This is a genomic window from Haloactinospora alba (assembly GCF_006717075.1).
Taxonomy (GTDB): Bacteria; Actinomycetota; Actinomycetes; order Streptosporangiales; family Streptosporangiaceae; genus Haloactinospora; species Haloactinospora alba.
Map to the genome: position 1 here is coordinate 228,114 of NZ_VFQC01000003.1, position 115,343 is coordinate 343,456.

99 protein-coding genes, 2 pseudogenes and 1 CRISPR repeat array (2 of these 102 cut by a window edge) are annotated in these 115,343 nt (G+C 68.5%); of the genes and pseudogenes, 66 read left to right on the plus strand and 35 right to left on the minus strand.

Going from position 1 to position 115,343, the window contains the following annotated elements:
• Window positions 1–376 carry the 3' end of a ribokinase gene (gene rbsK / locus FHX37_RS21545; RefSeq protein WP_281288334.1) on the plus strand. The gene continues 542 nt to the left of window position 1, outside the view, so 376 of the gene's 918 nt are visible here — the last part of the coding sequence; its start codon lies off the left edge, out of view; it ends in the stop codon at window positions 374–376.
• Between the two features lie 26 nt (window positions 377–402).
• On the opposite strand, the gene FHX37_RS21550 is transcribed toward rbsK, so the two are convergent.
• The gene (locus FHX37_RS21550) at window positions 403–1,020 is read right to left on the minus strand and encodes a YceI family protein (RefSeq protein ID WP_141926114.1); all 618 of its coding nucleotides are present in this window, start codon (window positions 1,018–1,020) and stop codon (window positions 403–405) included.
• 460 nt (window positions 1,021–1,480) lie between these two features.
• Here FHX37_RS21550 and FHX37_RS21555 point away from each other — a divergent pair, with 460 nt between their 5' ends.
• Entirely contained in the window at window positions 1,481–1,981 is a 501-nt protein-coding gene (locus FHX37_RS21555; RefSeq protein WP_141926115.1) for a hypothetical protein, read from the plus strand.
• A gap of 115 nt (window positions 1,982–2,096) precedes the next feature.
• On the opposite strand, the gene argS is transcribed toward FHX37_RS21555, so the two are convergent.
• Both argS and FHX37_RS21565 read right to left on the minus strand, forming a co-directional pair.
• Window positions 2,097–3,830, minus strand: a complete 1,734-nt coding sequence (argS, locus tag FHX37_RS21560; RefSeq protein WP_141926116.1) for an arginine--tRNA ligase — start codon at window positions 3,828–3,830, stop codon at window positions 2,097–2,099.
• Window positions 3,831–3,900: 70 nt separating this feature from the next.
• Window positions 3,901–5,493 (minus strand): MFS transporter, encoded by a 1,593-nt coding sequence (locus FHX37_RS21565; RefSeq protein WP_141926117.1) that lies wholly within the window; start codon window positions 5,491–5,493, stop codon window positions 3,901–3,903.
• Between the two features lie 368 nt (window positions 5,494–5,861).
• On the opposite strand from FHX37_RS21565, the gene FHX37_RS21570 reads away from it, so the two are divergent.
• Window positions 5,862–6,209 carry an ArsR/SmtB family transcription factor gene (locus FHX37_RS21570; protein ID WP_141926118.1) on the plus strand — a complete coding sequence of 116 codons (348 nt, stop codon included), beginning with the start codon at window positions 5,862–5,864 and terminating at the stop codon, window positions 6,207–6,209.
• A gap of 60 nt (window positions 6,210–6,269) precedes the next feature.
• On the opposite strand, the gene FHX37_RS21575 is transcribed toward FHX37_RS21570, so the two are convergent.
• Together FHX37_RS21575 and FHX37_RS21580 are read right to left on the minus strand one after the other, a co-directional pair.
• Window positions 6,270–6,593 (minus strand): AzlD domain-containing protein, encoded by a 324-nt coding sequence (locus FHX37_RS21575; protein ID WP_141926119.1) that lies wholly within the window; start codon window positions 6,591–6,593, stop codon window positions 6,270–6,272.
• Window positions 6,590–7,267: an AzlC family ABC transporter permease gene (locus FHX37_RS21580; RefSeq protein ID WP_141926120.1), complete on the minus strand. Its 678-nt coding sequence runs from the start codon at window positions 7,265–7,267 to the stop codon at window positions 6,590–6,592. Before FHX37_RS21580 ends, FHX37_RS21575 begins: the two co-directional genes overlap by 4 nt.
• A 64-nt stretch (window positions 7,268–7,331) precedes the next feature.
• Between FHX37_RS21580 and FHX37_RS21585 the strand changes: the two genes are divergently transcribed.
• From FHX37_RS21585 to FHX37_RS21655, 14 genes and pseudogenes are all read left to right on the plus strand, one after another.
• On the plus strand, window positions 7,332–7,892 hold the full coding sequence (locus tag FHX37_RS21585) for a helix-turn-helix domain-containing protein (RefSeq protein ID WP_246062489.1): 561 nt from the start codon (window positions 7,332–7,334) through the stop codon (window positions 7,890–7,892).
• 73 nt (window positions 7,893–7,965) lie between these two features.
• Window positions 7,966–9,048 (plus strand): Rv2578c family radical SAM protein, encoded by a 1,083-nt coding sequence (locus tag FHX37_RS21590; RefSeq protein ID WP_141926122.1) that lies wholly within the window; start codon window positions 7,966–7,968, stop codon window positions 9,046–9,048.
• A 142-nt stretch (window positions 9,049–9,190) separates the two neighbouring features.
• Complete coding sequence (locus FHX37_RS21595; RefSeq protein WP_246062490.1) at window positions 9,191–9,847, plus strand: class I SAM-dependent methyltransferase; 657 nt, start codon at window positions 9,191–9,193, stop codon at window positions 9,845–9,847.
• A 1,730-nt stretch (window positions 9,848–11,577) separates the two neighbouring features.
• On the plus strand, window positions 11,578–14,754 hold the full coding sequence (locus tag FHX37_RS21605) for an RHS repeat-associated core domain-containing protein (RefSeq protein WP_141926123.1): 3,177 nt from the start codon (window positions 11,578–11,580) through the stop codon (window positions 14,752–14,754).
• Between the two features lie 350 nt (window positions 14,755–15,104).
• Window positions 15,105–15,749: an RHS repeat-associated core domain-containing protein gene (locus FHX37_RS21610; protein ID WP_141926124.1), complete on the plus strand. Its 645-nt coding sequence runs from the start codon at window positions 15,105–15,107 to the stop codon at window positions 15,747–15,749.
• A gap of 543 nt (window positions 15,750–16,292) precedes the next feature.
• Window positions 16,293–16,958, plus strand: coding sequence for an RHS repeat-associated core domain-containing protein (locus tag FHX37_RS21615; protein WP_141926125.1), 666 nt, complete (start codon window positions 16,293–16,295; stop codon window positions 16,956–16,958).
• Between the two features lie 961 nt (window positions 16,959–17,919).
• Window positions 17,920–18,402 carry an RHS repeat-associated core domain-containing protein gene (locus FHX37_RS21620; RefSeq protein WP_141926126.1) on the plus strand — a complete coding sequence of 161 codons (483 nt, stop codon included), beginning with the start codon at window positions 17,920–17,922 and terminating at the stop codon, window positions 18,400–18,402.
• Window positions 18,403–18,688: 286 nt separating this feature from the next.
• Window positions 18,689–19,132 (plus strand): RHS repeat-associated core domain-containing protein, encoded by a 444-nt coding sequence (locus FHX37_RS21625; protein WP_170181675.1) that lies wholly within the window; start codon window positions 18,689–18,691, stop codon window positions 19,130–19,132.
• Between the two features lie 347 nt (window positions 19,133–19,479).
• Entirely contained in the window at window positions 19,480–20,217 is a 738-nt protein-coding gene (locus FHX37_RS21630) for an RHS repeat-associated core domain-containing protein (RefSeq protein WP_141926128.1), read from the plus strand.
• A gap of 992 nt (window positions 20,218–21,209) precedes the next feature.
• Window positions 21,210–21,584, plus strand: a complete 375-nt coding sequence (locus FHX37_RS21635) for a hypothetical protein (RefSeq protein ID WP_141926129.1) — start codon at window positions 21,210–21,212, stop codon at window positions 21,582–21,584.
• Window positions 21,585–21,923: 339 nt separating this feature from the next.
• Window positions 21,924–22,610, plus strand: coding sequence for an RHS repeat-associated core domain-containing protein (locus FHX37_RS21640; RefSeq protein WP_141926130.1), 687 nt, complete (start codon window positions 21,924–21,926; stop codon window positions 22,608–22,610).
• A 1,217-nt stretch (window positions 22,611–23,827) separates the two neighbouring features.
• Complete coding sequence (locus tag FHX37_RS21645) at window positions 23,828–24,142, plus strand: hypothetical protein (RefSeq protein ID WP_141926131.1); 315 nt, start codon at window positions 23,828–23,830, stop codon at window positions 24,140–24,142.
• 713 nt (window positions 24,143–24,855) lie between these two features.
• Window positions 24,856–25,275 (plus strand): annotated as a pseudogene (locus FHX37_RS21650) (RHS repeat-associated core domain-containing protein); the annotation flags it as partial.
• Window positions 25,276–25,625: 350 nt separating this feature from the next.
• Entirely contained in the window at window positions 25,626–26,192 is a 567-nt protein-coding gene (locus FHX37_RS21655) for an RHS repeat-associated core domain-containing protein (protein ID WP_170181676.1), read from the plus strand.
• A 216-nt stretch (window positions 26,193–26,408) separates the two neighbouring features.
• Here FHX37_RS21655 and FHX37_RS21660 read toward each other — a convergent pair.
• Window positions 26,409–27,387 (minus strand): annotated as a pseudogene (locus FHX37_RS21660) (IS481 family transposase).
• Between the two features lie 335 nt (window positions 27,388–27,722).
• Window positions 27,723–28,835 carry a phosphate acyltransferase PlsX gene (gene plsX / locus FHX37_RS21665; protein WP_281288335.1) on the minus strand — a complete coding sequence of 371 codons (1,113 nt, stop codon included), beginning with the start codon at window positions 28,833–28,835 and terminating at the stop codon, window positions 27,723–27,725.
• 330 nt (window positions 28,836–29,165) lie between these two features.
• On the opposite strand from plsX, the gene FHX37_RS21670 reads away from it, so the two are divergent.
• The 6 genes from FHX37_RS21670 to FHX37_RS21695 all read left to right on the plus strand — a co-directional run bounded on the left by FHX37_RS21670 (window position 29,166) and on the right by FHX37_RS21695 (window position 33,951).
• On the plus strand, window positions 29,166–30,530 hold the full coding sequence (locus FHX37_RS21670; protein WP_246062491.1) for a KamA family radical SAM protein: 1,365 nt from the start codon (window positions 29,166–29,168) through the stop codon (window positions 30,528–30,530).
• A gap of 92 nt (window positions 30,531–30,622) precedes the next feature.
• On the plus strand, window positions 30,623–31,705 hold the full coding sequence (locus FHX37_RS21675) for an ROK family glucokinase (RefSeq protein ID WP_141926135.1): 1,083 nt from the start codon (window positions 30,623–30,625) through the stop codon (window positions 31,703–31,705).
• Between the two features lie 49 nt (window positions 31,706–31,754).
• On the plus strand, window positions 31,755–32,528 hold the full coding sequence (locus FHX37_RS21680) for an SDR family NAD(P)-dependent oxidoreductase (RefSeq protein ID WP_141926136.1): 774 nt from the start codon (window positions 31,755–31,757) through the stop codon (window positions 32,526–32,528).
• A gap of 9 nt (window positions 32,529–32,537) precedes the next feature.
• Entirely contained in the window at window positions 32,538–33,302 is a 765-nt protein-coding gene (locus FHX37_RS21685; protein ID WP_141926137.1) for a crotonase/enoyl-CoA hydratase family protein, read from the plus strand.
• 162 nt (window positions 33,303–33,464) lie between these two features.
• Entirely contained in the window at window positions 33,465–33,716 is a 252-nt protein-coding gene (locus tag FHX37_RS21690; RefSeq protein ID WP_141926138.1) for a type II toxin-antitoxin system Phd/YefM family antitoxin, read from the plus strand.
• On the plus strand, window positions 33,709–33,951 hold the full coding sequence (locus tag FHX37_RS21695; protein ID WP_141926139.1) for a PIN domain-containing protein: 243 nt from the start codon (window positions 33,709–33,711) through the stop codon (window positions 33,949–33,951). Before FHX37_RS21690 ends, FHX37_RS21695 begins: the two co-directional genes overlap by 8 nt.
• Here the strand turns inward: FHX37_RS21695 and FHX37_RS21700 are convergent.
• On the minus strand, window positions 33,939–34,664 hold the full coding sequence (locus tag FHX37_RS21700) for a polysaccharide deacetylase family protein (RefSeq protein ID WP_141926140.1): 726 nt from the start codon (window positions 34,662–34,664) through the stop codon (window positions 33,939–33,941). The genes FHX37_RS21695 and FHX37_RS21700 overlap by 13 nt on opposite strands.
• A gap of 113 nt (window positions 34,665–34,777) precedes the next feature.
• Here FHX37_RS21700 and FHX37_RS21705 point away from each other — a divergent pair, with 113 nt between their 5' ends.
• The 3 genes from FHX37_RS21705 to FHX37_RS21715 are packed head-to-tail and all read left to right on the plus strand — an operon-like array spanning window position 34,778 to window position 37,297.
• Window positions 34,778–35,377, plus strand: coding sequence for a hypothetical protein (locus tag FHX37_RS21705; RefSeq protein WP_141926141.1), 600 nt, complete (start codon window positions 34,778–34,780; stop codon window positions 35,375–35,377).
• A 4-nt stretch (window positions 35,378–35,381) separates the two neighbouring features.
• A complete protein-coding gene (gene cseB / locus FHX37_RS21710; protein ID WP_141926142.1) occupies window positions 35,382–36,071 on the plus strand; it encodes a two-component system response regulator CseB in 690 nt (229 codons plus the stop codon).
• Window positions 36,068–37,297, plus strand: a complete 1,230-nt coding sequence (locus FHX37_RS21715) for a sensor histidine kinase (RefSeq protein WP_141926143.1) — start codon at window positions 36,068–36,070, stop codon at window positions 37,295–37,297. The genes cseB and FHX37_RS21715 overlap by 4 nt, the downstream gene beginning before the upstream one ends.
• A gap of 59 nt (window positions 37,298–37,356) precedes the next feature.
• On the opposite strand, the gene FHX37_RS21720 is transcribed toward FHX37_RS21715, so the two are convergent.
• Window positions 37,357–38,745, minus strand: coding sequence for an aspartate aminotransferase family protein (locus tag FHX37_RS21720; protein WP_281288336.1), 1,389 nt, complete (start codon window positions 38,743–38,745; stop codon window positions 37,357–37,359).
• Between the two features lie 192 nt (window positions 38,746–38,937).
• On the opposite strand from FHX37_RS21720, the gene FHX37_RS21725 reads away from it, so the two are divergent.
• From FHX37_RS21725 to FHX37_RS21750, 6 genes are all read left to right on the plus strand, one after another.
• On the plus strand, window positions 38,938–40,392 hold the full coding sequence (locus tag FHX37_RS21725; RefSeq protein ID WP_246062492.1) for a gamma-aminobutyraldehyde dehydrogenase: 1,455 nt from the start codon (window positions 38,938–38,940) through the stop codon (window positions 40,390–40,392).
• Window positions 40,393–40,440: 48 nt separating this feature from the next.
• Window positions 40,441–41,586, plus strand: coding sequence for an ABC transporter ATP-binding protein (locus FHX37_RS21730; protein ID WP_141926146.1), 1,146 nt, complete (start codon window positions 40,441–40,443; stop codon window positions 41,584–41,586).
• Window positions 41,587–41,667: 81 nt separating this feature from the next.
• Window positions 41,668–42,906, plus strand: a complete 1,239-nt coding sequence (locus tag FHX37_RS21735) for an ABC transporter substrate-binding protein (RefSeq protein WP_246062493.1) — start codon at window positions 41,668–41,670, stop codon at window positions 42,904–42,906.
• An 8-nt stretch (window positions 42,907–42,914) separates the two neighbouring features.
• Window positions 42,915–43,769, plus strand: a complete 855-nt coding sequence (locus FHX37_RS21740; protein ID WP_141926147.1) for an ABC transporter permease — start codon at window positions 42,915–42,917, stop codon at window positions 43,767–43,769.
• The gene (locus FHX37_RS21745) at window positions 43,766–44,614 is read left to right on the plus strand and encodes an ABC transporter permease (RefSeq protein ID WP_141926148.1); all 849 of its coding nucleotides are present in this window, start codon (window positions 43,766–43,768) and stop codon (window positions 44,612–44,614) included. Before FHX37_RS21740 ends, FHX37_RS21745 begins: the two co-directional genes overlap by 4 nt.
• Before the next feature lie 62 nt (window positions 44,615–44,676).
• Window positions 44,677–46,104 carry an NAD(P)/FAD-dependent oxidoreductase gene (locus FHX37_RS21750; RefSeq protein WP_211351999.1) on the plus strand — a complete coding sequence of 476 codons (1,428 nt, stop codon included), beginning with the start codon at window positions 44,677–44,679 and terminating at the stop codon, window positions 46,102–46,104.
• A gap of 165 nt (window positions 46,105–46,269) precedes the next feature.
• Here FHX37_RS21750 and FHX37_RS21755 read toward each other — a convergent pair whose 3' ends face one another.
• Window positions 46,270–47,082 (minus strand): peptidoglycan recognition protein family protein, encoded by an 813-nt coding sequence (locus tag FHX37_RS21755; RefSeq protein ID WP_141926149.1) that lies wholly within the window; start codon window positions 47,080–47,082, stop codon window positions 46,270–46,272.
• 296 nt (window positions 47,083–47,378) lie between these two features.
• Between FHX37_RS21755 and FHX37_RS21760 the strand changes: the two genes are divergently transcribed.
• The 4 genes from FHX37_RS21760 (at window position 47,379) to FHX37_RS21775 (ending at window position 51,286) form a co-directional block, all read left to right on the plus strand.
• Window positions 47,379–48,389: an ABC transporter ATP-binding protein gene (locus FHX37_RS21760; RefSeq protein ID WP_141926150.1), complete on the plus strand. Its 1,011-nt coding sequence runs from the start codon at window positions 47,379–47,381 to the stop codon at window positions 48,387–48,389.
• 37 nt (window positions 48,390–48,426) lie between these two features.
• Window positions 48,427–49,257, plus strand: coding sequence for an ABC transporter permease (locus tag FHX37_RS21765; RefSeq protein ID WP_141926151.1), 831 nt, complete (start codon window positions 48,427–48,429; stop codon window positions 49,255–49,257).
• A gap of 110 nt (window positions 49,258–49,367) precedes the next feature.
• A complete protein-coding gene (locus tag FHX37_RS21770; protein WP_141926152.1) occupies window positions 49,368–50,684 on the plus strand; it encodes a sensor histidine kinase in 1,317 nt (438 codons plus the stop codon).
• Window positions 50,681–51,286: a response regulator transcription factor gene (locus FHX37_RS21775; protein WP_141926153.1), complete on the plus strand. Its 606-nt coding sequence runs from the start codon at window positions 50,681–50,683 to the stop codon at window positions 51,284–51,286. Before FHX37_RS21770 ends, FHX37_RS21775 begins: the two co-directional genes overlap by 4 nt.
• Window positions 51,287–51,302: 16 nt before the next feature.
• On the opposite strand, the gene FHX37_RS21780 is transcribed toward FHX37_RS21775, so the two are convergent.
• Window positions 51,303–53,480 (minus strand): SpoIIE family protein phosphatase, encoded by a 2,178-nt coding sequence (locus FHX37_RS21780; protein ID WP_141926291.1) that lies wholly within the window; start codon window positions 53,478–53,480, stop codon window positions 51,303–51,305.
• 400 nt (window positions 53,481–53,880) lie between these two features.
• Here FHX37_RS21780 and FHX37_RS21785 point away from each other — a divergent pair, with 400 nt between their 5' ends.
• From FHX37_RS21785 to FHX37_RS21795, 3 genes are read left to right on the plus strand one after another with little or no spacing between them, the layout of a single operon-like run.
• Window positions 53,881–58,149: a HAMP domain-containing protein gene (locus FHX37_RS21785; protein WP_141926154.1), complete on the plus strand. Its 4,269-nt coding sequence runs from the start codon at window positions 53,881–53,883 to the stop codon at window positions 58,147–58,149.
• A 5-nt stretch (window positions 58,150–58,154) separates the two neighbouring features.
• The gene (locus FHX37_RS21790) at window positions 58,155–58,796 is read left to right on the plus strand and encodes a response regulator (protein WP_141926155.1); all 642 of its coding nucleotides are present in this window, start codon (window positions 58,155–58,157) and stop codon (window positions 58,794–58,796) included.
• A gap of 31 nt (window positions 58,797–58,827) precedes the next feature.
• Window positions 58,828–59,619, plus strand: coding sequence for a hypothetical protein (locus FHX37_RS21795; RefSeq protein WP_141926156.1), 792 nt, complete (start codon window positions 58,828–58,830; stop codon window positions 59,617–59,619).
• Between the two features lie 127 nt (window positions 59,620–59,746).
• Window positions 59,747–60,203: direct repeats of the CRISPR family, unit length 29 nt; unit sequence GGGTCCATCCCCGCGTGCGCGGGGAGCAT.
• A gap of 587 nt (window positions 60,204–60,790) precedes the next feature.
• Here the strand turns inward: FHX37_RS21795 and FHX37_RS21800 are convergent.
• The 5 genes from FHX37_RS21800 to FHX37_RS21820 all read right to left on the minus strand — a co-directional run bounded on the left by FHX37_RS21800 (window position 60,791) and on the right by FHX37_RS21820 (window position 65,131).
• Complete coding sequence (locus FHX37_RS21800; RefSeq protein ID WP_141926157.1) at window positions 60,791–60,994, minus strand: hypothetical protein; 204 nt, start codon at window positions 60,992–60,994, stop codon at window positions 60,791–60,793.
• The gene (locus tag FHX37_RS21805; RefSeq protein ID WP_141926158.1) at window positions 60,991–61,206 is read right to left on the minus strand and encodes a MerR family transcriptional regulator; all 216 of its coding nucleotides are present in this window, start codon (window positions 61,204–61,206) and stop codon (window positions 60,991–60,993) included. Before FHX37_RS21805 ends, FHX37_RS21800 begins: the two co-directional genes overlap by 4 nt.
• A complete protein-coding gene (locus FHX37_RS21810) occupies window positions 61,203–61,676 on the minus strand; it encodes a hypothetical protein (RefSeq protein WP_141926159.1) in 474 nt (157 codons plus the stop codon). Before FHX37_RS21810 ends, FHX37_RS21805 begins: the two co-directional genes overlap by 4 nt.
• A gap of 516 nt (window positions 61,677–62,192) precedes the next feature.
• A complete protein-coding gene (locus FHX37_RS21815) occupies window positions 62,193–63,425 on the minus strand; it encodes a helix-turn-helix domain-containing protein (RefSeq protein WP_141926160.1) in 1,233 nt (410 codons plus the stop codon).
• 548 nt (window positions 63,426–63,973) lie between these two features.
• On the minus strand, window positions 63,974–65,131 hold the full coding sequence (locus FHX37_RS21820) for a PAS domain-containing protein (RefSeq protein ID WP_141926161.1): 1,158 nt from the start codon (window positions 65,129–65,131) through the stop codon (window positions 63,974–63,976).
• A gap of 158 nt (window positions 65,132–65,289) precedes the next feature.
• On the opposite strand from FHX37_RS21820, the gene FHX37_RS21825 reads away from it, so the two are divergent.
• A complete protein-coding gene (locus tag FHX37_RS21825; RefSeq protein WP_141926162.1) occupies window positions 65,290–66,033 on the plus strand; it encodes a GAF and ANTAR domain-containing protein in 744 nt (247 codons plus the stop codon).
• Window positions 66,034–66,241: 208 nt separating this feature from the next.
• Window positions 66,242–66,592 (plus strand): STAS domain-containing protein, encoded by a 351-nt coding sequence (locus tag FHX37_RS21830; protein WP_141926163.1) that lies wholly within the window; start codon window positions 66,242–66,244, stop codon window positions 66,590–66,592.
• Between the two features lie 16 nt (window positions 66,593–66,608).
• Here FHX37_RS21830 and FHX37_RS21835 read toward each other — a convergent pair whose 3' ends face one another.
• Both FHX37_RS21835 and FHX37_RS21840 read right to left on the minus strand, forming a co-directional pair.
• Window positions 66,609–67,487, minus strand: a complete 879-nt coding sequence (locus FHX37_RS21835; RefSeq protein WP_170181677.1) for an anti-sigma factor RsbA family regulatory protein — start codon at window positions 67,485–67,487, stop codon at window positions 66,609–66,611.
• Between the two features lie 333 nt (window positions 67,488–67,820).
• Entirely contained in the window at window positions 67,821–69,176 is a 1,356-nt protein-coding gene (locus FHX37_RS21840) for a glycosyltransferase (protein WP_141926165.1), read from the minus strand.
• A gap of 524 nt (window positions 69,177–69,700) precedes the next feature.
• Between FHX37_RS21840 and FHX37_RS21845 the strand changes: the two genes are divergently transcribed.
• Complete coding sequence (locus FHX37_RS21845; RefSeq protein WP_141926166.1) at window positions 69,701–70,462, plus strand: PP2C family protein-serine/threonine phosphatase; 762 nt, start codon at window positions 69,701–69,703, stop codon at window positions 70,460–70,462.
• A 72-nt stretch (window positions 70,463–70,534) separates the two neighbouring features.
• On the opposite strand, the gene FHX37_RS21850 is transcribed toward FHX37_RS21845, so the two are convergent.
• Window positions 70,535–71,167 (minus strand): copper resistance CopC family protein, encoded by a 633-nt coding sequence (locus FHX37_RS21850; protein ID WP_141926167.1) that lies wholly within the window; start codon window positions 71,165–71,167, stop codon window positions 70,535–70,537.
• 296 nt (window positions 71,168–71,463) lie between these two features.
• Between FHX37_RS21850 and FHX37_RS21855 the strand changes: the two genes are divergently transcribed.
• Complete coding sequence (locus FHX37_RS21855; protein ID WP_141926168.1) at window positions 71,464–71,703, plus strand: hypothetical protein; 240 nt, start codon at window positions 71,464–71,466, stop codon at window positions 71,701–71,703.
• A 233-nt stretch (window positions 71,704–71,936) separates the two neighbouring features.
• Here the strand turns inward: FHX37_RS21855 and FHX37_RS21860 are convergent, their stop codons facing one another.
• Window positions 71,937–72,200, minus strand: coding sequence for a WhiB family transcriptional regulator (locus FHX37_RS21860; protein ID WP_141926169.1), 264 nt, complete (start codon window positions 72,198–72,200; stop codon window positions 71,937–71,939).
• Window positions 72,201–73,044: 844 nt separating this feature from the next.
• Between FHX37_RS21860 and ectA the strand changes: the two genes are divergently transcribed.
• The 3 genes from ectA (at window position 73,045) to FHX37_RS21875 (ending at window position 75,447) form a co-directional block, all read left to right on the plus strand.
• Window positions 73,045–73,575, plus strand: a complete 531-nt coding sequence (gene ectA, locus FHX37_RS21865; protein WP_342777640.1) for a diaminobutyrate acetyltransferase — start codon at window positions 73,045–73,047, stop codon at window positions 73,573–73,575.
• 72 nt (window positions 73,576–73,647) lie between these two features.
• Window positions 73,648–74,913 carry a diaminobutyrate--2-oxoglutarate transaminase gene (ectB, locus tag FHX37_RS21870; RefSeq protein ID WP_141926171.1) on the plus strand — a complete coding sequence of 422 codons (1,266 nt, stop codon included), beginning with the start codon at window positions 73,648–73,650 and terminating at the stop codon, window positions 74,911–74,913.
• A 138-nt stretch (window positions 74,914–75,051) separates the two neighbouring features.
• The gene (locus tag FHX37_RS21875; protein ID WP_141926172.1) at window positions 75,052–75,447 is read left to right on the plus strand and encodes an ectoine synthase; all 396 of its coding nucleotides are present in this window, start codon (window positions 75,052–75,054) and stop codon (window positions 75,445–75,447) included.
• Between the two features lie 265 nt (window positions 75,448–75,712).
• On the opposite strand, the gene FHX37_RS21880 is transcribed toward FHX37_RS21875, so the two are convergent.
• Window positions 75,713–76,684, minus strand: coding sequence for a helix-turn-helix transcriptional regulator (locus FHX37_RS21880; RefSeq protein WP_211352000.1), 972 nt, complete (start codon window positions 76,682–76,684; stop codon window positions 75,713–75,715).
• A 62-nt stretch (window positions 76,685–76,746) separates the two neighbouring features.
• On the opposite strand from FHX37_RS21880, the gene FHX37_RS21885 reads away from it, so the two are divergent.
• Window positions 76,747–79,011 (plus strand): excinuclease ABC subunit UvrA, encoded by a 2,265-nt coding sequence (locus FHX37_RS21885; protein ID WP_141926173.1) that lies wholly within the window; start codon window positions 76,747–76,749, stop codon window positions 79,009–79,011.
• Between the two features lie 100 nt (window positions 79,012–79,111).
• Window positions 79,112–79,540 carry a hypothetical protein gene (locus FHX37_RS21890; protein WP_141926174.1) on the plus strand — a complete coding sequence of 143 codons (429 nt, stop codon included), beginning with the start codon at window positions 79,112–79,114 and terminating at the stop codon, window positions 79,538–79,540.
• 518 nt (window positions 79,541–80,058) lie between these two features.
• Here the strand turns inward: FHX37_RS21890 and FHX37_RS21895 are convergent.
• From FHX37_RS21895 to FHX37_RS21910, 4 genes are all read right to left on the minus strand, one after another.
• Window positions 80,059–80,244 (minus strand): DUF397 domain-containing protein, encoded by a 186-nt coding sequence (locus tag FHX37_RS21895; RefSeq protein WP_141926175.1) that lies wholly within the window; start codon window positions 80,242–80,244, stop codon window positions 80,059–80,061.
• Between the two features lie 25 nt (window positions 80,245–80,269).
• Window positions 80,270–80,785: a DUF5753 domain-containing protein gene (locus FHX37_RS21900; protein ID WP_246062509.1), complete on the minus strand. Its 516-nt coding sequence runs from the start codon at window positions 80,783–80,785 to the stop codon at window positions 80,270–80,272.
• A 657-nt stretch (window positions 80,786–81,442) separates the two neighbouring features.
• Window positions 81,443–81,631 (minus strand): DUF397 domain-containing protein, encoded by a 189-nt coding sequence (locus FHX37_RS21905; RefSeq protein WP_141926177.1) that lies wholly within the window; start codon window positions 81,629–81,631, stop codon window positions 81,443–81,445.
• Window positions 81,624–82,421, minus strand: coding sequence for a DUF5753 domain-containing protein (locus FHX37_RS21910; RefSeq protein ID WP_170181678.1), 798 nt, complete (start codon window positions 82,419–82,421; stop codon window positions 81,624–81,626). The genes FHX37_RS21905 and FHX37_RS21910 overlap by 8 nt, the downstream gene beginning before the upstream one ends.
• 312 nt (window positions 82,422–82,733) lie before the next feature.
• On the opposite strand from FHX37_RS21910, the gene FHX37_RS21915 reads away from it, so the two are divergent.
• The 8 genes from FHX37_RS21915 (at window position 82,734) to FHX37_RS23335 (ending at window position 88,042) form a co-directional block, all read left to right on the plus strand.
• Window positions 82,734–83,234 (plus strand): ATP-binding protein, encoded by a 501-nt coding sequence (locus tag FHX37_RS21915; RefSeq protein WP_141926179.1) that lies wholly within the window; start codon window positions 82,734–82,736, stop codon window positions 83,232–83,234.
• Between the two features lie 180 nt (window positions 83,235–83,414).
• Window positions 83,415–83,921: a hypothetical protein gene (locus FHX37_RS21920; RefSeq protein ID WP_141926180.1), complete on the plus strand. Its 507-nt coding sequence runs from the start codon at window positions 83,415–83,417 to the stop codon at window positions 83,919–83,921.
• On the plus strand, window positions 83,813–84,370 hold the full coding sequence (locus FHX37_RS21925) for a tetratricopeptide repeat protein (RefSeq protein ID WP_170181679.1): 558 nt from the start codon (window positions 83,813–83,815) through the stop codon (window positions 84,368–84,370). The genes FHX37_RS21920 and FHX37_RS21925 overlap by 109 nt, the downstream gene beginning before the upstream one ends.
• Before the next feature lie 108 nt (window positions 84,371–84,478).
• Window positions 84,479–84,622 (plus strand): hypothetical protein, encoded by a 144-nt coding sequence (locus FHX37_RS23095; RefSeq protein ID WP_170181680.1) that lies wholly within the window; start codon window positions 84,479–84,481, stop codon window positions 84,620–84,622.
• Window positions 84,623–84,631: 9 nt separating this feature from the next.
• Complete coding sequence (locus FHX37_RS21930) at window positions 84,632–85,813, plus strand: cupin domain-containing protein (protein WP_141926182.1); 1,182 nt, start codon at window positions 84,632–84,634, stop codon at window positions 85,811–85,813.
• Window positions 85,810–86,718 carry an aldo/keto reductase gene (locus tag FHX37_RS21935; RefSeq protein WP_141926183.1) on the plus strand — a complete coding sequence of 303 codons (909 nt, stop codon included), beginning with the start codon at window positions 85,810–85,812 and terminating at the stop codon, window positions 86,716–86,718. The genes FHX37_RS21930 and FHX37_RS21935 overlap by 4 nt, the downstream gene beginning before the upstream one ends.
• A complete protein-coding gene (locus FHX37_RS21940; protein WP_141926184.1) occupies window positions 86,690–87,532 on the plus strand; it encodes a phosphotransferase in 843 nt (280 codons plus the stop codon). Before FHX37_RS21935 ends, FHX37_RS21940 begins: the two co-directional genes overlap by 29 nt.
• Window positions 87,533–87,724: 192 nt before the next feature.
• On the plus strand, window positions 87,725–88,042 hold the full coding sequence (locus FHX37_RS23335; RefSeq protein ID WP_211352018.1) for a zinc ribbon domain-containing protein: 318 nt from the start codon (window positions 87,725–87,727) through the stop codon (window positions 88,040–88,042).
• A gap of 142 nt (window positions 88,043–88,184) precedes the next feature.
• Here the strand turns inward: FHX37_RS23335 and FHX37_RS21950 are convergent, their stop codons facing one another.
• The 3 genes from FHX37_RS21950 to FHX37_RS21955 form a co-directional block, all read right to left on the minus strand.
• Window positions 88,185–88,364, minus strand: coding sequence for a DUF397 domain-containing protein (locus tag FHX37_RS21950; RefSeq protein WP_141926185.1), 180 nt, complete (start codon window positions 88,362–88,364; stop codon window positions 88,185–88,187).
• Window positions 88,365–88,460: 96 nt separating this feature from the next.
• Entirely contained in the window at window positions 88,461–88,652 is a 192-nt protein-coding gene (locus tag FHX37_RS23770; RefSeq protein WP_342777641.1) for a Scr1 family TA system antitoxin-like transcriptional regulator, read from the minus strand.
• A 179-nt stretch (window positions 88,653–88,831) separates the two neighbouring features.
• On the minus strand, window positions 88,832–89,425 hold the full coding sequence (locus FHX37_RS21955; protein ID WP_141926186.1) for a helix-turn-helix domain-containing protein: 594 nt from the start codon (window positions 89,423–89,425) through the stop codon (window positions 88,832–88,834).
• A gap of 78 nt (window positions 89,426–89,503) precedes the next feature.
• Here FHX37_RS21955 and FHX37_RS21960 point away from each other — a divergent pair, with 78 nt between their 5' ends.
• A complete protein-coding gene (locus FHX37_RS21960; RefSeq protein WP_141926187.1) occupies window positions 89,504–90,700 on the plus strand; it encodes an MFS transporter in 1,197 nt (398 codons plus the stop codon).
• Between the two features lie 513 nt (window positions 90,701–91,213).
• Here FHX37_RS21960 and FHX37_RS21965 read toward each other — a convergent pair.
• Together FHX37_RS21965 and FHX37_RS21970 are read right to left on the minus strand one after the other, a co-directional pair.
• Complete coding sequence (locus FHX37_RS21965; protein WP_141926188.1) at window positions 91,214–92,323, minus strand: NAD(P)/FAD-dependent oxidoreductase; 1,110 nt, start codon at window positions 92,321–92,323, stop codon at window positions 91,214–91,216.
• 25 nt (window positions 92,324–92,348) lie between these two features.
• On the minus strand, window positions 92,349–93,275 hold the full coding sequence (locus FHX37_RS21970; protein WP_141926189.1) for an RNA polymerase sigma-70 factor: 927 nt from the start codon (window positions 93,273–93,275) through the stop codon (window positions 92,349–92,351).
• A 291-nt stretch (window positions 93,276–93,566) separates the two neighbouring features.
• Here FHX37_RS21970 and FHX37_RS21975 point away from each other — a divergent pair, with 291 nt between their 5' ends.
• Entirely contained in the window at window positions 93,567–93,857 is a 291-nt protein-coding gene (locus tag FHX37_RS21975; RefSeq protein ID WP_141926190.1) for an AbrB/MazE/SpoVT family DNA-binding domain-containing protein, read from the plus strand.
• 186 nt (window positions 93,858–94,043) lie between these two features.
• Window positions 94,044–94,166 carry a hypothetical protein gene (locus FHX37_RS23940; RefSeq protein WP_281288337.1) on the plus strand — a complete coding sequence of 41 codons (123 nt, stop codon included), beginning with the start codon at window positions 94,044–94,046 and terminating at the stop codon, window positions 94,164–94,166.
• Window positions 94,167–94,371: 205 nt separating this feature from the next.
• On the opposite strand, the gene FHX37_RS21985 is transcribed toward FHX37_RS23940, so the two are convergent.
• From FHX37_RS21985 to FHX37_RS21995, 3 genes are all read right to left on the minus strand, one after another.
• On the minus strand, window positions 94,372–95,295 hold the full coding sequence (locus FHX37_RS21985) for an alpha/beta fold hydrolase (RefSeq protein WP_141926191.1): 924 nt from the start codon (window positions 95,293–95,295) through the stop codon (window positions 94,372–94,374).
• Window positions 95,296–95,372: 77 nt separating this feature from the next.
• Complete coding sequence (locus FHX37_RS21990; RefSeq protein WP_141926192.1) at window positions 95,373–96,590, minus strand: MFS transporter; 1,218 nt, start codon at window positions 96,588–96,590, stop codon at window positions 95,373–95,375.
• A 79-nt stretch (window positions 96,591–96,669) separates the two neighbouring features.
• The gene (locus tag FHX37_RS21995) at window positions 96,670–97,245 is read right to left on the minus strand and encodes a TetR/AcrR family transcriptional regulator (protein WP_141926193.1); all 576 of its coding nucleotides are present in this window, start codon (window positions 97,243–97,245) and stop codon (window positions 96,670–96,672) included.
• 83 nt (window positions 97,246–97,328) lie between these two features.
• Here FHX37_RS21995 and FHX37_RS22000 point away from each other — a divergent pair, with 83 nt between their 5' ends.
• The 4 genes from FHX37_RS22000 (at window position 97,329) to FHX37_RS22015 (ending at window position 100,569) form a co-directional block, all read left to right on the plus strand.
• Window positions 97,329–97,796 carry a flavodoxin family protein gene (locus FHX37_RS22000; RefSeq protein ID WP_141926194.1) on the plus strand — a complete coding sequence of 156 codons (468 nt, stop codon included), beginning with the start codon at window positions 97,329–97,331 and terminating at the stop codon, window positions 97,794–97,796.
• A 253-nt stretch (window positions 97,797–98,049) separates the two neighbouring features.
• The gene (locus tag FHX37_RS22005; RefSeq protein ID WP_246062512.1) at window positions 98,050–98,955 is read left to right on the plus strand and encodes a CPBP family intramembrane glutamic endopeptidase; all 906 of its coding nucleotides are present in this window, start codon (window positions 98,050–98,052) and stop codon (window positions 98,953–98,955) included.
• 191 nt (window positions 98,956–99,146) lie between these two features.
• On the plus strand, window positions 99,147–100,115 hold the full coding sequence (locus FHX37_RS22010) for an NUDIX domain-containing protein (RefSeq protein ID WP_141926196.1): 969 nt from the start codon (window positions 99,147–99,149) through the stop codon (window positions 100,113–100,115).
• 13 nt (window positions 100,116–100,128) lie between these two features.
• Window positions 100,129–100,569 (plus strand): SRPBCC family protein, encoded by a 441-nt coding sequence (locus FHX37_RS22015; RefSeq protein ID WP_141926197.1) that lies wholly within the window; start codon window positions 100,129–100,131, stop codon window positions 100,567–100,569.
• A gap of 112 nt (window positions 100,570–100,681) precedes the next feature.
• Here the strand turns inward: FHX37_RS22015 and FHX37_RS22020 are convergent, their stop codons facing one another.
• A complete protein-coding gene (locus FHX37_RS22020) occupies window positions 100,682–101,332 on the minus strand; it encodes a response regulator transcription factor (protein WP_141926198.1) in 651 nt (216 codons plus the stop codon).
• Window positions 101,323–102,582 (minus strand): sensor histidine kinase, encoded by a 1,260-nt coding sequence (locus FHX37_RS22025; protein WP_141926199.1) that lies wholly within the window; start codon window positions 102,580–102,582, stop codon window positions 101,323–101,325. Before FHX37_RS22025 ends, FHX37_RS22020 begins: the two co-directional genes overlap by 10 nt.
• A 188-nt stretch (window positions 102,583–102,770) precedes the next feature.
• Here FHX37_RS22025 and FHX37_RS22030 point away from each other — a divergent pair, with 188 nt between their 5' ends.
• From FHX37_RS22030 to FHX37_RS22040, 3 genes are all read left to right on the plus strand, one after another.
• A complete protein-coding gene (locus FHX37_RS22030; RefSeq protein ID WP_141926200.1) occupies window positions 102,771–103,013 on the plus strand; it encodes a hypothetical protein in 243 nt (80 codons plus the stop codon).
• A 794-nt stretch (window positions 103,014–103,807) separates the two neighbouring features.
• On the plus strand, window positions 103,808–105,163 hold the full coding sequence (locus FHX37_RS22035; protein ID WP_141926201.1) for a serine hydrolase domain-containing protein: 1,356 nt from the start codon (window positions 103,808–103,810) through the stop codon (window positions 105,161–105,163).
• 74 nt (window positions 105,164–105,237) lie between these two features.
• Window positions 105,238–115,343, plus strand: partial view of a non-ribosomal peptide synthetase gene (locus FHX37_RS22040; protein ID WP_141926202.1) — the 5' portion only. 3,904 nt of this gene lie beyond the right edge of the window; the window shows 10,106 of its 14,010 coding nt (coding positions 1–10,106); its start codon is at window positions 105,238–105,240; its stop codon lies beyond the right edge, outside the window.

Consider the following 115,343-nt stretch of genomic DNA (forward strand, 5'->3'; position numbering starts at 1 on the left):
GGAAGGGGTCGACCTGCTGGTGCCGAACCAGCACGAGGCCGCCGCCATCACGGGAGAGACCGAGCCGCACCGCGCGCTGGAGGAGCTGTTGCGGCGCGTTCCCGAGGTGATCGTCACGCTCGGGGCGGACGGGGTGCTGTACGGGCGGCGCGGCGGCGAGCCGCTGCACGTTCCCTCGCAGCGGGTGGAGGCCGTGGACACGACCGCGGCGGGGGACACGTTCTGCGGTGCGTTCGCCGTCGCCCGAGCCGAGGGGAGGGCGCCTGAGGACGCGCTGCGGTTCGCGTCGGCCGCCTCGGCGCTGTCGGTCCAGCGCTTCGGTGCCAGTACGTCCATGCCGGACCGCTCCGAGATCGAGACGGCCCTGGGCGGCTGAGCCCGCTGGGCGCTGCCGGCGCGGCCTCAGCTCACGTGGCCGATCTGGCGGAGGAAGTCGATGGGGTCGTTGTTCTGCAGACGCACCTCCAGGACGACGTCGACCGTGTCACCCACCATGCGGCCTCCCCACGGCAGCGGGCCGCCGTCGCCGACCCCGAACTCGCTGAGTGAGATCTGGGTGGTGGCGGCGAAGAAGTGGCCGTAGGTGTCCTGCGGGCTGTTGTAGTCGGGGGCTTCGCCGACCCACTGGCACTCGAGCGTCACGGGCCGGGTGGTCCCGTGGATCGTCAGGTCCCCGTGCATGAGGAAGGCCTGCTGGCTCCGGCCGCGCTGTTCCAGGCCGGTGCTGGTGAACCGCAGCTCCGGGTGGTTCTCCACGTCCAGGAAGTCGGCGGAGCGCAGGTGGGCGTCGCGCGCCTGGACGCCGGTGTTGAGACTGGCGGCGTTGAGCGTGACGTCGACCTTGGAGCTGGTGGGGTTCTCGCCCACGACCACGATCCCCTTGGCGTCGCCGAAGGTCCCCTGGACCCGGCCGAAGCGCAGGTAGTGGGCGACGAAGATGACGCAGGAGTGGACCGGGTCGAGGTGCCACGTCCCCGGTGCGGGACCCTCCGGTGCACCGTCACCCGCGATCGGAGTCATGTCTGTTTCCCCCTCTTCTGGTGCGTTGTAAGGCTAATTTCCCATTCGCTGGTGGCAGGTAGGCGACGTGGTCGTGGGAGGGGGCGGGCGGAGCGGGATCGCCGCTGCCGGTCCCCTCTCCCATGTAACCGGTGAGTAGTGACGGGTGGCTTTCGCCGTCCTTTCACGCGGACCAGCGGCGAAGTGCGTGCGCATCCGGCTCGCGCCGGTGCATAACAGGGTCGTTGTAAGGTGTATATACTATAAGTAATATATACTTTAAGTACTTATTGTCCGATTTTGGCACTCTGTGGCAGCGCCGGGTTCCACACCCCGTGCTAGCGGCGGTCGGCCGCACACCCGGGCGACAGCCTCCCCACACCGAAGGTCAGGGCCCCCGATGAACGGCGATTCGCGGCGGCCGAGCGGGCCGTCCCGCAGCGCACGGCACCAGCAGGCACGCAGAAGACGCAGGCGGAGAATGATCACAGTGACGCTGGTCACCGTCGGCGTGGCGGCGGGCGCGACGGTCGCGCTCACCGCGTCCTACTCCGACGATCTCCCCTCCCGGATGCGACTGGACGCCTCCCCGTCCCGCGACCTCGGCACGGACGAGCCCGCAGACAGCCGTTCCCCCCGCGGCGGCCAACCGGACAGGGACACCTCCGCTGACTCCAGCACCACCGTCGCGGAGACCCCTTCCCCGCAGCATTCGTCCCCGGAGGAAGAGTCCCCGGAGAACACGCCCTCCCGGGAGACCCAGGAGGAGAGCAGCCCCGGCGGCGGCTCCGCGCCCGCCACCGACGACTCCTCCGGCTCCTCACCGGACGACAGCGGCGGCGCGAGCCCCGATCCGGACCCCTCACCGACATCCGCGCCGGAGCCGACCCCCACACCGGGGCCCGACCCCGGTGAGACCGACAGTCCCGAGCCCCAGCCCTCGGACAGCGGCGGGAACTACCCCGGACACCCGCACCGCTGACCGGCTGGTCGCCCGGTCGGCGGTGGTGGGGCCGGCCCGGTGGACGCCCGTCCCACCGCGCGGCGCCCCGGCGCCGCTCGTGACGAACGCAGCGTCCACCGAACAGGGCGCGGGTTCACATCCGTTCCGGCGCCCGCACACCCAACAGGTCGAGTCCGCGCACCAGCGTGTGCAGCGTCGCCGCCGTCAGCGCCAACCGCGAGTCCCGCACCGCGGGATCGTCGGGTTTCAACACCGGGCAGCGCTCGTAGAACGACGTGAACGTCTGGGCGAGGTCGAACAGGTAACCGCACAGGTGGTGCGGCTCCAGCGTGTCGCCGACCTGGCGCACCGCCGGACCGAAGCCCAGCAGTGCCAGGGCGAGGTCCCGTTCGGCGGGTTCCCCCAGCCGGATCGGTCCGGTGGCCTCCCGCGGGTCCAGCCCGCCCTTGCGGAAGATCGACCTGATCCGCGCGGCCGCGTACTGCAGGTACGGGCCGGTGTTGCCGTGCAGCGCGAGCATCCGGTCGAAGTCGAACACGTACTCGGTGTCGTGCGACACCGACAGGTCGGCGTACTTCACCGCACCGATACCGACGTCGCGCGCGATCGCGGCGCGGCTCTCCCCGTCCAGGTCGGGACGGCTCTCGGCGACCACACTGGTGGCGCGCTCCACTGCCTCCTCCAGTAGCGCCATCAGCCGGATCGGCTGGCCGCTGCGGGTCCGCAGGATCTTGCCGTCCTCCCCGAGCACGTTGCCGATCTGCACGTGGACCGGCTCCACGTTCTCCGGGAGCCAGCCGGCGGCGCGCGCCGTGTCCCACACCATCCGCAGGTGCAGGGACTGCGGCGCCCCCACCACGTAGACGATCCGGTCGGCGTGCAGCGTCTCCACCCGGTACTTGACCGTGGCGAGGTCGGTGGTGCCGTACCCGTAGCCGCCGTCGCTCTTGCGCACGATCAGCGGGAGCGGTGATCCGTCCCGGCCGGTGTAGCCCTCCAGGAACACGCACAGCGCGCCGTCGCTCAGCTCGGCGACCCCCGTGCTCTCCAGTTCGTCGCAGATCGCGGGCAGCATGTCGTTGTACATGCTCTCGCCCGCCAGGTCGGCGTCGGTGAGGGTGACCCCGAGCTCCGCGTAGATCCGGTTGAAGTAGGACTTGGACAGGTCCACCAGCTCCCGCCACAGGCGCAGCGTCTCGGCGTCCCCGCTCTGCAGCTCCACCACCCGTTCGCGCGCGCGTTTGGTGAACTCGGGCGAGGAGTCGAACTTGCCCTTCGCCACCTGGTAGAAGGCGTTCGGGTCGGTGGTGAGCAGCTCGGCCTCGGCCGAGTGTTCCCCGACGTCCAGCAGGTGCTCGATGAGCATCCCGAACGGGGTGCCCCAGTCGCCGATGTGGTTCTGGCGAACGACGTTGTGTCCCAGCGCCTCCAGCACGCGTGCCAGCGCGTCGCCGACCACCGTGGTGCGCAGGTGGCCGACGTGCATCTCCTTGGCGACGTTGGGCGCCGAGTAGTCGATCGGGATGTTCTGGCTCTCCTGGCGGGGGACGCCCAGCCGCGGGTCCGTGAGGAGCTCCTGGGCGCGTCCGGCGATCCAGTCCTCGTCCAGTGTCAGGTTGACGAAGCCGGGGCCGCTGATCTCCACCCCGCTGCACACGTCGCCGGCCTCCAGGTGCGCCACGATGTCGGCGGCGACGTCGCGCGGCTTGCGGCCCAGCCTCTTGGCCAGCGCCAGGGCGGCGTTCGCCTGGTAGTCGGCGAACTGCGACGGGCGGATGACGGGGTCGGTGTCGGCGTACTCGGAGCCGAACGCGGCGCCGATCGCGGACTGGACCCGTTGGGTGAGAACGTGTTGCGGGTCGGCCATGCCTGCCAGCCTATCGGCGCCGGACAGCCACCGGTTCCGTCCGGTGGCGGCCCTGGTGTCCGGGCCGTTCTCACCGGGTCCCCTCGGAGGAGCCGGTCGCGGACGCCGGGCGGGCGCCGCCGCGCAGCAGGGCGGCGATGAGCAGGAAGAGTACGGCGCAGATGGCAGCCAGCACCCACAGAACCGTGTGGAAGGAGGCGTCGTAGGCGCCGACGAGGAACGTGTGGAAAGCCCCGCCCTCCGCGCTGGCGGCCGCCTCTCCCGTGTGTCCGCCGGCGACCTCGTTGGCGATCGCCTCCGGCGTCTCCGTGCGGTCGTAGGAACCGAGTCCCTCCGCGACACGCGAGGTGAGGAACGTCGCCAGCAGCGAACCGTACACGGCGACGGCGATCGCCTCACTGCCCAGTCGCAGGGTGTTCAGGAACCCGGCGGCCATGCCCGCCTTCTCCTCGTCGGCGATGTCCAGCGCGAGCCGGTCGACCAGACCGGCGGACAGTCCCATGCCGGCACCGGTGACCAGCATCGGAAGGGCCACCACCGCCAGGGAGACCCCCGGCTCGAACAGCAGCAGGGCGATGTCTCCCGCGACCAGGCAGGCGAGGCTGATGTAGAGCAGCAACGCCGCGGGTACTCCGCGGTTGACGAGGGCCGCCGCGAGGGAGGGGCAGGCGAACACCGGGAACGTGAGCAGCACCATGGCCAGCCCGGACGCGCCGGCGCCGTACCCGCCGACGAAGGACAGGTAGCTGGGGAGGTAGGTCAGGATCGTGACGAACCCGAACGACGCCGCCACCGGAACCAGGCACAGCCCGACGAAGCGCGGTTCGCGCAGCAGGCTGAGGTCGAGGACCGGGTGGGCGCGTCGGCGCTCCACGGCGGTGAAGCCGACCAGTGCCAGGACGGTTCCGCCGAGGAGGGAGAGGACTCCGCCGCTGCTCCAGCCCCACTGCGACCCCTGCACGATCCCCGTGGTCAACAGCACCATCGCCAGGATGAACAGGACGCTTCCCGCGACGTCGATCCGTGCCCCCTCCCGGCCGGAGGAGGGGGTGTTCCGGGCGATGACGGGCACGGCCAGCAGGACCAGGGCCAGAGCTATGGCGTGCGCGCCGAACACCCAGCGCCAGCTCAGTGCCTCCACGATCACTCCCGCGAGCGAGGGGCCGACCGCGACGCCGATCCCGGCGACGGTACCGAACAGCGCGAAGGCCTTCGCCCGGGCGGGGCCGGTGAAGACCGTCGAGAGGATGGCGCTGCCGCAGGCGAAGATCGCGGCTCCGCCGAGTCCCGCCAGTCCCCGGGCGGCGTCGAGCAGGTACACGTTGCTGACGACGGCGCTGGCCAGGGAGGCGGCCCCGTACACCGCCGCGCCCGCCGCGAAGGCCCGAACCCGGCCCAGGATGTCCGCGAGCGACCCCCAGACGAGGGTGAAACCGGCGAACATGACGTTGAAGGCGTTGACCACCCACTGCAGGGGAACGAGGTCGGCACCCGTGGTGGAGCCGATGGCGGGAAGGGCCACCGCCGTTCCGGAGATGGACGTGGGGACGACGAACACGGCGAGGAGGACCGCGCCGAGCGTGAGTGTGGTTCCGGCGCGTGGCGCCGCGCGTCCGGACGCGGCGGTGTCAGCGTCCGGTGGTGTGTCGTGTTGTGTGGCCACGGAGCACTCCCGGTCCTTAGGTATGAATGAATTCGTACCTAAAGGTGGCACAGGGTCTAGGTATGATTCAAGTAGAACCTATGCCCTGTTGGGTGGACGCTGTTCGCCGCGAGCGGCGCGTCCGGCGCGGTGCTGGGGCGGAGCGCAGCAGAACGAGCGTCCACCGAGCGGGGTCTAGGCCCTGTTTCCGAACGCTTGTCCTGGTGCGTGTCGCCCCAGGGCACCGCCCGGCGGTGTTCTCGTCGGTCGGCGGAGGGTCCGCTCCGCCTCCCTGGCCGGTCGTGCCGGGCGGCACCGGAGACGCCGCTCGCGACGAACAGCGCCCAAAAACAGGACCCAGAGCGGACGTCGGTTGCCGAGGAGTTGGATTGCCTGACGCGGAAGGCCACCCTTTCCGGGAAGAGATGGACCTGCGCACCGTCGCCAACGCCCTGGGCGATCCGTTGCGCTACCGGGTCATCGCCACCCTGGCCCGGGAGCCGGCGCAGTGCGAGCGGCACTGCACCTCGTTCGGGCTGCCGGTGTCGAAGGCCACACGCACGTACCACTTCCGCGTCCTGCGGGAGGCCGGCCTCATCTGGCAGGTCGACCGGGGCAACAGCCGGATGGCGCAACTGCGCCGGGACGACATCGAGGTGTGCTTCCCCGGGCTGCTGCGGCTGATCCAGCGCTACCCGCCGCAGGAGGAGACCGGTACGGGCACCGCCGAGGCGTGACCGGCGCCATGAGCACCATCCCGGGATCCCCGACCGCCGGGGGCGCGTGCTGGCGGCGGTTCAGGGGACGCCGAGCAGGCGCAACCCGGCGGCGGTGCCGGCGGCGGTGAGGACGGCCACGACGAACGGTGCCCCGCGCCAGGCCAGCACCCCGCCGACCAGCACTCCGGCAGGGCGCGCGAAACCCGCGAAGCCCTGGTCCTCGGTCAGCGCGGTCGTGGCCACCACAGCGACGAGCAGCACGGCCGCCGACGTCTCCATCAGCCGCTCCACCCGGGCGGGGACGGTGACGCGGGACCTCAGCAGCGGTCCGGCGGCCCGGAGGGCGAACGTCTCCCCGGCGAGCACGGCGACCGCGATCGCCAGCGTGAGTGGGTCGTTCACTGTTCCTCCTTCGTGCGGCGCACGGTCGCGACCAGACCCACCAGGGACAGCAGCACGGGAAGCCCCGCCGGGAGGAACACGGACGCGGCCAGCGCGATCCCGGCCCCGAGAAGCGCACAACGCCGGGTTTCCGGGGACCGTAGCGACGGCAGTACCAGGGCCAGCAGAACGGTCGGGAACATGGCGTCCAGCCCGAAGGTGTCGGGGTCGGTGACGGCGGTTCCGGCCAGGGCGCCGGCCAGGGCCCCGGCGGGCCAGCACAGCAGGATGCCCAGCCCGCACACCCAGTAGGCGGTCCGCTGGCGCCTCGGATCCTCCTGGCCGAGCGCGAGGACGACGCTCTCGTCGTTCATCAGGTGGCTGCCGAGCAGGCGCCGCCAGCCGCGCCCGAGCACGTCGGCGAGGGCCAGACCGAACGGCAGGTGCCGCGCGTTGACCAGAACCCCGGCGGCCACCGCCGAGACCGGGCTCCCTCCCGCCGCGAGGATGCCGACGAACAGGAACTCCGAGGAGCCGGCCAGCACCAGCACCCCCACCAGGACGGGGAACCAGACGGGGAACCCCGAGGTGACGGCGGTGGCGCCGTAGGATACGCCGACGACACCGACCGCGAGGCACACCAGCGCGGTGGTGCGCAGCAGTCCACGGTCCAGTGTTCGCCATAACGTACGCATGGTTTTTATAATGAACACACCAGGATGTGTTCGTCAAACCGGATTTTTGTTCATTGGAGTGAACGTGGTGCAGGACGGGAAGGCTCCGCTCGACGTCATCGCGAGTGCGCTGCGGCGGGAACGCAGCCGGTCGGGAGTGACACTCACCGAGCTCGCCCGGAGGGCCGGCGTCGCGAAGTCCACGCTGTCCCAGCTGGAGTCGGGCGCCGGCAATCCCAGCCTGGAGACGCTGTGGGCGCTGGCGGTGGCCCTCGACATCCCCCCGGCCCAGCTGCTGGGGCCACAGCGCCCCACCACCCACGTGGTCCGCGCCGGCGAGGGGGCGGCACTGCACGCCGCGGAGGCCAACTACCAGGCCGTACTGGTGGCCGCCTGCCCCCCGAACGCGCGCCGGGACATCTACCACATCGCCGCCGAGCCGGGGCCGGCGCGCGAGTCCCAACCCCACATGCCCGGCGTCACCGAACACGTCGTGCTCAGTGCCGGACGGGCGCTCGTCGGGACCGCCGGTGAACCGGTGGAGCTCGCGCCGGGAGACTACATGTTCTATCCGGGCGACGTGCCGCACGTGTTCCAGGCGCTGGAACCGGGCACCCAGGCCGTCCTGGTGAGCGAGCACGTCTGAGGCGGGCGCGGTGGTGCCCGGGCCGTGGGGCCGGTGCTGGACACACGATCGAATCCGTGTTCGAATAAAGGGTATGCGCTGGGAGGAACTTCGGGAGGATGCGGACGAGAGCGCGCTGTTCGACCGGGGCGAGGTGATGGCCGAGCCCGAACGAGGCACCGGACGCGCCGGCCTGTCCACCCCCGGCCCGGAGCCGGTGGACGCCGGCAGCGACGAGGGTCCGATGGCGATCGAGATCCGCGCCCGCTCCGTCCTCAACCGGGTACCCGCAGCCTCGGACGTCCCGTTCCAATGGACCGTCAACCCCTACCGGGGGTGCAGCCACGCCTGCGTGTACTGTTTCGCCCGCCGCAGCCACGAGTACCTCAACCTGGACTCCGGGCGGGACTTCGACACCAAGATCATGGTCAAGGTGAACGCGGGCCGGGTGCTGCGAACCGAACTCGCCGACCCCCGGTGGGGCGGCCACCACATCGCCATGGGCACCAACACCGACCCCTACCAGCGGGCCGAGGGCCACTACCGGCTCATGCCTGACATCCTCGCCGCCCTGCGGGACTTCGCCAACCCGTTCTCCATCCTCACCAAGGGAACACTGGTCCTGCGCGACCTGCCGGTGATCGAACAGGCTGCCCAACGGGCCGAGGTGGGTATGGCGGTGTCGGTGGGCTCCGTGGACGACACCGTGTGGCGCTCGGTGGAACCGGGCACTCCCCGCCCCACCAGCCGGCTGAACGTGGTGCGCCAGTTCACCCGGCGGGGGATCGGGTGTTCGGTCCTGATGGCGCCGGTCCTGCCGGGGCTGACCGACTCCGCCGCGCAGCTCGAGGAGACGGTGGCCGCCATCGCCGAGGCGGGAGCCAGCAGCGTCACCCCGATCGTGCTCCACCTGCGGTCCGGGGCCCGGGAGTGGTACCTCTCCTGGCTGTCGGAGAACCACCCTCACCTGGTTCCGTACTACCGGGAGCTGTACGCCCACGGCGCCTACGCGCCCCGGGCGTACCAGAAGGCGGTACAGGAGCGGGTGCGCGAGGCGGCCCACCGGCACGGCCTGCACGGTCCCGGCGAGAGCCCCCGCGCGGCGGAACACCGGGAGAGCCAGCGGGACGGGGCGGACCGGGGCGGGGCGGAGGGGCACCAGCTCACCCTGATGTAGCGGGGCGGGCGAAAAGCCGTCCGTCCGTGCGCGGTTTCCGTTGTCCCGCGGTGCGGGGATGTGGTTGTTTGGAACCTCGTATCTGCCCCACCGGCCGGTGCGGGGGCGTCCCTCACCGGTTGTCGGGCAGGGGAGGATCGCTGTGTCACCGTCACCGCACGTCAGGAAGTCCGGAGCCACCGACCGCATGCGGCGGTACTGGGACCGCCAGGCGCCGCGCTACGACCGGGCGATCGCCCGTATGGAGCGGCTCCTCCTCGAGGACAGCCGGCAGTGGCTGTGCTCGAAAGCCGAGGGCGCCACCCTCGAGGTCGCGATCGGCACCGGCCGCAACCTGCCGTTCTACCCGGACGGTGTGGACCTGACCGGCATCGACCTCAGCCCCCGCATGCTGGGGATCGCCCGGGAACGCGCCCGCGAGCTCGGTATGGACGTGGACCTGAGCGAGGCAGACGCGCAGCACCTCCCGTTCGCCGACTCCTCCTTCGACACCGTGCTCTGCGCGCTGTCCCTGTGCTCGGTGCCCGACCTGGAGGCCACCGTCACCGAGGTCGGCCGTGTGCTGCGTCCCGGTGGCCAGCTCCTGCTGCTGGACCACGTGCGTTCCTCCTCGCTGCCCGTGCGCGGGCTCCTGCTGACCGTCCAGGGGCTGATGAGTGTGACCAGCCCGGGGAACGGGGAGAGGATGACACGCCGTCCCCTGCTGACCCTGCGGGAACAGGGGTTCGTCGTACAGCAGCGCGACAGGTTCAAGGCCGGCGTCATCGAACGCCTCGTGGCGCGCCGCCCATCCGAGTAACCAGCCCGTCCGCCGTGCCGGCTCCCTGACGGAGTGTGGCGGAGACGGCGGCGTCCTCTCCCGGGAGGGTGTAGGAGCAGCGCAGGGCGTTTTCAAAGGTGACGTGGGTGATGACAGCGCTGTTCATATCACGCAGCGATCCGGACGAAGTTCGCACACGTAACGCTAGAAGGACAGGGACTCTCACATCTCTGACTTCTACTGATCTTTTCATTAGTTGGTTGGGATTTCGTGGTGTATGTCCAGCTTTGCGTGGGCGAGGAGGGGGCCGGGGGAGGTGCTCGTCGGTGCAGACGCGGTTGATGCCGGTCCGGCGAACTCGCTGAGGTGGTCACCGGCGAAATTGGTCAGCTCGCGGGTTCGAGGCTGGACAACAGCATCTCCACCGGATTGAGCGCAGGCGCCTAGGCAGGCAGGCGTTCCACGGTGAGCCAGTTCTGGGCGGCGATCTAGTCGCGCATGGCCCAGCTCCAGTGCGCGCCGAGTCCGTCCCAGATCAGCACCACGGGCTAACCGGCGTAGAAGACCTTGATCTCTTCCAACACCGGTGTCATAGCTGCCGGGCGTGAGATGGAAGCACAATCGTGCTCCACGCCCTTCATCGACGCTGTGATACCCCAGGGCTGCTGCCATGGATGCCGTTTTCCAGTTCAGCCGGTGGGCCAAAGTGGGAGTGCCTCCGCGGGGGCCGTAGGTGCGGCGCACCTACGGCCGCAGCGAAATGCCCGATTCGTCGAAGAGCAGGATCCATGCCCGGTTTCTACGGCCCCCTTGTGATGCGTGGTCACCCGCGGACCGTCCAGTGCGCGATCGCGGTCTCGTCACGCTCACGCGTTCGGGCCCGCTGCAGACTCCACCCCAGTCGCACTGTCAGCAACCGCCGCGCCTCGGCCGTCTACGGATCGGGGCAACGGGGGCGCCTCAGAAGCGTCACGCTCAACTATGGGGGCATGCCGCGATGATCGCAGACTACCCACCTGCCCCACCCAACTAATGAAAAGATCAGCAGAAGGCGATGGGGGTGTGGGCTGCGGCGGAGTCGGTGTCATCATGACGAGCTCTTGCTGGTCTCTGATGGTGGTAGCACGCGCACGCTTCTCCGCGTATTCCTTGTCTTTTCCCTTTCGTTTCCCTTCCGCAACACCACTAGTGGTGGTGCTGGCCACCGGCCCACAGCACCCCGGCGGGGAGAGCCGAACCCGACAGTGACCCACACGAGGCACCCACCGCGGGGACACACCACCACCCCGCCCCCTGGACACCCGGGACAAACCCTCGGTTATTCCCGTGGCCGGAGCTGAACACACCCCGGACTCCCGCGGGATAACCCTAGTGCTGGTCATCGTCCTACGCCGTTCCAGACCACCGCGATACCCCCGCCCGTGGCCAGACACCCCGACCACGGCCACCCCAACCACGAACGGCACGGGGGGTGGGTGCGGAACAGAAGACCGTATGTTTGAGTGCTTCCTGAACCGAAACTGAGAACACTCTGAGAGATCCCGTGAGCCGCAGGGGTTCTCACCCCCCGTCCCAGGAGGCGCCCCACCCCTCTTCTCTTCGTGTGCCGCCGGCCCATGTGCGATCCCACCACCATCCACGGTGCTCGCGTTGCAGCCCCCGGGCGGTGGTGTCTCGCACCGCACCGCCGGCACGCCGTTGCCCTCGTGCTTGTCGCACCACACGTGTGGTGCGACAACTCCCCCACGCGCGACCAGGTGAGGACAGACATGCCCGCACCCGCACACCCGCGAGGGTGGCTCGCTTCGATCGCGGTGGCCACCGCCGCCGTCACGACCGCAGCGCTGCTGCACACCCCCGCCCACGCCGAACAGAACAGCAGCCCCGACACCCAGGACGTGCCGTCCGGCGATTCCTGGCAGCCCGACGAGGAGGTCGACCGGGACCCCTCGGGTGGCGAGCCGCCCGAGGAGGACTGGAAGCAACCCCACGAACGCGAGGCCGACCAGCAGGACGGCCTGTCAGCCCAGGACACCGACATCGACGCCGAGGATTCCTGTGATGATGGCACCAACCGCGGCGTCCAGGACCACTACCCCCTCCAGCGCCACCAGATCAGCGACCGCCTGGAACTGGACGTCAACCTGGAGAACGGCAACACCGTCCTGCGCCACCGCGAGCTGACCATCCCCGGCACCGGCATCGACCTGTCGCTGTCCAGCGTCTACAACAGCCAGGACCTGGGCACCAACGGGTGGAAGCTCAACACCGGCACCGACGTGGGCCTGGACTTCATCACCGACTCCGACGACGTCGTCTTCCGCGGACCCTCCGGGTTCTGCGAGACCTTCACCGACCAGGGCGACGGGACATTCGCGTCTCCGGAGGACATGGAAGCCGACCTGGAGGAATTGGACAACGGCCGCTACGCCCTGACCTTCCACCAGGGCCCCTACGCCGACCAGATGTGGACCTTCACCGCCGACGGGTGGCTATATGCCCAAAGCGACCACAACGGCAACACCACCACCCTCAACTACGACGACGACGGCCTGATCACCTCCATCACCGATGACCAGGACCGCGTCACCGAACTCGACTGGCACCAGAACCGCATCGGACTCACCGAGATCACCGACCCCACCGGAGCCACCGCCGCCGACTACTCCTACAACGCCGACGGGCAACTCACCGAAATCACCGACCGCGCCGGCAACGACATCACCTTCGCCTACGACGACAACAACCACCTGTCCGAGATCACCAACGCCCGCGGCCACACCTGGAACCTCGACCACGACACCGCGGGCCAACTCACCGAGCTGGACCAGCCGGTCACCGGAGACGAACGCGCCGTGACCACCTACGACCACGGCGAGGCCGAAACCGAGGTCACCGACCCGCGCGGCAACACCTCCACCCACACCTTCGACGAGCAGGGCCGCCAGGAAGAGGCCACCGACCCCGAGGGCAACACCCGCTCGACCACCTGGACCGCCGCGGCCTCGGTGGCCGCCGCCACCGACCCCGCCGGAGCCTCCACCACCTACGACTACGACGACCTCAACAACATGGTCGGCACCCAGCTGCCCTCCGGCGCCGAATACCAGATCGGATACGCCGATTCGGCCAACCCGCACAAACCCACCTCCATCACCGCTCCCGAGGAGGAGGTGGAGCTGGACTACGACGACCGCGGCAACCTCACCCAGATCCGCCGCCCCGGCGCCGAGGAGCCCGAACAGAGTCTGGAGTACAACAACAACGGCACCCTGGCCTCCCAAACCAACGGCCAAGGCGCCAAAACCGAGTTCTCCTACGACGAGGACGGCAACCTCACCGAAATCGACCAACCCGACCCGCTGGGCACCACCAGCTTCACCTACGACGCCCTGTCCCGGGTCACCAGCGTCACCGACGGCAACGGCACCACCCTCGAGTACGCCTACGACAAGCTCGACCGCGTGGTCGAGATCGTCCACGACGGCGACATCCGGCAATCCACCGAATACAACCCCAACGGCGACGTCACCGCCACCCACACCCCCCAGGCCACCGTGGCCCACGCCTACAACAAACGCGGCGAGGTCGCCAACACCGGCCGCGACGACGGCCAGGACCACGAGTCCTACGACTACACCTACGACCAGGCCGGCAACCTCACCTCGCTGAGTGAACACGGCGCCACCACCGACTACGCCTACGACACCGCCAACCGGCTGACCACCGTCACCGACGACTCCGGCGGCGAGACCACCATCGGCTACGACGAGGCCGGCAACCGCGACGAGATCACCTTCCCCGACGGGGCCACCCAGAGCCTGGACCACAACGAGGCCGGGCTCCTCACCGAGTCGGTGATGGCCAACGCCGACGGTGACACCCTGGCCGAGGCCGCCTACTCCTACACCGACGACGACGGCCAGGACACCACCAAGCTGCAGTCGCGCACCGTCAACGGCCAGAGCCGCGAGTTCACCTACGACGAGCGCGGCCGCCTGACCAGCGACGGCCACACCGACTACACCTACGACGAGGCCGACAACCTCACCTCCGCCGGCGACACCGACTATCAGGTCAACAAGGCCGACCAGGTCACCGAGGTCGATGACACCGAGCTGGGCTACGACCAAGCCGGCAACCTCACCGAGGCCGGCCAGACCGACATCGACTACAGCCCCACCGGCCAAATGGTCGACAAGGACGCCGGCAACTCCGCGTCGGACCTGCAGGTCAGCTACGACACCGCCGACTCCACCCAGCGCCGCACCATCACCCAAGGATCCGGCGACAACCAGACCGAACACACCCTGACCAACACCGCCCTGGGCATCTCCAGCATCGAACAGGACGACGGCGACCGCACCCGGTATGTGCGTGATCCGGACGGGCGGATGCTGGGCATGATCACCGGCGGGCAGCGCTACAACGCCGCCACCGACGCCCAGAACTCCACCCTCGCCCTGGCCGAGGACGGAACCGAGTCAACCGATCCGGACGTGGCCTACGACTACACCCCCTACGGCCAAACCGAGACGGCCACGGCCGGCAGCGGCGACCAAGCGGCCCAGACCAACCCCTTCACCTACACCGGCGCCTACGAACTCGACAACGGCGACAAAGCCCTCGGCCACCGCTACCTCTCCCAACGCACCCACCGCTTCACCCAACAAGACCCCTCCTGGCAGGAAGACAATCTCTACACCTATGCCGAATGCGACCCCATCAACAAGATGGACCGAAACGGACTTTCTGCTTGCGGGTGGGCGATCGGTGACTTTATTACCGGATACATTTCTTACCACTTTGCCGTCTATGGTGTAGCCGCGCTTTTGGCTGGTACAGTCGCTGTAGCCGCAGCTCCTATCGCAATCGCTGCTGTATCTACTGGTATTGCCATATACGGCATGGGTCGCGGAATCGCAGGAATGTATCATAGTTGCTAGTTTAGAACGCGGGGCGGAAACCCAGTTCCGCCCCGCGTCGGTCTTGAAATAAAAACACAAGGTGCTTTATTGGCAATAATGGGCATTACCTCAAACATCTTATTGACTTTCTCTTTGGCCTTTTTCTTGCTGCACTTCAAAAGATCTTCCCCTCATCGTTCTTGGTACCTTCATGGATGCATAATACTTCTTTTTATATCAGCGAGTTTCGCGTTAATCGAATACTTCATCTAATAATTTCGAGGTGCAATTAGGGCCTTCGTCACGTGGTTCGGCCGAAAGGACCTCGATGCGCTGCAGTATCAGCCTGGGCAAGCATCGAACAGGACGACGGGGGCCGCACCCACTACGTGCGCGACCCTGAGGGCCGCATGCTGGGCATGATCACCGGCGGGCAGCGCTACAACGCCGCCACCGACGCCCAGAACTCCACCCTCGCCCTGGCCGAGGACGGAACCACCTCAACCGATCCGGAGGTGGCCTACGACTACGACCCCTACGGCGAAGCCGACACCACCACCAACAACGGCGGCGACACGGTCGCAGAAGCCAACCCCTTCACCTACACCGGCGCCTACGCCTTCACCAACGGCGACAAAGCCCTCGGACACCGCTACATGTCCCACTTCACCGAACGCTTCACCCAACAAGACCCCTCACGACAAGAAAACAACCTCTACGGCTACGCCGCCGGTGACCCCATCAACAACACCGACCCGAGTGGACTGCTCAGCTTTGCCGGGACCGTAGGGACGATCACCGGAACAGTGCTGGGCGGGGCCGCAGCTGCTGGTGTCGCCGGCATGTGCGTTGCAACCGCTGTGGTCGCTTGTGCCGCCGGTGCGGCCGTGGCCGGAGGCCTCTACGGCGCTGTTGGAGGTGGCGCAGGAGCACTCATCGCCGGTGGTTCCCAAGCCCAGGCGAGAAATGCCATGTGGTACGGAATGGTAGGAGGAATGACCACAGGCGCAGGAAAAGCGATCGGATACTGGTGAGCTATCCGCATGCCTTAGCATCCTAAAGTCGACGCACTGTCCGGTGATAGTTCCGCGTTGATACAGACCCGTCAGGACGAACTCGACGGTGTTACACTGCAGCTACAGAGAGCCTAAATTTTGTGAAAATTTAAAACAAAGCCCCTGCAGCCCCATACTGAAATCAGCACTAGGATGAAGATCCTGAAAATCGTACTCAAGTGGATGGTCGCTGTATCGATATTCGGGCTAGTAACATTCGGAATGGAAAAAATGATACCCACCGACAATATCGACATGTTCTCCCTTGAAGGGGTTGTCGGATTCGGAATCGGATGCGCAATCCTCCAAACAGTGAGCCACTTTCGGGAAAATAGAGGAGAATAGTGTGGCCCGTTCGCTTCGGGCGTCGGCGAATTCGTCGATAACGGCATCGAGGTGAGGCCACACTGATCCTGGAGCCGTTGGGTCGGGGACGGGGCGCCGTGCGACTTGCCAGTCGCCAGCCGACCCGTCTCCGATCGCCGCCCCGAGGGGTAGGACATACCGCACCTCGGGAACCGGATGGCCCGAGCCGCTGATTCCACCCAGCGGCGCAGCATCACCCAAGGATCCGGCGACAACCAGACCGAACACACCCTGACCAACACTGCCCTGGGCATCTCCAGCATCGAACAGGACGACGGCGACCGCACCCGGTATGTGCGTGATCCGGACGGGCGGATGCTGGGCATGATCACCGGCGGGCAGCGCTACAACGCCGCCACCGACGCCCAGAACTCCACCCTCGCCCTGGCCGAGGACGGAACCGAGTCAACCGATCCGGACGTGGCCTACGACTACACCCCCTACGGCCAAACCGAGACGGCCACGGCCGGCAGCGGCGACCAAGCGGCCCAGACCAACCCCTTCACCTACACCGGCGCCTACGAACTCGACAACGGCGACAAAGCCCTCGGCCACCGCTACCTCTCCCAACGCACCCACCGCTTCACCCAACAAGACCCCTCCTGGCAAGAAAACAACCTCTACACCTACGCCGAATGCGACCCCATCAACAAAATGGACCCCACGGGGCTGTGTGCGGGCAGTATGTTCTCGCTAGCGTGGGGTCTGGCTAACGTGGGGCATGGATCTGGTGGGGTGGCCCCGCAGGATTCATTGGAGCAACCGTGGTCTTCGGCCTGGCTGCAGGGAGCGCAATTATCGGTGCTGTCCAAGTGGGTATAAACTGCTCGCCCTACCGAAGCTGAATATTCGTGTCAGTGGCCCAGCGACGGGGCCACTCTGCTTACTCTTTTGAGTGTAAATATGGCAAACGAATCACAGAAAAAACCGTTCCCAGCTTGGCCGTTTATAGCAATCTCCTCTTGTCTTATGATATCATTTGTTATCCATGAGAAGATTACGAGCAATCAGGTTCCAGCACTTCTGATGGCCCTTTTATTTTTTCTGGTTGTCACCTGTTTCTTTTGTTACGCTATTTACCGCAAAAAACATTAGATGGCAAGCCAAGATGAGAGCTAAGTGAAAATATAATAATGGCGGTCAGTATTTGCTTGCACTGGGACCATGCTATTTGACCACGGAGACAAGTTGGTAGTGTGTCAGTATCTTTCGCGCCTCACCGAGCTTTTCGCCCGGCAGGGCCCGTCCTGGCAGGAAGACAACCTGTACTCCTACGCCGAATGCGACCCCATCAACAACACCGACCCGAGTGGGCTGGTCACATGCGGGCGAGCGGTTTTCAACGCAGGTATGTCACACCTCATGTTCTCAGGAATGGCACTCACGACTGTTGCGGCTTATGGGGCAACCGCAGCGTCAGGAGGCGCAGCTGCTGTCGGAGCGGTTGGCGCTACAATCGGTCTTGCTGGAACGTTCGGGTTCCATATGGGAAACCTTTATACTATCGGTCAAAGATGCCCGATATTTGTGAACTAGGAATCCATTCATGGAAAATCAAAACCAGAAGGACGTGCCAAATTTACAAATATTCATCATCGGAATATCACTATTTACTGTAGGATTGATAGGGACATTGTTGGCTCCATTGTTTTTCGGATGAGATGTTATCAGCGACTTTATTTTCGAGAACCGTGAACGCCAGCGCGGCTTTGACGATACCGCCGACCACCCGAATTCCACCCTCGCCCTGGCCGAGGACGGAACCGAGTCAAGCGATCCGGAGGTGGCCTACGACTACACCCCCTACGGGGACGCCGAAGCGGACACGGCCGGAGACGGCGATCAGGCGGCCGGGTCGAACCCGTTCACCTATATCGGGTCCTATGAGTTCGACAACGGCGACAAGGCGATGGGGCATCGCTACATGTCGCACTTCACCGAGCGCTTCACCCAGCAGGACCCCTCCTGGCAGGAGGACAACCTCTACACCTACGCCGAATGCGACCCCATCAACAAGAGCGACCCCAGCGGGCTGAGTAGCTACTGGGGAACTGTGAGGAATTGGACGGCTTACGGAGCCGGCGCCGGGGCGACCGCAGGGTGCGCGCTTGGAGGTATCGGAGGAGGAGCACTCGGAAGCTCCCTTGGCCCCCCTGGAACGGTAGGAGGTGTCATTGGGGGCTGTATCTACGGTGGCACTAACTGGCTTCTCCTGGGTACCGTAGGAGGCTTTGTCGGTGGAAACATAGCGTACGCAGTTTCTTGAATTCCCCCTTTTTCTTACCTGGGCTGCATTTTCCGGTCAAGGAGAAAGACTAAGTTGGCAGGAGCCATGAGAAGCTTCATTTTTGGTGAAACACGATTTGCCACTGTCATCTCTATTTTGGCATTGGTGATTTCCATACTCCTTGCGATTGCCTCCTGGGGAATGCAATCCCACCTCTACTTTTATTTCTTCTCTATTTTGGGAGTGGTTTCGTTTGTTGTCTTCTTGCTCCGAATAAACAGGAAGATTAATAAGTAGGTCGGGATCCGTGGCCTCCGTCCCGGAGGTGGCCTACGACTACACGCCCTACGGGGACGCGGATGTGGCCACGGTCGGCGGCGGGGGTGCGGTGGCCGGGTCGAACCCGTTCACCTATATCGGGTCCTATGAGTTCGACAACGGCGACAAGGCGATGGGGCATCGCTACATGTCGCACTTCACCGACCGCTTCACCCAGCAGGACCCCTCCTGGCAAGAAAACAACCAATACACCTACGCCGAATGCGACCCCATCAACAAGAGCGACCCAAACGGGTTGCTAACTTCTTGCCAGTGGTCAGCAATTGGGTTCGGAGTCACCACAGTAATTGGAATTGCTGGCATCGCGGCTACACTCGGAACCGCGGGAGCCGCCGCTGGCCCAAGCGCTGCAGCACTGGGCTGGAGTCTTGGACTCTATAAAGCCGGACAGGGATACGCAATGTTTGATGTAGTCCGCAACTGCTACTAGCAACAGTGATCCAGTGAAGAGTTTTGGTTAACGGTGCGGACTGACGAGAGAGTTCGTTGACCACCCTCTCGTCAGTCCGCTTACGTGTACAAATTCTCTCATTTAGAGAAACAATTACACACAAACCATCCAGTTGTGAAGCGATAAATCTCAATGCCAGATAAAAGTCTTTATGCGGGATCCTCTTTAGGGGTTCTTTCGATTTCCGTTGCAGCCTCAATTCCAACAATAAGAGGGTTTGCGAATGAGGAAATTTTTGTAAAGATATATCCAACGATATATTTTTTTGTTTTTTTGATCTCTATAATAATTTCCGCTTTCTTGGGATATCTTTTTTTAAGAAAAAGGTGAATTCGTCTCAGCGTAGCGGTATCACCCAAGGAAGCGGTGACAACGCCGCCACCCAGACCCTGACCAACACCGCCCTGGGCATCTCCAGCATCGAACAGGACGACGGGGACCGCACCCGGTATGTGCGTGATCCGGACGGGCGGATGCTGGGCATGATCACCGGCGGCCAGCGCTACAACGCCGCCACCGACGCCCAGAACTCCACCCTCGCCCTGGCCGAGGACGGAACCGACTCAAGCGATCCGGACGTGGCCTACGACTACACCCCCTACGGCCAAACCGAAGCGACCACGGCCGGCAGCGGGGGTGCGGTGGCCGGGTCGAACCCGTTCACCTATATCGGGTCCTATGAGTTCGACAACGGCGACAAGGCGATGGGGCATCGCTACATGTCGCACTTCACCGAGCGCTTCACCCAGCAGGACCCCTCCTGGCAAGAAAACAACCAATACACCTACGCAGGATGTGATCCGGTAAACAACAGCGACCCCAGAGGGCTGGACTATCTCTCAGATGTAGCCAGGTATGGCACAGGTTTTGGCATGACTGCCGCCGCCGGCGGATGCGTCGTGGGGGGAGTCGCGGGGGCATACACCGGAATGCCCGGAATCGTAGCCGGGGGAGCAGGGCCTGTACTCGGAGGAGCTATCGGATGCGGGATCGGATTCGGAATCGGATGGACAGGAGGGGTTGTTGCAGGGGTGGGATACGCAGCCTATAAGAATATCTTCTAGGTGCCAAAAATATAGCCTCTCCAGACAAATAAACTGAATGCAAATCTGACCGTTTTACTTCACCAAAAAGGCGCCCATTAATGCAAATGACTCTAATGTTGATTGCATTTGCGTTCTCTTTGGCTATGCTTGTAAGTGTATACCGAAACCGGAGATTTTCTAAAATCGAAGCGTCTTTGGTTATTCTCTGCGCCTTCTTCGCGATTGCTTCGTTTGTCAGTAGTAATTTCTGAAGCATAGCGACAAAGGCTCTTCCGAAGCCGCCAAGGAAACCGAATCTTTCATCCAAACACGACTCCTCACAGTAAGAAGACGACCTCTACGTCTGCACCCAATTCGACCCCATCAACAACACCGACCCAACAGGACTCAATGCCTCCTGTGTATGGGGAGTTACAACCTTCGTTGGTGGGGATGGCGTCGTACTCATACGGAGCCTACGGTGTTGCCGCCATCGCCGGAGGTGTTGCCACAGGGGGTATTGCTATGCCAGCAATCATGCTAGGAGTCACAGTCGTAGGAATCGGCGGGTCCATTCATGGAATGATGTCATGCTGACTTGAATGGCGCGGATCGCGGGCAGTCAGCAAGTCGTGCCGGCTGCCCGCTAGTAAGTGGAGAAAATGTTCGCCTTTACCTCATTCGTCTTGGTCGTTTATTCGTTCCTGGGGATGCTGCGAACGCGTCACCTGTCCAAGAAGGGGAGGACGATTGTCAGGATCGAATTTAGTGCGTGGCTGGGGGGTGGAACTGTCCTTCTTTTTGTCTGGATTTGCATACTTTGGATTTCCTTTCATTAGAAATACAGGGAAGGATGATGCGGGTCTAAGTCGTCGATGATTTCGAGAATGAGATCCGATGTCGACGGCTAGGAGGTGTCAGATTCTGGTGGCGGGGTCGTGGCGTCTGTTGCGAGGACACCGCAAGTGCAAGAATAGTTCATATATGGGATTCGGAGTAATCTCGCCTCTGCATATGGAGCACTATCAAGCATGGAAAAGCCATTGACCTACTCGAGGAAAGTTCCCTTCAGCGGAAGCCGCGACGATGTCCTTGAAAGAGTGATGGTGGAGCTGAAAAAAGTTGGTTGGAGAAATTTTACTACAAAAGGGAGGGTCCTCAGGGCTGAACATGGATCGCCGTTCATGTTCCGTCTATTCGGGGTCTTGTTGGGCGGAAAAAGATTCATACCAGCAAATCTGTCGGTGTGGGACTGTGGTGATGAAAAAACCATGTACATTCACTATGAAGTCAATCCTGGGAAGTATGAGTACAAGTATTTTCCCGAGTTTGGGACTCGCACTGTCAGGGAACATATGGAACAGGCAGCCGATAGAATCTGGACAGCAGGTAGCCAGCCATCTTGAGAGAAAACCTCAAAAGGTTCCGCTGTGCCTACTTTGGCATGCGCATCCGATTCGTTCACCACTCTTTCGTCAGTCCGCTTGCTTGTACAAATTCTCTCATTCAGCGAAACAGCTACACACAAAATACCTAGCCGTGGAGCGATAAATATTAATGCCACATAAAAGTTTTTAGCAGGATATTCCTTAGGGTATCTTCGCTTTCCGTCGCAACTTTAATTCCAACAACAAGGATTTATAAATGAGGAAATTTTTGTAAAAATATATCCAACGACATATTTTTTAATTTTTGATATCCATAATGATTTCCGCTTTCTTGGGATATCTTTTTTTAAGAAAAGAGTGAATTCGTCTCAACGTAGCGGTATCACCCAAGGATCCGGCGACAACCAGACCGAACACACCCTGACCAACACCGCCCTGGGCATCTCCAGCATCGAACAGGACGACGGCGACCGCACCCGGTATGTGCGCGACCCTGAGGGCCGCATGCTCGGCATGATCACCGGCGGCCAGCGCTACAACGCCGCCACCGACGCCCAGAACTCCACCCTCGCCCTGGCCGAGGACGGAACCGAGTCAACCGATCCGGACGTGGCCTACGACTACACCCCCTACGGCCAAACCGAAGCGACCACGGCCGGCAGCGGGGGTGCGGTGGCCGGGTCGAACCCGTTCACCTACACCGGCGCCTACGAACTCGACAACGGCGACAAAGCCCTCGGCCACCGCTACCTCTCCCAACGCACCCACCGCTTCACCCAACAAGACCCCTCCTGGCAAGAAAACAACCTCTACACCTACGCCGAATGCGACCCCATCAACAAGAGCGACCCCAGCGGACTGTGGGTTGGATGCGCAGTAAATGTCACTGGATTTTTCGTATCGGCTATCGGATACGCGGGCGCTGCATGGCCTTTGGCAATTGCCATCGGAACGGGAGGCGCAGTCGCCATGCCAGCATTTCTATTCGGCGCCGCTGTCATCGGAGTGGGAGTAGGGGTTTATGGGATAGCAACTGCTTGTTAGATACATATATAATCTACATAAAAAGCTTTCCAAAAAAGAGGAAATCATGACAGCCGGAATAGTAGCAATTGCATTAGGAGGTTTTGCTATGGCCGGATCCTGGAGGATCTGCATCCTGGCTCGCCAAAACCATAAGCCCGATAATGCAGAGACGATCGCTTGGATAGCCTTGGGAACTACCCTTCTTGTTGTTTCCGCTCTTGCATTGTTCCTTATAGAAACGTAAAGAGCGGACAGTTATCACCGAACGCTGCACCCAGCAGGGCAGACCCCCTCCTGTCAGGAAGACAACCTGTACGGCTACGCCGAATGCGACCCCATCAACAACAGCGACCCGAGTGGGCTGATCTCTAACTGCACGAACGCGTCAGTGGGACTTGGAGTTGGCGTTCTGTACGGAGGTGGAGCAATCCTGGGCGTAGCCGCCGCTATAGGAACGGGAGGTTTAGCAGTAGCTGCGGCAGGATTTTTTACGCGGGTGCGACTGCAAACGCGGGCTGGCAGGCGTTTCAAGTCGGATACTATTGCTAAAAGGGAATGAATCAGCGTTCACCAACTTCTCCGCAGGCCAAACATGAAAAAACGACCAACAAGAATCACATGGTGGGTTATCGCCTGCTCTGTGTTCGCCCTGGGAGTCACGTCAACATACAATCTAATATTCTCAAACCAGATCGTGGGAATAATCGGAATGACAGGAACAATCGGAGGAATTATTTTGCTCATCGAAATAAGAGATAAAGATCGCGTCTAGCTAGAATAAAGAATTGCACTCAGGGGGATTTAAAATTCTGAAACACCAAAGCCCCCGTTTAGCAGGAGCGCCCATCCTGTCACCTACACCGGCGCCTACACCTCCAACAACGACGACAAAGCCCTCGGCCACCGCTACATGTCCCACTATGTTTCACCCAACAAGACCCCTCCTGGCAGGAAGACAACCTGTACACCTACGCCGCCGGCGATCCGATAAACAATATGGATCCAAGTGGTCTCTATTCGTACAATAACTTTACGAACGATATTGGCGTTATCGGAAGTTCTACTGGTGCTGGGACCGGACTGGGGGCAACAGTCGGCTGCACAGTCGGTCTTGCAGGGGTTGTAACTGTCGGCGCTGGTTGCGGAGTAGGTTCCGGAATAGGAGCCTCTTTTGGATTCGCTGTGGGAGTCGGAGCGGTTCTGGGCCATCGTTTCGGGTAGAGAAAGGTATCTGATTGGGCAATACACTGATCTATGCGGAAACAAAAATTTGGAAAATTTTTTCGCGAACAGTCGTTGTGGTAGGGGTTGTTTTCGCCGGAGTCGCAGCGACGGGTGAGATGTGGTGGACCTCTTTCGCTTTCCTTGCTCCTTTAGTTCCGGTGTTGTCCATAGAGGTCACCCATCGCGCAAGAGGCGGAGAAAGAAAGCAAGCGAGAGAGTTAAGCGAGGGCGAGCGACACACTCTCAAAAAAATCGTTATCATTGTCGCATTGCTTTCCGTGCTTGGGCTCGCGATCGGTTTTATAATCGGAGGCCAATTATCCTGATCCTATAGCGATTGCCTACTGGATTGAACCTTGATCCTATCCAAGGTAATAAATAACGAGCGGTAACAAACAAGCATCCGAAAGAGCAATGGACTATCCGGATAAAAACTTATTCAAGCTTCCTTGAGATGGCGATCTGACAGTTTTACAAGTATCCTTTACTCCTCCCAATTTACCCAACAAGATCCCTCACGCCAAGAAAACAACAAATACACCTACGCAGAATGCGCCCCCATCAACAACATGGACCCGAGTGGGTTGGTTAATGTGAACGGGCTGTGCTTCGCGGCGACCGTCATTGGAGCCGAGATCAGTATTTTCCTCGCTCTCGGTTCGTGGATGGGAGGTCCCGTGGGCGCAGGCGTTGCGCTCGCATGGGCAATAGGTCTAGGGGCGGTGGCAATCGGATGTGGTATAGCGACGGGAGGGTTCGGATACCTTAGGTGAGTCCCGACTGGATATATATAGAGGCCTCCATTGGATTCCTTGCCTTATGTGCTGCTCTTGGTTTCTGCGATTATAATTGTAATTCGCCAGGTGCCAAGAATCTGTGACAAAGAAGTCCCAAAATACTTTGATGTTGCCATCGTCGTTTTTCTGGTGGCAATTTTCCTGTTCATCACTATCGTATTCTGGGGTATCCTTGACTGATACTCGGTCGGCAGGACCAGGGTGAGGACTACTGAGATGGCCTACGACTACACCCCTACGGCCAAACCGAAGCGACCACGGCCGGCGGCGGGGGTGCGGTGGCCGGGGCGCCCCCGTTCACCTATATCGGATCCTATGAGCTCGACAACGGCGACAAAGCCCTCGGCCACCGCTACCTCTCCCAACGCACCCACCGCTTCACCCAACAAGACCCCTCCTGGCAGGAAGACAATCTCTACACCTATGCCGAATGCGACCCCATCAACAAGATGGACCGAAACGGACTTTCTGCTTGCGGGTGGGCGATCGGTGACTTTATTACCGGATACATTTCTTACCACTTTTCCGTCTATGGTGTAGCCGCGCTTTTGGCTGGTACAGTCGCTGTAGCCGCAGCTCCTATCGCAATCGCTGCTGTATCTACTGGTATTGCCATATACGGCATGGGTCGCGGAATCGCAGGAATGTATCATAGTTGCTAGTTTAGAACGCGGGGCGGAAACCCAGTTCCGCCCCGCGTCGGTCTTGAAATAAAAACACAAGGTGCTTTATTGGCAATAATGGGCATTACCTCAAACATCTTATTGACTTTCTCTTTGGCCTTTTTCTTGCTGCACTTCAAAAGATCTTCCCCTCATCGTTCTTGGTACCTTCATGGATGCATAATACTTCTTTTTATATCAGCGAGTTTCGCGTTAATCGAATACTTCATCTAATAATTTCGAGGTGCAATTAGGGCCTTCGTCACGTGGTTCGGCCGAAAGGACCTCGATGCGCTGCAGTATCAGCCTGGGCAAGCATCGAACAGGACGACGGGGGCCGCACCCACTACGTGCGCGACCCTGAGGGCCGCATGCTGGGCATGATCACCGGCGGGCAGCGCTACAACGCCGCCACCGACGCCCAGAACTCCACCCTCGCCCTGGCCGAGGACGGAACCGAGTCAAGCGATCCGGACGTGGCCTACGACTACACCCCCTACGGCCAAACCGAAGCGACCACGGCCGGCAGCGGCGACCAAGCGGCCCAGACCAATCCCTTCACCTACACCGGCGCCTACGAACTCGACAACGGCGACAAAGCCCTCGGCCACCGCTACCTCTCCCAACGCACCCACCGCTTCACCCAACAGGACCCCTCCTGGCAAGAAAACAACCTCTACACCTACGCCGCCTGCGATCCCATCAACAAATGCGACCCGAGTGGGCTGGTGGCATTGGGCGTAGGTGATCTTTGTACATTAGGTGGATTGGGCTTCACCGGAGCGGGTTTTCTGCTTTGGGCGATCGGAGTATCAGGCCCACTAGCAGCTGGGGTCATAATTCTCGGTGTCGCCTGGGAAGTAATGTGTTTTGGTTACTGGATAGCACAAAAAGAAGAAGCCGCACGAAAAATGTAAAAAACCAAAAGGGGATGTGTGAGCAGTCGCGTTTTGGGAAATAAAGGTTCATGGAGAATATAATACTACCCACCGCATTGGCATCAATGGTGGCGACACTCATTTTTTCAAGCTATTTCCAATAGAAAACAATAGAAAAAAGTGGGCAGTAATTCCTATTGGGGTAATGATGACAGTTTGTACTGTGGTTCTTTTTCTTCTCTCGTGGAGAACCTACTAGGTGTATGAGGGCTGGAGGTTGGTGACACCTGTGTGTAGGCGCGAGGTCGGGGCAGGCCGCCGACGTTGTGGGGGCGATGGTAGTTGTCGTGGATGTTCCATGTCGTCAGAGCTGCTGCGCGTTCGTCCTCGCTGTCGTAGGGCCGGGCGTAGAGGACCTCGTCGGCCATGGTCCGCTGGTAGCGCTCGACTTTGCCGTTGTGCTGGGGTTTGAACGGTTTCGTTCGACGGTGCTTGGTGTCTCGGCCGACGGTGTGGGAGAAGACGGCTGAGCGGTAGCAGGCCCCGTTGTCGGTGACCACCCGGTGGATGTGCGTGATGCCGTGGGCGGCGAAGAAGACTACCCGGGCGAGGAAGGTGGCCGCGGTGGCGTCCTTCTCGTCGTCCAGCGCCTCGGTGTAGGCCAGGCGGGAGAACCCGTCCACGGCGGAGTGCAGGTAGGCGTAGCCGCCCGGGCCCCGGTGTTCTTGGCGCGCTGTGCGGTGCGGGCGGCCTCGGAGCCGCGGCCGTGCACGCGCCAGCCCCCGCCGGTGGGGATGCGGCCGACCTTCGTCACGTCCAGATGGATCATGTGGCCCGGCCAGCGTGCGGTGATGCGGCCCGGGGCGCGGTTGGTGTCGCCGGTGGGGTCGATGAAGCGGCGCCGGGCGAGTCCGAGAGGGGCCAGGTGGCGGGTGACGGTGCGCCGGTTGAGCACGATGCCGCAGGCGGTCGGCTCAGCGGTGATGCGGGCCGCGGGCCATGTGTGCTCGCGCCGCCAGGCCTCGCCCGAGTCGGCCCGCGGGCTGCGGTGCGGGACCGGAGAGCGCTCCTGCAAGCCGGTCTCACCGTAGCGGCGGTGGCGGTTGACCCATGTGGAGGCACACGCCCGCGAGATGCCCATCTCCGCGGCCACGTGGGCGATCGGGCGGCTGCGGCAGCGCTGAGCGAGGCGGCGGCATCCCTCGACGGACAGCGGCGCATTACGGTGGGACACGAGAGCAGGCCCTTTCGGCGGCTCGATGAGTCAGGTCGCACTTCTCATCATCGCCACCAGGGCCTGCTCTCCTCATGTCACCCCCGCCTCAGCGTCAACAACCTCCCACCCCGCAACACCCGACTACCAGGTGTCCGCACTTCAGGGGAACCCCCCGTTTTCCGGTTACATCCGGTTGGTCACTGTACGTAGCGGAAATCCTGTAGCCGGTTCCGCGATCACAGCGGGAGAACCGGGATAGGGCAACGGGGCCGTGGCAGGGGAGGGGATTCCCGTCCGTCGCGCATGACACCTGCTCCCGCCGGGCCCAGGGCCGCCAGCGGGAGTGCGCGCCGCTACTCCTCCCCAACCGGGGCGGAACGTTGTTCCTCCTGGTGGCTGCGCCGGGGGCGCCAGCCGGGGGCGCGGTTGCTGGCGTTGATCCTGCGGCGGATGTGTTCGGTGATACGGCCGCCGGCCAGCTCGTGCGCCAGCGCGCAGGCGCGGGCGATGCCGGCGGCGTGCGTGGACCCGTGCGCCGTCACCACGCCCCCGTTCAGACCGAGCAGCACCCCGCCGCCGTAGCTCTCGCTGTCGAACCGGGACCGCAGCTCGCGCAGGGGCTTGCGCTGCAGTACCGCCCCGGCCTTGGCGAGGGTGCTGGAGGTGAGGCTGTCGCGCACCGCGTCGAACACGAACCGCGCGGTTCCCTCCACCGTCTTCAGGGCGACGTTGCCGGTGAACCCGTCGGTGACCACCACGTCCACCGCCCCGGTGAGGAGGTCGTGGCCCTCGATGTTGCCCTGGAAGTCCAGTTTGGGCGGCCCGGCGGGTGTGCCGGCGATCAGCTCGGTGGCCTTGCGGGTGAGCTTGTTGCCCTTGCCCGGCTCGGAGCCGATCGTGAGCATGCCGACCCGGGGCTCGGCCACACCGTGGGCGACGTGCGCGTAGGCCGCGCCCATGTGGGCGAACTGCACCAGCATCTCCGGTTTGACGTCGGCGTTGGCGCCGGCGTCGACCAGTACCGTCGGTCTCGGCTGGGTGGGCAGGGTGACCGCCAGCGCGGGCCGCATGACCCCGGCCTGGGTGCGCAGCCGCACGGTGGAGGTGGCCACCACACCGCCGGTGGAACCGGCCGAAACGAGCGCCGAGGCATCCCCCCGCCGGATCAGTTTGCAGGCCACGGCGACGCTGGAGCGGGGGCGGCGCCAGCTCGCGAGCGCCCCCTCGTGCATGGCCAGCGTCTCCTCGGCGTGCACGACCGGGACCTCTCCGGCGCCACCCTGTTCGGTCAGCAGCGTCGTGATCTCGGGCCGCCGGCCGACCAGCACCGGCCGCAGCCCGTGCTCCCGCACGGCCAGCAGTGCCCCGCTGACGATCTCCTCCGGCGCGTGGTCCCCGCCCATGGCGTCGAGCGCGATCGGCGGGGCGTCAACGGCCGGCCGGTTACTCGGCAGCGGAACGCTCAACTGTGGGTCCTTACTCGCGTCACGGGGCCGGAGGCGGGGACGGTTCCACGCCCGGCCGCCGGGGCGAGCCCTCCGCCTGCTTCCGTACGGCGTGGGAAACCTCCCCGCGCGGGGCATGCACGGGTCCCGGATGTGGGTACATACCGCACGCGGTCGGAAAAATCCGCCCGTTGACCTGGTGTGTGGCCACCGGACCGGGCCCGGTACCTCAGCATAGTCGCCGTTGTTGCCGGTATGCCCTCGCGTGTCCGCACACCGGAACTGGTGTTTCGGGAGCGCCGGGGTTCTCCCCGGGCAGACGATCCCGCCTGTTCCCAGGAAAGGAGACGCGTGAGCTTGACGCACGACGCGCCACTGTCCCCTTCGGCCGGACGCCGGTTCCGTGCCTACACCACCAAGCACCTGGACGAGTTGACGGCCCGGGCGGGGCTCGACGCCGATGAGCGGCTCGCCGTCCGGGCGGTGGCCCAGGTGCTGCCGTTCCGGGTGAACAGTTACGTCCTCGACGAGTTGATCGACTGGGACGCCGCCCCCGATGACCCGATCTACCGGTTGACGTTCCCACAGCCGGACATGCTCCCCCACGACGATGTGTCCCGTATCGCCGACCTGCTGCGCGCCGACGCGCCGCGCAGCGAGCTGACCCGCGCCGCCAACGAGATCCGCGCGAAGCTCAACCCCCACCCGGCGGGCCAGATGGAACTCAACGTTCCCCGCCTCAACGACGAGGACCCGCTGCAGGGGGTGCAGCACAAGTACCCGGAGACGGTGCTGTTCTTCCCCAAACAGGGCCAGACGTGCCACGCCTACTGCACCTACTGCTTCCGGTGGGCCCAGTTCGTCGGGGAACCCGACCTGAAGTTCGCCGCCAGCGAGACCAGCCACCTCGTGTCCTACCTGCGCCAGCACCCGGAAGTCACCAGCGTCCTGTTCACCGGCGGAGACCCGATGATCATGGGTGAGGGGGTGCTGTCGCGCTACATCGAACCGCTGCTGGAGGTGGAGACGCTGGAGTCCATCCGCATCGGCACCAAGGCGTTGTCCTACTGGCCCCAACGGTTCACCACCGACCCGGACGCCGACGAGACACTGCGCCTGTTCGAGCGGGTCGTGGAGTCCGGGAAGAACCTGGCGTTCATGGCCCACTTCTCCCACCCCAACGAGATGGCGCCCGACCTGGTGCGGCAGGCGGTGCGGCGCATCCGCGAGACGGGGGCGGTGATCCGCACCCAGGCGCCGCTGATCCGCACCATCAACGACGACGCCGCGACGTGGGCGGACATGTGGCGCGACCACGTGCGGCACGGCATGGTTCCCTACTACATGTTCGTCGAACGCGACACCGGCCCGCAGGACTACTTCGCGGTACCGCTGGCCCGGGCCTACGGGATATTCCGGGACGCCTACGCGCGGGTGTCCGGGCTGGCGCGCACGGTACGCGGTCCCTCCATGTCGGCCACACCAGGCAAGGTGTGCGTCGACGGCGTGACCGAGGTGGCCGGCGAGAAGGTGTTCGTGCTGCACTTCATCCAGGCGCGCGACCCGGAGCTGGTGGGCAGGCCATTCTTCGCCCGCTACGACGAGCGGGCGGCGTGGCTGTTCGACCTGGAACCGGCGCTGGGCGCGACCCACTTCCCCTACGAGGAGGCGCCACCGAGTGACGCGTCCGCGTTGGCGGAGCCGGCGGAGGTGTAACGGCGGGTGCCGGCCGGCCCCGGAGGAAGGCGGCGACCGCGACAGGGGCGGGAGCCGTTCCGGGGCCGGCCGTTTCCGGTTGAGGGGGCGTTATGGCGGTAGCCAGGGGTCCGGGCTCGTACCGGCGCGGGCTGACGGTCGGGGTCGACGTCGGCGGGAGCAAGATCGCCGCCGGGGTGGTGACACCGGCGGGGCGTGTGGTGGAGCGGCGCCGGACCCGCACGCCGGAACGCAGCACCCGCCCCGCCGTCGTCGAGGACGCGATCGTCGGTCTCGTCACCGAGCTGGCGGCCGCGCACCCGGTCAACGCCGTCGGCGTCGGTGCGGCGGGGTTCGTGGACGAGTGGCGCTCCACCGTCCTGTTCGCCCCGCACCTGGCGTGGCGGGGGGAGGGGCTGCGTGCCGCGCTGCGGGAGCGGCTGGGGCTGCCCGTGGTGGTGGAGAACGACGCCAACGCCTCGGCGTGGGCGGAGATGTGCGTGGGGGCCGGGCGCGGTGTGGGCGACGCCGTGGTGGTGAACCTCGGCACCGGGATCGGTGGCGCGGTCGTCGCGGGCGGGGCGCTGTACCGGGGGCGCTACGGGATCGCGGGCGAGTTCGGGCACATGACGGTCGTCGCGGGCGGCTACCGGTGCGAGTGCGGCAACCGGGGGTGCTGGGAGCAGTACGCCAGCGGTAACGCGGTGACGCGGGAGGCCCGCGGGCTGGTGCGGTCCGGGTCGCCGTTGGCCCACCGGTTGAGCGCGGCGGTGGGCGGGGACGCCTCGCTGGTCACCGGCCCGCTGGTGAGTGAGCTCGCGGCCGACGGCGACCAGGCGTGTGCGGAGCTGCTGGAGGAGGCGGGCGGTTGGCTCGGCGCGGGGCTGGCGAACCTCGCGGCGGCGTTCGACCCGGAACTGTTCGTCGTCGGCGGCGGGGTCTCGGAGGCGGGCGAGGTGCTGCTGGGCTCGGCGCGTTCGGCGTTCCGGCGCAACCTGACCGGGCGCGGCCACCGCCCCCTGGCGGGGGTGGTCGCCGCCGAGCTGGGCAACGAGGCGGGTGTGGTGGGCGCGGCCGATCTCGCCCGGGACGCGCTTCCCCGCCGGCGCCAGGGGCGGCGCCGGAGCCGTCTGGTTCCTCCGGTGGTGCGGATGCGCCGTGGTGCGGGAGAGTCCCCCGGGGTTACTGACAATTAACCGAACCCCGTTCTAGTCGGGAGGCCCGGAAAACTGTAGAGTTCGTCCCATGGAGCTGAATGGAGTTGCCGCCCTCGTCACCGGGGGCGCGAGCGGACTGGGCGAGGCCACCGTCAAGGAACTGGCCTCCGCCGGAGCGACCACGGTCATCGCCGACCTGAACGCCGAGCTCGGCGAGGCCCTGGCGAAGGAGGTCGGTGGTGTCTTCGTCACCACCGACGTGTCCGACGAGAACCAGGTGCAGGCCGCCGTGCAGGCCGCCGTGGACACCGGGAAACCGCTGCGTGTGGCGGTCTCCTGCGCCGGGATCGGCTGGGCCACCCGCACCGTGAACAAGGAGGGTACGCCGCACGACCTGGAGAGCTACAAGAAGGTCATCGAGGTCAACCTGATCGGCACGTTCAACACCGTGCGCCTGGCCGGGGCCGCCATGTCCAAGACGGAGCCGGTCGGTGAGGACGGCGAACGGGGCGCGATCGTCAACACCGCCTCCCTGGCCGGGATCGAGGGCCAGATCGGCCAGATCGCCTACTCGTCCTCCAAGGGCGGCATCATCGGCATGACCGTGCCCGCCGCGCGTGACCTCGCCGCCGCCGGCATCCGGGTGAACACCATCGCCCCCGGCATCCTGGACACCCCCATCTACGGGGACGGCCCGGGATCCGAGGAGTTCAAGCAGAAGCTCGCCGCCCCCGTCCCGTTCCCGAAACGGCTGGGGACGCCCGGCGAGTTCGGCCACCTGGCGCGTACGCTGCTGGAGAACAGTTACCTCAACGCCGAGGTCGTCCGGATCGACGGCGGCCTGCGGATGCAGCCCAAATAGGAGGTCGCCATGGCCGACGAGGTGCTCTACACCACCGAGGACGGGGTCGCGATCATCACGATCAACCGTCCCCAGGCCAAGAACGCGGTGAACGCCGCGGTCGCCCAGCAGATCGCCGAGGCGCTGGACGACCTGGACTCCCGCCGCGACCTGACGGCCGGTGTCCTCACCGGCTCCGGCGGCACCTTCTGCGCCGGCATGGACCTCAAGGCGTTCATGCAGGGCGAGGTGCCCCTGGTGGAGGGGCGCGGTTTCGCCGGGTTCGCGCAGCGCCCGCCGAGGAAGCCGCTGGTCGCCGCCGTCGAGGGCTACGCCCTGGCCGGCGGGTTCGAGGCGGTGCTGGGCTGTGACCTGGTGGTGGCGGCCGAGGACGCGAAGTTCGGCATCCCCGAGGTGACGCGCGGGCTCATCGCCGCCGGGGGCGGGCTGCTGCGCCTGCAGCACCGCATTCCGCGCAACATCGCCATGGAGTTCGCGCTCACCGGGGAGAAGGTGGGCGCCCGGCGGATGTCCGAGCTCGGCCTGGTCAACCAGGTCACCTCCAGCGGCAGCGCGCTGGAGGGCGCCCAGGAGCTGGCCGGCCGGATCGCTGCCAACGCGCCGCTGGCGGTGGCTGCCTCCAAGCAGATCATCACCGAGTCCGACGACTGGTCCAGCGAGGAGATGTGGTCCCGCCAGGACGAGATCTCCTCGTCGGTCTTCGCCAGTCACGACGCGATGGAGGGGCCGGCGGCGTTCGCCGAGAAGCGCAAGCCCCAGTGGAAGGGCGAGTAGCCCACCCCGGGCGAGGAGAGTCGAGACGGCGCCGTTTCCCGACAAGCGCGGGCAGCGGCGCCGCTGTCTGTCGCGCGGGCGCGGCGGCCGGTGGCGGGGACCCCGCGCGCGTGTCCGGGTGGAGCATTGTGCAGCACAAGGCCTTCTTGGTAGCTCTCGTGCATGCCGAGGGAGATCAGCCAGCGCGAGCTGCGCAACGGCAGCGGAGCGATCCTCGAAGCGGCCGCTGGCGGGGAGATATCCGTCGTGACCAGGAACGGCACCCCGATGGCGGAGCTGCGTCCGCTGGGCGAACGTACGTTCGCCGACACGGACGAGGCGCTGAGGGCCGCCGCCCGTATGCCGCCTGTCGACAGCGCGCGGTTGCGCGACGAGCTCGACGGGGCTCTCGACCAGGAGCCGTTCGGTGAGTGAGGGGACACGACCGGCGCGGGGAGCGCTCGACACGCCGGTCCTGGTCGCCCCTCAGGGGCTGCGGGACCAGCTCCCGGACCAGTTAGCGGTCACGACGGTCACGCTGGCCGAACTGTCCGCGGGTCTGCACACGACCGACGATCCCGTGGTGCGCGCACAGCGGCAGATACGGCTCCAGTGGGTCGATGAGGCGCGCGCCCGCCCCCTCTGGCTCGGACGGGCTCAATCCAGGTAATCGGTGAGCAGGGCGGGGCGCAGTCCGGCCTCGTCGGCCTGGTCCAGGAAAGCGTCGAGGTCGCGGGAGAACTCCGAGCGGAAATGCATGAGCACGATGTCACCGGGGACCAGCTCATCGCCGGCGGCGTAGGAGAGTTCCCCGTCAGCGACCTCGGCTGACCAGTGCACGAGGTGCTGGGCTCCGCAGTCCGCGGCCGCGCGCAGGGTGGTGTCGTCGTAGCTCCCGTACGGCGGCCGGAAGAGCACCGGGCGCCGGCCGAATTCGTCCTCGTAGCGGTCCGAGGGTTTGCAGATCTCCTCGCGCTGCTTCTCGTACGGTTTGCCGCTGAGGTCGGGGTGGTCGAGGGTGTGGTTCTCGATGGTCGACTCGGTCCTGTCCCGAAGTTCCCGGAAGAATTCCGGGTCCTGTTGCACGTAGTCGTCGGTCAGGAAAAGGGTCGTGGGAACGTCGGAGTCCTGTAGCTCGTCGATCATCTCGGGGGTGCGGGATGCTCCGTCATCGATCGTGAGGAACACGACCGGCTCCTCGGTGTCCACCCGGTGCACTGCCTCTGTCGTGCTGTCACCGTTCGTGTTCGACGTGGGGGAGACACTGTGTGTCCCGGCGAGTCGCACGGAGGCGGTAACCAGGACAGAGGCGGCAACCAGGACTGCCAGTCCACCCAGACCGCACCAGAGGAATATCCGGACTTTCGGGCTCGCGAATGCCATGGGAACGAAGGTAGACGGGGCGTTTCTCGGGGGTGCCGAGTTTTTACGGAGGTCGCCCGTCGGGTGTCCGTCGGTCGTGTAACAACGGACGGACACGGCTATAGCATGCGAGGGTGCGGATCACACGGAAGTCGACGTGGACGACTCCGGTGCGCTGCGCTGTCCTCGTGTGCGCGACACTGGTGCTGGTGGGATGCGGTGTTGTGGACGACAGCGTGCACGTCACGGAGCGGGAAAGCCCCCGGCCTGTTTCCCCGTCCCTACCCAGCGACAGCGATATGGCGTCGGGAATCAGCATCGACCCGGTCCACGTACTGCGCAACGACCCCGGTGTCCCGGACCGGGTGCGGAAGGCCCTATCCCAACCGTGCACGTCTGGCTACGCCCAGGGGTGGTATCCGCTGTACACCACCTACATTGACATCCCCGAGACCGACATTCCGGCCGTTGTGATCAACGTGCAGGGGTGTTCCGCCTCGGTGGCCTGTGAAGGCGAGTCCCTCGCCGCCTATGTGTACCGTCTCTGGGACGACCGCAGCACGAAGCGGGTCTACGCGGCGAATGAGGTCGGAAGCCGACTCAGTGTGGAGGATGGTGCGCTCGAGCTGCAGCAGCCGGTTTTGGGAGGAACGAACTCCGCGGAGTGCCCCGAGCGATACGAGGAAACGCGCCTCACGTGGGACGGAGAGAAGCTCGTGGCCGAAAGTGGGTAGCGGGATGGGAGTTGAACAGCCGCACGTATTGTTCGTCGAGGACGACCCCGTGATCCGGGAAACCACCCAGATGAGCCTGGAACGCGATGGGTTCCGGGTAACGGTGGCCGACGATGGCCGGGCCGGGTGGGAAGCGTTTCGGCAGCAGCGCCCCGACGCCGTGCTGCTGGACGTGCTGCTGCCCGAGATGAACGGAGTGAGCCTGTGCCGGCGCATCCGCCAGGACGACCTCACCCCGGTCGTGATGCTGACCGCCCGGGACGATCCGGTGGACATCGTCGTCGGGCTGGAGGAGGGCGCGGACGACTACGTCACCAAACCCTTCGACAGCGCGGTTCTCATAGCACGCATCCGTGCCGTGCTGCGCAGGGCCGACGCGGGGCGCCCCGCGTCGGGAAACGAACCGTTGCGGTTCGGCGACGTGCAGATCGACCCTGAGGGAGTGCGTGTCCTACGCGGCGGTGAACCGGTCGCGCTGACCCCCACCGAGATGCGCCTCCTGCTGCGGTTCGCCGAGGAGCCGGGAACGGTGCTCGGCCGTGACGTCCTGCTGGAAAGCGTCTGGGACTACGCGTGGGGCGGGGACACCCGGGTCGTGGACGTGCACGTTCAGCGGCTGCGGAACAAGATCGGCACCGACCGCATCGAGACGGTGCGCGGTTTCGGCTACAAGCTGGTGAGCGAGGGTCCGTGAGTCTGCGTTGGCGGATCACTCTCGCGATCGCGCTGGTCAGCACGCTGGTCGCACTGGCGTTGAGCCTGACCGTGCACTTCGCCTACGCCTACCGCCAGGCCGAGCAGGCCCGCCAGTTGCAGACGCAGCGGCTCGAACTGGCGCTGGAGGAGTACGACCGCACCGGCCAGCCCGGGCTGCGCAGCCAGCTCAATGACCCGAAGCTGCCGGACCGCCTGCGGGAGGCGGCGTCCGAGGGCGGCACGGCCGCCATGGTGACCCAGACTCCACAGGGTGCTGTCGTGTGGGCGGCACTGTCCACCACGGGTGGGGACACGCTCTCGCTGCGCTCGTCCTACCAGCCGCAGTTGGACGACCGCGCCTCACTGGACCGGGTGCTGCTGATGGGTGCTGCGGCACTCATCGCTACGGGAACGGGAGCCGGAGTGGTGATTGGTGCGCGGTTGTCGCGCCGGTTGCGCCATGCCGCGGCAGCGGCTGCCCGGGTGGCCGACGGGGATTACTCCACCCGGGTCAGTGCGGCGGTCGGCGGCCGATCCCGGGACGAGGCGGCTGAGCTGGCCCAGGCGGTCGACGCGATGTCGAGCGCGCTGCAGAACCGGCTGCAGGCGGAACGCCAGGTCACCGCCGATATCGCGCACGAGTTGCGGACTCCGCTGACCGGGTTGACCACGGCGGCGGAGCTGCTTCCGGAGGGGCGTTCGACGGAGCTGGTACGTGGCCGGATCGCGGTGCTGCGTGACCTGGTCGAAGACGTGCTGGAGGTGGCGCGGTTGGACACGGCCACGGAACTGCCCGAGCTGTCCGACATCGCAGTCGGCGACTTCGTCACCCGGCGGGTCGCGACGTACTCGTCCGAACCCGAGGTGCGTGTCGCGACCGAGACGGTGGTGGCCACCGACCCGCGGCGGTTGGAGCGGGTACTGGCCAACCTGGTGAGTAACGCGTACAACCACGGGCGGCCACCCGTGGTTGTGGAGGTGGACGGGCCGCGGGTGCGGGTGCGGGACCACGGCCCGGGTTTTCCGGACGAGGTTCTGGCCGAGGGCCCGGGCCGGTTCCGGAAGGGCTCCGGAGGCGGGCACGGCCTGGGCCTTACGATCGCGGTGGGCCAGGCTCGCGTGCTCGGGGCGCGGTTGAGTTTCACCAACGCCGATGCCGACGGCGGCGCTGTGGCCGTGCTGGAGCTACCCGTCTCGGAGGGCGAGGACGCTCCCGGGAGGTAGGTGGGGTGTGTCCCGGGGCGCCCCGGGACACACGGGCGGATGACTACCGTGCTCGGGGATCAGACGCGGTCCCAGGCGGCGGTGAGGACGCCGCGCAGGATGCGCTCCATCTCCTCGAAGTGTTCCGGTCCGCAGGTGAGCGGCGGGGCGAGCTGGACGACGGGGTCGCCGCGGTCGTCAGCGCGGCAGACGAGGCCGGCCTCCAGCAACGCGGGGGAGAGGAACCCGTTGAGCAGGCGTTTCGCCTCCTCGTCGGTGAAGGTCTCCTTGGTCTCCTTGTTCTTGACCAGTTCGATCCCGTAGAAGTACCCGTCGCCGCGGATGTCCCCCACGATCGGCAGGTCGTGCAGCCTCTCCAGGGTGGCGCGGAACGTGGCGGCGTTGCGCTGCACGTTGTCCAGCAGCCCGTCGCGCTCGAACAGGTCCAGGTTGGCCAGCGCGGCGGCCGCGGCCACCGGGTGCCCGCCGAAGGTGATGCCGTGCGCGAACGCGCCGGCGCCGTTCAGGAACGGTTCCATGAGGCCATCGCGCGCGATCACCCCGCCGAGCGGGACGTAGCCGGACGTGGCGCCCTTGGCGAAGGTGATCATGTCCGGCAGGTAGCCGTACTTCTGGGCGCCGAAGTAGGTGCCGAGCCGGCCGAAGGCGCAGATGACCTCGTCGGACACCATCAGGACGCCGTAACGGTCGCAGATCTCGCGCACCCGCTGGAAGTAGCCGGGCGGGGGCGGGAAGCACCCGCCGGAGTTCTGCACCGGTTCCACGTAGACCGCGGCGATGGTCTCCGGGTCGTTCTGCAGGATGGCCTCTTCGATCTGGTCGGCGGCCCAGCGGCCGAACGCCTCGGGGTCGTCGCCGTGGACGGGGGCCCGGTAGATGTTGGTGTTGGGCACCTGGATGGTGCTGGGCACCAGCGGTTCGAACGGCGTCTTGATGGCCTGGACGCCGGTGATGGACAGCGCGCCGAGGCTGGTGCCGTGGTAGGCGGTCTGCCGGCTGATGACCTTGTGCCGGGTGGGTTGGCCGACGCTCTTGAAGTACTGCCGGGCGAGCTTCCAGGCGCTCTCGACCGCCTCGGACCCGCTGGTGGTGAGGAAGACCCGGTTCAGGTCGCCGGGCGCGAGCCCGGCCAGCCGGTCGGCGAGCTCGATCGCCCGGGGGTGGGCGTAGGTCCACAGCGGGAAGTAGGCGAGTTCCCTGGCCTGGTCGGCGATGGCGTCGGCGATCTCGGTGCGCCCGTGTCCCACCTGGGACACGAACAGGCCGGACAGGCCGTCGAGGTAGCGCCTGCCGTCGGCGTCGCGGACGTACACGCCGTCACCACTGGTGATGACCGGGACGTCCGCGTCGGCGTAGGCCCCCATGTCGGTGAAGTGCATCCACAGGTGGTCCTTGGCGGCGCGCTGGAGGCCGCCGGCGGGTCCGGCCTGGTTGGGCTGAGTTGTCACTTGGGCTCCCCTGGGTTGGGTATGTGCGCGGTCTACCCAGTGAAATAGTCGCATTAATCCAATTTGTGTCAAGTATCGATGGCGAAACGCGATTTTTACAACGGAATCCCTTGTGGCTGGCCACGGTGGTCTGTCAAGGTACCGGAACGACAAGCACTGTGTCCTGCATCACGGACCGTGAGGAGGAAACCCGTGGCACACCAGCCCAGCTCCCCCAGGAAGCTGCGCAACTTCGTCAACGGCGCCTACGTGGACGCGGCCGACGGCCGCACCGCCGGACTCACCGACCCCGTCACCGGGAAGGTGTTCGCCGAAGCCCCCGTCTCCGCCCAGGCCGACCTCGACAACGCCTTCCGCGCCGCAGCGGACGCGTTCGAGAACCGGTGGCGCGACGTCACCCCGGCCGAGCGGCAGATCGCGATCAACAAGTTCGCCGACGCCGTGGAGGAGCGCGGCGAGGAACTCGTCGCCGCCGAGGTGGAGAACTGCGGCAAACCCTTCTCCAGCACCCGGGACGAGGAGCTGTGGCAGGTCACCGACGCCCTGCGGTTCTTCGCGGGCGCCAGCCGGACCCTGGAGGGCAAGGCCGCCCACGAGTACATGGCCGACCACACCTCCTGGGTGCGGCGGGAGCCCCTCGGCGTCGTCGGCCAGATCACCCCGTGGAACTACCCGATGGCCATGGCCGCCTGGAAGATCGGCCCCGCCCTGGCCGCCGGCGACACCATCGTCCTCAAACCCTCCGACACCACCCCCGCCTCGACCCTGCTGCTCGCCGAGATCGCCGCCGAGTTCCTCCCGCCCGGTGTGCTCAACGTCGTCACCGGCGACCGGGACACCGGCCGCGCCCTGGTGGAGCATCCCACCCCGCAGATGGTGTCGCTGACCGGCTCCACCCGCGCCGGACTGGAGGTCGCCCAGAGCGCCTCGGCGGACCTGAAACGGCTCCACCTGGAGCTCGGCGGGAAGGCGCCGGTGATCGTCTTCGACGACGCCGACGTGGAGAAGGCCGCGGCCGGCATCGCCGAGGCCGGCTTCTTCAACGCCGGCCAGGACTGCACCGCCGCCACCCGCGTACTCGCCGCCCCCGGTATCCACGACGACCTGGCCGCCGCCCTGGCCGAACAGGCGCGTGTCACCACCACGGCCGGCCCGGACAACCCCGACGCGGCCTACGGGCCGCTGAACAACGCCAACCAGCTCGACCGCGTCAGCGGGTTCCTGGAGCGCACCCCCGACCACGCCGACGTGCTGGCCGGCGGCTCCCGGGTGGGCGAGGAGGGCTACTTCTTCGCCCCCACCGTCGTGTCCGGGCTGCGCCAGGGCGACGAGATGGTCACCGACGAGATCTTCGGCCCCGCCATCACCGTCCAGCGGTTCGACGACGAGGACACCGCCGTGACATGGGCCAACTCGGTCCGCTACGGTCTCGCTTCCAGCGTGTGGACCCAGAACCACGCCCGTGCGCTGCGGGTGTCCCGGCGGCTGGACTTCGGCTGCGTGTGGATCAACACCCACATCCCGCTGATCGCGGAGATGCCGCACGGCGGGTTCAAACAGTCCGGCTACGGCAAGGACCTGTCGATGTACAGCCTGGAGGAGTACACCCGCGTCAAACACGTCATGAGCTACATCGGACGCGACTGACGGTCCGCCGCCCTCGACCACCGACCGGAGACAGGACGCTGACGAACCATGGCGACAACCTCCCAACAGACCCCGGCGCCGCACAGCACCGAACCCCGCGGGGAACAGTCCGGCCCGGCGATCAGCCTCCACGGCGTCACCAAGACCTACCGCTCGGGTCAGGAGACCGTCCCCGCCGTGCGCGGCGTCGACCTGGACATCGGCAGCGGGGAGTTCTTCTCCCTGCTCGGGCCGTCGGGGTGCGGAAAGACCACGACCATGCGGCTCATCGCCGGGTTCGAGGAACCCACCACGGGCAGTGTGAGCCTCGCCGGCACCGACGTGACCGGGGTCCCTCCCAACCGGCGCGACGTGAACATGGTGTTCCAGAGCTACGCGCTCTTCCCGCACATGACCATCCACGACAACGTCGCCTTCGGGCTGCGCCGCGCGAGGACCCCGGCACAGGAGATCCAGCGGCGGGTGGCAGAAGCCCTCGAGCTGGTGGAACTCGGCGACCGCGCCAAGTACAGGCCCAACCAGCTCTCCGGAGGCCAGCAGCAGCGGGTCGCGCTGGCGCGCGCCCTCGTCAACCGGCCCAGCGCCCTCCTGCTGGACGAACCGCTCGGCGCGCTGGACCTCAAACTCCGCCAGACGATGCAGATCGAGCTGAAACGCATCCAGCGCGAGGTGGGGATCACCTTCGTCTACGTCACCCACGACCAGGGGGAGGCGCTGACGATGTCCGACCGGATCGCGGTGATGAACCACGGCACCGTGGAGCAGCTCGGCACTCCGGCGCAGATCTACGAACAGCCCGCGAGCCGGTTCGTCGCCGGGTTCATCGGTACCTCCAACCTGATCACCGGAACCGTCACCTCCGGCGGTGACGGGGCCCGGATGGAACTGGGATCGGGCCAGCACGTGCACCTGCGCACCGACCGGGAGGACGGCGCCAGCATCGACGTGACCGTACGGCCGGAGAAGATCCACCTGTCCACGTCGGAACCCGCCCCCGACCACAGCCGCGTGCGGGGGCGGGTCACCGAGGTGGTGTACCAGGGGTCGGCCACCCACTACACCGTCGACACGGCCGCCGGATCGGAGATCGTGATGTTCCAGCAGAACGCCTCGGGCGCCGGGAACCTCGCGGAACGCGGCGACGAGGTGTGGCTCTCCTGGCTTCCCGAGCACTCCTTCGTCCTACCGGAGTGACCAGCCCACCCCGGGCCGGCCGGGACCCGGCCGGCCCCCGATGCCCTGCCGACGCCCTCGAGCAGAGAAGCGGTTGATGACGTGCGTATCTCCTCACCCAACGACCCCGCGCTGATCCGCGGGCTGACCCGGGCCCGCTACAGCCGGCGCACCGCGCTGCGCCTGTCGGGCGCCGGCGCGCTCACGGCGGGACTCGCCCTGAGCGGCTGCTCCATCGCGGGCGAGAAACGCGAAGCGACACCGGTGGCGCAGTACTGGTCGGACAAGGAAAGCAACGGGCACCTGCGGTTCGCCAACTGGCCGCTGTACATGGACTCCGACCGCACCCAGCTGCGGCAGTTCACCGACTCCACCGGCATCACCGTCGACTACCAGGAAGCCATCCAGGAGAACCCCTCGTGGTTCGGCCAGATCCAGCCGCGGCTGGCCGAGGGGAGTGACATCGGGGCCGACCTGATGGTGATGACCAACGGCGTGGAGTTCACCAAGCTCAAGGCGCTCAACTACCTGGCGCCGCTGGACCACGACAAGCTCCCGAACTACGCCGAGTACGGCGGTGAGCTCTACAAGAACACCGACTACGACCCCGGCAACGAGTTCACCGTCCCCTACACGTCCGGGATCACGGGGATCGCCTACAACCCCGAGTACGTCGACCGCGAGATCACCAGCATCGCCGACCTGTGGGATCCCCAGTTCGCCGGGCGGGTCGGGATGATGGGCGACCCGCAGGAGATCGCGAACTTCGGCCTGCTGCTCAACGGGGTCGCCCCGGCCGACTCCACCCGCGACGACTGGGAGGACGCCGCGCGCAGGCTCGAGGAGCAGCGGGACCGCGGCATCGTGCGCTCCTACTACAAACAGGACTACATCCAGCCGCTGACGACCGGCAACATCTGGATGTCCATGGCGTGGTCCGGCGACGTGTACCAGCAGAACGCCGAGGAGAACGCCAACCTCAGGTTCGTGGTCCCCGAGGAGGGCGCCACCATCTGGACCGACAACATGATGATCCCCTACACGGCGAGGAACCCGGTGGACGCCGCCATGATGATGGACTTCCTCTACGACCCGGAGATCGCCGCCGGCCTCACCTCCTACATCAACTACGTCTCGCCCGTGCCCGACAGCCAGGACGTGCTGCGGCGGCGCGCCGAGGAGGCCTCGGGCGAGGAGAAGCAGCGGCTGGCCGACCTGGCCGAGAGCTCGCTGGTGTTCCCCACCGAGGAGGACTACGAGCGGCTGCACAACTACGTGACCGTCCCGGTGGACGACGAGAAGTCGTTCACCGGCCGCTTCCTCGAGATCACACAGGCATAGGGGGCGGAATGCGAACCAGGAGAGCTCCGTACTTCCTCGTCCTCCCCGCCTGGATCTGGCTGGCGATCTTCTTCGTCGTGCCGATCTGCGGCATGCTGTCGGTGTCCACGATGAGCGGCAACGTCATCGACGGTTTCCGCAACACGCTGGCGGTCGGCAACTACGCCGAGGCGGTCGCGACCTACTGGCCCCAACTGCTGCGGTCCCTGTTCTACGGGTTCTGCGCGACAGCGCTGTGCATCGCCGTCGGCTACCCCGTGGCGTACTGGGTGTCGTTCAACGGCGGCGCCCACAAGTCGACCTACCTGCTGCTGTTGCTGCTGCCGTTCTTCGTGCCCCAGGTGCTGCGCACGATCAACTGGAAGTTCACGCTGGCCGACGACGGCGTCCTGTTCGGCACGGTCAAGGACCTCGGGATGCTGCCCGAGGGCTTCCACGTGCTGAGTACCGCCCTCGCCGTCATCTGCGGCCTGGCGTACAACTTCCTGCCGTTCATGGTGCTGCCGATCTACGCCGTGCTGGAGCGGGTGGACCACCGCGTCGTGGAAGCCGCCTACGACCTGTACGCCACCCGCGTGCAGGCGTTCGTGCGGGTGGTGCTGCCGATCTCCCTGCCCGGCGTCTTCGCCGGGGTGCTCATGGTGTTCGTGCCCACCAGCGCCGACTACGTCAGCGCCTCGGTGCTCGGCGGGACCCACACCACCATGATCGGCAACATCATCCGCACCCAGTATCTGGTGAACAACTCCTACCCCCTGGCGGCCGCGATCACGTTCGTCCTCATGGCGATCCTGCTGATCGGCATCTTCAGCTACGCGCGGGCGCTCGGTACCGAGCAGGTCATGGAGGTGCAGGCCAAATGAGCACGGACACCACCACACCGGCGCCGACGCCGGCGCCGGCCTCCGGGCGGCCCGCCCGGACCGGCGGCCTCGCCGGACGGATCGACTGGGGGAAGTGGTTCACCCGGGCGGTGCTGCTGTGGCTGTTCGCACCGGTCGCGGCGATGGTCGCCTTCAGCTTCAACGACATCAGCGGCCGCCAGAACGTGTCCTGGCAGGGGTTCACGTTCAAGTGGTACGGCCAGGCGTTCGCCTACGAGGACCTCAACCACGCGCTGTTCAACACGGTGGCGATCGGTCTGCTCACCATGCTCATCGCCGGCGGGATCGGCAGCCTGCTCGGGCTGGCGCTGGGCCGCTACCGGTTCCACGGCCAGGGCACCACCAACCTGGTGATGTTCGCCGCGATCTCCGCCCCCGAGGTGGTGATGGGGGCCTCCCTGCTGTCGCTGTTCCTGACGATGAGCATCAGCACCGGTTTCGTCACCATCCTGATCGCCCACGTCATGTTCACCATCTCGTTCGTGGCGATCACCGTCCGGGCGCGCGTCATGACCCTCGACCCGAAACTGGAGGAAGCCGCCCGCGACCTGGGCGCCGGCGTGTGGACGACGTTCCGCCTGGTAACCCTGCCGATGCTGCTGCCCGCCATCATGGCGGGGGCGCTGCTGGCGCTGGCCCTGTCCGTGGACGACTTCATCATCACCACGTTCGTCAGCGGGGAGACCAGCACCTTCCCGCTGTGGATCTGGGGCTCCACCCGCGCCGGAATCCCACCGCAGGTCAACGTCATGGGGACGTTGACGTTCAGTGTCGGCGTCCTGCTGGCGATCGGCAACATCGTCCTCGCCCGCCGCCGGCGGTGACCCCGCCCCTCCCGGACGGGGCCGCCGCCACCGCACCCACCGAACCGACGGAGTGATACACCGTGCCCGCATCCGCGTCTGAAACCCTGGCAGCCGAGGCGCTGGCCGGGGCTCGCCCCCGCACGTTCTGGCTGGACCCCCAGGGCGGCGGGCAGGACGCCCCCGACCCCCGAGCCCCGCTGTCCGGCGAGACCAGAACCGACCTCGCCGTCGTCGGCGGCGGGTTCAGCGGCCTGTGGAGCGCCCTGCTCGCCAAGGAACGCGACCCCGACCGGGACGTCGTCCTGCTGGAGGCCCGCACCGTCGGTTGGGCCGGGTCCGGACGCAACGGCGGGTTCTGCGCCTCCAGCCTCACCCACGGCCACGACAACGGCGCCGAACGCTGGCCCGAGGAGATCGCGGAACTGGAACGCCTCGGCCACGCCAACCTGGACGCCATCCAGGAAACGGTGCGGCGCTATGGCATCGACGCCGAGTTCCACCGGTCCGGGGAACTGCTGGTGGCCACCGAACCGTGGCAGGCGGAGGAGTTCGGCGCCAGCGCCCGGACCATGCGCGCCATGGGCTACGACGTCCGGTCCCTGAGCGCGGCGGAGACCCGCGCCATGGTGGACTCGCCCACCTACGTCGGCGGACTGTACGACCGCGACGGTGTGGCGCTGGTGCACCCGGCGAAACTCGCGTGGGGACTGCGGGAGGTGTGCCTGCGGCTGGGGGTACGGATCTTCGAACACACCCCCGTGCGGGGGCTGCGTTCCACCTCCGGCGGGATGCGGCTGGAGACCTCCGGCGGGGCGGTGACGGCGCGCCGCGTCGCCTGGGGGACCGGTGCGTTCCCGGGGCCGCTGCGCCGGCTGCGGCACTTCCTCGCCCCGGTCTACGACTACGCGCTGATGACCGAGCCGCTCACCGACGAGCAGGTGGCCGCGATCGGCTGGCACGAGCCGCACGGCACCAGCGACCAGGGCAACCAGTTCCACTACTACCGGATGACCTCCGACAACCGCATCCTGTGGGGCGGCTACGACGTCGTCTACCACTACGGGGGGAAGGTGCGCCCCGAGTTCGACCAGCGGGGGGAGACGTTCCAGCGGCTGGCCCGGCACTTCCTCGCCACCTTCCCCCAGTTGGAGGGGGTGCGGTTCACCCACACGTGGGGCGGGGTCATCGACACCTGCAGCCGGTTCTGCCCGTTCTTCGGCACCGCCTTCGGCGGGAAGCTCGCCTACGCGGCGGGCTACACCGGCCTGGGTGTGGGCGCCACCCGGTTCGGCGCCCAGGTGATGCTGGACCTGCTCGCCGGTGAGGAGACGGAGCGCACCCGGTTGCGCATGGTGCGGGAGAAACCCGTGCCGTTCCCGCCCGAACCGTTGCGGTTCGCCGGAATCGAACTGACCAAGCGCGCCATCGCCGCCGCCGACCGCAACGGCGGCCGGCGCAACCTGTGGCTGCGCACCCTGGACCGCATGGGGATGGGTTTCGACAGCTAGGAATGCCAGGGGCCGGCGGGGTGGGCGTACGGCGGGTGCGCACCCCGCCGCGTTGGTCCCGGCCTGGACACCGTCCGCATGACCGGCGTCCACCGGTGGCGGGCGGGGGCTCCCGGCCGGAGCGCGGTGGCCCCTCGCCCGCCGTTCGCCGCGGGTGCGCGCGGTTCAGGTGACGGGGGCCTCCCAGGTGGCGTCCCAGGTGTTCGGCCCGACAATGCCGTCCACGGCAAGCCCTTTCTGCGATTGGAACAGAGAGCACACCCGCTCGGACTCGGGGCCGTACCACCCGTCGACGGTCAGCTCTCGGCCGTCGGAGTCCACCCACCCGCGTTCGCGCATGCGGTCCTGCCACGTCTCGCAGGCCGCGGAGTGCTCCACGGGCGGCTGGGACAGGTAGGTTCCCGGCCAGTCGGGCGCGTCGCCCCCGCCACCACCTCCGCCGCCTCCCCCGTCGTCGGGGATGTCGTCGCCCGGGTTCTTGGTGAAGGTGCCGTCGCGCACCATCCGGTAGGCCGCGTCTCCCGGGCACGAGGTGGAGTTGAAGTCACGGTGGCCGTACACGTCACCGGAGATGCTGGTGTCGGGTTCCATCAGCCAGGCGCGCAGCTCGCGCACCGCCCGCACCTGCTCGTCGGGGATGGGGTCGTTGGGGCCCAGCGCCAGGGTGGCGGAGTAGTGGGTGTCGTTGGCGCCGCGCTGGGCGGCCTGCTGTTTGAACGGGCCGCGCCCCTCGATCACGTAACCGTGGGCACACGCCAGGAACGAGTAGCCGATGTCCACCCAGCCGTTGCTGTTGACGTGGTAGTCGCGGGTGGCGTTCCAGTAGTCGATGCAGGCCGAGTGCGACTTGTTGGCGAGGTTCTGGTCGGCGCTGTCGTAGTGGATCACCAGCCCCTGTTTGGGGTCGGCGTCGGCGGCGGGGGAGTAGGAACTCCAACCCAGGTCACTGCGCCAGACGAGACGGGACGGTTGCGGCACGGCAAAAACCTCCTCCGGGGGTGCGCGGTTCGTCGCGCGGCTGGGGGAGCCCAGCCCGCCGCTGCGGAGCCGGGCCGGTGGTTCGTTCCGTTCGGTGTCGAGGGTGTTCCTCTCGGTGTTATACCCACAATCGCGAGGACGCGTCAGCCGAATACGCACATTCGCCGTTCGGGCGCACAGCCCGCCGGTCGGCCCCGCGTTCCGTTGGTGGAGCGGCGGGCCATGACATCCGTCATGGTCGAGCGGTGTCATCCGGGACTACACCGTCCTGGCCACCCGCCGGAACACTGGTGGGTATGGAAACGGCACAGCAGGTACCACCCGCCCCCGCACCCTCCGGAAGCGGCGCCGAACCGGGAGTTGACACCGCGGTCAGCGTGCGGGAGCTGCGGCAGAACTTCGGCACGGTCCAGGCGGTCCGGGACGTCTCGTTCGACGTCGCGCGGGGCGAGGTGTTCGCCCTGCTCGGCACGAACGGTGCCGGCAAGACCACCACGGTGGAGACCCTCGAGGGGTTCCGCCGCCCGTCGGGCGGGCAGGTGCGCGTGTTCGGCGCCAACCCCTACGGCCAACCGGCGCGGCTGCGCGGGCGCACCAACGCCGTCCTGCAGAACAGCGGGGTGTTCCCCGAGCTGACCGTCGCCGAGACCGTGGACCTCGCCCGCGACCTGTGCGACGACCCCCGGCCACGCGGCCGGACCCTGGAGATGGTGGGGCTGACCGACCGCGCCTCGGCGCAGGTACGCAGCCTCTCCGGCGGGGAGAAGCGCCGCCTGGACCTGGCGCTGGCCGTGCTCACCCGCCCCGAGGCGCTGTTCCTGGACGAACCCACCACCGGCATGGACCCGGAGGGCCGCCGGGACCTGTGGGACCTGGTCAGCGGGCTGAGGGAGGAGAACGTCGCCGTCCTGCTCACCACCCACTACCTGGAGGAGGCGGAGCGGCTCGCCGACCGGCTCGCCATCATGCACCACGGTGCGATCCGGGAGGAGGGGCGGCTCGCCGACGTGCTCTCCACCTGGGGCGACCGGATCGGTTTCCGGATGCCGGACCACCTGCGCCTGGCGGACCTGCCGGAGCTGCCCGGCGCGGAGGCGGAGGTGGACGTGCGCGGCGGCGAGCCCTGGGCCCGCTACACCGTCACCGGTGAGGACGGTGACGGGCGGGCGCACCGCGCCATGGCGGCGCTGCTGGAGTGGGCCGACCGCACCGGCACCACCCTGGGCCGGCTGGAGCTGCGCACCGCCTCGCTGGAGGACGTGTTCCTGAGCATCGCCGACGACACCGCGGGCCCGGCCTCCCAGTAGCCGTTCCCACGCACGACACACCCGGCAGGAGAGAACCATGACGACCACCGCACCCGCCCCCGGCCCGGTCGGGCGGACGCTACGACAGACCCTGCGGCTGGCCCGCACCGAGCTGGTCCTGTTCTACCGGTACCGGATGGCGCTCTACATCGCGGTGCTGCCGCTGTTCCTGGCCGCCCTCGGCCTGGCGCAGGAGGGCGAGGAGGCGCTTCCCGGGATAGACATGGCGGCGTTGTTCATCGCCGGCACCATCCCTCTCGGCGCCATGGTCGTCGGCGTCATGCACGTCATGAACGTGCTGACGGCGCGGCGGGAGCAGACGATCCTGAAACGGTTCCGGGTCAGCGGGGTTCCGCCGGTCGCCCTGGTCGGGGCGGTGGTGCTGTCCGTTCTGGTGGTCGTGCTCGCGCTGTCCGCGATGATCGGCATGCTCCTGGGGGTGCGGTACCAGCTCTGGCCGTCCGCGCCCGTGCTGCTGCTGCTGACCCTGGTGCTGATCACCGTGGTCATGGTGCTGCTGGGGGCCGCCATGACCCCGCTGGCGCGCAATGCCGAGATCGCCCAGATGGTGTCGATCGTGCCGTTCCTGCTCTTCTACGCCGCCAGCGGGTTGGCGGTGCCGTTGGAGATCATGCCGGACGGGCTGGCCGCGGTGTGCCGCGCCCTGCCGATGGCTCCGGCGATCGAGCTGGTGCAGAGCGCCTACACCGGCCACGATCTCGTCGGCGGTCCGGAGAACGCGTCCCCGGCGGGCATCGGGGAACTGTGGCTGGCCAGCCCGATACCGCTGCTGACCCTGGTGGTCTGGTGCGGTGCCGCCGTCCTGGCGCTGCGTTTCTTCCGATGGGACCCGCGCCGCTCCGGGTGATCCCGGTGTGACGCGTGAACAGCCGCCGGGGTACGCGGGCACGTCCCCGGCGGCGGGCCGTGGCGGCCGGGGACGGGACGGCCGCCACGGCACCAGTGCATCCTGGGGGAATGACAGTGGACGAGGAGACGCGCGGGACGGGACCCGGCCCCGGCCCCGGCGCCGCGCAGGGCGGCGACCGGCTCGAACGCCGGATGCGGTTCGTGCGCCGGTCGATGAAGAGCATGCTGCTGCTCATGCCCGGCGTGCTGATCCCCTTCCTGGCGTTGTCGACCGCCCTGGACCAGATCGGCCCGCGGGAGGTCGCCGCGTGGCGGCCGGCGGCCGGGGTGCTCGTGAGCCTGCCGCTCGGCGTTGTGACCGCGCGGATGATGCTGGCGCGGGTGTGGCAGCCGCTGGCACGCGCGCACACGCTGGTGTGGGTGTCGTTCCTGCTGGTGCTGGCGATCGGAGGGCTGCTGGACGTCACCATCACCACGCTCATGATCGGCGGGTTGTGGTGGGCGTGCGCCATGCTGGTGGTGTCCCGCCGGGAGAGCGCGGTGCTCGCGGCGGTGCTGCTGCTCGTACCGTGGCTGCGGGTCGGCAACGGCGTGCTGCTCGGGCACAGCTACCCGGACGTCTACCACCAGGAGTACGCCGGCGTCGTCCTCGCGGCCCTCCTCGTCTTCCTCGTCCTGTGGACCGCCCTGATCGCGTTGGGCAACTGGGTGTGGATGGCGCTGTGGGACATCACCAACGAGGCCATCTCCGCGCGTGAGGCCCAGGCCCAGCTCGCGGTGAGCGAGGAGCGGCTGCGGTTCGCCCGCGACATGCACGACCTGCTCGGGCACAGCCTCTCCGGTATCGCGGTGCAGAGCGAGCTCGCCGCGCGGCTGGCCGAACGGGACCCGCAGCGCGCCGCGAGCGAGATGCTGACCGTGCAGAACACGGCCCGGGAAGCGCTGCGGGAGGTGCGCTCAGCCGTCAGCAACTACCGCGAGGTCGACTTCGCCACCGAGGTGCGGAGCGTGTGCGCGGTGCTCACCGCCGCCGGGGTGTCCTGCGCGGTCACCGGCGGCGACGTCGACCTCCCCCGGGAGCTGCGCGGCACGGCCGGCTGGCTGGTACGGGAGGCCGGGACGAACGTGCTGCGGCACAGCCGGGCCCGCAACTGTGAGATCACCCTTCGCCGGGAGGAGCGCGCGGTGGCGATCGAGGTGTACAACGACGGCCTGCCCGGCGGTAACACGCGACCGCAGGCCTCGGACCGCGCCGGCAACGGGCTGGCCGGACTGGAGGAGCGCACCGCCGCGGTCGGCGGCACTCTGTCGGCGAGCCGCAGCGGCACCGACGGGTTCCTCGTGCGGGCCGTCCTGCCGCTCCCCGCGGGCGGCGGCGACGGGGCCGCCCGGCCGGAGCGGAGCGGGAAGGACGGTGGCGCGTGATCCGGGTGGTGCTGGCCGAGGACGAGCATCTGGTGCGCGGCGCCATCGCCGCCCTGCTGGGTCTGGAGGAGGACCTGGAGGTGGTGGCCCAGGTGAGCCGCGGGGACGGTGTGGTGGATGCCGTCACCGGCCACGGCGCTGACATCGCGGTGCTGGACATCGAGATGCCCGGGGCGGGCGGGCTGGAGGTGGCGGCGCGGCTGGCCCGGGAGATGCCCGGGTGCGGGGTGCTGATCCTGACGAGTTTCGGCCGGCCGGGCTACCTGCGCCGGGCCCTGGAGGCCGGGGCGCGGGGCTTCCTGGCGAAGGACGCGCCGGTGGAGCGCCTCGCCGACGCGATCCGGACCGTGCACCGGGGCGGGCGGTCGCTGGACACCGACCTGGCCGCGGACGCGATGGCGACCGGTGAGAGCCCCCTCACCGCGCGCGAGAGCGAGGTGCTGCGCGCCGCCGAGGACGGGGCGTCCGCGGCGGCCATCGCCTCCGCGCTGCACCTCACCGAGGGCACGGTGCGCAACTACCTCTCCAGCGCCATCACGAAGACCGGGGCGGACAACCGCATGTCCGCCGTGCGCACCGCCCGGGAGATGGGGTGGCTCTGAGCGTCCCCGGCCGGACCTAGAGGAACCGCAGCACCAGCATGGCGGTGTCGTCGGTGTGCCCGCCGGGGGCGAACGACTCCAGCTCGCGGTCGAGGCGCACCGTCACCGCTTGGGCCGTCAGTCCGGAACAGTGCGAGAACAGCTGGACCAGCCCCTCGTCGCCGAGCATGGCCGAACCGTTGCGGCGCTCGGTCACCCCGTCGGTGACGGCGAGCAGCACGTCGCCGGAGGTGGCCTCCACCGTCTCGGTGAAGAAGTCCACGTCGTCGAACGCGCCCAGCAGCGGCTGGGAGGTGCCCATGGTGGAGACCTCGCCCTTCTGGTTCAGCCGCAGCGGGAGCGGGTGTCCGGCCGACACCATCCGGATGCGCATGCCGTCGCCGGGCCCGCCGAGCGGCACCATCTCCCCGTAGAGCATGGTGAGGAACCGGGTGGAGGTGTTCTCCTCCAGGATGGCGAGGTTCAGCCGGTGCATGATGTGGGCGGGGGAGAACCCCTCGTGGGCCAGGGCCCGCAGGGTGTGGCGGGCCAGGCCGGTGACGGCGGCCGCGGCGGGTCCGGTGCCGCAGACGTCGCCGATGGCGAAGCACCAGCGGCCGTCGGTGGCGAACACGTCGTAGAAGTCGCCGCCGACCACGGTGCGCTCGTCGGCCGGGCGGTAGAACACGGCGTGGTCCACCCCGGGGATGACGGGCTCCTTCTCCTTGGCGGGTAGGAGACTGCGCTGCAGTGCCTCGCTCATCGACGTCTGGTCGGCGTACAGCCGCGCGTTCTCCATCGCCGAGGAGACGCGCCGGGACAGGTCGTCGGCGATGTCCACCTCCTCGCGGGTGAAGTCCTCCCCGGTCTCCTTGCCCAGGGTGAACCGCCCCAGCTCGCGGCTGTGGGCCACCAGCGGGATGCTGATCGCGGGGCTCTGGGCCACCTCCAGGGTGAGCTCGTCGTCGAGCCCGTTCTCCGCCAGCGCCTCCCGGCTCCACAGCGGGCGGGGCTGGCGCTGCTCCGCCGGCGGGAGCTTCGTCATCAGCGTCTTCAGGGTGTCGTTGTTGTTCTCGTTGCGGTGGATCGCGTGCACCAGCTCGGTGCTGCCCAGGTCGCTCGTGCTGTGCACCGCGCACCACGTGCCCAGCCGGGACGTGGCGAGCTGCGCCGCCAGCGCCGCCGTCATCTGCTCGTTGAGGGTGCTGGTGAGCAGGTCGCTGGCTTCGGCGAGGAAACTGAGGCTGGCGCGCCGGGACAGCTCCACCTCCGCCAGGCGGGCGCGTTCCATGGGCAGGGCGATGCGGTCGGCCGCCTCCTGCAGGCGGTGGGCCGCGGCGTCGCCGAAGTGGCGCACCCGCCGGGAGGCCACACCGACGAGGCCGGTGATCCGGCCGTCGACGATGAGCGGGGCCGTGACCAGGGAGCGCATCCCGGCCTCGGCGAGCCTGCCGCGGTGGGCCCGGGCGATCATCAGGTCGTCGTTGATGACGGCGCCCGGCGCTGGGGTGGCGGACGGGAACGTCTCCTCGGTGCGGCTGCGGAACGGGCGCCACGGGCCGTTCGTGAGCCCGGTGGCGGCCCGCACCTCCCACTCGGTCTCGTCCGTGGTGGCCAGCGCGATGTAGGAGGCGTCACCGCCGAGGGCGGACCTGGTGGTCTCCACGGTGCGGTCCAGCAGGTCCGGCAGGGAGAGCCGCGCGGACAGCGCCGCGTCCAGTGCCGACCACCGGTTGGGGCGGGCGCTCTGGTGGTTGCGGGCGGGGCGGGTCGGCAGCGGCGGGGTGAGGTCGCTGTGCTGCGTGCGGTCGGTGGTCTCGGGGTCGTTCACCCGGAACCAGACGGCCTTGTCGTTCGTGCTGTAACTCACTCCCCACGTGGAGGCGATGGCCGCGGCCAGGCCGAGTCCCAGCCCGCCGTGGCCCTCCTCGCTCGTGGAGGAGGAGTCCACCACCAGGGGGCCGGCCTTGGGGACGGCGCGTTCCGGAACCCGGTCGGCGACGACGACCTCCACCGCGTCGGGGAGCCTGCGCAGCGTCAGTTCCAGGGTGCTCTCGGCGTGGATGACCGCGTTCGTCACCAGTTCGCTGACGAGCAGGATGATCTCGTCCGCTGAGTTCTCGGCGTTCCACTCGCGCAGTGTCTCGTTGACGAACGCGCGCGCTTCGCCCGCCGTCTCAGCGGTGGGCGGGAATTCCCGGCGGGCGACCTTCATGGTGTCATGTGGCATTGTGAAGCCGTACGGTTTCTTTCCGAGTCGGACGGGGCGGACGAACCCGGCGAGCCTGTCAACCCACCCCTCTTGCGCCTGGCGTCCGCTGGGCACTGCGGCGCCCTGGGGGCTGCGGACGCGGGTCAGCGGGAACAACGGTCGAGACGGTTAGCACGTCAGAACATCAATGTATCGATTAGCCCGGATGATTACGGTAGGGGCACGGCGCTCCACCGGAGCGTGGACATTACCCAACAAGACCACCGCACGCCACAGTACGGTGTGGGGATGAGTAGGCGTTCCTCCCCGCTTCGTGAGACACCCCATGTCCAGCGGCGGCGACGCCCCCATTATTCCTGCCGTCGCGGGGCACAGCGGCGACTGTGTTGCCAAGGAGGGATCCATGCCCGATACGACCGGGGCACCGGCATCCGACGCACAACTGGACACGCTCCTCGACGCGCTCTACCACATGCGCGACGGGGACTTCAGCGTACGGCTGAATTCCGAGGGCGGCGGCAAGACGGGGGAGATCGCCGCCGTGTTCAACCAGGTCCTGGACAACTGTGAACAACTCAGCAGCGAGCTGCAGCGCGTCAGTGGTGTCGTCAACAATCAAGGCAAGCTTACCGAACGTATTTCGGTCACGCCTGCGGGAGGCGCGTGGGACGAGAGCGTGCAGGCGCTCAACCAGCTCCTCGACGTGGTGAGCGAACCCGTGGTCTCGGCAGCCCAGATCCTGGACTCGGTGGCCGGCGGTGACCTGTCCCCGCGGGCGGACCTCACCAGCACGCACGGCCCCCTGCAGGGCGACCTGCTGCAGCTGGCATCGTCGGTGAACCGGATGACCGACCAGATGCACAGCTTCACCAACGAGGTGACGCGGGTGGCCCGCGAGGTCGGCACCGAGGGCAAGCTCGGCGGCAGCGCCAGGGTCGAGGGCGTGTCCGGTGCGTGGCTCGACGTCACCGACTCGGTGAACCAGATGGCGGCGCGACTGACCGCCCAGGTACGCGACATCTCCAACGTGACGGTGGCGGTGTCCCACGGTGACCTGAGCCGCAAGGTGACCGTGGACGTGCAGGGCGAGATGCTGGAACTGAAGAACACCGTCAACACCATGGTCGACCAGTTGACGATGTTCGCGGACGAGGTGACGCGGGTGGCCCGCGAGGTGGGTACCGAGGGCAAGCTCGGTGGCCGGGCCAACGTGAAGGACGTGTCGGGGATCTGGAAGGACCTGACCGACAACGTGAACTCCATGGCGGACAACCTCACCAACCAGGTGCGCGACATCTCCCGCGTGACCACGAGCGTCGCCCACGGTGACCTGAGCCGCAAGGTCACGGTCGATGTGCAGGGCGAGATGCTGGAGCTGAAGGAGACCGTGAACAGCATGGTCGACCAGCTCGACTCGTTCGCCGACGAGGTGACGCGGGTGGCCCGCGAGGTGGGTACCGAGGGCAAGCTCGGTGGCCGGGCCAACGTGAAAGGCGTGTCGGGGATCTGGAAGGACCTGACCGACAACGTCAACTCGATGTCGCACAGCCTCACCTCCCAGGTGCGCAACATCTCCCAGGTCACCACCGCTGTCGCCAAGGGTGACCTGACCAAGAAGATCACGGTGGACGCCCAGGGCGAGATGCTGGAGCTCAAGGACACCGTGAACACCATGGTCGACCAGCTGGAGTCCTTCGCCGACGAGGTCACGCGCATGGCGCGCGAGGTCGGCAGTGAGGGCCAGCTGGGCGGTCAGGCCCACGTCCGCGACGTCTCCGGCGTGTGGAAGGACCTGACCGACAACGTGAACTCCATGGCCAACAACCTGACCCACCAGGTGCGCCAGATCTCCATCGTCACCCGCGCCGTCGCCAGCGGCGACCTCACCAAGAAGGTGACGGTCAACGCCAAGGGCGAGATCCTGGAGCTGAAGGACACCATCAACGTCATGGTGGACCAGCTGTCGGCGTTCGCCGACGAGGTGACGCGGGTGGCCCGCGAGGTCGGTACCGAGGGTCAGCTCGGCGGGCGCGCGGACGTGCGCGGCGTCTCGGGGATCTGGAAGGACCTCACGGAGAACGTGAACTCGATGTCGCACAGTCTCACGTCCCAGGTCCGCAACATCGCCCAGGTGACGTCGTCGGTCGCCAACGGCGACCTGAGCAAGAAGATCACGGTGGACGCCCAGGGGGAGATCCTGGAGCTGAAGGACACCGTGAACACCATGGTCGACCAGCTGTCGGCGTTCGCCACCGAGGTCACCCGGGTGGCCCACGAGGTCGGCAGCGAGGGCCAGCTCGGCGGTCAGGCCAAGGTGGACGGGGTCTCCGGCACCTGGAAGCAGCTCACCGACAGCGTGAACGGGCTCGCCGGCAACCTCACCTCCCAGGTGCGCGCGATCGGTGAGGTCGCCAGCGCCGTCACCCGCGGCGACCTCACCCAGAACATCCAGGTGGACGCGCGCGGGGAGATGCAGCAGCTCAAGGACAACATCAACCTGATGGTCACCAACCTGCGCGAGACCACGGCGGCCCAGCGGGACGAGGACTGGCTCAAGAGCAACCTCGCCCGCGTCTCCGGTCTCATGCAGGGCCACCGCGACCTCAACGAGCTCGCCCGCCTCATCATGACCGAGGTGACCCCGCTGGTGGAGGCGGCGCACGGCGCCTGCTTCCTCCCGGAGGACGACGGGGACGAGGAGACGTTCCGCCTCTACGCGGGATTCGGGTACCAGCCCAGCGAGGAGCGCAGCCACCTGCGCGCCGGCGAGGGGCTGGCCGGGGAGGCCATCGCCCAGAAGCGCGAGATGGTGCTGTACAACGTCCCCTCCGACTACGTGACGATCCGGTCGGGGCTGGGCGAGGCACCGCCGCTGAGCCTGGCGATCTTCCCGGTCATCTCCGAGGGCCGGGTGCTCGGGGTGATCGAGCTGGCCTCCTACGGGGAGTTCCGGGAGGTCCACCTGGACTTCATGCGCCAGCTGGTGACCATGATCGGCACCACCATCAACACGATCCTCGCGAACTCCAAGACCGAGTACCTGCTGCTGCAGTCCCGGCAGCTCACCACGGCGCTGCAGGAGCGCTCCAACGAGCTCCAGCGCCAGCAGGAGGAGCTGCGCAGGAAGAACGCCGAGCTGCACAGCAAGGCCGGCCAGCTCGCCAGCCAGAACCGCGCCATCGAGCTGCAGAACCGGCAGATCGAGCGGGCGCGGCGCTCCCTGGAGGACCGCGCGCACCAGCTGCAGGTGTCGTCCAAGTACAAGTCGGAGTTCCTCGCCAACATGTCGCACGAGCTGCGGACTCCGCTGAACAGCCTGCTGATCCTCGCGCGGCTGCTGGCCGACAACTCCGAGCAGAACCTCACCGCCAAGCAGGTGGAGTTCGCCCAGACGATCCACAAGTCGGGCAGTGAGCTGCTGCAGCTCATCGACGAGATCCTGGACCTGTCCAAGGTCGAGGCGGGCCGGGTGGAGGTCCAGCCGGTCGAGGTGTCGATCAGCAACCTCGTCGACTACGTGGAGGCGTCGTTCCGCCCGATGTCGGGCGAGCGCGGCCTGGCGTTCGCCGTCGAGGTGTCCCCCGACATCCCCAACTACCTCTGGACCGACGAGCAGCGGCTGCAGCAGATCCTGCGCAACCTGCTGTCCAACGCCGTCAAGTTCACCGGCTCCGGCGAGGTGCGGCTGCTGATCGAGCCGGCCTGGGCGGTGGAGAACGCCGACCTCGACATGTTCTCCGAGAACGAGGAGGTCATCGCGTTCTCCGTCACCGACACCGGTATCGGGATCGCCGACGACAAGCTGCAGGTGATCTTCGAGGCCTTCCACCAGGGCGACGGCGGTACCAGCCGCCGCTTCGGCGGGACCGGGCTCGGGCTGTCCATCAGCCGCAACTTCGCGCGGCTGCTCGGCGGCGACATCCGGGTGCAGAGCACACCCGGCGAGGGCAGCACGTTCACGCTGATGCTGCCGGTGCGCCTGCCCGACGGAACGTCCGACCGGTTGGAGGACCCGCTGGAGTCCGTCCCGGGGCTGTCCGGGGAGACCCGGCCGGAGATCGAACCGCTCACCGACGTGGACGTGACGGTGCCGGACGACCCGGGGTCGCTCACCACCCTCCCCGACGAGGAGGACGTCCCCGAGCCGGAACCGGAGCAGCCCGAACCGGTGCCGGTGCTCAAGAACACCAGCGAGCAGGGCGAGGGCTCGGCTTCCGGCGGTGAGACGGAGGTGCGCGAGGACCCGGAGCGCGACGCCGTGCTCTCCGGGCGCCAGGTCCTGATCGTCGACGACGACGTCCGCAACGTGTTCGCGCTGACCAGCGCGCTCGAGGCGCACGGGCTGCGGGTGCTGTTCTCGGACAACGGCCGTTCCGGCATCGAGAAGCTGGAGGCCAACGAGGACGTGGAACTGGTGCTGATGGACATCATGATGCCGGAACTGGACGGGAACGCCACCACCCGCGCCATCCGGGAGATGCCTCAGTTCTCGGGACTGCCCATCATCTCGCTCACCGCGAAGGCGATGCAGGGCGACCGGGAGCAGAGCATGGAGGCCGGCGCCTCGGACTACGTCACCAAGCCGGTGGACCTGAACCACTTGCTGGACGTGATACGGACGTGGTTGGAGCCCACCACACCGGCGGAGAGCACGGACAATGAGCAGGAGTAGTGAACGTGCCGCACAAGGCGAACATCCTCCTCGTCGACGACCGCGACGAGAACCTCACAACGCTGGAGGCGATCCTCACGTCCCTGGACCAGAACCTGGTCCGGGCGAGTTCGGGGGAGGCGGCGTTGAAGGCTCTCCTGGAGGACGACTTCGCCGTGATCCTGCTCGACGTGGTGATGCCCGGGATGGACGGGTTCGAGACGGCGGCCCACATCAAACAGCGGGAGAAGACCAAGGACGTCCCCATCATCTTCCTGACCGGGGCCGAGGTGGACCGGCACCAGGTGTTTCGGGGCTACGCCTCGCGGGCCATCGACTACCTCACCAAACCGTTCGACCCCTGGGTGCTGCGGGCGAAGGTCGAGGTGTTCGTGGATCTGTACCACACCAAACAGCAGCTCCGGGAGCAGTCGCGCATGCTGCAGCGGGAGCTCGGTGACGACGGCAACGGAACCACGGAGCAGTCGGTGGCGGGACGGTTGTCCAAACGCGTCGCCGACATCAACGCGAACCTGGAGATGCTGCGCGAACGGATCGTGACCGAGGAGCGGGAGCCCGACAACCGGGCCGTCGAGGCGGTGCGCGACCTCGACCGTTCCGTAGCGAAACTGACCACGCTGGTCGAGGCGCTCCGCGGCCCGGAGTGACCCCCACCCCGAACCACGAAGGCGACAACCGATGCATCCCCCGCGCGACGACGTGTCCTGGTTCCGGAAACTGGTCAGCCCCTCGGGGTTGGCGTTCGTGCTGCTGTGCCTGTTCCTGCCGTTCGTCGGCCTCTCCTGCGAGGGCGGGCTGGGAACCCTGGAGATCCGGGTGAGCGGCTGGGACATGGTGGTCAACGGGGAACCGTCGATCGCCGGTACCGGCATGTTCGACCGGAACGGCGGGGACACGTCCGGCCTGCCCGAGCGGGTGTCCGAGGAGACCGGTCGGGACGGGGCCGGGGTTCAGCCGCTGATGCTCGCCGGTGTGGTGGCCATCCTCGCCGGTGTGGTCGCGGGGACCACCCTGCGCTCCGCGTTCCCCCGCGCCATGGCCGGACTCGCCGCCAGCGTCGTCGCCGTCCTGCTCATCGGGGTGAACGAGATCGTGGTGCTCTCCACCATCACCGACGAGATCGCCTCGGACTCCGAGTGGCTGGCGCGGGACGCCGAGGCGGGTACGCGGTTCGGCTTCTGGGTCACCCTGGGTCTGCTCGCCGCGGTGGTGGTGGACAACGTCGTGGAGCTGGTGCTGAGTAAACGCCGGCCGCGCCCCGCCACCGGGGCTTGGCCGCCGCCTCCAGGACCCGGCCAGCCGCCGCAGCAGCAACAGCAGCCACCACAGCCGCCGCCGTGGGGCGGGCAACCACCCCAGCCGTATCCGGGGCCGCCGCCCAACCAGGCTCCGCCGCCGGGACCGCCCCAGCCGCCGCCCAACCAAGGCCCGGGCCAGTACCCGCCGCAGCAGTACCCGCCCTCGCAGTAGCGACCCGACGAGCGCCCGCCCACCACGTGCTGGGCGGGCGCTTCACGTATGCCCGACCGCCATGGAGCGGCCCGTTCCCACGTGCGTGGGGAGCATTCGCCAGCATGTCCGCCAGTGAGCCCGGTAGGGGTCCATCCCCGCGTGCGCGGGGAGCATGGCACCGACCAACTCCAGCCCGTCCAGTGCCCGGGTCCATCCCCGCGTGCGCGGGGAGCATCACCAGCGCGGCCCAGACGGTCTCACCGTCCAGGGTCCATCCCCGCGTGCGCGGGGAGCATCCGATCACGAAGCAGCTGATCGCGAGGAACAGCGGGTCCATCCCCGCGTGCGCGGGGAGCATTCGGGATGACACACCCTCATGACCTGTTCGACGGGTCCATCCCCGCGTGCGCGGGGAGCATTGCTGGTCGTGGTGCCACTCGCCGGGGCGGTGGGGTCCATCCCCGCGTGCGCGGGGAGCATCCCGAAGGCGGGTTCCTCGTTGCTCCGGAAAAGGGTCCATCCCCGCGTGCGCGGGGAGCATGCCTCGCGGGAGAACCCGCGAGCTTTGGTGCCGGGTCCATCCCCGCGTGCGCGGGGAGCATCCTCTCTGACCTGGTCTTCTAGGTCGCGCGCATGTCCGTGTGTGCAACTTCTGGATATTCGGACATAGCACGCATATTCCTCACAAACGGATCGCTGCCAGGTGGCGCGGCCTCCACCACCGCGGCGAGGCCAGGAGACCACAACTGTTCTCACGACGCACGCCCTGCCGGACACACCCCCGCGCGATCCCGTCAGGGCGCCGAGGCCGAGAACGCGACCATGCTCCCGCCCGTGTGTGCACCCACTGTCAGTGCAGCTCACAGGTGACCTCGCCCGGTCCATCCCCACGTGCGTGGGGCTCATCCTTCGCCACCTGTAAGGACGCGTGACGTTATTGTTTTGCAATCCCACATGGCCGGTGTTCCAGTGCATGTGGTCAGGCTCTGACCGTACCGTCGTGCCACTGAGACCGCACCCCCGTGTGAACCGAGAGGACAGCCCGTTCCCGTACTGGCGGCACGGCTCACGCGCCGCCATCGTCGTTGTCCACGTATCGCGCGGGGCACATACGTGGTTTTCCTCGATCTCGACGCCAGCGGCGGGTCCCGCACTCGGCGAGGAGCTGGGTGCGGGACCCGTGTGGGGGTTAGTGGTCGTAGTGGGGCGGGATCGTGGTCTCGGTGTCGTCGGTGTCGGTGTTCTCGTCGCCGAGCCAGGTGTCCACGCAGGTGTGGAGTTCCTGCAGGGTGTCGTGGATCTGGTTGGGCCACAGGGCGCCGCCCTCCATGGCCTGGGAGAGCTGCTCCAGTAGGTCGCGTAGCTGTCGGCGTTCGTGCGGGGTGAGGTTCATGCCTGGCCACCTCCCTGGTCCTGGTGGATGGTGGCCCTCAGTGCCTGGACATCGTCCGGGAGGAACCGGCGGTGCCCGCCCGGGGTGACCACTACCGGGGTCAGGTGGCCTTGGCGCACCCAGGTGTTGATGGTGGAGGTGGTGACGCCGAAGGCCTCGGCGACATCACCGGGCCGCAATAGGGTCGTGGGCCAGGTTTGGGGGATCGTCACCGGACCGTCCCCGCCGGGGCCGTCTGCTCGCGCTGGGACAGCCACTGGTGCACCAGCGGGGAGAGTTCCGCGCGGACATCGTCCAACCCGTCGCCATACACCGGCGGGGCGGAAAGTTCCGGCACGGAGACAGTGGCACCACAGGCCAGGCAGTGCCCCTCTTCCTCCCGCTGTTGGCGGAGGCGTTCGTACTCGGTCACATACGGCCGCACCGGATTGTGCTCCTCGGGATCAAGCACCTCGGGTTCGGGAAGCGGGTGAGTCAGTGGCTCCGGGAGTACTTCCGACGATCTCGGCTGCGGCACGGTGAACCGACGTGCTGCCGCCCGACGGCGAGGCGCAAGCGGCACCGCGACGCGCGATTCCAGGCGCTGGTAGCGATCCCGGTAGCGCGTGGGCGGGAACAGGGCGACAGCCAGCATCAGAAGCAGTGTCCACAGGGACGCGAGGGTGTGAATAAACTGGGGCATTGTCATCGACTCCTGGTCAGTCGGTGGCCACGCCCCTGGGGAGCTGGTACTCCCGCAGGGGCTCTTTCATTACGCCGGGCTGGTCGTGCGCAGTGCTGTACGAGTGGGCGCGACGCGGCGCGGACATCGTCAGGACCCTGGCCTGGTGGGATGGGGTACGGTAGCCCGTTCCTTCAAGCGGGAGAATGCGCCGCCCTGGCCCTGGCTGCTCTCTGGGACGTGGATGTAGCCACACATCCGGGACACGGGAAGATGGGGTGCTCTGTGCTCTTTAGAGAGAAGAGCCGCATCCCTGTGTCGGAGTGGAAAGTGCCGGTACGGCCGGGCTCTCGGGGGTGAGTGAGGTTGGCGGTCATCCGGCCGGTCGGGCGGTTTCCCCGACGGGGCCGCCAGATCCGCCAACCGAAGTAGTCCTCGCGCCGCCGGTCCAGTGTGTTTTCAGCGGTCGTCACGGTGTCCATACGCTGACGCTAGAACGCCGACAAGCGCAGGGAGGGCACAAAATGTGCCCATGACTTACGCGTTCAGCATCCCCATCCGGTCCGCCAGCGCTGACGCGCGTTGTTGTCTGCGTCCGTCACGCTCATCCAACTCTTCCAACAGGATCCGCCTGGCGTACCCGTTGTAGCGGATCGTTTCCGGAGCGGCCTTGTGGGCGGCCTCCAGCGTGGCCAGCGCTACTTCGGGCTGGGCATCCAGATAGTAGGCACGAGCCTGTTCGATCTCATGACGAGCCCTGCGGGGCCGGGAGGGAATCCGACCCGAGGCCGTACGTTCGGACTGGCGCACGCCCTCACCTCCCGCGTGCAGCTCCACGGCGATGGTGGTGGCATGCGCCCCTATGATCGCCTGCGAGAACGAGGTGACGGGATGGTAGTAGTCGTCCGGTAGCTGTCCGGCCACCTCGCGGGCACGGTCCCAGTACCCCCACGCGTTGCCGATCTCCCCCCGGTGCGCGGCGGTGTAGCCGGACTCGAACACCAGCGAGCCCCAGATAGCCAGAGGGTCATCCCCGGCGTCATTGAGGCGGGGTTCCAGGAGTTCCATGGTTTGGGTAGTGACCATGTCGGCGGCGTCCCAGTCGCCCGTGTCGCGGTGGGCTTGGGCCATGAGCCAGGCGGAGACCCCGATGGCATGCAGGTCCCCACTGTCCTGGGCGGCGACGATGCCGCGTTCGGCTACCCGCCAGAGAAGGTCCTGTGCGGGCTGGTAGGCGATGAAGAACTGGCTGAGGGCATACACCTCGGCAAGGGTGGCTTGGGCGCGGCGGCGGGTAGTGCGGTCTTCGGCCTGGTGGGCGGCGAGTTGGGCGTCCTCGATCAGTGATGGGAGGAGCTGGCCGAGGGCTTCTCGATGGTTGGGAGAAGAGTGGCGTTCCGTCCACGCCTGGGACAGCCGGGCTCGCAGGTGCTCTACCGGCGGCGCCACACGGTCGGTCAGGGCCGGTAGGGCGTTGACCGCGGCCCGCACCGCAGGCAACCGGGAGTGTCCGGGGCCGGTGAACAACTCCACCGACACCGACTGGTCACCGGTGAGTTGGGCGAGGTCGCGCACGCGGAGCGCCTCAGCCAAGCGGAGCAGGACGGGCAGTTTCGGGGTTTGCAACCGCCCGGTCTCCAAAGCTTTGATCCAGGACGCGGACTTCCCGACGAGCCCAGCGAGAACCTCACGTGTCATCCCTTTACGGGTGCGTTGGATTTTGAGGCGCTGTCCGAAGCCGATGTCGGGGGGTTCGGGGGTAGAATTCATGGCAGACCCTGCTTTCCTGGTGCGTGACATCTCCAGAATAGACAGGGTCTTCTTTACGTGTAGAGGTCTATTCGCCACTCCCTGGCGCCAAGTGCGGCGGTGCTTCCTCACGTCAGCGCAGTGACCCCTGCCCACCACGTGCGTGGGTTCACTGCGCGAGCAGGTTGAACGTCAGTTCGCCGAATGGGTCCATTCCCACGTGCGTGGGGCTCACCCTCTTTCACCTGCAAGAACGTGCGGCGTTATTGTTTTGTGTCTCCACAGGGCCGGTGCACCGGCGAATGCGGTCAGGATCTGACCGTATCGCTCCAGAGCTGTGCGCACACCCCCAGGAAAGCACGAAAGTCCGGCCGCCTTGCGAGTACTGGGCGAAGAACACTTCGCACTGGGTGAGTCTGTGACACCCGCGCGTACGGCAGGGCGCGCACGGCGGCGGCCGCGCACCGCTCACACGGGCCAGCGGGTAGGCGGCGGTTCTCCACGACCCGTGCCGGGCGCGGTTCGGGGAGCTGGGCCTCCGGTGCGGGACGCACGGCCGTCGCTGAGCCTCACCCCGTGGGGCGGGGCGGTAGCGCCAGCCCGATGTGTTCGCCGATCTCCTCGATCAGGCCCAGGTCGGCGAGCCTGAACGAGTTGCGGTTGCTTCGCCGGATCAGCGTCAGCGCGCCGCGCACCCCGCGGCTGCCGCGAAGCGGGACGCACAGCAGCGAACCCGCGCCGAGCAGTCCCAGCACCGGGGCGCCGTTGGCGTCGTAGCCCAGCGTGGCCTCGTCCTCGATGCGTTCGCTCAGTACCGACGTCTCCCCGGCGAGCACACCGCTCGGCACCTCGGAGGCCAGCGGGTCCAGCGACCGCAGGAGCTCCCGCGCCCCGCCGTCGTCCGGGCCCGCCACGACAGCGCGGCGCGCCTGGTCGGCACCGGTCGGCAGGTCGCACACGTCGACCACCACCCAGTCGGCGTAGGAGTCGGCGAGCAGCGCGGCCGCGTCGTCCAGCGCCAGCGGCTTCCCGGCCCCGCCCGGTCCGGCGCTGAGCAGCAGCAACCGGGTCATCCGGGTGAGCACGTCCAGACGCCGGGCGGCCAGGACCACCACCTGGTCCTCCACCTCCGGTTCCAACGGGGCCGGGCCCGGGGTGTGGTGGTCGCCGCGCGGGGGCGACACCACCACGAGCAGCATCGGGTTGGCCTCGGTGGGGATCTCCAACCGGCTGAGGGTCAGTTGGACGTCCTCGGCCCAGCCGCGCTGCGCCAGGCGGGACTCGAACGAGGCCGGTTCCCCGTCCCGCAGCACGGCCGCAAGCCGGGACCGCACCGCGGCCCGCCGGCGCAGGTCCACGAAGCTGGAGAACGGTTTCCCGGTCACGTAGCCGCTCGTGCTGCCCAGGCGGTCGGCGGCGGCCGGGTTGGCGCGCCGGATGTGGCCCTCGTGGTCCAACAGCACCACGGGGACGCTGAGGTCGGTGAAGACCGCCCGCAGCACCGCGCGTTCCTCCTCCTCGGCGTGGCGGCGCGGCGCGCCGGCCTGGGCGCCGAGGCGTTCCTGGCACTCCGCCAGCAGGCGCTCGGCGAGATCGAGTTCGACGAGCGCGGCTTCCGTCGTCCCCGACGCGTCCCCCGGGTGCATGGCGTGCGTGCTCCGCAGCGCCGCTGCCCGGTCGTTCAGTTCTGCGATCTCGCGCCGCAGTTCGGGAAGGCTGTCCGGCACGGGCGTGGCTCCTGACGTCGCGGCTGCGGGACCGGGGAGGGGCGAACCGCGGTCCGGGTCCGGACCTGACGTTAACGTACGGCCCCGCCGGGCGCGGTTACGGTGGGGTGAGCCGCGGGGCGCCGCGTCGGGGTGCGGCGCCGGGGAGGAGCGCGCCGATGCGCAGCGGGAACCGGGCGCGCGACGTCGGCACACTCGGCCGCAACACCCCCGAGCGCGCCCTGGACCAGATGTGCATGGCGGCGGCGCGGGGGGTTCCGGGCTGTTCGGCCGCGCTGGTGGTGATCTGGCGCGACCTCGGCCCCGGACGGGACCGGCACCACGGCACGGCCGGGCGACACGTCGTGGTGGACTACGGTGCCTCGCACCCCGACCTGGCCGCCGCGTTCGAACGCCAGTACACGGTGGACGAGGGGCCGACGGTCGAGGCGGTCCGGGAGATGTGCGCGGTGCGCGTGACCGACGTGCTGCGGGAGAACCGGTGGCCGCGCTACCTCAGCACGGCCGTGCAGTGCGGCGACCGCTCCTCGGTGACGTTCCCGTGCGTCGTGGAGGACACCGTCGTGACGTTCGGGGTGCACGCGGTGCGCGCCGACGCGTTCGACCCGTCCGCCGTGCCGCCGCTTATGGCCCTGCTGGCCGAGCACGCGGCGATAGCGCTGCACAGCGCGGGGCGTTACACCGACGCGGCCCGGGAGGCGGCGCACATGCGCCGGGCCCTGTCCGTGCGGGCGGTGATCGACCAGGCCAAGGGGATCCTCATGCACGCGCGCGGTTGCGGGGCCGACACCGCTTTCGAGGAGCTGCGGTCGGCCGCCCAGCGCAACCGGATGAAGGTCGCCGACATCGCGGGCCGCCTCGTGGCGGAGCAGGAGGAGCACAGCGCCGCGCGCGGCCGGTGACGCCGCAGCGAAGCCGCTGTATCAGTGTTATGACGGAAGCGGACACACACCTGTTTCGCTGTCGCCCGCGGCGCTAGGGTGACAGGGGGAGTCCGCGGCCGGATGGGCGCGATTCCGGCGCCGACGCGCGTGTGTGTCCGCTGGCCAGGGGAGTGCCGGCGCCCGCGGCCATCCGCGGCGGTCGGTGCAACCAGCGAGGAGCGTGAGTGTGGCGTCCGATATACCGGTCCGGACCGAAGGTGATGTCGTTGTCGTCTCTCCCGCGGGTGAGCTTGACGCGGTGACCTCGCCCGACCTCGCCGCGGTTCTGGACGCGATCCTCACGGAACCGGACCCGTGCCGGGGGGTGGTGATCGACTTCTCCCGGGTCACGTTCTGCGACTCCCGGTGTATCGGTGTCCTCGTGGCGTCCTACCGCCAGGCCCGGGACCGGGGGATCGGGTTGGCGGTGTCGGCGCCGCAGCACATGGTGCACCGGCTGTTCGTCATCGCGGGTATCGACCAGGTGATCACGATCGACAGCGACACCAGCCACGCCGTGGAGGCGGTCCTGGCCTGAGCGGTCCGCTCCCGGTTCACAGGCGGAAGTGCGCCCGCACCCGGGACCCGTGGGTTCCGCCGCTGACCTCCAGGAAGTCGCACACCTGGCGGGCGATCCACAGGCCGTAGCCGCTCGTGCTCCCCGCCTCGGTCGCGCGGTAGCCGGCGAGCGGGTCGGTGAGTCCGCCGCTCTCGTCGAACACGTCGCACACGAGGCGCGGGCCGGCGCGGTAGAGCGAGACGGTGCCCTTGCCCGCCCCGTGCTCCAGCACGTTGGCGGTGAGTTCGTTCACCGCGACCGTGAGGTCCTCCACCCGGCCGGCGGGAAGACCGAGCTCCGCCGCCGCCTCCCCGGCACCGGCGCGGATGGTGGCCAGGTCGGAGCGGATGTCCAGGGCCCGCACCGGCTGCTGGTGCGGGCCGGTGCCGGGAACGTCGGCGGCGTTGGTGGTGACCGGCCCCTCGTAGTCCGGGTTGGGGCGCGGGCCGTGGCGGGTGAGCAGGGCCGGGTGGGTGCGCTGGGCCGGCCGGTGGGCGGACGCCGGCAGGGCGGCGGTGTCGTGCACGCACACCACCCGCATGCCGGTTCCGGACAGGGCGTCGGCGAGGACGGACTCCCACCGGTGCCACTCGTGCAACTCCACGGGGTCGTGTGTGGGCAGCGGCGGTTCGCCGACGAACGTGGTGCGCACACCCGGCTCGGCCTGCGCGGTCCGGCGCAGTGTGGCCAGGGCGCGCCCCGGGGCGTCGTAGACGTCGGAGCGGTCGGCCACCGTCACCTGGCCGGTCCGGCAGGAACGGGCGACCTCGGTGACGCGGGGAGTGGCGGCCACGACCACGCGCCCGTGGCCGGCGCTGTCGCGGACCAGCGGGTCGAGCACGTCGCGCAGCTCGTCGGGGCCGGCGACGAACACGCCACAATGCTCGACCGCGCCGGATGCGGCGGCACCTGCCTGTTCCGACGGCCTCAACACGGGCCACACTTCGGCAGGGGACTCGCCCCCGGTTCCAGCCGGGGGGACCTGTCGCGCATCGTGTCTCCCAGCGTGGGCGGTGTCCTGATAGGCGGTGCCGGCTCGTTACCCAGGCTCTGTTTGGTGGACGTTCGTCCCGCTGCGCGCTGCCCCGTCACCGTCCGGCCGCTTTCCCGCCGGTGCGGCGGAGACTCCCGCTCCGCCTCCTCCCCGGCCGTGCCAGGCGGCGCTGGAGGCGCTGGCCCGCGACAAACAGCGTCCACCGAACAGAGCCTAGTGTGCACCATGGCCGACAGTGACAGGCGGCCCGGCGTCCGGTTCGTCCTCGGCTTCGGGCTCCTCGGCGATCGGGTCGACCGGTTCGGGGGTCGCGCGGGTGTGGAGGTGTTCGTAGACACGGCCGGTCTCGGCGGCGACCCGCTCCCACGTGAACCGGGACCGCGCCCGGTCGATGGCCCCGATGCTGTAGGCGGAGCGCATGGCGGGTTCGCCGATGATGCCGCGCAGCGCGCGGCCCAGCGCGTGCCCCAGGGCGCGGGTGGGGTCGGGCACGGCACCGTTCGGGTTCATGGCCGCGGAGCGGCGCGCGGGAACCAGGATGCCGGTGGTGCCGTCCAGGACGGCCCCGCTGGTGCCGCCGGTGGCGAGGGCGGCGACGGGCAGGCCGCAGGCCATCGCCTCCAGCACCGCGCTGCCGCAGGGGTCGTAGGAGGCGGCGGAGACGCATACGTCGGCCGAACGCAGCAGCCGGGGCAGTTCGTCCCGGCCGACGGGTCCGGACACGGTGACCCGGTGGTCCACGCCGGCCTCCTTGGCGAGCAGCTCCGCGCGGCGTGTGGTGTTCCGGGCCTCGGGGTCGGACACGTCGGGGTTCGCCACGAGCAGGAGTTCGGCGTCGGGGACCCGCGCCATGGTGGCGATGAGGGCCTCGACGCCGCCGGAACGCGCACCGGCGTGGGAGATGACGCGGGTGCGCTCCCCGCGCGCGGTGCGCCACGGGCCCGCGGAGGTGGGGCCCTCCGGGGCGAAGTGGTCGGTGTCCACACCCGGCGGGATCACGGTGACCCGCTGGCGGGGAACCCCCATGCTGGCGATGTCGGAGCGCTGTTCGGCCGAGCCCACGATGACGGTGTCGGCGTGGCCGGCGAGGGTGACCTCCATCCGGGCCCGCTGGGGCTGGGGCGGCATCCCGGCCCGCTGCTCGGCGGCGTTCAGCGAGTGGAAGGTCTGCACGACCCGCGGGGTCGCCCCGGTGCGGTCGGTGGTTTCCCGCACGGCGGACAGGGCGGCCAACCCGCTGGTCCAGTCGAAGGCGTGGACCACGTCCGGGGGGTCGGCCGCGAACCGGCCGGCGAGGGCGGTGGCGAACTCCCCGGTGTGCTCGGCGGCCTCACCCTCGTGCAGGGGGCGTTGGGGACCGGCGGCGAGGTGCTCCACAAAGCCTCCGCGCCGCAACCGGGCGCGGGCGGGCAGGTCGGGGTCGGCCTGGCGGGAGTAGACGGTGACCTGGTGCCCGAGGCCGGACAGGTGGTGGGCGAGAGCGCGGACGTGGACGCTGCCCGCGTCGGAGGGCTCCCCGTCACGGGCGGGGGCGGGGCGGGCGTGTTCGGCGGTCAGAGCGATCTTCACGTGGTGCTCCTCACGGTGGGACGGCGCGTTGGCGTGGCGCTGGCCCACCGCGGGTACCGCCGCTGACGGAGGTGCGCGCTCCCGCGGGAATGGGGTGTGGAACGGGGGCGATCCGGGGGATCGCGGGACGCAGACACAGGTGCCACCACCCGGCGATTCCACGGGGGTGCGGCTGGTGCCCGGCGGGCGGGCAGCGCCGACGTGCGGGTGTGTCTGCGTCTTAGACACCCAACTGCGGGAGATAATGCCAGAAACCGGGCCGGATGGCAAGACGTTACCCGTCGTGCGCAGGATGAACGCCTCGTTGGGCGGGGCGCGCGTGGTGAGATGGCGCTGCCTCTAGGGTGAGGGTAGAGAGTACCCCGCGGGAAGGCCGCACCGTGCGGTGCTCGCCGCCGGAAAGGGCGAATTTTGACCGGGATTGGCCGTACAACGGTACGGTTACACCGTCGACGCGCCGGCCGGCGGGCTTCGTAGGGCACCGCGGGCGGCAGACACTGCCGAGAACACAGGAGGTAGGGCGTATGGGTGTCGCTGGTGGGGAAGTCACGGTCACGGCTCTCACGCACCGGGGCGCTGTACGCCCGGCCAACGAGGACGCCGTGGTGACGGGCCCGCTCACGGTGGCCAGCGCGAACATGACGGTTCCGGCCCGCTGCGTGCTCCCGACGTCCGAGCCGATGATCCTCGCCGTGGCGGACGGCCTGGGCGGCCACGCGGCCGGTGAGATCGCCTCGGAGCACGCCGTGCACCGCATGGCCGAGACGGGCCCCCGGCTTTCCGGGCCCGACGATGTCGACGTGCTGCTCAAGAACATCAACGAGGAGATCAAGGACCACGCGGAGCAACACTCGGAGTTCTCCGGGATGGGGACCACGGTGGCGGGTCTGCTGGTGATGCCGGAGGGCAACTACTGGTTCAACGTCGGCGACTCGCGGGCCTACCGGTTGGAGGGAACGCGGCTGCGGCAGCTCTCCGAGGACGACTCCCCGCCGGTTCCGCCCTCCGAGGACGGCACGCCCGCCAGCACCACGTTCATCACCCAGTCGTTGGGGGGAAGCGGCTCCGCGGCGATGGTCCCCCACGTCGGCCGGGACCACGAGCCCGACCCCAGCACCTGGCTGCTGTGCAGCGACGGCCTGTCCGACCTGGTGCCGCTGGAGAAGATGGAACGCATCATCGCCGAGGCCGGAAGCGACGAGGCGGCGGTGCACACCCTCTGGCAGGAGGCGATCGCGGCCTCCGGCCGGGACAACATCAGCATCCTTCTCGCGCGCCGCGTCTGAGCGCCGAACACCAGCCCCTGTCGCCGCCACCGGTCGGGCCGGTAGCGGCGACACGGGACGGTCGGTTCCGGGCTACGATTCGCCGCCGCCCCGTCCGCGGCTGTTCGCGCGGATGCGCACCAGCACGATGACGAGGATCGCCGCGACGGCGATCGCGGCGACGACGATGCCAGCGGGACCGAACGCCGCCATCGGGTTGGTGGTGTCCTCCCCGCCGGCGGGGGACTGGTCGCCGGAGTCCGTTTCGTCGGTCTCGCCGGAGTCCGTCTCGTCGGCGTCGCCGGCCCCGTTGTCGGGGGACTGGTCGCTGACGGCGCTGTCGCTGAGGGAGAACACCAGCTCCTCCTCCAGCAGGTGGCCGTCGGCGGAGACGATCCGGTAGCTGACGGTGTACTCCCCGCTCTCCTCCAGCGGTCGCAGCTGGGCGGTGGCGGTGTCCCCGTCGACGGTGACGTCGCCGTCCGTGTGGTCGTCACCGTCGGGTCCCGAGACGGCGACGGCGTTGTTGCCCTCGCCGATCTCGTCGTTGAAGGTGAGCTCCACCTCCTCGGGGGCCGTGTCGAGTGTGGCACCGTCCTCGGGTGTGGAGCCAACGAGGGTGTTGTGCGCCAGCGCGGCCGGGGCCAGGGCGGTTCCCAGCGCACCCGCGGTCGCCAGGGAAACGAGCACCGCGGCGGCGCGGCGCGGTGTGGTCGTGGGCGTCATCGTGGACCTTTCCGGTGGTTTGTCCGTCGTTGTACCCGGTGTCGCGGGACACCGGGCGGGATGGGTTCGACGGGTGGAGCGGTGGTCCACGGGGGCGCGGATGGTGGAACGGGCGCGCGCGGGGGCGGTCGGCGTCCGGGAGTGTGGGCACCCGGACCGGCCCGCCCGCGGGCGCGCGGGGGCGCAGCGGTGTCGGCAGCGCGTCCCTGGCGAGGGCGAGCAACCGCAGCAGGGCGGACTCCCCGTGGGGGAGCAGGAGGGCGGCCAGTAGCGCCGCCGCGAGGTGCCCGCCCAGCATGGCGGGGGAGAGGCCGAGCGCGGCGCTGACCTCCCCCGGCGCGGCGTGGTGGGAGTCGTGGGTGGCGGGCAGGGCGGTGAACACCGCGTGCAGCCCGAGCTGTGCCGTGGCCAGCGCGGTGAAGGTCTCCCCGAAGCCGCGACGGGACCGGGTGAACCGGACCAGCCCCGCCCAGGTGAACGCGGTCGCGGCGGGGAAGGCGGCCGGGTGCGTGGGGCAGCCGGCCCACACGGCATGACCTCCCCAGGCGAGGCCGGTACAGGCGACGGCCATGGCCGCTGTCCGGGTCGCCCGCGCGGGACCGTCGGTGGGGGGACGCACGGCTGGGAACCTTACCGAGGCGGCTGCGGGTGCGGAAGGGGAGGTCCGGTGGTCGGCGGGGGCGTGCTCTCGGGTTCGGCCCCTGTGCGGTGGGCGCTGTTCGTCACGGGCGGAGCCGGAGCGTCGCGCAACGCGTCCGTCGGCAGGGGGTCAGCCCGCCGGGGCGAGCTCGCGGCGCATGAGGCGCCGCTCCTCGGGGGTGGTGCCGCCCCACACGCCGTGGGCCTCACCCGACCTGAGCGCCCAGAGCAGGCACTGTTGCCTGACGGTGCAGGTGCGGCAGATGGCTTTGGCGAGTTCCGCGGTGTCCAGCCCGGGGCCGTCCGTTCCGACAGGGAAGAACAGTTCCGGGTCGTACTGCCGGCATGCTCCCTGCGCGACCCAGTCTTCGCTTTCGTGGTAAAGGCGGTTCACCAGGAGCCTCCGTTCCCCGGCTCGGTTGCCTCAGATCGCCGACCGCCTGCCGGGCCGGAACGCGGGCCGTCGGCGCGTGTGTGCGGGGGGTCCCGCGGTAAGCGACCCAACGTAGTACTACGACAGGTCGTACTACGACAAGTCTGCTAGAAAACCGGCGTGTGTTCAACCGTCGCGTCAAACAAGGACTGGGGGCGGGGGCCGCTGTCCTGGTGCGTGCCGCGCCCCCAGGGTCCTGTTTTTCGGACGCTTGTCCTGCTGCGCGTCGCCCCAGGGCACCGCCCGGCGGCGTTCTCGTCGGTCGGCGGAGGGTCCGCTCCGCCTTCCTGACCGGCCGTGCCGGGCGGCACCGGAGACGCCGCTCGCGACGAACAGCGCCCAAAAAACAGGACCCAGCGGCGCACCGGTCCGCGCTGACGGGGTCGGCCCTGGGTATCGGGCCGTTCTGTCGCGAAGTTTCTCCCGAATTCGTGTGTCCTAGCCCACCCTTAAATTTTTGTTAGGCTACCCTTATCTTCGGGAGATGTGCCGTGGAAACGGTGTCCGGGACCACTACGCGCGAGTAGCTCGCCGGGGTGGTGCCGAACGCCCGAATTCCCTGGTGAGTATGGAGCGCACGGCTACCGAGGGTGCATCGCTCCACCCCTCGCCGGTGACGACGGATCGTGACAAGCGGCGTTAAATAAACAAGCCATACCCCAGTGAAAGCCACTTAAACATGTCCCGCATCGTCGACGAAAACGCTGCTCACGAACGTTCGCTATGTTTCGTCAACGTGCCTCATCAACGAAGCGACGCCCAACGCCCGGACCGACCCGCCGCGGGGGATGACCCCGCTGTAATCGTGGCTGGTCCGAGCGCGGACGGCCTACGCCTGGAAACGCCCACGCTGGACGACGGGCGGCACATGTGGCGTCTCGCCGACCGGGCGGGACTCGACCTCAACTCGGCCTACGCCTACACCATGTGGTGCCGGGACTTCGCGCGGACCACCGTGGTGGCGCGCTCCGGCTCCGGAGAGGCGTGCGGGTTCGTCACCGGCTACGTCCGACCGGACGAACCCGGAACGTACTTCCTCTGGCAGGTGGCCGTCGATCCCGCCTACCGCGGACGCCGCCTCGCGCGCCGCATGCTCGACCACATCGGCGACCGCATCGTCTCCGCCGGGCAGACGCACGTGGAGGCCACGGTCACTCCGGACAACACCGCCTCGCGGGCGCTGTTCGCCTCGTTCGCCCGCGACCGCGGCGCGGGGCTGGAATGGAAGCCCCTGTTCGAACGTGAGCACTTCCCGCACGACGGAGTCGAGGGGCACGACCCCGAGGAACTCGTGCGTATCGGACCGCTGTCCGCACCCTGGCACGGCCCCAACTGACTACCCGTCCCGACAACCCCCGGTAACCGCCACGAGCCCACACACCTGGGGAAAGGATCTAAGGAACTCACGATGGAGATCTTCGAACGCCTCGAATCAGAAGTCCGCGGCTACTGCCGTGACTGGCCGACCGTCTTCGACGAGGCACGGGGCAGCCACATCTACGACGAGTCGGGCACGCAGTACCTCGACTTCTTCGCGGGTGCCGGTTCCCTCAACTACGGGCACAACAACCCCGAACTGAAATCCAAACTCCTGGACTACCTCGTCGGCGACTCCGTGGTGCACAGTCTGGACACCTACAGCACCGCCAAACGGGAGTTCCTGGCGACGTTCGACGAGGTCGTGCTCCAGCCGCGCGGACTGGACTACAAGGTCCAGTTCCCCGGCCCCGCCGGGAACAACGCGGTCGAGGCGGCGCTGAAGCTGGCCCGCAAGTACACCGGCCGGGACACCGTCATCAGCTTCACCAACGGTTTCCACGGCATGACGCTGGGGGCGCTGTCCGTCACCGGCAACTCCATGAAACGCAGCGGCGCCGGCGTCCCGCTGGGCCACGCCGCTACCATGCCGTTCGACAACTACATGGACGGCCAGACCCCGGACTTCCTGTGGCTGCGCAGCCTGCTGGAGGACAGCGGCAGCGGCCTGGACAAACCGGCGGCGGTCATCGTGGAGACGGTGCAGGGTGAGGGCGGCATCAACGTCGCCAGCACCGAGTGGCTGCGCGGCCTCGCCGACCTCTGCCAGGAGTACGGCATCCTGCTCATCGTGGACGACATCCAGATGGGGTGCGGCCGCACAGGCCCGTTCTTCAGCTTCGAGCACGCCGGCATCACCCCGGACATCGTCACCCTGTCCAAGTCCATCAGCGGTTACGGCCTGCCCATGGCGCTCACGCTGTTCAAACGCGAACTGGACGTGTGGGACCCGGGCGAGCACAACGGCACCTTCCGCGGCCCCAACCCCAGCTTCGTCACCGGGACCGCCGCGCTCAACACCTTCTGGCGCGACGGTGAGTTCCAGCGCGCCACCGAGGCCAAGGGCGAGATCATGCAGAAACGCCTCGCCGAACTCGCCGAGGAGTTCGCGGAGGCGGGCGCCGTCGCCCGCGGCCGCGGCATGGCCGGCGCGCTCGCGTTCGAGCGGGAGGGCGCGGCCGAGGCGCTCAGCGCCGAGGCGTTCCGCCGCGGCCTGCTCGTCGAGACGGCCGGGCCCAACGACGAGGTCGTCAAGCTGCTGCCGCCGCTGACCACCAGTGAACAGGAGCTGGAGCGCGGTCTGGAGATCATCGCCGAGTCCGCGCGAGCCACGGTGAAGATCCCGCAGCTCGCCTGATACACCGGATGCGCCACTCGTGACGGCGGCGGGCCACCGGCCCGCCGCCCACTCCGCCACCGGGGCGTGCCCCACTACCGGACCAGCCCGTGGCGCCGCCGCGGCGCCGCCACTCCAGCCGCAGAGGAGCAAGACACCGTGATCGTTCGCAGCCTCGACGAGACCAACGGCACCGACCGGGACGTGCAGACCGAGAACTGGCGCAGCCGCCGGGTCATCCTCGCCAAGGAGAAGGTCGGCTTCTCCTTCCACGAGACCGTGCTGTACGCGGGGACCGAGACCCGCATGTGGTACGCCAACCACGTCGAACTGGTGCACTGCATCGAGGGCGAGGCCGAACTCGTCAACGAGGAGACGGGGGAGTCGCACTTCATCACCCCGGGCACCCTCTACCTTCTCGACGGCCACGAGCACCACATCATCCGCCCCAAGACGGACTTCCGCGTGCTGTGCGTCTTCAACCCGCCGGTGACCGGTCGGGAGGTGCACGACGAGAACGGCGTGTACCCCCTGCTCACCGAGGACGGCGCGTAGGTCCTGTTCTTCGGGCGCCTGCCCTGCCGCGCGTCGCCCCGGCGCACCGACCGGCGGTGTTCCCGCCGGCCGGCGGAGGGTCCGCTCCGCCTCCCTGACCGGCCGTGCCGGGCGGCACGGGAGACGCCGCCCGCGACGAACAGCGTCCGAGAACAGGCCCAGGACAGCCGGAACCGGGAGCAGAACCCGGAACCCGGCGGGAGCCCGGTGGGCGGGACACCCGCCCACCGGAGGCGCCGTCCCGGACACGGGCGGGAGGAGCGGGTCAGGCGGAATCCTCCCCGCCCTCCGGAAGGGCGCGGTTCATCCGGGCGGCGAGCCGCCGCGTGCAGGAGGCGAGCTCCTCGGGGCCCTCGATGGTGTAGTCCAGGCCCGCCGTGGCCAGCGTGACGGCGTGCCACTCGACCGTGTCCGCGTGCGAGGTGAGCCGGCACTCGCGCGGCCCGAGCTCCTCCAGGCGCCCGGAGTCCACCTGCAGCCGGGAGGCGACCTCCCGCGCCGGGGCGTGGAAACGCACCACAGCCGTGGTGGACACCGGCGGCAGCGACACCCGCTCGTGCACGTACTCCGCCGGGTCGGCGGCGGGTTCCGGGCGAGGGCTGAACCGGGTGCGGGGCTCCGGGCCGCTGACGCGGTCCAGCCGGAACGTGCGCCAGTCGGACCGGTCGATGTCCCACGCCAGCAGGTACAACCGGTGCCGGACCACCACGACCCGGTACGGTTCGGCGCGCCGCCGCGACTCGTGCTGGGCCCGGCTGCGGTAGTCGAAGCACAACCGCAGCCGCTCCCGGCACGCGCGTGCCACCACCGTCAGCACCTCCGGGTCGACGGTGCTGTTGTGGTGCCCGACGACGTCGGTGGAGGCCGTCAGCGCGGCCGCGATCCTGGACAGCCGCCGGGGCAGCACCCGTCCGATCTTCTCCAGCGCGGCGCCGCTGGCGGGCACGAGCCCGGCCAACGGGCCGGTCGCCACCAGGGAGAGGCCCATCACCACCGCCACGGCCTCCTCGTCGTCGAGCGCTAGCGGCGGCAGCGCGGCACCCGCCACCAGGCGGTAGTGCCCGTAGGCACCCGGTTCGGCCTCGACCGGGTAGCCCAGCTCACGCAGCCGCGCCACGTCCCGGCGCAGGGTTCGGGGGGACACCCCCAACCGCTGGGCCAGTTCGGGGCCGCTGAGCAGCGACCCGGTCTGCAGCTGGGTCAGCAGTCTCAGCAGGCGCAGGGCGGGATCGGACATGCCGCCACTCTGGCACGCATCGCGGCCACGATCCGTCCGCAATCCTGTCTAGGTTCGTCCTTATGGGTTCACCGCACGAGTACGTCCGGATCCGCGGGGCGCGGGAGAACAACCTGCGCTCCGTCGACGTCGACGTCCCCAAACGCCACCTGACCGTGGTGACCGGCGTGTCCGGCTCCGGGAAATCGTCCCTGGTGTTCGGCACCGTCGCCGCGGAGGCGCAACGCCAGCTCAACGACACCTTCACCGCCTTCGCCCGCAACCGGCTGCCGCAGTACGGCCAACCCGAGGCCGACCTGCTGGACGGGCTGTCCCCGGCGGTCGTGGTGGACCAGCGCCGGCTGGGCGGCAACGCCCGCTCCACGGTCGGAACCGTCACCGACGCCTCGGCCATGCTGCGGCTGGTGTACTCCCGCGCCGGCGAGCCGTGGACGGGCTACTCCCACGTGTTCTCGTTCAACGACCCCGAGGGGATGTGCCCCGACTGCCAGGGGCTGGGCCAGCGCTCCCACATCGACACCACCCAGCTGCTCGACACCTCGCTGTCCCTCAACGAGGGCGCCATCCGGTTCCCCACCTTCGCCGTCGGCAACGTGTTCTGGCAGTACTACGCCGAGTCGGGGCTGTTCGACAACGACAGGAGACTCCGCGACTACACCACCGAGGAGTGGAACGCGCTGCTGTGGGGGACCGGCGTGGGCCGGGGCAGCGGCCGGGTCCGGGGGCAGCCCGCCTACGAGGGGCTCATCCCGCGCATGGAACGCGTCTACCTGCACAAGGACCCGGAACAGAAGAAGGGTGAGCTCCGCGAGGCACTGCGGCGGGTCGTCGTCCGCGCCACCTGCCCCAGCTGCGGCGGCGCCCGGTTGAACCCGCGGGTGCTCGACTGCCGCGTCGCGGGGCTGTCCATCGCCGAGGCCGCGGCGATGCCGGTCGCCGAGCTGGCCGCGTGGGTGGCCGACATCGACGCGCCGCAGGCGAAGACGGCCGTGGACGCGCTGCTGGAACGCCTCACCCAGATGGTGACGATCGGGCTCGGCTACGTGAGTCCGGACCGGCCCACCACCACCCTCTCCGGAGGGGAGTCGCAGCGGGTGAGGATGGTGCGCCACCTGGGGTCCAGCCTCACCGACATGCTCTACGTCCTCGACGAACCCACCGTCGGGCTGCACCCCGCCAACGTCGCCGACATGACCCACCTGCTGCACCGGCTGCGCGACAACGGCAACACGGTGCTGGTGGTGGAGCACGACGCGGACGTCATCGCCGCCGCTGACCACGTCGTCGAGATCGGGCCCGGCGCGGGAAACGACGGCGGGAGGGTCACGTTCCAGGGTCCGTATCAGGACCTCGCCGGTTCCGGTACCGCCACCGAGCGTGCCGTGCGCACCCCGTGCCGGGTGAAGGAGGAGGTCCGCGCGGGCGGCGGGGAGCTGACGGTGACGGGCGCACGCGCGCACAACCTGCGCGGCGTCAGCGTGTCGCTGCCCACCGGGGCGGTCACCGCCGTGGTGGGGGTGGCCGGGTCGGGCAAGAGCACCCTCGTCAACGACGAACTGTGCCGCCTCCACCCGGACGCCGTGGTCCTCGACCAGGGCGGGCTGCACGTCTCCCGCCGCTCCAACCCGGCCAGCTACCTGGGGGTACTGGACCCGATCCGGAGCCTGTTCGCCCGGGAGAACAGGGCGGAGGCGTCGCTGTTCAGCCCCAACTCCGCGGGCGGCTGCCCCGACTGCGACGGCCAGGGGCTCATCCACACCGACCTGGCGTTCCTCGACCCGGTCACCACGGTGTGCGAGACGTGCGAGGGGCGCCGTTTCACCGGCGAGGCGCTCTCCCACACCGTGCGCGGCGCCACCATCGCCGACGTGCTGGAGATGAGCATCGCCGAGGCGCACGCGTTCTTCCCCGAACCCGCGGTGCGGCGCCCCCTCACCAGCCTCGTCACGGTGGGGTTGGGCTACCTCGGGCTCGGACAGCCGCTGACGACCCTCTCCGGCGGGGAGCGGCAGCGCGTCAAACTCGCCACCGAACTCGCCACCCCCGCGCGGACGTTCGTGTTCGACGAGCCCACCACCGGCCTGCACCGGGACGACACCGCCTCCCTGACCGGCGTGTTCGACCACCTCGCCGACAACGGCGCCGCCGTGGTCGTCATCGAGCACAACCTGGACATGGTGGGGGCGAGCGACTGGGTGGTGGAACTCGGCCCGGGTGCGGGGGACGACGGCGGGCGGGTGGTGTTCACCGGAACACCGCGCCAGCTGCTGGAGGCCGACACGGTCACCGGGGAGCACTTCCGGCGCGCCCGCGCCGGGCGAGGGTGACGGGTCGGCGGAGCGGGCGCGTGGCCAGGAAGGCCGCGTGGAGCGGCTGGTGGCTGCTGCCGGGCGGCGCTGAGGCGCGGCCGCACCCTAGAGTGGGGGCATGGCGCACCGACACCCCAGCAAGCTCAACGCGGAGTACGTCACCCATCCCGCCGCGCGCCGCCTGCTGCGCGCCGAGCTCGCCAACTGCGCCGAGTGCCGGGCGCACGGGGACAGCGAGGCCCTGGCGGACCTGGAACCCGCGGGTACGTTCGACTCGCTGCTGCGGGGGTTCGCCACCCACCAGGCGGAGAAGTGGCGCCCGCCGCGCCACCGCTACCCCACGGTGCTGATGGAGCTCGCGCCGCCGAAGGAGGCGCGGTTCCTCAACATCGTCACCCGCAACGTCGTGCGGCGGTGCGTCATCCGGAACCGGCAGGGCGACCCGGACACCGGCGACGCGCTCAGCGAGGTGAGTAACCTGGAGGAGCACCAGCGGGCCGCCGTCCTCGACGACATCGTGGACGGCCTCCTCGAGGACGAGGCGTGAGGAGGGAACCGGAAGCGCGGGCTACAACCGCCCTCCCACCGGAAGCCGGTGTGGTATGGCCCGTGCGGGGCACGGCGGTGAACGCCATCCACGACAGCACGGCGACGGGTGCGACGCGTCCACGGGGATCCGGCCGCGGCACCATCGGTTCCGGGATGCGATCCGCCGAAAACGGCATGATCCGAAGCGTGATCCCGTTGACTGGGGTCGAGACCGCCGCTACCAGGTGTTCGGCCCGCTCACGCACGACATCACCGGCCACGAGCAGACGGTGCGGCACAGGACCGGCGCTGCTCGCCCGGGGAGCGATCTGACGCCGCCGACTGAGGAGACGGTCTCGTGGCGCACAGCGCAGGGGCCGTATCCTCCCTGGGATCACGGACAGCCGTTTCCACCTCGTGGGGAGGGAAGCAGCCCTCGGTTCGTGGCGCGGACATCCGGATAGGGGCAACAGCCCCCGGCGTGTCCGGGGGCTTAGGTTTCCTATCCCGTGGCCAGGGGGTGTCACGGGGTGAGTGCTACAGGTTCTCGGCACGGACCTCGGTGAGGAAGGCCTTCCACTCGGAGGCGGGGAACGAGAGGTGTCCAGCCTGGCGGTTCTGGGTGTCGCGTATAGCGGTGGTAGTCCCCTCGGCGATTTCGACGCAGTTGCTGTCGGCCCTGCTGTAGCTGGACTTGTGCCAGGCGGGCTCTGCGGTGCTCATTCGTACTCTCCTCGTACTCGCTCTATCAGGGCACGTGACTGCTCGGGGGCAGGGCGAGTCCACGCAGGTCGCTCATGAGCGCGATGTGTTCCTCCACGAGCGCTGGATCGATGGATACACCTCCCATCGCCCCGGCCTCCTGGTAAAGGATTGTTCCATCCTCTGTTTCGGGCACTTTGAGAAGCCGGAACATCCCTTCCAGTCCTGGATGGTTCCACCCTCCCGTCGGGATGACCAACACTTCTCCATAGCGCCAGCCCGCTACGTTCCACAGATGGTCAAGCTGTCCCCGCATGGTCTCAGGTGACCCCAGCCGCCGCCGGAGTACGGCTTCGTCGATCACGGCCGACAAGGATGGAGGGTGGTCACCCGACAGGATCTCTTGTCGCTTGACGCGTCCGTGCGCCCTCGCGGCGGCCTCTTCCTCCGAGACCGTCCGGCTGACGGCCTGGATCGTCGCCCGTGCGTAGTCCTCCGTTTGCAGGATCCCGGGAACGACCAGGGGGGTGTAGTCCTGGATGACCGTGGCGCGGCGCTCCATCTCGGGCACCTGTCGGTACCACTCGGGAGGTTCGTAGTCCTTGTACTGCGCGTCTCCTCATCACCCCTGGAGGGATCGCAACTACGGCTGGGTATTGCCGTGCATGGTGATGTGCGCAATGAGTTACTCTCACGATCCCGCTTGCAACGCAACACATCGGCTTTTAGGTACAACCGGATTCGTTCCTGACGAGCGCGTGCAGTGATCTGCCCACGATGAACCCACGACTTCAGTGTTCCTCATGGAACTCCATGCTTCGCCTCGATCTCGTCCCAACGCAGTAGTCGATGGTGGGCCGGTCCCATCGGGTATCGCTCCTGTCACTCGGCCGGCACCGAACCCGCCCCTTGGTGTCCACAATGATCTCGCCACGGACATAGGAACGGAGCAGCGTCCGTACCAGCCACGAGAACTTCTTCGTTCCCAGGTCGCGTTCGGCTCGTGCTATAGACGCATCCCACAACTCCTGCGAGCACCGGACATGTTGGTCCGGTATCTGTCCTGTCGTTGGGCGTCCTGGACGACGCGCCACACGATCACTTCCCTCGCACCAGCCATGGCATCTGAAACCATCACTTAGGTGAGTGTTACGAGATCGGACTACAGAAGCCTCCGAACCACAAAAGTCCGGAGACTGGAATATAGAGGAGGAGAGGATTAAAACCGGCTACCTTTCAGGCCATGTAGGAAAGTAGCCCATGCGTTCGGAGAGAAGCAAATATGGCCGAGTTCGCGGTTCTGAGAGTCACGCACACCGACAGCATTGGCTTCTTCGGCTACCTCGACACAGCTAGCATTGTTCCCGTTACTGTAGCTGCTCTTATGCCACTCTCGCCTGTCAGCCATGGAGATCTCCTTGAACCTGCTTGACCAGATTAATGCTTTCGCTGGGTGAAAGTGCCTCTCCCTGCAACGCGTCGAAAGTGGAAACGCATTGCCGTACTTGCTCTTCGTCCTCGATGATCTGCTCGTCGAAGAAATACTCGCAGGAGGCGATTGTGGGACGGCCTTGGAACACGTAAACCCTGAAAGGGCCTGAGAGCCCGGGATGGAGCCGGGTGCTTCGTGGAACGATCTGGAGCCGTAGCTTCCGTGTCTCGACCAGTGACATCAGGTACTCAAACTGAGCCTTCATCACGGCCTTGTCCCCTACGACTCGGTGAACCACGTACTCATCCAGCACTTCCAAGACTATCGGCCGGTCAACGCGTTCAAAGACAGCCTGCTGCCGCTCGATGCGTGACTTGACCATGCGTTCGATGGACTCCTCGCTTGTCCACGGGCGAGTGCCGACGTACACAGCGCGCGCGTACTCTGACGTCTGCAAGAGCCCCGGGATCAGGACACTGTGGTACTCGTGCAGCTCAACCGCATTGCGCTCGAAGTCGCTGAACTTCTCGAAGCCGGCGGGGAAGAGCCCTTGACTGCTGAAGTTCTCCCACATCCGGGTCAGGGTGCCGTTAGCTTCCAACGCCGCATCCAGTGCGTGAACATGGTCTGACTGGGGCTTGAGGGAACCGCTCTCAACGAGGCTGATGCTTGACGACGACAGGGAGACCTTCTCACCCAGGCGTCCCTGAGACCACCCGAAGCCTTCTCGGCGTTTGCGCACCTCAGCTCCGTAGCGCTTCCACATGGGACTGATTTTCTTACGACCCATTCACTACCTTCCACCAAAGTTCCCACTTCTTTACACCATGTGACCACTGAATAGCCACTGGTTGCCACCCAAATCGAGAGGGTTTGAATGGCCGATGGCGGCCATAGCGCGATCCCCGCTCTTACCTACATGGTGTTATTCGAAAGTCCAAGCCATACGCTTCGGACCGACCACAATCCCCAGTCCCGTGGGGATCTGACCAGGTAATCGTCAGCTACGTACGGCGATGATCCGAGAGTTGAGAAGTAGGTGGTTCAAGTGGGCGAGAAGTTTGCGTCGCCAGTGGTAATGAGCCAAGAGGCATCAAATGCCAGATATCCCCAATTGCCGCATCGTCTGCCTGGTTATTCGACCTGGCCCCAGCTCGATTCCTCGGCTCGCCGTCATGGTGGAAGGTTCGGACCTACTCCCGACCAGGTCGCTGCCGCGCGGAGGTGGGTCCGTACCATCACCGCGCTTCCCCCGAGTGAGGCCAACGATCTGGATGTAGTGGTATCCGAGTTGGTGACCAACGCGCTTAAGCACTCAGCTTCCGGTCAGGATGGCGACATAACGCTGCGGGTGGGGCGCCTGCACACCGGGAGTATTCGCATCGCCGTGACCGACAACGGGCCACGCATCGGCCAAGATCCCACCTTCCTGCATTGGCCCGAGGCCGACCCCGGTCTAGACAGCGGGAGAGGGCTGCTTCTGGTCAGCGAGATGAGCCGACGCGTAGGGGTGTTGGGAGAGGTCGGTGGGCCGCTGACGGTGTGGGCCGTACTCGACCGTGCTCGGAATCGGGGGTGAGTCCGTGTCACGCGGATCCTGTCCGTCCCTGAACCGAACTAGCTCTACGCCGACATCCAACGACACACTCCCATCGACTGGCGCGGCGGCGCGGTGAACCCGCCCTTCCAGTAGTGAGAGCGCCGTACCTTCGCGTTCTCCCCCACAGCGCCTTCCGACCACGAAACCCAAAGGAGCCCGATGACGACGCTGACGCCCGAAGCGGCTGAGCCCGCCACGACCGCCTTGTTCGACACGATGGTGCCGTTGACCCTGGCGGCCGACCGCCGCATCAACCCCGGCCGATGGGTGCTCTCTCCGAAGTTCGCCGCTGCAGACGTCACCGTGTTCGAGGACCGGTCCCATGCGATCGAGTGGATGAACGCCCACGCGGGGACCGTGCGGGGATGCGTACGCATTGCCTACGAGACCAGCCGTTATGAGACCGCCTGGACACTGTGCGAGGGCCTGTGGGGCTGGCTGCACATCAGCAAGGACTGGTGGCTCTGGCGGACGACTCACGAAGTCGGGGTGGAAGCCGCCCAGCAGTGCGACATCGAGGCGCAGGCCCGGATGCTCTCTGCCCTGGGGCAATGCACATGTGGACGGACAACCTTGATGAGGCCGAACGCCTGTACCAACGTGCCCGCTCACTTTGGGTCTCCGCTGTCCACGCCCTCGGACAAGCAACATCCTCGGAAGAGCTAGGGATCATCGCGCTCAAACGCGGCAGTCCGCAGGCGGCCCAAGAAAGCTTTCGGGAAGCCCGGACCATGTTCAGCAGCCTTGGAGCGGAGCGCGGAGTCGTGCTCATGGAACGCCGCATTGGCGAGTCCTACCGCGACAGTGGCGACTACGACCAGGCGGAGGCCTACCTGCGCTCGGCTCTGCAGTGGTTCCACGAGGCGGGCGACGACTATCAGATCATCCGCACAAGCCGCTCACTCGCGCTCACCTTCCAGGAGCAGCGGCGTCACGAAGCTGCCCGAGAGGTGCTGGAGAAAGCCCACAGCCTCGCCGAGACCATCGGCGCCGCGACAGACACGGAGGAGATGTCCCGCCTGGCTGAACAGATGCGGGACCACATACCGACCGGCAGGGGTAGCGCCCTCCGGCCGGGCAGTCCCTCGGGTGGCGAAGGGGCAGACAATCGCTGACGGTGGTCCTCCCAACGCTCCCGGAAGGGATCGCATGTCCGAATCACGCTCTCGCGCCTCCGGACCTCGGAGGATACCTCCACAACAACAAGATGAGAGGAGATGCTGATGGACACCAACACGCAGTACACGGATGAGGAGCTGACCGTCGCGGTCGAGGAGATCGCCGCCGTTCGTTCCCGAGCCGAACAGCCCTCTGACGGAGGCAGCACCGGCAAGGGTGACCTCAACGACAACGCCGCCCTTCACTAGGAGAGGACTGTGACCGCTGACATGATCAGCGGCCGCCTGGGCGGGGACAAGTTCCTCGCCCAGGTACTCGGCCGCGAACACCGCCGCTACCCGGCTGGCGAAGACGAGCGAGAGGCGTTCGCCGACTTGCTCACCTGGTCGGCGTTGAACAACCTGCTCGCGACCCAGCGGCTCGACCCGCCGCGGATGCGGCTTGCCGCAGGTGGGGCCATCGACGCCGGCGAGTACACCCGGCTCCGGGAGTACCGCCGGATGCCCGACTGGAATCAGCCCGTCCCGCACCTGTTCCAGCAGCAGCTCCGGGACGGCGCGACGCTGATCCTGGACGCCATCGATGAGATGCATCCGCCGATCGGGCGGCTCATCGCCGAACTGGAAGCCTGGCTCAGTACCGGAATCCAGGTGAACGCCTACGCCTCCTGGACCTCGAAGGAGGGATTCGGGGTCCACTGGGACGACCACGACGTGCTCGTCCTTCAGGTGTCGGGCCGCAAGCGGTGGCGCATCTACGGGAACACCCGGGTCGCCCCGTTGCACAACGACATCGAGTTCGCCGAGGAGGAGCCCACCGAGATCATCGACGAGTTCGTCATGGAGCCCGGGGACATCCTGCATGTTCCGCGCGGGTGCTGGCACGCGGTCGCCGCCTCCGAGGGCGAGCCGAGCCTGCACCTGACGTGCGGCCTGGTGACCACGACCGGCGTGAACTTCCTCCGCTGGATGGTCAACACCCTGGTCGAACACGAGGAGATCAGGGCCGACGTCCCACGGACGCCGGCTGAGTACGCGTCGTGGACCCGGCGCATCTCCGAGCTGGTAGCGGATCGGCTCCACTCCCCGGAGGTGGTTGAGGAGTACTGGCGCCACCAGGACGAGACCGCCCCGGCTCGCCCGGCGTTCAGCCTGCCCGTCGGAGTCACCGGCGAACTGACACTATCCTCCGTCGTCCGCTTCGCCTCCCTGCGGGGCACCGTCACCGAGAACGACAATGAGGTGGTCTACTCCGCCCAGGGGCGGCGCTGGCGTCTGCCAACCAAGGTCACCCCCGTGGTCACCCACATGCACCACAACGGCCCCACCTCGGTCGAGGAGCTGCACGAGCTGGTTCCCGACGTCTCCGAGCAAGCGCTTCTCAGTCTGCTTCGCAGGCTGATGGACGATGGGGCCTTGGTCTGGGAAGGCGAGACATGACTGTCCTCGGTATCGGAACCTACCGAAGCCGCGACGCCGCCACTTCGGCGAGCATCGCAGCTTCGGCCGGGTGTCCCCTCATCGACACCGCCCCCGTGTACGGAAGCGGCACCCACCAGGCGGCGATCGCTCCCGTGCTGCGCGCCCACCCCGAGCTCCGGGTCTCCACCAAGGTCGGCTACATGACCGACGGACAGGCCCGGGTCGCGCTCACCAGCGAAGCACTCACCGACGAGGACGCCGCTTGCCGCCACAGCATCGCCCCCGACTATGTGCGCCACCAGGTAACCATGTCGCGGATGGAACTCCAGCGGCCGAAGCCCGAGGTGGTCTACCTGCACAACCCCGAATACCAGTACGAGAACCGGGGCAACCTCCACCAGCGCATCCGGTCGGCCTTCGCCGTACTGGAAGAGCTGTACGCCTCGGGTGACATCGGCGGCTACGGCGTTGCTGCCTGGACCGGATTCGACACCCAAGCGTTCACGCTTTCCGACCTTCTCCACCTCGCGAAGGAAGCAGCGGGCAGTTCCGAGACCGGGCTGTCCGCGATCCAGCTCCCCGTGTCCATGGTGAAGGTCGCTCCCATCCGCCAGAGCCTAGAGGGAAGCGGACCCATCGCTCTCGCCTACCAGGCAGGATTGGAGGTGTGGGCTTCGGCGCCCTTTCACGGAGGGGAACTGCTGTCTCTGGTCACCCCGAAACTCGCCGAGGCGATACAACCCGGAACCGGGTGTACCGAGGCCGCACTGAAGGTCGCAGCCTCGGCCCCGGGATTGACCGGGGTGCTGGTCAGCACCACGAACTCCGCCCACGTAAAGCAGGCGGCCGACGCGATCCGTGAGCCGCTGCCCGACCACCGACTCAAGGACATCTGTGACCTCCTCGACCCACCTACCCGCTGACCTGACCGACCGATGGCACCAGGCAGCCGAGCGCCTCGGCGCTTCCGCACCCGCTGATACTCCGCTGCATTCCGGGATGGGCGGACGGACGCTGAGCGGCCCCGTAGTGACGACCGATGGACTCTCGGCCTGGCTGCGGCTGATGGTCGCTCCCAAACCGGAGGGAAAGATCTGGGAGGGCGCGGCTCTCGCCGACGCCCTGCTCGGTGACGCAATCTCGCGCCCGGTGATTCTCGCTGAACACACCTGGCACGAGGACGGAGCGGCGTTCCAAGCCAACCTGTGGACGCGTCTTCGCGGGGAAATCCTGTCGCCGACGCCGGACCTGTCGGCCCCGGCACCCGTGGACGAGCAGTGGTGGCGGGATATACGCGCCTGCGTGGACGAGGTCCGGACATCTGCGGACCCTTCGGGCCGCGGAGTGATGACCCAGGCATACATCGACCGGATTCCCCGGTTCATCCCCGCCCTGGAAGGCGCAGACCTCACCGTGTCCCGCTGGGAGGCCGCCCACGGGGACCTCCACTGGGCCAATCTCACCCGAGATCCGCTGGAGATCATCGACTGGGAGGGCTGGGGAGCGGCCCCCGCCGGATACGACGCGGCCGTCCTACTGGCCTACGCTCTGCCCGCCCCGGACACAGCTGCGAAAGTACGCGAGATGTTCGGCGACATGCTGAACACGGAGCACGGCCGCCTCGCCCAACTGGTGATCTGTGCGGAGATCATCCAGGCGTCGGAGCGCGACGACGTCCATGCCCGGTTGAAGCCTCATGCAGAACGGCTCGCTGACGAGATACTCGCTCTGCAGTAGCCGCATGATGCGGGGCTGAACCGGGTTATGGGTCGGGCCACCGACCGGCGTGCGGATTTCTGCGCCTACACTGCGAACCGGCTCACCTCCACACACTCGGTAGTGGTGTTGGAGGACCCGAACAGCCCGGCACGCGGGTGCGCCAGAAATCGGGGCTGAACCGGGCCATCCTCGACAAAGGGGTGGCACCGCCTGGAAACCGCCCTGACCAGTGCGGCCCGCTGCACCGGCACCCGCATCATCACGGTCACCCCGGCGTTGACGTCTCAGACGTGTCACGAGTGTGGGCACACGGACCCGGAATCCCGCGAAAGCCAAGCGGTTTTCCAGTGCACCCGGTGTTCGCACGAGTGCCACGCCGACATCAACGCTGCCAAGAACATCCTTAGCGCCGCAGGGCATGTGGTGCCAGCCTGTGGAGACCTCGCCGTTGGGCGGTCTGCGAAGCAGGAACCTCCGGCCCCGCGAGGGTCACCGGGCCGACCAGTGGTGGGAATCCCCCGACTTTAGCCATGGAGAGGAAGCCAAGGTGGTGTTCTTCGGTACGCGCCTCTTGAGCGTGGGCCGGGCGGCTGTCCAGCAACGACAGTCCCCGGTGTGTCCGGGGACTTAGGTTTCTTACCTTGTGGCCAGGGGCGCCGCGGGGCGAGTGTTACAGGTTCTCGGTGCGGACCTTGTTGAGGAACGCCTTCCATTCGGAGGCGGGGAACGACAGGTGGCCAGCCTGGCGGTTCTGGGTGTCGCGGACAGCAGTGACAGGTCCTTCGGCGACCTCGACGCAATTCGTGTCGCCTTTGCTGTAGCTGGACTTGTGCCAGTCCGTGTCAACCATCGAACTCTCCCTGTATCTTTCTGAGCGCTTCGTGGGACTGATCGGGAGGAAGGGCCACGCCCCTCAGTTCAGCCATCAGTGCAACATGCTCGTCGATCACCTGTTGCTCGAGGACAACTCCGCCCCTACACGAGTTTCCTGGTAGAGCATCAGCCCAGCATCAGGAACTCGCAGTAGCTTGAATCCACTGTCCAATCCTGGGTGGTTCCACGTGTCAGCAGGGACCACGAGGACTTCGATCTTGCTCCGGGCCGTCATCTCTCGGAGACGATCAAGCTGTTGCACCATGGTGTCACGTGAGCCGAGTCGCCGACGCAGCTTTACTCTCGGGTCTCCTCATCACCCCTGGAAGGATGTGACGGTGGTCTGACTCCGGCGTTTTCCAGGAAGGCCACGTGCGCGTGGCGCACGACAGGTGGCCGACCGCGAGAGTAGTGGCGGCGATCCGGTCCGGTGGGGTGGGGTGGTCAGTTCCCGGTACCGGTGCGGGGCTTGGCGCGGATGTGCATGCGTTCGCCCTGGCGGCCGAAGATACTGAGGATCTCGACGGCGTCGTCGCCGGTGCTGCCGAACCAGTGCGGCAGCCGGGTGTCGAACTCGGCGGCCTCACCCGTATCCAGCACCAGGTCGTGCTCGGCCAGAACCAGGCGCAGCCGTCCGGACAGGACGTAGAGCCACTCGTATCCCTCGTGGGTGCAGGGTTCCGGGGTGCTGCGGGTGGTCGGGATGACCTGTTTGAAGGTGTGCAGCGGGCCGGGTTGGCGGGTCAGCGGAACGACGGTGCTGCCGTTCAGGCTTTTCGGCTTGAGCCGGATGCGGGGGTCGCCGACGTCGGGAGCACCGACCAGTTCGTCCAGGGGAACCTGGTGGGCCTGGGATATGGGAAGCAGCAGTTCCAGGCTGGGGCGGCGCTGTCCGGTCTCCAGCCGGGAGAGGGTGCTCTTGGCGATCCCGGTGGCCTCGGCCAGGGCGGCGAGGGTGACGCCGCGCTGGGCGCGTAGGTGCTGAAGGCGGGGACCGACCTCGGTCAGGGCCTGGGCGATGTCGGGTGTGTGCTCCACACCCCCATCACACCCCCTCGTCCCGAAAACAGCAACGAAAATTGCCGGATTCGGAACAGCGGCCGCACGGTGGTCGCCATGAGCGGAACCCAAACCACACCGCACGTACCGGAATCCCGCACGAAACTGCCACCGAGTGTGTACCTGCTCGGGTTCAGCCTGTTCGCGATGGGGAGCGCGGAGTTCCTGGTGGCCGGGGTCCTACCGGCGATCTCCGACGATTTCGGGATCACACTGTCCTCCGCCGGTGCGATGATCACGGCGTTCGCCCTCGGCGTGGTCATCGGCGGCCCGCCCCTGGCCGTCCTGACCCTGCGCTGGCCGCGAAGAACCACGCTGGTGGCGACGCAGGCGGTCTTCGCCGCGTCGGTGGCGATAGGTCTTGTCACTGACAGCTTCGGCGTACTACTGGCCACCCGCTTCGTCTCCGGTCTCGCCTACGCCGGGTACTTCGCGGTCGCGGCGGTCACCGCGATCAGCCTGGTCACCCCCGAACGCACCGCCCGTGCCTCCGGCGTCGTCGTCAGTGGTCTCACCCTCGCCATGGTCGCCGGCGGGCCGGCCAGTGCCCTGCTCAGCCACTTCACCGGCTGGCGCGGCGGTTTCTGGGCCGTCGTCGCTCTCACCGCCGTCGGCGCTGTCCTGACCCTCGCCGCCGTGCCAGCGACCAGTACCGACGAGAAACCCAGTGTGCGGCGGGAATTGCGCACCATGCGGCAACCGCGGCTGTGGGGCGTCTTCGCCGCGACTCTTCTGACCACCGGCGCCTACATGACCTCCTATAACTACCTCGCGGCGTTCCTGACCGGCGTCACCGGTATACCCGCGGTGTGGGTACCCGCTGTGCTGACACTGTTCGGCGCTGGCGCGTTCCTCGGTATCTCCATCGGGGGAAGGATCGCCGACAGCCGTCCCCACCACGCGCTACTTACCGGGGCAGTCGGGATCGTGGTCTGTTCCGTTCTGCTCGCGACGCTGGCCCCCTACGCCCTGGCCGTCGTCTTGCTCGTCCTGCTTCTCGGGATCGCGGGGTTCGTGCTGAACCCGCCCATATACGGGCGGGTGTTCACCATCGCGGCGCAGGCGCCCACTCTGGCGGGAGCCACCACCGTCTCGGCGTTCCAGCTCGGCATCAGCCTCGTGCCCGTACTTGCGGGAGCGGCCCTCACCGCCGGTGCCGGTACGGCCGTCATCCCCTGGGTCGGGGGTGGCCTGGCTCTGGTCGCGATCCCGTTCATCCTCGTTGATCGGATAGTGGCCCGTCACCGGTCCTAGAAACACGGCCGCGGTCGGTGAGGCCCGAGGTGCGGCACGACACCGCTCCGGGTCTCATCCAGATCGGTGAAACCGGCGCCGGAGCGGCGGGCACCTCCGGCGTCCCTTGGTGTTGTGGGTTATTCTTCCCAACGGGGTCGAGGGAAAGTCCGTCGCCGATGTGTGGAGTGTCGTATCGCTGTGACCTGCGACGCTGCATTACTTCCGGGTCGCTGCAGAACCGGGCCGCGCAGCCGTATAGAACTGCGGTGTGACCTGCGATTTTACCCTCGGGTCTCCTCATCATCCCTGGAGGGATCGCAACGAATGACGTGCAGGTTCGCTCGGTAGGCAACGAGTCTCCTCATCATCCCTGGAGGGATCGCAACGTCACCATCCACGCAACGGACGCTGAAGACCTGGTCTCCTCATCACCCCTGGAGGGCCTGAACAAGCTTCGGGTGACGGACCCGGACCCCACTCCGCCCCGTGTGGAGAGAGCACGGGGCGGAGTGGACACGGTACTGGCCGTCGTTACCAGCTGTAGTTGAACCGGGCGAGTCTCGGGTTCAGCGCGATCCGGACCGTGGAGGAACTGATCTGCTCCTTGACGAACGCCCCCACTCTTCCCGTGATGGTGGTGTTCTTCGGTACGTCCGCCTTGTTCGACACCTGCCACAGGGCCGACCGCCGTCCGAGGCTGATGCACTGGCCAACGAACCTGGGGCGCACCGGTTCGGGTTCCGCCCCGTCGGCCAGGCGCAGCACGGTCTCCGCAGCGTGCGCACCGAGCGGGACCGCGGCCTGGCAGCTCATCCGCAGCGGGTTGTCCACGATCCGCGACGCGTCACCGGCGCCGACGACAGCGGTGCTGCTGGTGCTGACCAGGGACGGCTTCACCCGCAGGGCGCCGTCCTCGTCCGTGTCCAAACCGCTGTCGCGCGCCAGCGGGGGAACCGTGAACATGGCCGTCATCACGGACAGGTCGCTGTCGAGGACCCGGCCGTCCCCAGCACAACCGCGTCCGCCCGCACCGTCGGTGACGGCTGTTTCCTCGATGACCTCCACACCGAGTTTGGCGAGGTACCAGCGGACGTAGGCGCGGCCCTTGGTACTGGTTCCGGCGGCGACCAGCCCGTCGGTGACCAGGCGGACCCTGTGGCCACCGGCTTCGGCGAGCTCGGAGGCCACCTCCACACCGGTCAGTCCTCCGCCGACGACGGTGACAGTCGAACCGCGGGGCAGCCGGTTCAACCGCTCCCGCGCCGACACCGCGTCCTCCAGCCCGCCCACCGTCACCGCGTGCTCGGCCGCTCCGGGAACCGCGTCCAGACGGCTGCTGCTGCCGGCCGTGTGGATGAGGTAGTCGAAACCGATCTCCCTCCCGCCGGCGAGTGTCACCGTGTTCCGGTCGGTGTCGATCGACTCCGCCGAGTCCCGTACCAGCGTGGTGGAGCCGGGCAGCAGCAACGAGAGGGGAAGCGTCGCCGTTCGGTTGCCCGCCACCATCTGGTGCAGGCGGATCCGTTCGACGAAGTCGGCGCGGGGGTTGATCACCGTGACCCGTGCTGTGCTGCGGGCCAGCCGCTTGGCCGCGCTCACACCCGCGTACCCGGCCCCGATGATGACCACCTGCGTGTCCATGGCTGCTCCTTCCCGATGGGGTGTCTCACCCGTTGGGACCGGACAGCCCTCCGGTGTGTGACACGTCGTCGGTGAGCTGGCTTTGGAGGAACCGGAGCTTGTCCGGGTTGGTGACGGAGCGCAGCGCGGTGATCCTCCCGTCGGCGACGTGCGGCACCATCGCCGCGATCAGGGTGGGACCGGAGTGGGCGAGCAGCGCGCTCGCGCCGTTTACCTCGCGCACACTGATCGTGACCTCCTCGTCGGCCTGGCGGAGCAGGCCGACGACCAGCCGCGCGACCTGGGTGCTGCCGACGACGGGGCGGCGGGCCGCGCTGGCCTTGCCACCGCCGTCGGACCAGGACGTCACGTCGGCGGTGAGCAGCTCCTCCAGCCGCGCAAGGTCGCCGTCGCGCGCCGCCGCGAGGAACCGTTCCACCAGCTGGTGCCACGCGCCGTGGTCCGGCTCGAACCGCGCCCGTTCCTCCCGCAGCCGCCGGGTGGCCCTGTGGTGCAGCTGCCGGGAGTTGTCCTGGGAGCATTCCAGCATCCCGGCGATCGATTGGTGGTCGTAACCGAACGCCTCGCGCAGGACGAACACCGCCCGCTCGGCCGGAGCCAGCTGTTCGAGCAGCGCCAGCAGCGCCATCGACACCGACTCCCGCTGCTGGGCGAGCTCCAGCGGACCCAGGGCGCCGTCCTCGGTCAGCACCGGTTCCGGAAGCCACGGCCCCACGTACTGTTCGCGTCTGACCCGCGCCGAGTCCAGGTGGTTCAGGCACAGGTTCGTCACCGTCTTCGCCAGCCAGGCACCCGGCGAGGCGATCGACGCGTGGTCGGCGCCCGACCAGCGCAGGAACGCCTCCTGCACCATGTCCTCGGCGCTGGCGGCCGAACCGAGCATCCGGTAGGCCAACCCGAACAGCCGTCCGCGGTGCGACCGGAACTCCGCGACCGGGTCACTCTCGTCCATCCGGCTGGCCCTCCCACGAGACGCCTCTCACCGGGAGCCTACCGAGCCCGAACCGCTGGCCTCCGGGGCGTCCCCGGTGGGTGGCGCGGTGGTGCCGCGCCGGTCCGGGTACGTGCTTGTGGCGCCGCTGGTCCCGACAGGAACCGGGAACAGTCCTTTCCCGGAGGCAGGCGTGATGTCGGGGGGCGCAACGCTGCGCTGGAACGGGAAACAAGAGCGTCGGGCGAGAGAGTTGTATTTTCTGATTTTCTAACTCATACTGGGTCGGGAGAGTGGAGGAGGGAGACGAGCATGGACACCAGGCGACACCGCCGCGCGGTCGTTCGCGCCAAGAACCAGCTCACCTTGCCCAGGGACATCGCAACTGCTCTGCACATTGGTGAAGGCGATGAAGTCGAGTTCGACGTAACTGAGAACGGCGAGGTCGTGTTGCGCGGCTTGGCGACTGTACCGGCGGAGCAGCGCTGGTTCTGGGAAGCTGACTGGCAGGCCGGGGAGCGGGAGGCCAGTGAGCAGATCGCCTCCGGGCAGACCACCACTTACGACACTGCTGATGAGATGTTTGCTGACCTGGAGCGCTAGCCAGAGCCGATGCCGACTTTCACTACTACCCCCCGGTTTGAGCGCGACTTCAAAAAACTCGCTGATGCCCAGCGGGAACGGTTCCAACGTGTGGTCCGGGATGCCTTCGTGCCTGACGTGGACACCGGTCGATTCCGTCCAAGTCTGCGAGTTAGAGGCGTAGTCGGGGCTCCAGGGGTGTACGAGATGACCTGGGCGCCCGACGGGCGCGCCACTTGGCAGTACGGAGACGAACAACGTCCCGGCATCGTGCATGTGATCTGGCGCCGGGTGGGCACCCACGCCATCTTCGATCCCGGACCGCCCTGACTGGCATGTCCGCGGTAGGACGACAGTGGCCTCCGCATGTGGATCCCCGACGCTGCCCCGCCGTGTTCGCACCCCGGGCAGGGGAGAGGCGCGCCCGGTTCGCCACTCCTGGAGGGGCGCACAGCAGACGGGTGGCGCGCCCGTGGTGTCGAGCGTCTCCCACCCGTCACTGCCGTGGGGTGCGGCCCTCCTCAACGGATTGGGGTCACTGGAAGAAGGCGGTGAGGTGCTCGATCACGGCCTGGGGGTTCTCCTCGGGGATGTAGTGGCCGCTGTCGGGGATCTCCACCACGCGGACGTTGTGGCCCTTGGACGGCAGGACGGTGTTCAGCACCCGGTAGTTCCCGCTGGCGCCCAGCCCCAGCAGCGGGGCGCTGACCGGCGCGTACCCCCGTTCGTCGGCGATGTCGCGGGTGAAGGTCTGGTACCACGCGTTCCCCGCGCGGACCGCCTCCGGAGTGGAGTAGGCGTGGGCGTAGATGTCGCGGTCGCGTTCCCCGATGCGGGAGGGGTCCTTGCTCTGGTAGTGGATCAGCCAGTCGATGAGGATCCGTTCCCGCCCGGCCAGCAGCCGCTCCGGCAGCCCCTCGATCTGGTTGAACGCGAACCACCAGAGGAACACGGAGTCGATGGCGAGCGTCATGCCCTCCTCGCGGTTGGGCTTCTGGCCCGGACCGGGCAGGAGGGTGAAGCTCTCCCAGTTCCCGTCCGGGTGGGCGACGTCCACCAGTGCCAGCTTCCGCACGGCGTCGGGGTGGTTCGCGGCGAACGCGTAGGCGACCATGGCGCCGATGTCGTGCCCGGTGATGTTGACGCTGTCGTAGCCGAGGTGGCGGACCAGCGCGCGGATGTCGGCGGCCATCGTCCTCTTGTCGTAGCCCGACCCGGGTTTCTCCGAACCGCCCATGCCGCGGATGTCCACGGCGATGACGTGGTAGTTGCGCGCCAGATCCGGCATGATCCTGTGGAACTGCCACCAGGTCTGCGGCCAGCCGCCGAGCAGTACCAGCGGGGCTCCCGAACCGCCGGAGACGTAGTGCAGCCGGACGCCGTTCACCTCGGCGTGGGAGCTGGTGAAGTCACCGTCGAGGGAGCGGGCGAGTTCCGCGTCCGTGGGGATGGCGGTCATCGTGGTTCCTTTCGCGCGTTGTCGTTGCGGTGTCGCTCGCGCGCCGCTTGGGCCGGGGCCGGTGCGGCGCGGGGTTCTCATGCCGGGGAGGGTTCGGACCTCTCCGGGGTCTTCTGGTCGTGGCCGGTGCCGACGCGATCCGCGCTGGGCGCGCGGGTGTAGGCGGCGAGGGCGACCATCGCGAGGGCGGCCACCGCCAGCACCACGCTCACCCAGGCGGGCGCGGCCAGGCCGAACCCGGCGCTGATGGCCGTGCCGCCCAGCCACGGGCCGACGGTGTTGCCGACGTTGAACGCCGAGGTGCTGGAGGCGCCGGCGAAGGTGGGGGAGTGCACCAGGGCGTACACCCGCACGTTCAGTGCGGGGTTGATGAACAGGCCGAACAGGCCCATGAGCAGGATCATCGCCGCCGCGAGCACGGGTGAGGCGGGGGCGAGCCACAGCACCGCGAATACGGCGACGAGACCCGCCGCGCCCAGGGTGAGCGCGGTGAGGGGGCGCCAGTCGGCGGCGCGGCCGCCCGCCAGCAGGCCGACGACGCCCCCGGCGCCGTACAGCAGCAGGATGGTGGGCACGGCGGACTCACTGGTTCCCGCCACCTCGGTGAGGTAGGGGGAGGCGTAGCTGTAGGTCGCGAAGACGGCGGCCTGCGTGAGGACGGTGGTGGACAGGGCGATCCACACCCGCCGGTCGGCGAAGGAGCGCAGTTCGGCCAGCAGCCGGGGACTCCGGTCCCGGTCGGTGTTCCGCTGGCTGGCCGGCATCAGCGCGGCGATGCCGGCCAGTGCCAGCAGCGCGGTCGCGCCGATCAGCCAGAACGTGGCGCGCCACCCGGTGTGCTGGCCCAGCACGGTGCCCAGCGGCACCCCGAGGGTAGTGGCCAGTGCCAGCCCGCCGGTGACCACGGCCAGCGCCCGTCCGCGCCGCTCGTAGGGGACGAGGGTGACGGCGGCGGCCGCGCCCACGGCCCAGAACGCGGCCGCGGCCAGCCCGGTGACGACGCGGGAGGCGAACAGGGTCCAGTAGTCCGGTGCGAGCGCGCCCAGGGCCTGCCCGGCGGCGAACACCGCCAGCAGGGCGACCAAGGTGGCCTTGGCGGGCAGCCGCAGGGTGGCGGCAGCGGCGACCGGGGGAGCGACCACCATCGCGACGGCGAACGCCGAGATCAGCATGCCCGCCTGGGGGATGGTGACGCCGACGTCGTCGGCGATCAGGGGTAACAGTCCGGAGATGACGAACTCGGTGCTGGTCAGCGCGAAGATGCTCACGCCGATGGCGAGGACCGCGAGAGGCATGGCCGGGAACTCCTTATTGTAATCACTGTTACAGAACTGGGGCATACGTGGGCAACGAGTGGGGCGGGAAGATCGGTGTCTAGAGGGCCGCCAGGGTGGTGGCGACCACGTCGGGCATCGCCGCACGGCCGCTGGGTGTGCGGCCCAGCAGGCGCAGCGAGCCGATGGTGCTGTGGAGGAACCGCGCGAGCGCCAGCGGGTCGGCGTCCGGGGCGATCTCCCCCTCCGCCTGGGCGGTGCGCAACGCCTGGTGCAGGGCGTCGACGACCGCGGCGCGGTCCCGTTCCACCACGGCGGCGACGTCCGGGTCGGTGCGGGCGCGCTCCATCGCGGAGTTGACGGCGAAACAACCGGGACTGGCGCTGGAGCGCTCCTGCTCCACCACGTCCCACAGCAGGGTGCCGACCCGCTCCCGGATGGAGCCGTCCCCACTGATCAGCTCGATGTTGTGTTGGGTGAACCGCTGCACGTACAGCTTCAGCGCCCGCAGGAACAGGTCGTGCTTGCCGTCGAACGCGTTGTAGAGGCTGCTGCGCCCCAGCCCGGTGGCGTCGCACAGGTCCTGGGCGGAGGTGCCCTCGTAGCCCTTGCGCCAGAACACCCCCATCGCGGACTCCAGGACCCGCTGCGGGTCGAACTCCTTGGTGCGTGCCATGGCACTGACCCTAACAGTTTCTGTAACGGTTGTTACAAGAGGTTGTCCGCTGGGAGCGGTGTCGGCTGTGCCACCCTGGCCCCATGGCACGCCTGCTCATCGTTCACCACACACCCTCCCCCTCGGTCCAGACCATGCTCGAGTCCGTGCTGTCCGGGGCGCGCAACGAGGACATCACGGGTGTGGAGGTCGACACCCGCCCCGCCCTGGGGGCGACCGTGCCCGACGTGCTCGCCGCCGACGCGGTCGTCCTGGGCACCACGGCCAACATCGGCTACATGTCCGGGGCGCTGAAACACTTCTTCGACACGGTCTACTACCCCTGCCTCACCGACACGGCGGGCCTGCCGTACTCCCTGTACGTGCACGGCAACAGCGACACCACCGGCGCGGTGCGCGCGGTGGAGGGGATCGCCTCGGGCATGTCCTGGCAGCGCCACCGCCCACCGGTCACCGTCGTCGGCGACCCCGACGGCGACGACCGGGACTCCTGCTGGGAACTGGGGGCCGTGACCGCGCTGGCCGCGCTCGAACACGCCGGGGAGGAGTAGGCCAGCTCGGCGCGCTCGTTCCGCTGCGCTCCGCCCCAGCACCGACTGGCGGCGCTCCCGCCAGCCGGCAGTTCCGCTCCGCTCCCTCTCCCGTCCCCGCCGGCACGGCGCCGGCCGCGCCGCTCGCGACGGGCAGCACCCACCGAACAGAGCCCGAACCGGAAGGCAAAGCCGCGACATACCGTAGCTATTACGTCACTTTTAGTTTTCATCGGGGCAGACTGAAAGCCCGACCCGAAAGAAGCCGGTGACGATGGCATACGGATGGGTATTCTGGGCGAGCCTGCTCGCGAGCGTGGCGATGCTGGCAACGGCGCTCTTCGCCCACCCCGCGCTGCCCTCGGCTGTCACCTGGCACCAGAGTCCCGTCGCGGAAACCGTCTGGCTCCCCGCGGCGGTGGGCATGGTGCTGGCGTGGCTGACCACCCGAGCGCGGCAGCGCCGGGACCTGGAGCGCCGATGTCAGGACGCGTTGGCCGGCCACCCGGTGGGGTCCGAGCTCCGCTGGCTGCTGTTCTTCCTGGCGTGCTTCGCCATCGGAACCGTCGGCCTGTCCCTGCTGTTCGGCCAGGTGGTACCGGACGCCCCCTACGTGCCCACGGTGCGGGTCGTCTTCCTGTTCGTCCTGCCCGTGGTGTTCGTGGACCAGGCCGGTTTCACCCTCACCGGGGAGGGGACGGCCATGCCCGCCCTTGCCATGGGCGTGACCGAGCCATGGCGCTGGTTTGGCCTGCTTCCCACCCTGGTCACGATCGCGCTGGTGGCTCTTCCGCTGCGCGCCACACCGTTACCCTCCCCGGACCTGGCCCTGCTCGGGGCGCTGGTGGCGTTCGTCGCGATCAGCATCCCCGAGGAGATCTTCTTCCGCGGCATGCTGCAGAGCAGGCTGGAACAGCTCGTCGGCCGGTGGAGCGGCATCGTGCTGACCTCGCTGCTGTTCGCCGCCACCTACGCCGTGACCGACGGGCGCAACGAACTCGCCCCGCTCACCGGCGAGGGCCTGGTCACCGACGCCGTGGCGGCCCTGCTGACCTACGGCCCGCTCGGTCTGCTCTACGGCTACGTGTGGGTGTGCTACCGCAACATCTGGTTGAACGTCCTCCTGCGCGGAGGGATGCTCACCCTGGTCCTCGCCCCCGCGCTGCGCCTGTTCGAATGAGTACCGCGGATCCAAGAGACCGGGCCCTCTGCCCGCAGTCGGCACCACGTAACCTGGACGGTGCACCCGAGGCACCGGGCCGCGTCAGCGGCCTCCCAGGCCCGTCCGAGCCGGCGGTGCGCGAGACCGCAGCCCGCTGGGCGGCGGAACACGCCACCCGCCGCGCGCGCACCGACAGTTGCGAAACGCCGATGGCTGAACACACGAGCGCGGGGCCGGTTCCCCCCGGCACACACCGGGGCGCCGCGCCGAGCGGCCCCCCGGAACCCATCCGGGCGGCCGGCGCCGTGCTGTGCCGCGAGGGGCGCGGCACCCGCGAGGTCGCGCTGGTGCACCAGCCCCGCCACGGCGGTTGGACCCTGCCCAGTGCCCGGCTGGACCACGGGGAGCACCCGCTGACCGTCGCGCTGCGCGACGTGCGCGAGGAGACCGGCGTACGGCCGGTACTGGGCCGCCGTCTGCTGTCCCGGTGCTACCTCAGCGGCGGGTGGCCCAAGCGGGTGGAGTGGTGGGCGGCCACACCGGACACCGGACCGTCCCTCTCCCCGGGCGGGGAGGCCGACCAGGCCGCCTGGTTCCCGCTGGCGGAGGCGCGCCAGCGCGTCAGCTACCGCCACGACGCCCACGTGCTGGACGACATCGACACCACACCGCCCGACACCTACCCGGTGATCCTGCTGCACAACGCAAGCTCGCACGACAGCGAGTGGAACGGCGACGAGCTGCTGCGTCCGCTGGACGAGGCCGGCCGCGCCGACGCCCACGCGCTGGCGGGCATCCTGGCCGCGTTCGGCACCCCGCGCGTGGTCAGCTCGGCGGCCGCCCGCTGCGCCGAGACCGTGTCCCCCTACGCCAGGGAGCACGGGGTGCGGGTCCGCACCGACCGCGCCCTCACCCGCCACAGCCGTCCCGGCGACAGCGAACCGGTCTCCTCCGAGCAGGCCCGCGCAGCGTTCGCGCGCCTGCTCGCCGACGGCCTGCCGACCCTGGTGTGCACCCACGGTGAGCTGGTCCAGGACCTGATGCGGGAAGCCCTCACCCGGCTGGGAGCCCCCATATCGCAGCGGCTGGGGCTGCGACCCGGCGAGTTCTGGGTCCTGCACGTCGCGGCGGCGGACCGTACACTGGCGGCCGTCGAACGGCACGCGGCGGCTGGATGAGAGGATCACCCACATGGCACAGCACCGCGTTTCCCGCAGCGTCGTGGTCGACGCTCCCGCCGAGCGGATCTTCGACATCCTCGCCGATCCCCGCCGCCACTCCGAGTTCGACGGCTCGGGCACCGTGCGCGAGGCGGTCCGCGGCCCCGAACGGCTTACCCTGGGCTCCCGGTTCGGCATGGGGATGCGCATGGGCGGTCTCGACTACCGCACCGGCAACCAGGTTGTGGAGTTCAGCGAGAACCGGAGACTGGCGTGGCGGCACGGCGCGTGGCACCGCTGGCGGTGGACGCTGGAACCGTTGGAGGACGGGACGACCCGGGTGACCGAGACGTTCGACTACTCCCGGTTCGGGACGTGGTTCTACATCCTGGTGGGCTTCCCCCAGCGCAACGCGCTCGGTATCGAGCGCACCCTGCCGCGGCTGAAGCGCCTCGCGGAACAGGACGGCTGACTTCCCTCCGGCGGGCGCTGCCCGTCGCGGGCGGCGCGTCCGGTGCCGCCTCGGCATGGCCCGGGGCCGGGGCGGAGCGGAGCACCCGCCGGTCCGCGGGCGGCGCGTCCGCTCAACGCGTGGCGTCCAGGAACCGCAGCACCGCCGCGACCCGGCGGTCGGTGCTGTCGTCGGGGTCGAGGTCCAGCTTCGCGAAGATGCTGCGGATGTGTTTCTGCACCGCCCCCTCGCTGACCACGAGCCGGGCGGAGATCGCCGCGTTTCCGAGCCCCTCGGCCATCAGCGCCAGCACGTCCCGTTCCCGCGCGGACAGCCGGTCCAGCGGGTCCGACCGCCGGGTCCGGGCGAAGAGCTGGTTGACGACGTGCGGGTCGATGTGGGTCTGCCCCCCGGCGACCTGGCGCAGTGTCTCCACGAACGACTCCACCCGCCCGACCCGCTCCTTGAGCAGGTAGCCGACACCGTCGGAGCCCGTCTCCAACAGTTCGGTGGCGAACGTCTCCTCGACGTAGGCGGACAGGACCAGCACCGGAAGCTCGGGGTAGCGCTGCCGCGCCCGGATCGCGGCGCGGATGCCCTCGTCCCGGAAGGCGGGCGGCATGCGGACGTCGATCACCGCTATGTCGGGCCGCTGGTGGTCGAGCTCGGCCGACAGCGCCTCGGCGTCGGCCACGGCCGCGAGCACGGTGAACCCCTCCGCCCGCAGGAGCGAGGCCACGCCCTCGCGCAGCAGCGTGTCATCGTCGGCGATCACTACTCGCATGGGAGCTCCACGTGCACGGTGGTCGAACCGGTGTCGGGACTGGTGACCTCCACCGTCCCATCGTGTGCCCGCGCGCGCTGCCGTATACCCCGCAGCCCGGTCCCCTCGTCCTCGCGGGCTCCGCCGCGCCCGTCGTCCACGACGCGCACCACGAGCCGCCCGTCGCGTTTGCCCGCCCACACCTCGGCGCGGGTGGCACCGCTGTGTTGGGTGACGTTGCTGAGGGCCTCGGCGACGGCGAAGTAGGCGGCCGCCTCCACGGACACCGGGCAGGGCGCCAGCTGGGTGGTGTCGACCTGGCAGGGCAGCGGGCAGTCCGCCGCCAGCCCGGAGAGGGCGTCGGCGAGCCCGTGGTCGAGGGCGGGCGGCAGGATGGCGCGGCTCAACCCGCGCAGTTCCGACAGCGCGGTCTCGGCCGACTCCTGCGCCTGCTCCAGCGCGGACTCGGCGGCGGCGCGGTCGCGGTCGAGCGCGCGACGCGCCGATCCCAGCAGCACCGCCACCGTGACCAGCCGGCTCTGCGCGCCGTCGTGCAGGCTGCGTTCGATCCTGCGCAGCTCGCGGGTGTGCGCGTCGAGCGCGGCGGCCCGGCTGGCGGTGAGCTCCGTGATGCGGTCGACGAGTTCCGCACCGGGGGGAGGCCCCAGCAGCGCCCGGCCGGGGTAGGCCTGCAGCCGGGCCATACCCGGCCCCAGGCCGATGACGATGGCGCACCACCCCACCCCCATGAGGGCGACCAGCGCGGCGGTGGGCCAGTCGCCCGCGGGCAGGCCGAGCGCGGAACCGGCCGCTCCGTCCGGCAGGAACGTCCACCACACCGGGAACGTGGTGTCGCGCACCGCGACGACGGGAAGGAGCACCCCGAGCAGCCCCAGCGCCAGCCCGGCGGAGGCGTGCAGGCACGCCCAGCCGACGTCACGGACGAACGTCGCCGCGCGCAGTTCGGTGAGCGCGCTTCGCCACCCCCGGACCGGGGAGGCGTAGGGGGTCAGGACCTCGGGGCCCATGCGGGACAGGCGGGCGCGCTCCCGGTCGGCGGTCGCGCGCAGACCCCGCAGCGCGGGGGCGAGCAGCGCCAGGCCGACACCGGTCAGGCACGCCAACCCCGCTGCGAGCAGGGAGGTGAGGGAGAGCAGTGCCAGGAACGCCGTCGTGAGACCGCCCGCCAGCTGTTCCACCGACGCCAGCGAGCCGCGCACACTGTCGGCGGGTCGGACGGGCGCGGTCCCGTCGTTCGTGCTGTCCGTCAAACCGTTCCCTCCCGCTGCGGGTGGTCACCGCGGCTGCCGCCCGCCGACGGTAGCCCCTGAGGTAAGGGAGGGGTGGTGCCAGCGCCACCCCGGCCGGGGTGCGTGCGGGATCGTCGGCCGGCCCCGCCGGGGCGTAAGGTCCAACCGTCCGTGTTCGACTGTCCGACCGTGCCGCAACAGGAGTGAGAATGAGTGACCCGTACCGCCTGACTGAGGAGGGACGTCCTTCCCCGAGCTCGCGAGGTACGGTTCGCGGCTCCTCCGGTGCCGGTCTGCGTGTCGTGTTGTGGACACTGTTGGTCATCTCGGTGGCGGGGAACTCGGTGACCTCGCTCGGCGGGATGAACATGTGGGTGAGCGCGACGTTCGGTGTGGTGACGGTCGCGTGCATCGTCGCGTTGGTGGTTCATCACGTGCGGACGCGCCGGTAGGGCCGGGTGGTTGTCCCCGGCGGGTCCGCACGTCGCTGTTCCTCGAGGTGTGGTGGGAACACGTCCGGAGCATGCGTTTCCGTTTTTTTCGCATAATGCCGGACACAGCGGTGGTGCGGCGTTAGGCTGTGCGTGGCGCCGCGCCACCGTCACCATTGTTCGGCAACTTTTCGTGTCGCGCCCTGTGTGCCGCATGATAATTGCTGGGAGTGCGAATGTTTCCGGAGGCACAATCGTTCGTTTCGTTTCTGAGTCATTCCTCAGGCGAATGTGAAGCGCATGAGGGCCGTTAGCGGAAAACCCGGCTACGCCGAGTGACTCGAATGATGTGCACAATAACCACGCTTCTTATTCTACTCGCCGGTAGCCGCATTCTCGCTGGCCACTCCGCTCCGCCGGAAAGCCGCATGTTTTTCGGGTTTCCCGGCGTGTGGCGCACGACACATGAACCCACCGGTAATATACGATTCTCGCGATCCGTAGTCTTTCGCTCGCTTTGAGCTACCGCATGGTTTTCGCATCTTCCCTGTGGCCTGCGGTTACGTGCTTTCTTGCGCTGTGGTGGCGGCACAATAGCGGACGCTGGCCCCGCCTGGATCCGGTCTCATGATACCGGATTGTACGCCCTTTCTCAGGAACTTTCGGTGTATTCCGCAACTTGGTTGCATTTTCCGATCCTATGGGCGACCCTTCCGAGGTATAGACAGCCATACCTTGTGTCCTATATCGGGACATACCCCTGTTTCGGGTACCGCTCCCGAGTGCATGGATGCGGCCTCCTGGAAGGAGAAAGCATGGAGGCGAGTGATCTGTGTCTCATGCTGGGGGACCTGGCGGAGCGCCACCACGTTCCAGGTGCCCAGCTTTCCGTTTATCACCAGGGAAGAACGTTCGATCTGACCCACGGTGTCGAACGTTCGGGAGAAGGCGGCCGTGTGTCCACGGAATCGCACTTCGCGTTCGGTTCCGTGGCGAAGATATTCACCGCCGCTCTGGTTATGCAGCTGGTGGAGGACGGGGACTGCGACCTCGACGCTCCCCTCTCCGGCCACCTGCGCGGCCAGATCCCCGAACGGCACCCCCTCGCCGGCGCCACCCCGCGGCAGCTGCTCAGCCACACGGCGGGCCTGCCCTCCGACCACGAGGGGGAGCAACTGCGCTCCTCCTCGATGCGGCGCTACCTGAACTCCGTGCTGCGCGCGCGGATGCTGGACGCCCCCGGAACCGCGTTCTCCTACGCCAACACCGGCTACGCCGTCGCCGCCTACCTCGTCGAGGCCCTGACCGGGCAGAGCTGGTGGGACACCATGGAGGACTACCTCCTGCGGCCCGCCGGACTGGACGTGTCCTTCCTCCGCGACGCCCGCTGGCCCTCGGCCCGCAATCCCGCCGTCAGCGGGCACGCCGTCGAGAAGCGCACCGGCCACGCCGAACCCGTCGACTTCTACGTCGAGTCCACCATGGTCGCCGCCGGAGGGCTGGCCGGAAGCGCCCGCGACCTCGTGCGGTTCGCCCGCGCGTTCCTCGCCCCCCAGCACGCCGACCCCGACACCGGCATCGCCGACCCCGCCGTGCTGCGCGAGATGGGCACCAGCGTCGACGCCGCCGCCCCCTTCGGCCTGGCCGACGGCTGGGGCGCCGGCTGGGGCCTGTTCCACTCCCGCGAGACCACGTGGTGGGGACACGACGGGACACTGGACGGCGGCACCTGCAACGTCCGGCTGAGCCCCGACGGCGGCAGCGCCGTCGCCCTCACCACCAACGCCACCACCGGTCTGCTGCTCTGGGAGGACCTGGTCACCGAGCTGGACCGGCGCGGTCTGGACGTCGGCCACTACCGCCAACCCAGCGTGTCCCCGGCCCTCGTGGCCCCCGCCGACGAACTCGCCGGGGAGTACGCCAACGGCGACCTGACGGTGCGGATCGACCATCGCCCCGGCGGCGGCCTGACCTTCACCGCGTCCAACGGGTTCACCGGCGACCTCACCGCCGGAAGCGACCTGACGTGCACGGTGGAAGCCACCGGTCGGGACCAGGTGGCCTTCGCCGGCCGTTTCCTGCGCGATCCGGAGTCCCGGGCGATCTCCTCGCTGCAGTACAACGGCCGGACCCTGCGCCGCGTCTCCCACGCCCTGCTGAAGGCGGCCTGACCCCACACACCCGGAGGTACCCCCGCGCCTCCGTCCCGCGGCCGCCCGGACCCCCACTCTCCTCGGAGCTGACGATGCCTTCTGCCCACCACCAGCAACGCGCCACCGCCGGAACACCCCGCGTCGGCTCCGACCCGGGAACCGTCGTCGCACTCTTCCTCCGGCAGGCGGAGGCCAGCCCGGACACGGCCGCGGTGACGGGACCGGGCGGGGAACTGACCTACGCCGAGCTGGAGGACCGCTCCGCCCGCCTCGCCGGTCGGCTGCGGGACAACGGGGTGGGGCCGGAGTCGCAGGTGGCCCTGCTCCTGGAGCGCGGCGCCCACACCGTCGTGGCGATGCTGGCGGTGCTGCGCGCCGGCGGCGCCTACGTCCCCGTGCACGACGCGTTCCCACCCGAGCGGGTGCGCGCCCTGCTGGAGGAGACCGGCGCCGCCTGCGTCCTGACCGACCCGGCCTCCTCGCCCCGGCTGCCCGACCAGTGCCCCGCCCCCGTCCTGGATACCGGCACCGTCCACCAGCAGGCACCCGCTCATACCCCGCGGGCGGCGGACGCGGCGCTGCCGGGGCAGCTGGCCTACACCATGTTCACCTCCGGCTCCACCGGCCGGCCCAAAGGGGTGGCGGTGACCCACCGCGACGTGGTTCAGCTGGCCGCCGACCACCGGTGGTCGGCCCACGAGCGGGTGCTGTTCCACTCCTCGCACGCGTTCGACGCCGCCACCTACGAGGTGTGGGTGCCGCTGCTCAACGGCGGCACCGTCGTCGTCGCCCCGCCCGGACGCCTGGACACCGCCGGGCTGCGGCGGCTGGTGCGCGAGCACCACCCCCACGCCGCGTTCGTCACCGCCTCCCTGTTCACTCTGTTCGCCGGTGAGGGCCCCGCCTGCTTCTCCGGGATGCGCGAGGTCACCACCGGTGGGGAGGCCGCCAACATCCCCGCCGTGCGCAGGGTGCGGGACGCCTGCCCGGGACTGGTGGTCGCCAACGGCTACGGCCCCACCGAAACCACCACGTTCGCCACCCACCACCGGTTCCGCGCCGACCTCGCCGACGGCGACCCCGCCCCCATCGGCACGGGACTGGACGGGGCGCGGCTGCGTGTCCTCGACAGCGGGATGCGGCCGGTCCCCAGCGGCGGGACGGGAGAACTGTACGTGGGCGGGCCCGGAGTGGCCCGCGGTTATCTGGGTCGTGCGGGGTTGACGGCTGAGCGGTTCGTGGCTGATCCGTTCGTTTCGGGGGAGCGGATGTATCGCACCGGGGATCTGGTGCGGTGGGGCGCGGACGGGGAGTTGGAGTTCGTGGGTCGGTCGGATTCCCAGGTGAAGATCCGGGGGTTCCGGATCGAACCCGGTGAGGTCGAGGCCGCGCTCGCCGCCCTGCCCGGGGTGGGTGACGCCGCCGTCACCGTGCGCCCCGCCCCCTCGGGCGTGCGGCGCCTGCTCGGCTACGTCACCGCCGACCCCGGCGCGCCCGATCCCGACCCCGGCGAGCTGCGGGAGGCCCTGACCCAGCGCCTCCCCGACTACATGGTTCCGGCGGCGGTCACCGTGCTGGGGGCCATGCCGCTGAACGCCAACGGGAAAACCGACCACGCCGCCCTGCCCGACCCGACCGGCCCCGCCGGGGACACCACCCCGCCGCGCGACGCCACCGAACGGGTCGTCACCGAGGTGTTCGCCGAGGTTCTGGGCACGGACCGGGTCGGAGTGCACGACGACTTCTTCGACCTGGGCGGCGACTCCATCGTCGCGCTGCGCGCCCTCTCCCGCATCGCCGAACGGCTCGGTGCGGCCCCGGACCAGCGCACCCTGTTCCGCGACCGCACCGCCGCCGCGCTGGCCGCCGCCGGCATGGGTGAGGCGGGCGGCACCATCACACCCGCGGACCGCGGCGGGAGACTCCCGCTGTCGTTCGCGCAGCGCCGCCTCTGGTTCCTGGACCGCTACGACACTGCCAGCGTGGAGTACTACACCGGAACCGCCCACCGGATGCGCGGCCCGCTGGACACCGGCGCGCTGGCCCGCGCGCTGGAACGGCTCGCCCTGCGCCACGAGACCCTGCGCACCCGGTTCGCGGAGGTGGACGGGGAACCCGAGCAGCGCGTCGTCGCGCCCCGGGACCACACCCTCGCCCTGGAGACCACCGACCTCAGCCACCTGCCCGCCGAACAGCGGGACCGGAAGCTGGACGAGGCCCTGCTCGCCGAGGTGGAGACCCCGTTCGACCTGGAGAACGGCCCGGTGTTTCGCGCGGGGCTGTTCACCCTCGCGGCCGAGGACCACGTGCTCGTGCTGAGCGTGCACCACATCGCCAGCGACGGGTGGTCGCTGCGCGTCCTGGCGCGCGACCTCGGTGAGCTGTACCGCGTCGAGGCGGCGACGGACGGAGCGCGTCCGGACCTGCCCGAGCTGGACATCCAGTACGCGGACTTCGCCGCCCACGAGCAGCACGCGTGGGATCCCGGGGCCGTCGCGGACCGCGTCGCCTACTGGCGGCGCCAGCTGCACGACGTCCCCCCGCTGGCGCTGCCCACCGACCACCCCCGGCCCGACACCCGCACCACCGCCGGCGCCGTGCTGACGTTCGACCTCCCCGAGGAGGACACCGCCGCGCTGCGGGAACTCGGCCGCCAGCGCGGCACCACCCTGTTCGTGACGCTCGCCGCGGCGGTGCAGCTGCTGCTCGCCAACCAGTCCGGCAGCCGCGACGTCGCCCTCGGCGTCGCCACCGCCGGCCGGTCCCACCGCCAGGTCGAGGACCTCATCGGGTTCTTCGTCAACACCCTGGTGCTGCGGTCGCGCCTGGACGGCGGCGCCACGGTGGGGTCGTTCGTCGACGACGTCCGCACCACCGTCCTGGACGCCTTCGACAACGAGCTCCCGTTCGACCGCCTCGTGGACGCCCTGGACGTGGAGCGCGACCCCTCCCGCACCCCCCTCTTCCAGGCCATGATGGTGCTGCAGAACGCCTCCACCGAGGAGGTGGAGCTGCCCGGTCTGGACACCACCGAGGTGGCGCTGCCCCGCACCTCCTCCCTGTTCGACCTCGTGTTCGAGTTCGAGGAGCGCGGCGGCGGCCTCCGCGGCACGGTCGAGTTCAACACCGACCTCTTCCGCCGCGACACCGTCGCCCGGCTCGCCGAACGGTTCCGCCGCCTCGTCACCACCATCACCGACCGCCCCCACCAGCGGCTGGCCGCGCTGGAACCGCTGGCCGGCGCGGAACGCGAGGCGGTGCTCGAACGCTGCGGGTCCGGACCCGCCGGCCCGGCCGAGACGGTCGTGGCGCGCTTCGCGCGCCGCGCGGAGCACACCCCCCACGCGGTCGCGGTCACCGGCACCGGCGGTGACCTCACCTACGCCGAGCTGGCACAGCGCTCCCACCTGCTCGCCGGGGAACTCGCCGCCCGCGGCGTCACCAGCGCGAGCCCCGTCATGCTGGTGACCGAACGCGGCGCGCACACCGTCGTGGCGATGCTGGCGGTGCTGCGCGCCGGCGGCGCCTACGTCCCCGTGCACCCGGGCGACCCCGCCGAGCGGGTGCGGCTGCTGGCCGGAGAGACCGGCGCCGCCGCGGTCGTCACCGACCGGGACCGCGTCGAGCACGCCGCGGGGGCCGGTGGCCTGCCCACCGTCATCCTGGAACCCGGCGGAACCGTGGCCGGGACCACCGGCGCGGCCCCCACCACCGGCGCCGGGCACCACCACGGCGCCGTCGCGCCCGGCAGCGCCGCCTACACCATGTTCACCTCCGGATCCACCGGTGTGCCCAAGGGCGTCGTGGTCTCCCACGAGAGCATCGTCCGCCTGGCCGCCGACCACCGGTGGTCGGCCCACGAGCGGGTGCTGTTCCACTCCTCGCACGCGTTCGACGCCGCCACCTACGAGGTGTGGGTGCCGCTGCTGACCGGCGGCACCGTCGTCGTCGCCCCGCCCGGGCAGCTCGACGCCGACACGTTCGCCGAGGTGACCACCGCCTCCGGCGTGACGGCCGCGTTCCTCACCTCGGCACTGTTCAACCTGCTCGCGACCCAGGACCCGTCCTGCTTCGCCGGACTGCGCGAGGTGCTGACCGGCGGGGAGGCCGCCAACCCGCACGCCCTTCGCCGGGTCGCCGAGGCCGCGCCGCGCACCCGGCTGCACAACATCTACGGCCCCACCGAGATGACGACGTTCAGCACCGTCCACCCGGTGGCGGACGCGGAGGACATCCCCGACACCCTGCCCATCGGCGGCCCGCTGGACGGCACCCGGACCTACGTGCTGGACGCCTTCCTGCGCCCCGTACCCACCGGGGTGGTGGGTGAGCTCCACATCGGCGGCGCCGGCATGGCCCGCGGTTACCTGGGCCGTGCGCGGGTGACGGCCGAACGGTTCGTGGCCGACCCGTTCACGGTGGGGGAGCGGATGTACCGCACCGGGGACCTGGTGCGGTGGACCCCGCAGGGGGAGCTGGAGTTCGTGGGTCGGGCCGACGCCCAGGTGAAGATCCGCGGGTTCCGGATCGAACCCGGCGAGGTCGAGGCCGCGCTGCTGCGCCTGCCCGACGTCGCGGAAGCCGCCGTCACCGTGGTCACCGCCGCCAGCGGCGGGCGCCAGCTCGCCGGATACGTGGTGGAACGCGACAACCAGCGGCCGGTCGGGGTGGAACGCGTCCGCGCCGCGCTCGCCGAGGAGCTCCCCGAGTACATGGTCCCGGCCTCGCTGACCGCGCTGGACGCGTTGCCGTTGACGCCGAACGGGAAGACGGACTACCGGGCGTTGCCGGTTCCGGAGTGGGACGCGGTGGGTGAGGACTACCAGCCGCCGCGTTCGGAGACCGAGCGGGTGTTGGCGGAGGTGTTCGCCTCGGTTCTGGGTGTGTCCCGGGTGGGGGTGTTCGACGGGTTCTTCGCTCTGGGTGGGGATTCGATCCTGAGTATCCAGGTGGTGGCGCGGGCGCGGCGCCAGGGTGTGGTGGTGACGTCCCGGGACGTGTTCGCGCGGCCGACAGTGGCGGGCCTGGCCGAGGCGGCCCGGTGGGAGGAGACCGAGGCGGCCGCATCGGGCCCGGTGTCGGGTCCGGTGGCGGCGACGCCGATCGTGTCGTGGTTCTTCGCCTCCCACACGGTGGCCCCGGACCACTTCAACATGTCGGTGTCACTGGAACTGGAACCGGGCGCCGACGCGGGGACGACGGCCGAGGCGGTGGCGGCGCTGGCCGAGCACCACGACATGCTCCGCCTACGCGCCGACGACCAGCAGCAGATGCGGATCGCGGAACCCGCCCCGGACGCGGTCGCGTTCACCACCCTCGACCTGTCACAGGCCGGGGAGGCGGAACGCGCGCAGCGCACCGACGCGGAGATCCGGCGGGCCCAGGCCAGCCTCGACCTCGCGAACGGTCCGGTGCTGCGGGCGGTGTTCGTGGACGCCGGTGCGGACGCGGCGCCGCGCCTGGTGCTGGTGGCCCACCACCTGGTGGTGGACGGGGTGTCCTGGCGGATCCTGTTGGCCGACCTCACGCGCGCCTACCGCCAGCGGGAGGCGGGCCGGCCGGTGGACCTGGGGCCGCGGAGCACCCCCTTCCCGGTGTGGGCACGCGAACTGGCCCGGATGGTGGAGGCCGGGGACTTCGACGACGAGACCGACCACTGGACCACCAGCACGGCCGGCGCCGAACCCGAGGTGCCGCGCGACCACGACACGACCGGGAACGGCCCCATGTCCAGCCAGGACACGGTGTCGGTCACCCTCCCGTCCGGGACCGCCCGGGCGTTGCTGCGCACGGTCCCGGACGGGTTCCGGGTCCGGGTCGACGAGGCGCTGCTGGCGGCGCTGGCCCGCGTGGTGGGCGACTGGTCCGAGGCCCCACGGGTGGTGGTGGACATGGAGTCCCACGGCCGCGCCGAGGAGCTCGCGGGCGTCGACCTGTCGCGCACCGTGGGGTGGTTCACCAGCATGTTCCCGGTGGGGCTGGGCGTCGCCCCCTCGTGGGAGGAGCAGCTCCGGACCACCAAGGAGGAGGTGCGCTCGGTCCCCCGCACCGGCCTCGGTTTCGGCGCGTTGCGCTACCTGGGGTCGCCGGGCCAGCGGGAGGCTCTTGCCGGGGTGCCGACGCCGGCGGTGAGCTTCAACTACCTGGGCCGGTTCGACACCGCCAGCGACGGGGACGCCCCCTACACCTCCCTCACCCTGAACCCCGGCGGGGAGTACGCCCCCGCCGAGGAACGCCCGCACGTGCTGGACGTCGTCGGATGGCAGGAGGGCGACGGGATCACCCTGGACTGGATGTTCTCCCGCGACATCCACGATCCGGAGACGGTGCGTCGTCTCGCTGGGGAGTTCGTGTCGGCGGTGGAGGAGTTGGTGTCGTGGTGCCTGTCGGCGGGCTCGGGTGGTGTGGTGCCCTCGGACTTTCCGTTGGCGGGGTTGGACCAAGCGGGTGTGGACCGGGTCGCGGGTTCGGGCTCCGGTGTGGCCGACGTGTATGCGTTGACGCCGATGCAGCAGGGGATGGTGTTCCATTCGCTGTTGGAGCCGGATTCGAACGCGTATGTGGAGCAGGTCGTGGTCGAGGTGGAGGGGGTGTCCGACACGGCTGCTCTGGCGCGGGCCTGGCAGCGGGTGGTGGACGCGACGCCGGTGCTGCGCACCTCCATCGCCTGGCCCGACTCGGGCACACCGGTACAGGTGGTGCACACCGGGGCGGAACTCCCCGTCACCCGACTGGACTGGCGCTCCCGCGACACCGACGAGCGTTCCGCGGCGTTGTCGGCGTTGTTGGCTGAGGACGAGGCCGCGGGTGTGGATCTGCAGCGGGTGCCGCTGGTGCGGGTGGTGCTGGTGCGGGTGAGTGACACCCGGGTGGTGATGGTGTGGACGTTCCATCACGTGTTGGCGGACGGGTGGAGTCTTCCGCTGGTGGTGCAGGACGTGTTCGCGGCTTACCGGGGGTTGCCGGTGGGTGAGCGGATGCCGTTCCGGGAGTACGTGTCGTGGTTGTCGGGTCGGGACGCCGAGGCGGGGTTGTCCTACTGGCGCGGCGTACTCTCCGGAGTGGACGAGCCCACCCCGCTGCCCTACGACCGGACACCGGACCAGGTGCGCGCCGCCCGGTCGTCAGCGCGCGTGGAGCGTGTGGTTCCCGCGGAGGCCGCCGCCGACGTGCGGGAGTTCACCCGTTCTCAGGGTGTGACGGTGAACGCGGTGGTGCAGGGCGCCTGGGCGCTGGTGCTGTCGGCTTACTCGGGCCGTGACGATGTGGTGTTCGGTGCGACGACGTCGGGTCGTCCGGCCGAGTTGGCGGGTGTGGAGTCGGCGGTGGGGTTGTTCATCAACACGCTGCCGGTGCGGGTGCGCGTCGATCCTTCCGCCACCGCCGCCGACTGGCTCACCCGCGTGAACACCTCCCTGGTCGAGGCCCGCCAGTACGAGTACCTGCCGCTGTCGCGCGTCCAGGCGAGCTCCGACATGCCGGGCGAAACCCCGCTGTTCGACAGCCTGGTGGTGTTCGAGAACTACCCGGTGGACCAGGAGGCCGCGGCCGAGCACGGGCTGCGGGTGGAGAGCGTCACCGCCCACGAGGCCACCAACTACCCGCTCACCGTCGTCGCCTACGGCGGCGAGACGATCGAACTGCAGCTGAAGTACGACCCCGACCTGTTCGACACCGCCACCGCCGAGGCCGTGCTGGCCCGCCTCGCCGCCACCGTGGAACACCTCGTCAGCGACCCGCAGCGCCCCATCGTCCGGGTGCCGCTGTGCGAACCGGACGAGGAACGCCGCGCGCTCGCCCTCGGTTCCGGACAGCCGGCCGGCGACGGGCGCACCCTGCCCCAGCTGTTCGCCCACCACGCGCGGAACACCCCCCACGCGCCCGCGCTGGTGCTGGAACACGAGGAGTGGTCCTACGCCGAGCTGGACGCGCGCGCCCACGCACTGGCCCGCTACCTGCGCGGCCAGGGGATCGGTCGCGGCCACACCGTCGGCGTCGCCCTGAAACGCGGCCTCGACCTGGTCACCGCCCTGCTCGGCACGATGAAGGCCGGCGCCGCCTACCTGCCGATCGACCCGGACTACCCCGCCGAACGGCAACGGTTCGTCGTCACCGACGCCGCCGTGCCCGTCATCCTCACCGACGACGGGTGGTGTGACGGTCTGCCCGAGGGGCCGCGCCTGCTCACCGTCGCCGCGGCCCTCGCCGGTGACCCCGGAGGGGAGGAACCGCCCGACGACGGCGCCGCCGGTCCGGACGACGCCGCCTACACCATCCACACCTCCGGTTCCACCGGAAAACCGAAGGGCACCGTCGTCCCCCACCGGGGCGTGTCCGAACTCGCCGCGACGATGGCGCACCGGTTCGGCACCACCCCCGACTTCCGGGTGCTGCAGCTCGCCTCGCCCAGCTTCGACGCCTCCGTGATGGAGGTGCTCATGGCCTTCGGCGCCGGAGCCGCCCTCGCCGTCCCGCCGGCCGGTCCGCTCGTGGGCGAGGACCTCGCCGACGTCCTGACGCGCTACCGCGTGTCCCTCACCATCATCCCGCCGTCGCTGCTGGCCTCCGTGCCCGAGGGCGACTACCCCGACCTGCGCACCCTCGTCGTCGGGGCGGAGGCATGCTCGGCCGAGCTCGTGGACCGCTGGGCCCCCGGGCGGCGGATGGTCAACGCCTACGGCCCCACCGAGGCCACCATCGCCGCCTCCCTCAGCGACCCCCTTGCCGTGGGCCGCACCCCCGGCATCGGGCGTCCCGTCCAGGGCGCGCGGACCTACGTGCTGGACGTTTTCCTGCGTCCCGTGCCCACCGGGGTGGTGGGTGAGCTCCACATCGGCGGCGCCGGGGTCGGCCGCGGTTATCTGGGTCGTGCGGGGTTGACGGCTGAGCGGTTCGTGGCTGATCCGTTCGTTTCGGGGGAGCGGATGTATCGCACCGGGGATCTGGTGCGGTGGGGCGCGGACGGGGAGTTGGAGTTCGTGGGTCGGGCGGATTCCCAGGTGAAGATCCGGGGGTTCCGGATCGAACCCGGTGAGGTCGAGGCCGCGCTCGCCGCTCTGCCCGGGGTGCGCCAGGCTGCCGCCCTCGCCCGCGAGGACACCCCCGGTGTGCGCACCCTCGTCGGCTACGTCGCCGGCGAGGACGGCACCGCGCCCGACCCCGCCGAGCTGCGGTCGCGCCTGTCCTCGAGCCTGCCGAGCCACATGGTCCCCGCCGCCGTGGTCGTGCTGGACGCGTTGCCGTTGACGCCGAACGGGAAGACGGACTACCGGGCGTTGCCGGTTCCGGAGTGGGACGCGGCGGGTGACGACTACCAGCCGCCGCGTTCGGAGGTGGAACGCGTGTTGGCGGAGGTGTTCGCCTCGGTTCTGGGTGTGTCCCGGGTGGGGGTGTTCGACGGATTCTTCGCTCTGGGCGGGGATTCGATCCTGAGTATCCAGGTGGTGGCGCGGGCGCGGCGTGCCGGCGTGGTGGTGACGTCCCGGGACGTGTTCGCGCGGCCGACAGTGGCGGAACTGGCGCGGGCGGCCCACTGGGAGGAGTCGGGCCAGACCCCGGTGACGGGCCCGGTGTCGGGTCCGGTGGCGGCGACACCGATCGTGTCGTGGTTCTTCGCCTCCCACACCGTAGACCCGGACCACTTCACCATGTCGGTGTCACTGGAACTGGAACCGGGCGCCGACGCGGGGACGACGGCCGAGGCGGTGGCGGCGCTGGCCGAGCACCACGACATGCTCCGCCTGCGGGTGACCCGCGGACACGGCGGCGCCCCCGAACTAACCATCGCCGAGACACACGACCCCGCCCGCCTCGTCGACCACGTGGACGCCACTGCCGCCCGCGAGGACACCGACACCCTCACCCGGCACCACCGCGACCGGCTGAACGGCGCTATCGACCTCGCGAACGGTCCGGTGCTGCGGGCGGTGTTCGTGGACGCCGGTGCGGACGCGGCGCCGCGCCTGGTGCTGGTTGCCCACCACCTGGTGGTGGACGGGGTGTCCTGGCGGGTGCTGCTGTCCGACCTCACGCGCGCCTACCGCCAGCGGGAGGCGGGCCGGCCGGTGGACCTGGGGGAGAAGTCGACCCCGTTCCCGGTGTGGGCGCGGGAGCTGGCGCGGCTGGTGCACGAGGGCGTTTTCGACGACGAGACCGACTACTGGAACGACACCACCGCCGGAGCCGACCCCCGAATCCC

Bases quoted from the DNA above. Each gene is read 5' to 3' on its own strand.
- FHX37_RS21550 (WP_141926114.1), bottom strand. From the start codon at position 1,020: ATGACTCCGATCGCGGGTGACGGTGCACCGGAGGGTCCCGCACCGGGG.
- FHX37_RS21555 (WP_141926115.1), top strand. From the start codon at position 1,481: ATGATCACAGTGACGCTGGTCACCGTCGGCGTGGCGGCGGGCGCGACG.
- argS (WP_141926116.1), bottom strand. From the start codon at position 3,830: ATGGCCGACCCGCAACACGTTCTCACCCAACGGGTCCAGTCCGCGATC.
- FHX37_RS21580 (WP_141926120.1), bottom strand. From the start codon at position 7,267: ATGCGTACGTTATGGCGAACACTGGACCGTGGACTGCTGCGCACCACC.
- FHX37_RS21590 (WP_141926122.1), top strand. From the start codon at position 7,966: ATGCGCTGGGAGGAACTTCGGGAGGATGCGGACGAGAGCGCGCTGTTC.
- FHX37_RS21605 (WP_141926123.1), top strand. From the start codon at position 11,578: ATGCCCGCACCCGCACACCCGCGAGGGTGGCTCGCTTCGATCGCGGTG.
- FHX37_RS21615 (WP_141926125.1), top strand. From the start codon at position 16,293: ATGGCCCGAGCCGCTGATTCCACCCAGCGGCGCAGCATCACCCAAGGA.
- FHX37_RS21635 (WP_141926129.1), top strand. From the start codon at position 21,210: ATGGAAAAGCCATTGACCTACTCGAGGAAAGTTCCCTTCAGCGGAAGC.
- FHX37_RS21675 (WP_141926135.1), top strand. From the start codon at position 30,623: ATGGCGGTAGCCAGGGGTCCGGGCTCGTACCGGCGCGGGCTGACGGTC.
- FHX37_RS21680 (WP_141926136.1), top strand. From the start codon at position 31,755: ATGGAGCTGAATGGAGTTGCCGCCCTCGTCACCGGGGGCGCGAGCGGA.
- FHX37_RS21685 (WP_141926137.1), top strand. From the start codon at position 32,538: ATGGCCGACGAGGTGCTCTACACCACCGAGGACGGGGTCGCGATCATC.
- FHX37_RS21690 (WP_141926138.1), top strand. From the start codon at position 33,465: ATGCCGAGGGAGATCAGCCAGCGCGAGCTGCGCAACGGCAGCGGAGCG.
- FHX37_RS21700 (WP_141926140.1), bottom strand. From the start codon at position 34,664: ATGGCATTCGCGAGCCCGAAAGTCCGGATATTCCTCTGGTGCGGTCTG.
- cseB (WP_141926142.1), top strand. From the start codon at position 35,382: ATGGGAGTTGAACAGCCGCACGTATTGTTCGTCGAGGACGACCCCGTG.
- FHX37_RS21730 (WP_141926146.1), top strand. From the start codon at position 40,441: ATGGCGACAACCTCCCAACAGACCCCGGCGCCGCACAGCACCGAACCC.
- FHX37_RS21740 (WP_141926147.1), top strand. From the start codon at position 42,915: ATGCGAACCAGGAGAGCTCCGTACTTCCTCGTCCTCCCCGCCTGGATC.
- FHX37_RS21745 (WP_141926148.1), top strand. From the start codon at position 43,766: ATGAGCACGGACACCACCACACCGGCGCCGACGCCGGCGCCGGCCTCC.
- FHX37_RS21760 (WP_141926150.1), top strand. From the start codon at position 47,379: ATGGAAACGGCACAGCAGGTACCACCCGCCCCCGCACCCTCCGGAAGC.
- FHX37_RS21765 (WP_141926151.1), top strand. From the start codon at position 48,427: ATGACGACCACCGCACCCGCCCCCGGCCCGGTCGGGCGGACGCTACGA.
- FHX37_RS21770 (WP_141926152.1), top strand. From the start codon at position 49,368: ATGACAGTGGACGAGGAGACGCGCGGGACGGGACCCGGCCCCGGCCCC.
- FHX37_RS21780 (WP_141926291.1), bottom strand. From the start codon at position 53,480: ATGAAGGTCGCCCGCCGGGAATTCCCGCCCACCGCTGAGACGGCGGGC.
- FHX37_RS21785 (WP_141926154.1), top strand. From the start codon at position 53,881: ATGCCCGATACGACCGGGGCACCGGCATCCGACGCACAACTGGACACG.
- FHX37_RS21795 (WP_141926156.1), top strand. From the start codon at position 58,828: ATGCATCCCCCGCGCGACGACGTGTCCTGGTTCCGGAAACTGGTCAGC.
- FHX37_RS21800 (WP_141926157.1), bottom strand. From the start codon at position 60,994: ATGAACCTCACCCCGCACGAACGCCGACAGCTACGCGACCTACTGGAG.
- FHX37_RS21810 (WP_141926159.1), bottom strand. From the start codon at position 61,676: ATGCCCCAGTTTATTCACACCCTCGCGTCCCTGTGGACACTGCTTCTG.
- FHX37_RS21815 (WP_141926160.1), bottom strand. From the start codon at position 63,425: ATGAATTCTACCCCCGAACCCCCCGACATCGGCTTCGGACAGCGCCTC.
- FHX37_RS21825 (WP_141926162.1), top strand. From the start codon at position 65,290: ATGCGCAGCGGGAACCGGGCGCGCGACGTCGGCACACTCGGCCGCAAC.
- FHX37_RS21845 (WP_141926166.1), top strand. From the start codon at position 69,701: ATGGGTGTCGCTGGTGGGGAAGTCACGGTCACGGCTCTCACGCACCGG.
- FHX37_RS21850 (WP_141926167.1), bottom strand. From the start codon at position 71,167: ATGACGCCCACGACCACACCGCGCCGCGCCGCCGCGGTGCTCGTTTCC.
- FHX37_RS21855 (WP_141926168.1), top strand. From the start codon at position 71,464: ATGGCGGGGGAGAGGCCGAGCGCGGCGCTGACCTCCCCCGGCGCGGCG.
- ectB (WP_141926171.1), top strand. From the start codon at position 73,648: ATGGAGATCTTCGAACGCCTCGAATCAGAAGTCCGCGGCTACTGCCGT.
- FHX37_RS21880 (WP_211352000.1), bottom strand. From the start codon at position 76,684: ATGTCCGATCCCGCCCTGCGCCTGCTGAGACTGCTGACCCAGCTGCAG.
- FHX37_RS21885 (WP_141926173.1), top strand. From the start codon at position 76,747: ATGGGTTCACCGCACGAGTACGTCCGGATCCGCGGGGCGCGGGAGAAC.
- FHX37_RS21890 (WP_141926174.1), top strand. From the start codon at position 79,112: ATGGCGCACCGACACCCCAGCAAGCTCAACGCGGAGTACGTCACCCAT.
- FHX37_RS21895 (WP_141926175.1), bottom strand. From the start codon at position 80,244: ATGAGCACCGCAGAGCCCGCCTGGCACAAGTCCAGCTACAGCAGGGCC.
- FHX37_RS21900 (WP_246062509.1), bottom strand. From the start codon at position 80,785: ATGGAGCGCCGCGCCACGGTCATCCAGGACTACACCCCCCTGGTCGTT.
- FHX37_RS21905 (WP_141926177.1), bottom strand. From the start codon at position 81,631: ATGGCTGACAGGCGAGAGTGGCATAAGAGCAGCTACAGTAACGGGAAC.
- FHX37_RS21910 (WP_170181678.1), bottom strand. From the start codon at position 82,421: ATGTGGAAGCGCTACGGAGCTGAGGTGCGCAAACGCCGAGAAGGCTTC.
- FHX37_RS21915 (WP_141926179.1), top strand. From the start codon at position 82,734: ATGAGCCAAGAGGCATCAAATGCCAGATATCCCCAATTGCCGCATCGT.
- FHX37_RS21920 (WP_141926180.1), top strand. From the start codon at position 83,415: ATGACGACGCTGACGCCCGAAGCGGCTGAGCCCGCCACGACCGCCTTG.
- FHX37_RS21925 (WP_170181679.1), top strand. From the start codon at position 83,813: ATGTGGACGGACAACCTTGATGAGGCCGAACGCCTGTACCAACGTGCC.
- FHX37_RS23095 (WP_170181680.1), top strand. From the start codon at position 84,479: ATGGACACCAACACGCAGTACACGGATGAGGAGCTGACCGTCGCGGTC.
- FHX37_RS21935 (WP_141926183.1), top strand. From the start codon at position 85,810: ATGACTGTCCTCGGTATCGGAACCTACCGAAGCCGCGACGCCGCCACT.
- FHX37_RS21950 (WP_141926185.1), bottom strand. From the start codon at position 88,364: ATGGTTGACACGGACTGGCACAAGTCCAGCTACAGCAAAGGCGACACG.
- FHX37_RS23770 (WP_342777641.1), bottom strand. From the start codon at position 88,652: ATGGTGCAACAGCTTGATCGTCTCCGAGAGATGACGGCCCGGAGCAAG.
- FHX37_RS21960 (WP_141926187.1), top strand. From the start codon at position 89,504: ATGAGCGGAACCCAAACCACACCGCACGTACCGGAATCCCGCACGAAA.
- FHX37_RS21965 (WP_141926188.1), bottom strand. From the start codon at position 92,323: ATGGACACGCAGGTGGTCATCATCGGGGCCGGGTACGCGGGTGTGAGC.
- FHX37_RS21970 (WP_141926189.1), bottom strand. From the start codon at position 93,275: ATGGACGAGAGTGACCCGGTCGCGGAGTTCCGGTCGCACCGCGGACGG.
- FHX37_RS21975 (WP_141926190.1), top strand. From the start codon at position 93,567: ATGGACACCAGGCGACACCGCCGCGCGGTCGTTCGCGCCAAGAACCAG.
- FHX37_RS23940 (WP_281288337.1), top strand. From the start codon at position 94,044: ATGACCTGGGCGCCCGACGGGCGCGCCACTTGGCAGTACGGAGACGAA.
- FHX37_RS21985 (WP_141926191.1), bottom strand. From the start codon at position 95,295: ATGACCGCCATCCCCACGGACGCGGAACTCGCCCGCTCCCTCGACGGT.
- FHX37_RS21990 (WP_141926192.1), bottom strand. From the start codon at position 96,590: ATGCCTCTCGCGGTCCTCGCCATCGGCGTGAGCATCTTCGCGCTGACC.
- FHX37_RS21995 (WP_141926193.1), bottom strand. From the start codon at position 97,245: ATGGCACGCACCAAGGAGTTCGACCCGCAGCGGGTCCTGGAGTCCGCG.
- FHX37_RS22000 (WP_141926194.1), top strand. From the start codon at position 97,329: ATGGCACGCCTGCTCATCGTTCACCACACACCCTCCCCCTCGGTCCAG.
- FHX37_RS22005 (WP_246062512.1), top strand. From the start codon at position 98,050: ATGGCATACGGATGGGTATTCTGGGCGAGCCTGCTCGCGAGCGTGGCG.
- FHX37_RS22010 (WP_141926196.1), top strand. From the start codon at position 99,147: ATGGCTGAACACACGAGCGCGGGGCCGGTTCCCCCCGGCACACACCGG.
- FHX37_RS22015 (WP_141926197.1), top strand. From the start codon at position 100,129: ATGGCACAGCACCGCGTTTCCCGCAGCGTCGTGGTCGACGCTCCCGCC.
- FHX37_RS22020 (WP_141926198.1), bottom strand. From the start codon at position 101,332: ATGCGAGTAGTGATCGCCGACGATGACACGCTGCTGCGCGAGGGCGTG.
- FHX37_RS22030 (WP_141926200.1), top strand. From the start codon at position 102,771: ATGAGTGACCCGTACCGCCTGACTGAGGAGGGACGTCCTTCCCCGAGC.
- FHX37_RS22035 (WP_141926201.1), top strand. From the start codon at position 103,808: ATGGAGGCGAGTGATCTGTGTCTCATGCTGGGGGACCTGGCGGAGCGC.